This window comes from Cellulomonas wangleii, from assembly GCF_018388445.1.
GTDB classification, from domain to species: Bacteria; Actinomycetota; Actinomycetes; order Actinomycetales; family Cellulomonadaceae; genus Cellulomonas; species Cellulomonas wangleii.
Genome location: NZ_CP074405.1, coordinates 2,292,036 through 2,405,195, shown reverse-complemented (window position 1 = coordinate 2,405,195; position 113,160 = coordinate 2,292,036). Strand labels below are relative to the sequence as shown.

Genomic DNA, 113,160 nt, shown 5'->3' with positions numbered 1-113,160 from the left:
GCGCTGACGCTCACGGCGTGCAGCGGTTCCAGCGACGAGCCTTCGGGCGACGCCACCACCGGCTCGGCCGGTTCGGGTGACGCGCTCGTGGTCTGGGTCGACGAGACCCGGCAGGCTGCGGTCGAGCAGGCCGCCGAGGCGTTCGAGTCCGAGAACGACGTCGACGTCGAGGTGGTGCTCAAGAACTTCGAGGACATCCGCGCCGACTTCCTGGCGCAGGTCCCGACCGGTGAGGGCCCCGACATCACGGTCGGCGCGCACGACTGGCTCGGCGAGTTCACCACCAACGGCGTGGTGGCCCCCATCGAGCTGGGCGACAAGACCGCCGACTTCGAGGAGGTCGCGATCGAGGCCTTCACGCAGGACGGCCAGGTCTACGGCCTGCCGTACGCGATCGAGAACGTCGCGCTGATCCGCAACACCGCGCTGGCCGCCACGGCGCCGGCGACGTGGGACGAGGCGATCGCCGCGGGCCAGGCCGCCGGCACGCTGTACCCGTTCCTCATCCAGACCGGGACCGAGGGCGACCCCTACACGTACTACCCGCTCCAGACGTCCTTCGGAGCCCCCGTCTTCGTGCAGAACGACGACGGCTCCTACTCCACGGAGCTGGGCATGGGCGGCGCGCAGGGCCAGGCGTTCGCGACGTGGCTGCAGACGCAGGGCCAGGCGGGCGTGCTGTCCACCGACATCACGTACGACATCGCCGTCGAGGCGTTCAAGAACGGTGAGTCGCCGTTCATCATCGGCGGTCCGTGGATGATCGAGCAGTTCGGCGACCTCGAGCTGTCGATCGACGCCATCCCGTCCGCGGGTGGTGAGCTCGCCCAGCCGTTCGTGGGCGTGCAGGGCTTCTACGTGTCGGCGCAGAGCGAGAACGCGCTGCTCGCGAACGACTTCCTCGTCAACTCCATGGCGACGGACGAGGCGCAGCTCGCGCTGTACGAGGCCGGCAACCGTCCGCCGGCCCTGAAGTCGGCCGCCGAGCAGGCGTCCGCGGACCCGATCACCGCCGGCTTCGCGGCCGTCGGCGCCGAGGCCGTGCCGATGCCGTCGATCCCCGAGATGGGCTCGGTCTGGGCCTTCTGGGGAGTCACCGAGGCGAACATCATCTCCGGCGCGGCCGAGCCCGTGGCCGCCTGGGACAAGATGATCGCCGACATCCAGGGAGCGATCGGCTCCTGACCCGACACCGGCCGTACCGCGGGAGCCGTCCCGCGGTACGGCCGACCCGGTCCGCGGACCGTCCGCGGGCCACCGTCCCGGCGCACCGACGCGCCGACCGACTGCACGGAAGGCGCGCGATGGCCACGCACCCCACCCTCGCCGGTGACACCACGGACCCCTCCGGGGCCGCGGGCGGACCGACCCCCGGGACCTCCGGTCCCGTGGTGACCGACCACGGGCGTCGCCCGCGGGAACCGTTCCGTGTCGGCGTGCTCGTGAAGATCGCGCTCATGGCGGTCGTCAACGCGCTGGGCGTGTACGGGATCCTGGCCGCCTGGCGCGAGGGTCACATGGGGATCCTCGCGGCCATGGTGGTCCTGGTCCTCGTCGCCGACTGGGTGTACTTCTCGCGGCGCACGCTGCCGCTGAAGTACGTCCTGCCCGGCCTGGCGTTCCTGCTCGTGTTCCAGGTCTACGTGGTCGGGTACACGGGATGGGTCGCCTTCACCAACTACGGCGACGGGCACAACTCGACGAAGGAGCAGGCCGTCGAGGCGCTGCTCATCCAGAACGAGCGCCGCGTCGAGGGCTCGGCGACCTACCCCCTCACCGTCATCGAGCGGGGCGGGCAGCTCGGCTTCGCCATCGTCGAGGACGGCGAGGCGCAGGTCGGCACGGCCGAGGAGCCGCTGCGGGTGGACGACGCCGCGACCGTGGACGACGGCCGCGTGACCGAGGTCCCCGGTGCCACCGTGCTCAGCCGGCAGGAGGTCCTCGCGCGCCAGGGTGACGTCACCAAGCTGCGGGTCCCGCTGTCCGACGACCCGGAGGACGGCTCGATCCGGACGCAGGACGCCCGCACCGGCTTCGTGTCCATCCCGTCCCTCGAGTGGGACCCCGAGGCCGACACGATGACCGACGTCACGACGGGCACGGTGTACCGCGCCACGTCGGACGGCACGTTCCGCTCCGACGACGGCCAGCAGCTCAACGTCGGCTGGCGCGTCATGGTCGGCCTGGACAACTTCAAGACCGCCTTCGCGGACGAGCGCTACGCCGGACCGTTCGTGAAGATCCTGCTGTGGACCTTCGCGTTCGCGATCCTGTCCGTCGTCTCGACGTTCCTGCTCGGGCTCTTCCTCGCCATCACGTTCAACGACACGCGGTTGCGCGGCCGCAAGATCTACCGGACGCTGCTGATCTTCCCGTACGCGATCCCGGCCTTCCTCGCCGCTCTGCTGTGGTCCGGCATGCTGAACCGGTCGTACGGCTTCATCAACCAGGTGCTGCTCGGGGGAGCGGCGATCCCGTGGCTCACGGACCCCTGGCTGGCCAAGCTCTCGGTCCTGGGTGTCAACCTGTGGCTCGGCTTCCCGTACATGTTCCTCATCTGCACGGGGGCGCTGCAGTCGCTGCCGGCCGACGTGCTCGAGGCCGCGAAGGTCGACGGGGCCAGCGCGATGCGCACGTGGCGCTCCGTCACGCTGCCGCTGCTGCTGGTCTCGACGGCACCGCTGCTCATCTCGTCGTTCGCGTTCAACTTCAACAACTTCACCCTGATCTACATGCTGACCAAGGGTGGACCGCGGTTCCCCGACGCGTCGGTGCCGCTCGGCCACACCGACATCCTCATCTCGATGGTGTACTCCGTGTCCGGGCTGGACGGGACGGCGGCGAAGAACTACGGGTTGGCGTCAGCGCTGTCCATCGTGATCTTCGTGATCGTCGCGACCATCTCCGCGATCACGTTCAAGCGGACGAAGCAGTTCGAGGAGATCAACTGACATGGCCACCACCGACGTCACGCTCCCGACCCGCACCCCCTCGAGCGCGGCGCAGCCGCGCATGCGTCCCGCCCGCTGGCTCCGTGAGCTGGGGTGGCGGCACGTCGTCGGCGTGCTCTTCGTCCTCTACGCGATGTTCCCGATCGTCTACGTGATCTCGGCGTCGCTCTCCGAGGGCGGGACGCTGACCGGCTCCAACGAGCTGTTCTCGTCCGTCAGCACCGCGAACTACGAGGCGCTCGGCGGGACGCTGTTCTGGACCTGGCTCGCCAACTCGTTGCAGATCGCGATCGCGACCGGGGTCGGCACGGTGCTCATGGGAGCGGCGGCCGCCTACGCGTTCTCGCGCTTCCGGTTCACCGGGCGGCGTGCCGGCCTGACGGCCCTGCTGATCGTCCAGATGTTCCCGCAGATGCTCGCGTTCGTCGCGATCTTCCTGCTGCTGATCGCGCTGGGCAACGTCGTGCCGGTGCTCGGCCTCAACAGCAAGCTCGCCCTGATCGCGGTGTACCTGGGTGGCGCGCTCGGCGTGAACACCTTCCTCATGTACGGGTTCTTCAACACCGTCCCGCGCGAGCTCGACGAGGCGGCGAAGATCGACGGCGCGACGCACGCCCAGACGTACTGGACGATCATCCTGCGGCTGGTCACGCCGATCCTGGCCGTCGTCGCGCTGCTGTCCTTCATCAGCACCTTCGGCGAGTTCATCATCGCCCGGCTCGTGCTGCAGTCGGAGGCGAACTGGACGGTCGCCGTGGGGCTGTACGGCTGGGTGTCCGCGCTGCTCGAGGCCAACTGGGGTCTGTTCGCCGCCGGTGCCGTCATCTCGGCGCTGCCCGTGCTCGTCCTGTTCCTCTTCCTGCAGAAGTACATCGTGGGCGGGCTGACGGCGGGCGCCGTCAAGGGCTGAGCACGCGGGCCCCGGACATCTACGCTGGGCACGTGACAGCACTCGACCACCTCGCCCCCGACGTCGACGGGTACGCCGACGCCGACCGGGAGCGGTGGGTGCACGAGGGGGTCAAGTCGCGCGAGCGCACGCCGTTCGAGCGCGACCGGGCCCGGCTCGTGCACTCCTCGGCGCTGCGGCGGCTCGGCGCCAAGACCCAGGTGCTGGGCCCGTCCTCGGACGACTTCGTGCGCACGCGCCTGACGCACACGCTCGAGGTGGCGCAGGTCGGGCGCGAGATCGGCAAGGCGCTGGGGTGCGACCCCGACGTCGTCGACAGCGCGTGCCTCGCGCACGACCTGGGTCACCCGCCCTTCGGGCACAACGGCGAGCGGGCGCTGGCCGAGCTGGCGCGCGGCATCGGCGGCTTCGAGGGCAACGCCCAGACGCTGCGGCTGCTCACGCGGCTGGACCCCAAGGTGGTCGCGCCCGACGGCCGGTCCGTCGGGCTGAACCTCACGCGCGCCAGCCTCGACGCGTCGGTCAAGTACCCGTGGCGCTACGGTCAGGGGCCGATCAGCCCCGCCAGCGGTCGCCCGACCCACAAGTTCGGGGTCTACGAGGACGACCTGCCCGCGTTCGAGTGGCTGCGCGCCGACGCGCCCGCGGGCCGCAAGTGCCTCGAGGCCCAGGTCATGGACCTGGCCGACGACATCTCGTACTCCGTGCACGACGTCGAGGACGCGGTCGTCGGCGGCCGGCTCGACCTGGGCGTGCTGACGCGCCCCGACGAGCGGGCGCGCGTCGTGGAGGCCGTGGACACCTGGTACGGGGCGCAGGTCACCGGCGCGGAGCTCGAGGCCGCCATGGACCGCCTCGTCGCCGCGCGGCTGTGGGAGGCGGGGTTCGACGGGTCGCGGCGTGCGCTGGCCGTGCTCAAGGACGCGACGAGCCAGCTCATCGGCCGGTTCGCCAAGGCGGCCCAGCAGGCGACGCGGGCCCGCTACGGCGACGGTCCGCTCACCCGTTACGCCGCCGAGCTCGTCGTGCCGCACGACACGCTCGCGGAGATCCTCGTGCTCAAGGGCCTGGCCGTCGCGTACGTCATGGCGCCCCGGGAGCTCGAGCCGCTGTACCAGCGCCAGCGCGAGATCCTCACCGACCTCGTGCACGTGCTCACCGACCGCGGGCCGGACGCCCTGGAGCCGCCGTTCGCCGCGGACTGGCGCGCGGCCGACGACGACGCCGGTCGCCTGCGCGTCGTCGTCGACCAGGTCGCCTCCCTGACGGACGTGTCGGCGGTCGGGCTGCACGCCCGGCTGGTGCACCCGCCGCGGCACTGAGCCGCCGTCAGTCGCCGGCGTCCAGCGGCCAGACGGGCCGGACCTCGATCCGCCCGGCGCGGGCCATGGGGTGCGCCGCGGCGACCGCCAGGGCCTCGTCCAGGTCCGCGGCCTCGATGACGTCGTACCCCGCGATCTGCTCACGGGTCTCGGCGAACGGTCCGTCGGTCAGGACGACCCGGTCGCCCCGGCGGCGGACCGTCGTGGCCGCCTCGACGGGACGCAGCCGGTCGCCGTGCCGCCAGATGCCGCGGGCGTCCACGTCGGCGCCCCACTGCTCGATCGTCAGGTCGTCGGGTGCGGGCTGCTCACCCTCGGGGTCGGTGCAGATGAAGAGCAGGTACTCCATGTCGGCCTCCTCGTGCCGGGCGCGGATCGCCCGTCACCGCCATGACGCGCGGCGCGCAGGACATTCGACACCATGCGGACGCCCACGGCGAGGGGCGTCCTGGACGCGTCCGGGCAGGTCCCGCGGACGCCTAGACTCACGCACGTGGCCGGACGGATTCTGCGGGAGGACGTGGAGGCCGTCCGTGAGCGTGTGCACATCGAGGAGGTCGTCGGCGCGCACGTGGCGCTGCGGCCCGCGGGTGTCGGCTCCCTGAAGGGCCTGTGCCCCTTCCACGACGAGCGGTCGCCGTCGTTCCACGTGCGCCCCCAGGTGGGCCGGTACCACTGCTTCGGGTGCGGTGAGGGCGGCGACGTCATCGCGTTCGTCCAGAAGGTCGACGGCCTGGGGTTCACGGACGCCGTGGAGTACCTGGCCTCACGGGCGGGCATGCAGCTGCGGTACGAGGAGGGCGGAGGCCCGTCGCGCCCCGGCGAGGAGCCCGGACGGCGTCGGCGTCTGCTCGACGCGCACCGCATCGCCGAGGAGTTCTACCGCGAGCAGCTCGTGCAGCCGCAGGCAGCCGCCGCCCGGGCCTTCCTCGCCGAGCGGGGCTTCGACCGCTCCGCCGCCGACGACTTCGGTGTCGGGTTCGCCCCGCAGGGCTGGGACGCGCTGCTGCGGCACCTGCGCGGGCGGGGGTTCACCGAGGCCGAGCTGACGGCCTCCGGGCTCGTCAGCCAGGGCCAGCGGGGCATCTACGACCGGTTCCGCGGCCGCCTGGTGTGGCCCATCCGCGAGGTCACGGGGGAGACGGTCGGGTTCGGCGCCCGGCGCCTCTTCGACGAGGACAACGGCCCGAAGTACCTCAACACCCCCGAGACGCCGCTGTACCGCAAGTCCCACGTGCTCTACGGCATCGACCTGGCGAAGCGGGAGATCGCCCGCGAGAAGCAGGTGGTCGTGGTCGAGGGCTACACCGACGTGATGGCCATGCACCTGTCCGGGGTGCGCACCGCGGTCGCCACGTGCGGCACGGCGTTCGGGCCGGACCACGCCCGGATCGTGCGGCGCCTCGTCGGTGACTCCGGCGGTGCCGCCGGCGTGCAGCTCGCGGGCGGCTCGTCCGTGGGCGGCGAGATCGTCTTCACGTTCGACGGCGACGCCGCCGGCCAGAAGGCCGCCCTGCGCGCGTTCGGCGAGGACCAGGCGCTCACCGCCCAGACGTTCGTCGCCGTCGAGCCGTCCGGCATGGACCCGTGCGACCTGCGCCAGGCCCGTGGGCCGGACGCCGTGCGTGCGCTCGTGTCCTCCCGGCAGCCGCTGTTCGAGTTCGTCATCCGCTCGACGCTCGCCGCGCACGACCTGCGGACCGCCGAGGGGCGCGTGGCGGCCCTGCGTGCCACGGCTCCGGTCGTGGCGGGGATCCGCGACTCCGCCCTGCGCCCGGAGTACGAGCGCCTGCTGGCGGGCTGGTTGGGCATGGACGACGTCACGGGGGTGCGCCGTGCCGTCGCCGACGCCGCCCGCCGCGGGCCGCGGCCGGGCGCGCGACCGACGGAGCGCGACGCGGGACGCCGGTCCGGGGAGGCGGGACCGACACCCGTGCCCGTGGCGCGCATGGCGGCACCGGACCGGAGGGACCCCGTCGCCCAGGTGGAGCGGACGGCGCTCGAGGTGGTCCTGCAGCACCCGACGCTGGTCCCGCCGGAGTTCGACCAGCTCGCACCGGACGCCTGCACCGCACCGGCCTACCGGGCGGTGCACGAGGCCGTGCGCGCGGCTGGGGGCGTCGCGGCCGCGCAGGGGGTCGTGGCCGCGGGCGGCGGGACGGCGTGGGTCGGGGCCGTGATCGACGAGGCCGCCGAGCCCGTGCACGCGCTGCTGACCGAGCTGTCGGTCGCGCCCCTGCCCGAGGACCGACCCGACGCCCTGCCGGCGTACGTGCGCGGCGTGGTGCTGCGCCTGGTGGACATCGGGATCACGCGCCGCATCGCGGACGTCCGGGGCAGGTTGCAGCGCCTGGGCGCCGACGCCGACCCCGCCGAGCAGCGCGCCCTGCTGGGTGAGCTCATGGAGCTCGAGGCACAGCGCCGGTCGTTGCGCAGCGCCTGACCGCGCGGTCCTGGCGCCCGTGCGGTGGTGCTGCCCGGTGCTCAGCGCAGCGCGACGAGCCCCGTGCCGTCGTCGACGACGCGCGTGTCCGTGACCGCGGTGACCGTCAGGGCGCGCAGGCGCAGGCTGCCGCCGTAGTACGACAGGAACGCCGTGTCGGTGGCGTCGCGGCCGGTCGCGATGCGCAGCAGGGACTCCCGCGGCGCCAGCCCTGTCGCGTCCACGACGTACCACGCGCCGTCGACGTACGCCTCGGCGACCGCGTGGAAGTCCATCGGCTTGAGGCCGGGCGCGTACACCGACGCGAGCCGCGTGGGCACGTCGCACGCGCGCAGCAGCGCGACGACGAGGTGCGCGAAGTCGCGGCAGACGCCGCGGCGCTTGAGGAGGGTGTCCGTCGCGCCGTCGGTCGGCAGGCTGGAGCCCGACAGGTACGTGACGTGCCGGCTCACCCACGTCACGACGGCGTCCAGCAGGTCGGTGCCGGCCAGCCCGCGGAACTGGTCGCGCGCGAACGCCAGCAGCCGGTCGGAGTCGGCGTAGCGGCTGGGCCTGCGGTACTCGACCAGGTCGACGTCCTCGACCGGCGGCGTCGACGCCTGCCCCGTGACGGTGGCCTGGTAGTCCACGACCACGCGGCCGGCGGGCGCCAGGACGCGGTGCACCCGGCCGCCGTGCGCGGTCTTGATCTCCTGCACCTCGAGCGGGTCGTCGTCCGACCGTGCCATCAGCGACTCGGTGCGGTCGTGCGGGCCCTCGGCCACGGCCACGGCCAGGAGCAGCTCGAGCGGCGCGTGGACGTCGAGCGAGAGGTGGGCGGCCACGGAGCGCAGCACGACGACGCATCCTTCCCCGGCCAGACGGGCCGGACGACGGGTGGAGACAGGGGGACGGGAGAGGGGTCGACGGCGTCTCCGGACCCTGCCGGGGGACGGTCGGCGGGCGCCCGGAGGAGGGCACGGCGAAGCGGGGGCGATGCGGGGGTGAGGTCCCGTGACGAGCGGGGCCGAGGCAAGTGTGAGGCCCGCGGGGGCGTTCGTCCAGCCCCGGCGTGCAGCCCTGTGAAACCGCAGGTCAGGACGCTGATCGGGGCGTCGTGGCGACCCGCGTGGACCGGCCGTGCGCCCGGCTGTGCGCCTGGCCCTCAGCGGGGCTCGGCCTCGGTGCCCGCGGGCGTCGTCGCCGACCGCCTGCCGCCGGCGCCGCGACCCCGGGGGAGCACCAGCGGCAGGGCCACCGCCGCCAGGGCGGTGGCGGCCCACACCACCAGCGTCGCGAGAGCCCAGGCCCCTGCCCCGACGATCCGCAGACCGTCCGTGAGGACCGAGGCGAGCACGAGGGCGAGGAACGTCGAGACCAGTCCCGCACCGCCGAGGAACGCGGGGGCGTACCGCGTGCTCAGGCGCGTCACCAGCGGGGTGAGCAGCGACTGCGCGAGCGCGAACACCACCACCGCGACGACGAACCCGGAGGCCCGCAGCGTCATGTCGGGGACCACGGCCGCGGCGACCAGCAGGCCGATCGCGGCCGAGCCGAGGAGGATCAGCGTGCGCAGGGCGAGCCGGGCCATGGGTTCACGCTAGGCCCGCCGCACCCGCGCGGCGCGGCAGGACGTGTGGTGGCGGCACGCGGCCCGTGCGAGGCTGACGGCGCGCCGCGCGAGGCCCCGCGGCGCAGGAGGGACGGGGGATGGTGCGACGACCGACCGGTGCCCAGGTGGCCGCCTCGAGCACGTGGGTCGACCCCGACGGCGTGCGACGCCCCGCCGGGGACGTGCACGCGTGGGTGGGCGGCACCAACCAGACGGTCTGCGGGCTCGCGCTGAGCCGCTCCTCGCTCGGGCGGTTCCCGCACGTCGCCTGGGTGGACGCGCTGCCCGAGGTCGGCCGCCACGCGGACGCGGTGCAGCACGTGTGCGAGCGCTGCCGTGCCGCCCTGCGCCCGCGGCGCGACGCGGTCGACCGCCGCGCGTTCCGACGCCCGTGAGCACCGACGCCGTGCGCGTGTGCGCCGTCGCCGACACGCACGTGCCGGTCCGCGCCCGGGACCTGTCCGTGGAGGTCTGGCAGGCCGTCGCCGCCGCCGACCTGGTGGTCCACGCGGGGGACTGGGTCTCCATCGACCTGCTCGACCGGTTCGAGGACCGCGCGGCCAGGCTGCTGGCCTGCCACGGCAACAACGACCCGCCCGCGCTGGTCGCGCGCGTGCCCGAGGTCGCGCGCGCCGAGGTGGCCGGCGTCCGCCTCGGCGTCGTCCACGAGACCGGCGCCGCGGCCGGGCGCGAGCGCCGCTGCGACGACCGGTTCGACGACCTGGACCTGCTCGTGTTCGGCCACAGCCACGTGCCGTGGGACTCCGTGACGCCGCGGGGTCTGCGCCTGCTGAACCCGGGGTCGCCGACCGACCGGCGACGCATGCCGCGCTGCACCTACCTGACGTTCACGCTGCGCGCGGGCCGGGTGGCGGACGTCGTGCTGCACGAGCTGCCGCTGCGCCTGCCGGCACGTCCGCGCCCCGGCAGCACGAAGGCCTCCGACCCGCGGTGACGCGGGGCGGAGGCCTCGATGATGCTCCCCCGACTGGACTCGAACCAGTAACCCTTCGATTAACAGTCGAATGCTCTGCCAATTGAGCTACGGGGGATCGTGCGGGGAAAACCCTAGCAGGCTCCGGGGGGTGCGGCCGACACGGCGGGCGTGGGCTGTGGTCCCGTCAGGGCGCGAGACCGGCCTCCGCCCGGACCCGGGCCTCGGCGTCGGCCAGCCGGCGCACCATGGCGGGGTCGGCCAGGTCGACCGCGGCGTCACCGATCACCTGCGTGAACAGGTCGCCGTGCTCGTCCCGGCGCAGCGCGACGCGGACCGTGGTGGCGCCCACCGGCACGTGCTCGACGTGCACGACCGACTGCTGGACGCGCTCGCGGAACGTCTGCACGAGGTCCCACGCGTCCACGTCGGACGCGAGCACGAGGTCGGTGCGCGCGCCGTTGACCCAGTGCACCGTCAGCGTGCGGCTCTCGGCGTCGAGGGCACCGCGGTCGACGTCCGCCCAGGGCGTGCGCGCCGCTCCGGACGGGCCCACGACGTGCAGGGCGCGGCGCGTCGCCACGGCCCACCGGCCGTCGTCGAGCGGGGTCGAGGCGAGGATCGCGTCCGACCGGAGGTCGAGAGCGCGTCGCAGGTCGTCGGGCAGCCGGCGTCGCCGGGAGAACAGGGCCACGTGGTCACGGTAGTCGTGCGGGAGCGTGCTCCCGCACCGTTGCCTCGTCCGCGCCCGTCACCGGGGTGCGACGCAGGTAGTTCCACGCGATGACGGCGCAGGTGGCGCCGTTGAGCGCGCCCACCAGGACGTCGCTGAGCGAGTGCATGCCGCGGTAGGCCCGCGCCACCCCGACCGCCACCGGCACGAGCACGCACAGCAGCGTCAGCGCCCAGCGGGCGACGGGGTGGCGCACGCGCTGTGCCTGGAAGGCCAGCGTCAGGTAGAAGGCCGTCGCGGCGCCGGTGTGCCCGCTGGGGAAGCTCGAGGTCGGCGGTGCGTGGTCCAGCTGCTCGACCTCGGGCCGCTCCCGCCCGACGACCAGGGCCGACGTGAGGAAGATCACCGCCTGCACGGCCACGGCCAGGCCGGGCACGACCGCGTACCACCACTGCCGCGTCCGCCACCACGTCAGCGCGATCGCCAGGAGGCACGCGCCGATGAGGAACTCCGTCTGCCCGATCGCCGACAGCACCGTGGTGACCGCGTCCAGCGCGGGGGTGCGCTGCTCCACGAACCACGTGTTGACGCCCGCCTCCGCCGGCAGCCCGCCCAGCGGACCTGTGACGAGCAGACCGAGGCCCACGACGACGCACCACAGCACGGCTGCGGGCACCAGCACGCGCCGGGCGAGGTCGCGCCGCACCTCACGGCCGTCGGGTCGCGTGCTGTCCGTCTCGTAGCGGTGCCAGAAGGCGTTCACAGGTCCTCCGGGGACGGGGCTCACGAGGAGCCGGGAGCGGGGTGCGGGATGTCGCGAGCGGCGTCGTGCGTGGCCTCGTCCTCCGTGCCGGTGCCGGTGCCGTGCGGGGTCGGGCCACGGCGCCACCCCACGTACGACGCGCCCGCCACGGCGAGGCCCAGCAGGACTCCTGCGACCACGTCCGACGGGTGGTGCACGCCGAGGAGCACGCGGTCCGCGGCCGTCAGCACCACGAGCACGCCGCCGGTCAGCGGCACCACGACGCGGCCCCGGCGCCCCAGGACGGGCCACAGCAGCAGGGTCAGCGTGACGGCCACGAGGGTCGTGTTCGCCGCGTGACCCGAGGGGAAGCTGGAGCCGGGGGCGTGGGCGACCGCGTCCTCGATGACGGGCCGCGTGCGCTGCACGATCCCCTTGGCCACGAGCTGCAGGAGCCAGCCCACGGCCACGGTCGCCGCCGCCCACCACACGCGCTCGCGCAGCCCGTGCCGACGCCACGCCCACACGCACACGGCCGGCACGAGCAGCAGGTTCAGCCACCGCGCGGCGAACAGCTCCTGCCAGACGACGAGCACGGTGCGCAGACCGTCCGACGCGCGGGTCAGGTCGGTCGCCGCCCGCACCACGGCGTGGTCGACGCGCACGACCGTGCCCGACTCCCCACGCACGGCGACGGCGAGGGCCACGACGGGCAGCACCACCACCGTGCCGAGCACCGCGGCGCGCACCAGGTCCCGGCGACGGGTCGGGGCGGTCGGCATGGCGAGGACAGTAGGGGTGCGCGGAAGTCCCCGCACGTGGAGGGCGCGACCCGGTCCGACGGTGGGCCAGGTGGGGCTTGAACCCACGACCGACGGATTATGAGTCCGCTGCTCTGACCGACTGAGCTACTGGCCCGCGCCCGCAGCCTACCGACGGCGCGGCGGGCGCCGACGATGTGGGGCGCGACGTGGCCGCCCTCGCCAGCGGATGCCGACGGCGCACGGCACTGCCACCATCGCCCCGGGCGCCGACGCACGTCGGCCGGTGGGGGCCCGCGTCGAGGAGGTGACATGACCACGGTCGCGACAGGATCCCGCCAGGGGGCGTGGGAGCTGGGGGCACGGGCGGGCTACGCGGCCTCCGGCCTGGTGCACGTGCTGATCGGTGTGCTGGCGGTGCAGCTGGCCTTCGGGTCCTCCGCCGGGAGCGCCGACCAGTCCGGGGCCTTCGAGAAGATCGCGTCCTCCCCGTTCGGGGCGGTGGTGCTGTGGTTCACGTGCGTGGCGTTCCTGGCGCTCGGCGCCTGGTACGCGGCCGCGGCCATCAGCGGCGCCGCGGGCGGGACGTCGGAGCGGGCGAAGGCCGGCGGCAAGGCCGCGGTGTACGTCGCTCTCGGCGTCACCGCGTTCGCCTTCGCGCGCGGGTCGGGCTCCGGCAGCGGCAGCCAGACGTCGAGCGTGACGGGCGAGCTCATGCAGGCGCCGGGCGGCCGGCTGCTCGTCGGCGCTGTCGGCGTCGGCATCGTGGCCGTGGGTGCCTACCACGTGCACAAGGGCCTGACGAAGAAGTTCCTCGAGGACCTGCGGCGGCTGCCTGCCGGGACCACGGGACGGGTGGCGCGCCAGGCGGGCGTCGTCGGCTACACCGCGAAGGGCGTCGCGCTGGGCATCGTGGGCGTGCTGTTCGTCGTGGCCGCCGCGGACGCCAACCCGCAGGAGGCGACCGGCCTGGACGGGGCGCTGGTGGCGCTGCGCGACGCGCCGGGTGGTCCGGTGCTGCTCCTGCTGGTCGCCGTGGGCCTGATCGCGTTCGGGGCGTACTGCGGCATCCGGGCACGGTTCGGGCGCCTCTGACTTTTCACCCGCTCCGGACAGATCAGGCACGGCGGCGGTTGTTGCACAGTTGTCCAGATTGGGGCATAGTCGTTCACGTCAGCGACAACGGCAAACCCGCCGCAAGGTGGGGACGCAAAGCCACGGGGCCCACAGGGCCAGCCGAGCTACCGAACGATGAAGGAGAACCAGTCATGGCTGTTCACACGCCTGCCAACGAGGCCCCGCTCACGCAGGGCAGCCTGCTCACCCCGGGCGAGGTCGCGGTGCTGTTCCGGGTCGACCCGAAGACCGTGACCCGCTGGGCCCAGGCCGGCAAGCTCTCCGCGGTCCGCACCCTCGGCGGCCACCGCCGTTTCCACGAGGCGGAGGTCCGGCAGCTCCTGACGGGCGTCCCGCAGCAGCGCGCGGGGGAGTGACCCGAGGGGCCGTCGACGACGACGCACCCACGACACCGACGCCGGTGGCGACCTGATCGCCACCGGCGTCGTGCTGCGTCCGGCCGGTGCAGCACGCACCGCCCCGCGGGCGAAGGGCCGATGCGCCCGCGGGACGTGAAAGGATCAGGACATGGCCCTGCGTGAGATCCGCATCGTCGGCGACCCCGTGCTGCGCACCCCGTGCGACCCGATCACCACGATCGACGACCGGGTCCGCTCGCTCGTCGAGGACCTGCTCGAGACCGTCGACATGGAGGGGCGTGCCGGCCTGGCCGCCAACCAGATCGGCGTCGGCCTGCGGGCGTTCTCGTGGAACATCGACGACGAGATCGGCTACGTGCTGAACCCCGTCATCGTCGAGCTGTCCGAGGACGAGTACCAGGACGGCGACGAGGGCTGCCTGTCGGTGCCGGGGCTGTGGTTCCCGACGCACCGGGCCTGGTACGCCCGCGTGGTGGGCACGGACCTCGACGGCCGGGAGGTCGTGGTCGAGGGCACCGAGCTCATGGCGCGCTGCCTGCAGCACGAGGTCGACCACCTCGACGGCATGCTGTACCTGGACCGGCTCGAGCGCTCCGTGCGCAAGAAGGCGATGCGGGCCATCCGCGAGCAGCTCTGAGACGTCCCGCGCGTCCGCTGGACCTGCGGCGACGCATGGGGCATCCTGTGCCGTGCACGCCGCGTGCGCTGCATCCGTGCTGATGACGTTCCCGACACGGGGCGAGGTCGTTGGGGAAGGCGACCCTCGAGCCCAACCGGGAGGACGACATGGCCGGTGCCATCACCCGCGGTGTACTTTTCGTGCACTCCGCGCCGCGCGCGCTGTGCCCCCACGTCGAGTGGGCGGCAGGCAACGCGCTGGGCGCGCGCGTCAGCCTGGACTGGACGCAGCAGCCCGCCGGGCCGAGCTTCTACCGCGCGGAGCTGTCGTGGCAGGCGGCGCCGGGCACCGGAGCCCGCCTGGCGTCCGCGCTGCGCGGCTGGGCGCACCTGCGCTACGAGGTCACCGAGGAGCCGAGCGCCGGCGTCGACGGGTCGCGCTGGAGCCACACGCCCGAGCTCGGCATCTTCCACGCCGCCACCGACGTGCACGGCAACGTTGTGATCCCCGAGGACCGGATCCGCGCGGCGCTCGAGCACGCCGCCGAACCCGAGCGGCTGCGTGCCGAGCTCGACCTGGCCCTCGGGCAGGCGTGGGACGACGAGCTCGAGCCGTTCCGCTACGCGGGCGCCGGCGCGCCCGTGCGGTGGCTGCACCGCGTCGGCTGACGCACCGACCGGTCGCACGACGGCGCCCGCACCCGGAGAGGGGAGCGGGCGCCGTCGTGCGACCGGGCAGGTGCGCGGTGATGGCCCGCCCGGAGGCCCGCGGACGGCGCCGCAGGCCCGCGTCAGGCGGAGGTGACCACCAGGGCGACGTTGTGACCGCCGAACCCGAACGAGTTGTTGATGGCGGCGACGGGACCGGCGGGCAGTGCGCGCGGGGTGTCGCGCACGAGGTCGAGCACCAGCTCCGGGTCGGGGTTCGCGACGTTGATCGTCGGCGGCGCCTGGCGGTCGTGCACCGCGAGGACGGTGAAGATCGTCTCGAGCGCACCGGCGCCGCCGAGCAGGTGCCCGGTCATCGACTTGGTCGCCGAGAGCGCCACGTGGTCGGCGTCGTCGCCCAGCACACCGCGGATGGAGCGGGCCTCGATGAGGTCGCCCACGACCGTCGACGTCGCGTGCGCGTTGACGTGGGTCACGTCGGCGGCTGCCACGCCGGAGTCGGCCAGGGCGGCGCGCATCGCGCGGACCTGCCCGTCGCCGGACGGCTCGGGCGACGTCAGGTGGTAGCCGTCGGCAGACAGGCCGACGCCGCCGATCCGTGCGTACACGCGGGCACCGCGCGCCGCGGCGTGCGCGGCGGACTCCAGCACCACGATGCCGGCGCCCTCGCCGATGACGAAGCCGTCGCGGTCGACGTCGTACGGGCGCGACGCCCCCGCGGGGTCGTCATTCCGTGTCGACAGGGTGCGTGACGCCGCGAACGCGGCGATGGGCATGGGGTGGATCGTGGCCTCGGTGCCGCCCGCGACCACCACGTCGGCACGTCCGTCGCGGATCATCTGCACGGCGTACCCGATGGCCTCCGCACCGGACGCGCACGCCGAGACGAGCGCGTGCGCGCCGGCACGGGCACCGAGCTCCAGCGAGACGTACGCGACGGGCGAGTTCGGCATGAGCATGGGCACGGTCATGGGCAGGACCCGGCGACCGCCCTTCTCCCGCAGCGTGTCCCACGCGTCCAGGGTCGTCCAGATGCCGCCGATGCCCGAGGACACCACGGCGCCGAGGCGGTCGCCGTCGACCTCGGGGGAGCCCGCGTCCGCCCACGCCTCGCGCGTGGCGATGACCGCGTACTGCGCGGAGGGGTCCATCCGCTTGAGCTCGGGCCGGGGGAGCACCTGGTCCGCGGGGACCTTGACCATCGCCCCGAAGTTCACGGCGATGTCGTAGCGCTCGGCCCAGTCGTTCTCGAACGTGGCCGCGCCGGACTCACCGGCCAGCGCCGCCCGCCACGTGCTGGGGACGTCACCGCCGAGCGGCGTGGTGGCGCCCAGGCCGGTGACGACGACCTCGGGGACGGTGCTCATGGGGTTCTCCTTGGGTCAGGCGGGCGGTGCGCACGGCCGCAGGCCGGCGCACCGCCCGGGTGCCGCGGGTGCGGCGCGCAGGCTCAGGCCTGGGCGCCGGCGATGAAGCTCACGGCGTCGCCCACGGTGGCGAGGTTCTTGACCTCGTCGTCGGGGATCTGGACGTCGAACTTCTCCTCCGCGAGCGTGACGATCGTCATCATCGACAGCGAGTCGATGTCGAGGTCGTCGGTGAAGGACTTCTCGGGCAGGACGGAGTCGGTCGGCAGGCCGGTCTCCTCGCTGACGATCTCGGCCAGTCCGGCCAGGATCTCCTGCTCGCTGTGCGCCATCGTGTCTCCTCGTGTCGGGTGGTGCTGGGACGTGCTGAACGGTACAGGCGCGGTCCGCGCCGACCGGGTCAGGGCAGGACGACGACCTGGGCCGCGTAGACGAGGCCGGCGCCGAAGCCGATCTGCAGCGCGAGCGCGCCGGAGCCGACCTGCCCCTCGCGCAGCAGGCGCTCCGTGGCCAGGGGGATCGACGCGGCGGACGTGTTGCCGGTGTCGGCGATGTCCCGTCCCACGACGACGCTCTCGGGCAGCCGCAGCTGCTTGATGAGCTGGTCGATGATCCGCATGTTGGCCTGGTGCGGGACGAACGCCTCGATGTCCTGCGGGGAGACGCCGGCGGCGTCCATCGCCTTCTGGGCGACGGGGGCCATCTGCCAGACGGCCCACTTGAAGACCGACTGGCCCTCCTGGCGCAGGGTCGGCCACCCGGCGCCCTCGTCGCGGGTCGCGAGCCACGAGTGGGTCTGGCGGATCGCCTGCGCCTGGCTGCCGTCCGAGCCCCACACCGTGGGGCCGATCCCGGGCGTGTCGGACGGGCCGACGACGACGGCGCCCGCACCGTCGCCGAGCAGGAAGGAGATGGACCGGTCCGTCGGGTCGACGAACTCGCTCATCTTCTCCGCGCCGATCACCAGGACGTGGCGGGCCGTCCCGGCACGCACCAGGGCATCGGCCTGACCGATGCCGTAGCAGTACCCCGCGCAGGCCGCCGAGATGTCGTACGCCGCGGCCGGCGTGGCGCCGATGCGGTCGGCCAGGATGGCGGCCCCGGCGGGCGTCTGGTGGAAGTACGTCACCGTGGACAGGATGACGACGTCGATGTCCGCGCCGGTCAGCCCGGCGTGCTCCAGCGCGGCGCGGGCGGCGCCCTCCGCCAGGTCGAGGACGTCGGTGCCTTCACCGGCGCGACGCCGCGTCACGATGCCCGTGCGCTGGCGGATCCACTCGTCGGACGACTCGATGGGGCCGACGAGGTCGTCGTTGGGGACCACGCGCTCGCCGCGCACCGCGCCGAGCCCGAGGATGCGGGTGTGCGCGGGCCCGGTGGCCTGCGTGAGGGTCGGACGGGTCACGGCTGGCTCTCCTGGGGGGTCAGGGCGGTACCGGCGTGCCGACGGACGAGGTCGCGTGCGGCGTCGAGGTCGGCGGGGGACTTCAGGGCGAGGGTCTCGACGCCCGGCAGCGTACGACGCGCCAGGCCGGTCAGGACGCCGCCGGGGGCCACCTCGAGGAGCGCGGTCACACCCAGGTCGACGAGCGTCGCCTGGCACAGGTCCCACCGGACGGGGCGGGCGACCTGGGCCACGAGGCGGGCCACGGCGTCCGCGCCGTCCCGCACGACGGCGCCGTCGCCGTTGCCGAGCAGCGTCACGACCGGGTCGCGGGGGATGACGTGCGCGGCGGCGGCCGCCAGCTCCTCGACCGCGGGCGCCATGGCGTCGGTGTGGAAGGCACCCGCCACCTGCAACGGGACGACGCGGGCACGCGTCGGAGGCGCGTCGCCCAGCGCTGCCAGGGCGTCGAGCGGCCCTGCCGCGACGACCTGCCCGGCCCCGTTGACGTTGGCCGGCACGAGCCCGAGCTCCGCGAGCCGTGCGAGCACCTCCTCCGGGTCGCCGCCCAGGACCGCGCGCATGCCGGTGGGCGACGCGGCGGCGGCGCGGGCCATGGCGGCGCCACGCACGGCGACCAGGCGCAGGGCCTCGTCGTCCGTCATCACGCCGGCGACGGCGGCGGCCGCGAGCTCACCCACGGAGTGCCCGGCGACGACGTCGACGGTGCCGCGGGCGGCCGTGGGCAGCGCGGTTCCCGCGGGGGCACCGAGCACGGCCCGCAGGGTGGCCAGGGCGGTGGCCACCAGCAGCGGCTGGGCGACCGCGGTGTCCCGGATGGTCTCGGCGTCCGACGTCGTGCCGTGCGCGAGCAGGTCGGTCCCGGTGACCTCGCTCGCGCGGTGCAGGGCGTCGACGAAGCCGTCGACCTCCGTCCACGGGGCGAGCATGCCGGGGGACTGGGCACCCTGGCCGGGGCAGGCGACGACGAGCACGTGACCACTGTGCCGTGCCCGCACGACCCCGCCCGGTCGCGCCACGCACCAACCTCGCGACCCAGCGTTGTCGGACCCGTACAAAGGTCCCGTCGCGGTGCGGCGACCTGCCGGTCAGCCCGCCGCGCCGTCGAGCCTGCCGACGGCCAGTGCCGTCTGCAGCACGTACGACTCGCGTGCGTCGAGCGGGTCCCAGCCCGTGACGTCGGCCACACGCCGCAACCGGTACCGGACGGTGTTGGGGTGCACGTACAGCGATCGGGCGGCGGCCTCCAGCGACCGGCCCCCGCCCAGGTAGGCCGACAGCGTCTCGAGCAGGGACCCCTGGCTCGCCGCCAGCGGGGCGTAGGCCCGCTCGACGAGCGCCCGGCGGGCCTCGGTGTCCCCGACGAGGACCCGCTCGGGCAGCAGGTCGTCGGCGTGCACCGGCCGTGGCGCCTGTTCCCAGCCGGCGGCCGCGGCGAGCCCCGCGAGGGCGGCACGCGCCGAGCGCGTGGCCTCGGCCAGCCCGGTGGCCGTGGGACCCACGACGACGGGCCCGGGCCCGAAGCGCGGCAGCAGCGACATCGCGGCGGCACGCAGGTCGCCCTCGCCGCCCAGGAAGACGACCAGGCGGTCCCCGAGGATGCCGACCAGCGCGTCGTCCGCCGCACGCCGGGTCGCCCGGCGCAGGTCCGCGGCCCGGACCTCGTCCATGTGGGCCGTCGTGGTGCCCACGACGACGAGCGTCGCGCCGCGACCGCTCCAGCCCAGGGCGGACACGCGCGAGCGCAGCGCGTCGTCGGCGTCGCCGCGCACCAGTGCGTCCACGACCAGCGCCTCGAGGCGGGCGTCCCAGGCGCCGCGCACCTCGGCGGCGCGCGCGTAGACCTCCGCCGCGGAGAACGCCACCTCCCGCGAGTACCGCAGCACGGCCTCACGCAGCTCGCGCTCCGCGCCCGGGGCGGCCAGCCGGTCGGAGTGCGTCTCGACGACGTCGACGACCACCCGGACCAGCTGGAGGGTGTGCTGGAGCGAGATCGAGCGCGTCAGCTCGGGCGGGGCGGTGGCGAAGATCTCACCGACTCCGTGCGGGGGCTGCGTCGGGTCGGCGTACCAGGTGACGAACGCGGTGATGCCCGCCTGTGCGACCAGGTTGACCCAGGACCGGTCCTCGGCCGGCAGCGCGCGGTACCACGAGAGGTCGGCGTCCAGCCGACGCATGGCCGCGGCCGCGAGCAGACCTGTGCCCTCGCGCACGCGCCGCTGCGTCTCGCTCTGGTCGGTGGGCGTACCGGGGACGGCGGTGCCGCCGTCGGGGACGGGGGGAACGGTGCGACGGGGCGCACGCGCCGCCGGCGTCCGGGGAGACGTCGCCATGGCGCGAGCATAGGGGCGCTGTTGTGGGAAGTCGACAAATGTCCGGCAGCGTCGCACGCACCCGTGAGGGTCCTCGGGAAGGTGCGGCGCGGGCTGACCGGATAGGGTCTCGGCATGGCTCTTCTGCCCCGCCTGCGACAGCTCATGAGGCGACCCTCCTCGGCCTCCACGGTCGGGGCGCGTCGCCCGACGAAGGCCTCGCGACGCGGCGACACGCTCCACGAGGACGCGCTGCGGTCCATGCTGAGCGACGACCCGAACAACGAGCGCGCCTTCCAGGCCCTCGCCGAGATCGTGCGTCGCCGGGCCGCGGAGTCCGTCCCCGAGCAGGACCCGCTGACCGCGCCGAACGTCGAGCACGAGCGGCAGCACGCCGCCGACCTGGCCGTGTGGTCGCTCGGCGAGGAGCTCGCCGGCAACCCGCGCGCCTGGTTCCCGCTGATCGAGGTCGCACGGCTCTCCGTGCGCGATGACCACGAGGGGACGATCCGCCGGCTGACGACCGCCGCGGAGCGCGACCCCTCCGGTCAGGCGCTGACGCAGGCGCTGGCCCTGCTCACGGACGCCGGGCAGCCCGTCGAGGCGCTCAACCTCGGGGTCGGTCACTGGCGGCCGCGCGAGCACGTCCCCGACGTCGCCCGCGAGCTCGTCCGGGCCGCGATCGCCGCCGACCGCCCGCTCGAGGCCAAGCAGCACCTGACGTCGCTGGACCTGTACCCGGACCAGCCGACCGTCTCCGGGCTGAAGGCCGAGCTGGCGCAGGAGATCGCGCGCGCACAGCAGTCCATCCCCGGCACCTGACGCGCCGGGTCGCCCCGGCACGCCGTCCACCGCGCACCACCCACGAACGCACGAACGCCCCCGGCCGCAGGGCCGGGGGCGTTCGTCGTGCGGCGTGGCGTCAGGAGTCGCCACCCGTGTTGCCGGACGTGCCGGCGGTGACGTCGTGCAGGCGGTACCGCTCGATCGCCTGCGCCGGCAGGGACGGGTCGACCTTGCCCTCGAGCACCAGCTGCTGCAGCACCCGCACCACCGTCGACGGACCGTCGATCTTGAAGTGCCGACGCGCCGCCGCGCGGGTGTCGGAGAACCCGAAGCCGTCGGCGCCCAGGGTGGCGTAGCGACCCGGGATCCACGCCCGCACCTGGTCGGGCACGAGGTGGTCGTAGTCCGTCGTGGCGACGAACGGGCCCTCTGCGCCCTGGAGCTTGGCGGTCAGGTACGGGGTACGCACCTCGTCGCCCGGGTTGAGGAAGGCGTGCTGCTCGGCGGCCAGCGCGTCGCGTCGCAGCTCGTTCCAGCTGGTCACCGACCAGACCGCGGCGCGCACGCCCCAGTCCTCGGCCAGCAGGTGCCGGGCCTCGAGCGCCCACGGCACCGCGACCCCGGACGCGAGGATCTGGGCGCGCGGCCCGTCACCCTCGGCCGGTGCGATGAGGTGGATGCCCTTGAGGATGCCCTCGACGTCGACGCCCTCGGGCTCCGCCGGCTGCACCATCGGCTCGTTGTAGACCGTCAGGTAGTAGATGACGTCCTGGTCGCGACCGTCGGGCTCGCCGTACATCCGCTGGATGCCGTCGCGCACGATGTGCCGGATCTCGTACCCGTAGGCCGGGTCGTAGTGCACGACGTGGGACATGGTGCCCGCCAGCAGCGGCGAGTGGCCGTCGGCGTGCTGCAGGCCCTCGCCCGTCAGCGTCGTGCGGCCCGCCGTGGCGCCGATGAGGAAGCCGCGCGCCATCTGGTCGCCGGCCGCCCAGAACTGGTCGCCGGTGCGCTGGAACCCGAACATCGAGTAGTAGAAGTAGAACGGGATCAGCGGCTCGCCGTGCGTCGCGTACGACGTGCCCACCGACTGGAACGCGGCCGCGGAACCGGCCTCGTTGATGCCGGTGTGCATGATCTGCCCGGCCTCGGACTCCTTGTAGCTCAGCATGAGCTCGCGGTCCACGGCCATGTAGTTCTGGCCGTTGGTGTTGAAGATCTTCGCGCTCGGGAAGATCGAGTCCAGGCCGAACGTGCGGGCCTCGTCCGGGATGATCGGCACCAGGCGGTGGCCGAACTCTTTGTCCTTGACGAGGTCCTTGAACAGGCGCACGAGCGCCATCGTCGTGGCGACCTCCTGCGTGCCCGAGCCCTTGGCCAGGCTCTCGTACGTCTTGTCGCCCGGCAGCGTCAGCTTGGTGTGCGCGCTGCGCCGCTCGGGGACGAACCCGCCCAGCTGCCGGCGCCGCTCGAGCATGTACTTGATCGCGTCGTCCTCCGGCCCCGGGTTGTAGTACGGGGGCAGGTAGGGGTTCTCCTCGAGCTGCTCGTCCGTGATCGGGATGTGCAGCGAGTCGCGCAGGGTCTTGAGCTCCTCGACCTTGAGCTTCTTCATCTGGTGCGTCGCGTTGCGCCCTGCGAAGCCCGAGCCCAGCCCGTAGCCCTTGATCGTGTGCGCGAGGATCACCGTCGGCTGACCGGTGTGCTCACGGGCGGCCTTGTACGCCGCGTAGAGCTTGCGGTAGTCGTGCCCACCGCGCTTGAGGGCCCAGATCTCGTCGTCCGTCATCTTCTCGACCAGCGCCTTGGTGCGCGGGTCGCGGCCGAAGAAGTGCTCACGGATGAACGCGCCGCTCTCGGCGCGGTACGTCTGGAAGTCACCGTCGGGCGTGGTGTTCATCAGGTGGACCAGGGCGCGGTCCTTGTCGGCGTTGAGCAGGACGTCCCACTCGCGGCCCCAGATGACCTTGATGACGTTCCAGCCGGCACCGCGGAACTGCGCCTCGAGCTCCTGGATGATCTTGCCGTTGCCGCGCACCGGGCCGTCGAGCCGCTGCAGGTTGCAGTTGACGACGAAGGTGAGGTTGTCCAGGCCCTGCTGGGCGGCGTGCTGGAGCATGCCGCGGGACTCGGGCTCGTCCATCTCGCCGTCGCCGAGGAACGCCCAGACGTCCTGCTGGCTCGTGTCCTTGATCCCGCGGTTGTGCAGGTACTTGTTCGTCCACGCCTGGTAGATCGCGGACGCCGGGCCCAGGCCCATGGAGACCGTGGGGAACTCCCACAGCTCGGGTGCCAGGCGCGGGTGCGGGTAGGACGGCAGGCCGCCGCCGGGGTGCGACAGCTCCTGGCGGAAGCCGTCGAGCTGGTGCTCGGACAGCCGGCCCTCGAGGAAGGCGCGGGCGTACACACCGGGGGAGGCGTGGCCCTGAAAGTAGACCTGGTCGCCGCCGCCGGGGTGGTCCTTGCCGCGGAAGAAGTGGTTGAGGCCCACTTCGGTGAGGGTCGCGACGGACGCGTACGACGAGATGTGCCCGCCGACCGCCACGCCGGGGCGCTGCGCACGCGTCACCATGACGGCCGCGTTCCAGCGGATCCACGAGCGGTAGCGGCGCTCGATGACCTCGTCACCGGGGAAGTACGGCTCGTTGTGCACCGCGATCGTGTTGACGTACGGCGTGTTCAGCGACGCGGGGATCGCCACGTTGCGCTGACGGGCGTGCCGCAGCATGCTCATCAGCACGTAGCGGGCCCGCGGGCCGCCCTTCTCCTCGATCAGTCCGTCGAGGGACTCGACCCACTCACCGGTCTCCTCCGGGTCGATGTCGGGGACCTGGCTGAGCAGGCCGCCGATCAGGGGGCCCGTCTCGTCGATGGAAGCCACCGGTGCTCCTTCGCGTCTCGTGCGCGCCCGGCGCCTGGTGGCGCCCTCGGCACGCTGCGTTGCCCGCATCCGGCGCACCGCGTCGTGCGCGGGGTGCGGTTGCGGGTAGTCGCACCATTCTCGGTCCGACGGGCACAGAAAGTCACACCGTGACCGCTCCGTGGGGGCGTGACGTCCGTGACACGCCCGGGCGGACTGCCACTTGCCAGAGCCGCCGGGCCTGCGGTGGGCTAACGTGTGCCGACATCGACAGGTGGGTCCGCGGACATTGCGGCGCACCGGGGGAGAAGGGAACCGGCCGACGTGTCATCCACCGCGGACGACTCCGCGACGCAGGCTGTCGCCCGGCTCGGCTTCACAGCCGGGCAGGTGATCCAGGAGCTGGGCTACGACGACGACGTCGACAACGACGTCCGCGCGGGGCTCGAGGCCCTGACGGGGACGGAGCTCGTCGACGAGGACTACGACGACGTCACCGACGGTGCGGTCATCTGGTTCCGCCAGGAGGACGGGGACCTGACGGACGCCCTGGTGGACGCGATGACCGTGCTCGACGACAGCGGTCCCATCTGGGTGTTCAGCCCCAAGGCGGGCCGGCGCGGCCACGTGTCGCACTCGGACATCGAGGAGGCCGCGAACACCTCGGGCCTGCACGCGATGACGACCTTCGCGATCGGACCGGACTGGTCCGCCACCCGGCTGGCCACGCGCGGTCGCGGCAAGTGAGCAACGCGAGCGCCCCCGCGGTCGGGGCGCCCGCCCCGGACCTGGCGCTGCCGGACACGCACGGCACGCCGGTCACCCTGGCGCAGCTGCGCGGCACGCCGGCAGCGATCGTGTTCTTCCCGTTCGCGTTCTCGGGCATCTGCACCGGTGAGCTCTGCGAGCTGCGCGACAACATCGCGGCGTTCGACGCCGCCGGCGTGCGGCTGCTCGCCGTGTCCTGCGACCCGATGTTCACCCTGCGGGCGTGGGCGGAGCAGGAGGGGTTCACCTTCGACCTGCTCTCCGACTTCTGGCCGCACGGCGCCGCCGCCCGCGCGTACGGCGTCTTCGACGACGCCACGGGGCACGCGCTGCGCGGCTCGTTCCTCGTCGACGCCGACGGGGTGCTGCGCTGGAGCGTGGTGAATCCGCGCGGGCAGGCGCGGCCGCTGGCGGCGTACCGCGAGGCGCTGGCGGCGCTGGCCAGCTGACGGGCGGAGCCGCCGCGGCGTCCGACGCACCGATCGTCCGACGCACCGGGCCGTCGACGTGGGTGGGCCCGGCCGGTCTCGAACCGGCGACCTCCGCGGTGTAAGCGCGGCGCTCTGACCAACTGAGCTACAGGCCCCTGCGGTCGGCCAGCCTACCGGCGGCCGGGGGTTCTGCTGCACGTCGCGGCGTGGGTGCGTGGGCGCTCGCACGACGGCGCGCCGTAGGCTCGACGTCGTGCGAGCCACCGTCATCCACGGCCCCCGCGACGTGCGCGTCGAGCAGGTGCCGGACCCCGTGATCCACCGTCCCACCGACGCCGTCGTCCGCGTCGTCGCCGCGTGCGTGTGCGGCTCCGACCTGTGGGCGTACCGGGGGGTGCGACCGACCCGCGCCCCCCACCGCACCGGCCACGAGTTCGTCGGCGTGGTCGAGGAGGTGGGCGCCGACGTGCGCCGCGTCCGGGTCGGTGACTTCGTCGTCGCGCCGTTCTCGATCTGCGACAACACCTGCGCGCACTGCCGCAACGGCGTGCACACCTCGTGCGAGCAGGTCGCGTGGTGGGGCTCGCCCGACCACGACGGCCTGCCCACCGACGGCGGGCAGGGTGAGCACGTCCGGGTCCCGCTGGCCGACGGCACGCTCGTCGTCACCCCCGAGCACCCCGACGCCGCCCTGCTGCCCCACGTGCTGACGCTCACGGACGTGCTGGGCACCGGGCACCACGCCGCGCTGGCGGCCGGTGTGCACGCCGGCTCCAGCGTGGCCGTGGTGGGCGACGGGGCCGTCGGCCTCTGCGGGATCATCGCGGCGCGCCGCCTCGGCGCCGAGCGCGTCGTCGCGATGTCGCGCAACCCGGCCCGGCAGGCGCTGGCGCGGCGCTTCGGCGCGACCGACGTCGTCGAGGAGCGCGGCGACGAGGGTGCCGCGGCGGTGCTCGACCTGCTCGGCGGCGTGGGTCCGGACGGCGTGCTGGAGTGCGTCGGCACCAAGGAGTCGATGGCGCAGGCGCTGGCCACCGTGCGACCCGGCGGACGGGTCGGCTTCGTCGGGGTGCCCGCGGGCGGCCCGGAGCTGTCGGTCCAGACGATGTTCGGCGGCAACAAGGGCGTGGTCGGGGGGGTGGCCCCCGTGCGCGGCTACATCGAGGGCCTGCTGCCCGACGTCTGGGCGGGGACGATCGAGCCCGGCCTCGTCTTCGACGCGACGTTCGCGCTCGACCACGTCGCGGACGCCTACCGCGCGATGGACGAGCGCACCTGCACGAAGGCGCTGGTGCTGCCGTGACCGCGACGCTCGCGGACGTCGTCGCCGCGCTGGACCGGCGGTACCCGCCGGGCACCGCCGAGCAGTGGGACCGGGTGGGCCTGGCCGCCGGCGACCCCGACGCGCCCGTGCGTCGCGTGCTCCTCGCGGTCGACCCCGTCGCGGCCGTCGTGGACGAGGCGCTCGCGTGGGAGGCGGACCTGCTGGTCACGCACCACCCGCTGCTGCTGCGCCCGGTGCACTCGGTGGCCGCGACCACCTTCAAGGGCGCGCTCCTGCACCGGCTCGTGCGTGGCGGCTGCGGGCTGTACACGGCGCACACCAACGCCGACGCGGCGCACGGCGGCGTCGCCGAGGCGCTGGCCGACGCGATCGGCCTGGTGGGCACCGAGCCGCTGGTGCCCGCCGACGCCCCGGCGCTCGACAAGCACGTCGTCATGGTCCCGGTCGACGACGCCGATCGGCTCGTGGACGCGCTCGCCGGCGCGGGCGCCGGGCACGTGGGTGCCTACGAGCGCTGCGCGTGGACGACCACCGGCGAGGGCACGTTCACGCCCCTACCGGGTGCCACGCCGGCCCTGGGCACCGTGGGGCGCCGCGAGACGGTCGCCGAGGCGCGCGTCGAGATGGTCGCGCCACGCCACCGGCGGGCCGCGGTCGTCGCCGCGATGCGCGCCGCGCACCCGTACGAGGAGCCCGCGTTCGACGTCCTGGAGCTCGCGACGCTCCCGGGGGCCACGGGCCTCGGACGCGTCGGGACGCTGCCCGCACCGCAGCCGCTGCACGCGTTCGCCGCCGCCGTGGCCCGTGCCGTGCCCGCCACGGCGCAGGGCGTGCGGTACGCGGGGGACCGCGACATGCCGGTGCGCCGGGTGGCGGTGCTCGGGGGCTCCGGCGACTCGCTGTTCGACGCGGTGCGCGCCGCGGACGTCGACGCGTACGTCACCGCCGACCTGCGGCACCACCCCGCCTCGGAGCAGCAGGAGCGGGCGGCCTTCGACGCGCGCGGCGGCGCCCCGCGCCCCGCGCTGGTCGACCTGGCCCACTCCGCGTCCGAGTGGCTGTGGCTGCCCCGCGCGGCGCAGGCGCTGCGCGACGACCTGGCGGCCGCGGGCACTACGGTGGAGACCCGCGTCAGCACGCGGCGCACCGACCCGTGGACGGGTCACGTGCCGCAGACGTCCCCGCCGGAAGGAACCACGTGAGCAGCGCCCCCGCCGCCGACCAGCGCCGACTCCTCGACGTCCAGGAGCTCGACACCCGACTCGCCCAGCTCGCGCACAAGCGGCGCAGCCTGCCTGCGCTCGCCCGCCTCGTCGAGCTCGACTCCCGCCTCGCGGACCTCGAGACCGCGCTGGTGACGTCCCGCACCGCGGCGTCGGACCTGCGCACGGAGGTGGCCAAGGCCGAGGCCGACGTGGACCAGGTGCGCAGCCGGGCGAGGCGCGACCAGCAGCGGCTCGACGGGGGCCAGGTCGGCGCCAAGGACGCGCAGGCGCTCACCAGCGAGCTGGCGAGCCTCGCGGCCCGCCAGTCGCACCTGGAGGACGTGGAGCTCGAGGTGATGGAGCGGCTCGAGGCGCACGAGTCGGTGCTGCGCGACCTGGAGCAGGCGCGAGCGGCGCTGGTCGAGGACCGCGACCGGGTCGTTGCCGAGCGCGACGCGGGCTTCGCCGAGGTCGACGCGGAGGCCGCGCGGGTGCGCGCCGAGCGCGAGCGCACGGCCGACGGGCTCGACGGCGGGCTCGTCGCCCTCTACGAGCGGCTGCGCGGTCAGCTGGGCGGCAGCGGGGCCGCCGCGTTGCGCGGCAACCGGTGCGAGGGGTGCCGGCTCGAGCTCAACCCGCTCGACCTCGAGGCGATCCGTGCCCGGCCCGTCGACGCGGTGGTGCGGTGCGAGGAGTGCGGTCGGATCCTCGTGAGGCTCACGGACTCCTGACGGCGCGCGCGGGCGCGGTGCGCTGGACCGCCGGCCGTCCACGGCGAAGACTGCAGGCGTGACCAGCACACCGCCCCGCGACGACCGGCCCGCCGACGACCGCCACGCGGCGGACGCGCACGCCCCGGACTCCTCGTCGGCCGACCCCTCGCCCGCCGACGCGCTCGCGGCGTCAGCGGCGGACCCGGCGGGCTCGGGCGCGTCGGCGGCCCCCGGCACCCGGCGGCGGGCCGACCGCCCGTCCGGCAGCGTGCCGCGCTTCGACGACGACGAGCCGACGACCGTCGTGCTGGTGCGGCACGGGCAGACCACCATGACGGTCTCGCGCGGCTACTCGGGCTCGTCCGAGCCCGGACCGTCGCTGGACGAGCGCGGCCGGCTGCAGGCGGCCGCGGCGGCCGCACTGGTCCACCGGGTCGGCCGCGACCTGTGGGGCGACATCGACTACCCGTCCGAGATCGTCGCCTCGCCCATGGTCCGCACGCAGGAGACCGCGGCGGTCATGGCGGAGCGCCTCGGCCTGTCGGTCCGCACGGACGCGGCGTTCCGGGAGGCGCACTTCGGGCACTGGCAGGGGCTGACGTCCGAGCAGATCGAGGAGCGCTGGCCCGGCCGGCTCGAGCCGTGGCACACCACGGGGCGGTTGCGGCCCCCGGGCGGCGGTGAGTCCATCGAGGACGTCGGCGTGCGCCTGCGCGCGGGTCTGGACGCGCTGCGCGCGGGCGGCAGCCGGACCGTGGTCGTGGTCTCCCACGCCGTGGCGATCCGCGCGGCGCTCGGCGTGACCCTGGGCGCCGACCCCGGCACCTGGAGCCAGCTGCGCGTGGCGCCCGCCTCGGTGAGCATCATCCGGCTGTTCGGTGACCGCCGCGACGAGATCGCCGTGGCCGGGGCGCCCAGCGAGGGCTGGTGACGGACGTCAGGTGACGGCGGTCAGGTGACGACGAGGGAGAGCGTGCGGGCGCCGCGCCGCGGCAACGGGCCGAGCTCGACGGCGTGCAGCACGTCGCCCACCAGGGCGCTCGCGGCGTGCGCGAGCTCGTCGGCGTCACGCGGATCGCGGCCGCGGCGGGTCACCAGGTGGCGCGTCAGGACCCCGCGCGTGTGCTTGGCGTGGTGGGAGACGACGGAGCGCCGCCCGTCGACCTCGCGCAGCACGCGGACGTCGACCCAGCAGGCGCCGGCCGGCGGCGTCCAGGCGGCGCGGTAGGCGGCCGAGCGGCAGTCGACGACGAGCCCGCCGTCCGCGGCGTCCCCCAGCTCGACGCCCAGGGGACCGCGCCACGCGGCCGCCAGCGGCCCGATGCCGGGCAGGTCGGTGCCCATGGACAGGCGGTAGGCGGGGACGACGTCGTCGACCGTCAGCAGGCCCCACAGGGCCGAGACGACGCGCACGCTCTCGACGGCCCGCGCCCGCGCGGTGGGCGTCAGCGCGTCGAGCCCGGCGGCTCCGTAGAGCACACCGGTGTAGATCCGCGACGCGCGGGCAGCGGGTGCTCGGCGCAGGCCGACGTTGCGGGCGACCTCGTCGGCCAGCCCGGCGGACACGCCGAGGACGTCGCACGCGTCGGGTCGGCCGCTCACCGCCACCAGCGCGTCGAGCACCTTCTCGCGCACCGGCGTCAGGCCGCCGTGGGACAGGGCGTCCAGGTCCAGCGGGGGAGCGGTCGGGGGTGCGGGCGTCTTGCCCTCCGAGGGCGGCAGCAGCACGAGCACCGCACGAGGGTACGGTGGCCGCCTTCCAGTTCCCGCGTCCCGAGGGTGTGAGATGGCACAGGTCACGGTGTACGGGCGGCGCTCGGTGTGGGCCGACCGGCGGCGCGAGGTCTCGGACGCCGTCCACGGCGCGCTCGTGGGCGCGTGGGGGCTGCCCGCGGACAAGCGGTTCCACCGGTTCCTGCTGCTCGACGACGAGGACCTGGTCGCGCCGCGGGCCCCGGAGTACCTCGTCGTCGAGGTCGTCTGCTTCACGGGCCGCAGCCCGGCGGCGGTGCGGGCGCTGATCGCGGCCTTCTTCGACGACGTGGCACCCGCGCTCGGGCTGGCGCCCGACGACCTGGAGGTCGTGATCCTCGAGAGCCCGCCGACGCACTGGGGCATCCGCGGCGTCGCGGGCGACGAGCTGAGCCTGTCGTACCGCGTGGACGTGTGACGCGGGTAGGCTGACCACGCGGATGAGTCAGCCAGGCGGCCGCGTCGGGACCCTCGGGTCCCGCCGAGGAACGTCCGGGCTCCGTAGGGCAGGGTGGTGGGTAACGCCCACCCGGGGTGACCCGCGGGACAGTGCCACAGAGAACAGACCGCCACGACGGACCGGCTCGCCGGGACGACGGGGTAAGGGTGAAACGGTGGTGCAAGAGACCACCAGCGCACCGGGTGACCGGTGCGGCTCGGCAAACCCCACCCGGAGCAAGGCCAGACAGGGAGCGTTCGAGGGTTGCCCGCCCGAGCTCCCGGGTAGGCCGCTGGAGGCGTGCGGCAACGTACGTCGTAGATGGATGGTCGCCACCCGCGCGTGGGAGACCGCGCGCGGGGACAGAACCCGGCGTACCGGCTGACTCATCCGCACCACCACCCGCTCGGCGGTAGCCCGCCGCTGTCCCGTCCGCTTACAACTGGACGGTTGACCAGCGCGGGCTCCCGGCACCGCGCGCGACGTCCAGGGGGTGGCATGCACGAGCTGGCGGTCTGCACGCTGCGGACGAAGTCCGGTGACGTCGACGGGCACGTCGTGAGCTTCGACGCCGGCGTGCTGGTGCTCGAGGTCGACGACCCCGTGGAGGACAGGGAGATCGGTGACGCCGCCTCGGTCACGGTGCTGGACCCCGTGCGAGGGCTGTGCCGGTACGTGGGGCTGCTCGGTGGCACCAGCGGGACGGCGGTGCAGCTGGTCGTGCTGGAGCGCGGGGTGCCCGACCAGCGGCGCTCGGCGGCGCGTGCCCTCTACCGCACCGCGTGCACCGGCAAGGTCGAGAGCCCGTCGGGGGTCGCCGGCGTGAGCGTCACGGTCGTGGACATCAGTGCCTCCGGCGTGCGGTTCGTGACGTCTCGGTCGCTGAGCCGCGGCGACGTCGTGCGGTTCCCCATGCCTGCCGGTGACACGACCGTCGACCTCGCCGCGCGGGTGCTGCGCGTCGAGGAGGGGCAGCACGAGTGGCGCTACGGGTGCGAGCTGGTCGACCTCGACGACCGCACCCGCGAGACGCTCTTCCGCCTGGTGCTGTCGCTGCAGCGGGCGGCGGCCCGGGAGCGCAGCCTCGCCGCCTGGTGAGCCGGCGGACGGGTGGTGCTCATCGACCGACGGGCACCACGCTGCCGCCCCGCACCGCCCCGGCGTCCTGCGGCCCGCCGCCGGCGGCCGGCACGGTCCCGGCGCCGGGGAGCCGCACCGCGAACGTCGCACCCCGCCCGCGGTCGGTGACGGCGCGGATCGTGCCGCCGTGGCTCGTCACCACCTCGCGCAGCAGCGCGAGCCCGAGCCCGAAGCGCCGGTCGTCGGCTCCCGCGCCCCGGTGGAACCGGTCGAAGATGCGCTCGGCCTCCGCGGGGTCGACACCCGGTCCGGTGTCGCTCACCACCACCTCCACGACGCGGCCCTGCTCCACCGCACGCGCACCGACCGTGACGCGACCGCCCGGCGGGGTGTGCGACAACGCGTTGCTCAGGAGCTCGGCGACGACACGGCGCAGGGCGGACGCGACGCCGAGCACGTACGGCACGTCGTCCGTGAGCGCGACGACGCTCACCCCCTGCGCGGCGGCGCGCGCCGTGTCGTTCGCGACCGCCTCCTCGACCAGGGCGGCGAGGTCGACGTGGGTGCTGTCCGGGCGCGTCGTGGCCGTGTCCTGCGCGGCCGTGAGCCTGGCGGACAGGAGCAGCTCGTCGACGATCTCCCCGAGGCGCCGGGTCGTGACGACGAGCCGGTCGAGGTCGCCCGCCTGGGCGTCGTCGTCCGCGGCGCGGGCGCGGCGTTCGAGCAGCTGGGCGCGGGCGTGCACCTGGGCGATCGGCGTGCGCAGCTCGTGGCTGGCGTCGGCGACGAACCGCCGTTGCCGCTGCAGGGCCTCGGCCAGCGGGGCGACGGCGCGCCGTCCGACGACCACGCCGCTGACGACGGCCGCGAGTGCGCCCGCAGCGGCCGCGACGCCGAACGCGATGAGCAGGTGCCGGCGGTCGGCGAGCTGGAACCGGGCGTCGAAGACGGCCTGCACGACGTGGTCGCCCTGCTGCGCGGTGCGCACGAAGTAGACGGTCCCGTCCTGCACGACGCGGGTGTCCTGGGCCACACCGGTCGCGTGCACCTCGCGCAGCGCGTCGGTGAGCGGGAAGCCGTCCGGCGGGGCGGCGACGCCGCTGTCCACGGCGGTGCCGTCGTACGTGATGATCCAGCTGCACGCGGGCGGGCCGGCGATGGTGCCGTGCTCGACGCCCCACGCGAGCTCGCCGTCGATCTGGCGCTCCTGGCTGTGCAGCAGCAACCCGTACGAGATGGCCCCGGCCAGGGCGAGCAGCACCGCGATGACGAGGCCGACCAGGGCGCCGATGCGCAGGCGCGCCCGCCGCAGGACGCGGTCCTCGGTCGTCGGCGGGTTCACAGCGTGCCCAGGCGGTAGCCGGCGCCGCGGACCGTGCGCACCGCGTCGCGTCCGAGCTTGCGGCGCAGGTAGTACACGTAGGTGTCGACGATCGACGCGGCCTCGGTGTCCTGGAACACCACGCGGCGCAGCTCCGCGCGCGTGTGCACGCTGCGTGGACGCTCCGCGAGCGTGCGCAGGAGCGCGTGCTCACGCGTCGAGAGGTCGACGCACCGCCCGCCGGGCAGGACGACCTGCCGGGTCACGAGGTCGAGCGACGCCTCGCCGACCGGCAGGTGGGTGTCGGCCTCGTCGACACGGCGGCACAGCGCGCGGATGCGGGCGCTGAGCTCGTCGAGCTCGAACGGCTTGACGAGGTAGTCGTCGGCGCCGGCGTCGAGGCCGGCGACCCTGTCGGCCACCGTGCCCAGCGCGGTGAGCACCAGCGCCCGGGCGCCGACGGCGTGCGACCGTAGCCGCCGCAGCAGGTCCAGGCCGTCCACGGCGGGCAGCCGGCGGTCGACGACGAGGACGTCGTAGGGGCGGGTCAGGCCGAGGTGCAGCGCCCGGTGGCCGTCGCGCGCCTGGTCGACGAGGTACCCCTCGTCGGTCAGGGTCTCGGCCAGCATGTCGTTGAGCTCGCGGTCGTCCTCGACGACGAGGAGCCGGTGGGGTCGTCCTGACATGTCCTGACAATGGCACATCTGATGTGACTTGAGTAACACTTCCGTGGTCACGATGTCACCCGCTCGGCCTCCGCCGCGGCGGGCGCGGGTTCCACGAGAGGGTGACGGCGCTCGACCCAGGACAGCAGCGGGCTGGTCATGACCGTGGTGACGAGCGCGACCAGCACGAGGACGGTGAACAGGGCAGGACCCACGATGCCCGCCTCCAGGCCGATGTTCAGCGCGATGAGCTGCATCAGCCCGCGGGCGTTCATGAGGGACGCGACGCGCAGCGCGACGCCCTGCGGCTCGCCACGGCGCCGTGCCGCGGCCCAGCAGGCGCCGAACTTCCCCGCGATCGCCAGGACCACGCACGCCACGGCGAACAGGAGCACCGTCGGGTCCGTGAACAGCCCGAACTGCGTGTGCAGGCCGGAGTACGTGAAGAACAGCGGGACGAGCACACCGGTCACCGGCGTGAGGGCGCCCACGACGCGGTCGGCGGCGGGCACCCGCGGGAGGGCGAGGCCGAGCGCGAAGGCGCCGAACACCGCGTACAGCCCGATCTCGTCGGTGAACCACGCCGCGCCGAACAGGACGGCCACGGTGCCGAGCAGGCGCGTGCCGTCGTCCACGCGCGGGCTCCCCATGAGGCGGCGCATGCCGGGACGGGCCACGAACACCACCACGGCCACGAACACGAGCGCACCCCCGACGGTCAGCAGCGCCGGCCCCGGGCTGCCGGTCGCCACGGCCAGCACCACCGCCAGCAGCACCCAGGCGACGACGTCGTCCACCGCACCGCTCGCGAGCGCGATCGTCCCGTGGCGGGTGCCGGCCTGCCCCCGCTCGGTGATGATCCGCGCGAGCATCGGGAACGCCGTGATCGCCAGCGCCACCCCCACGAACGCGGCGACGACACCCACCGGGACGCCGTCCGACTGCAGCGGGACGTGACCCGCGGCCAGCAGCACGAGCGCGACGCCCAGGACCAGCGGCCCGGTGACGCCCGCGAGCGAAACGGCCGCCGCCGTGCGGGCCAGGCCGTCGGAGCGGCTCGTGGTGAACGCGTGCCCGGCGTGGAACATCAGCAGCACGAGGCCCACCTGGCCGACCACGTACAGCACGGGCCGCAGGTCGTCGGGGAACAGCGAGTCCTGCACGCCCGGCAGGAACAGGCCCAGCAGGGACGGGCCGAGGAGCACCCCGGCGACCATCTCGCCGACGACGGGTGGCTGGCCGACGCGGCCCAGCAGCCACGACACGCCGCGGCACACGAGCAGGATGACGACCACCGCGAGGAAGAAGCGGGGCGCGAGCTCGACCGGTGTCATGCGCGGACCTCCCGGAAGTAGGTGGTGCAGGGACGGCGTCGACGGGCGTCGAGGACCATGACGGTGCCGAGCACGAGCTGCTGCACGGACCGTCCGACGTCGGCCCACCGGTCGGCCAGCCGCATCGCGGCCAGCCGCGCCCGGCCCGGTCCGGGTGCGCCGGCCGGGGTGAGGTAGGCGGGGCCGCGGTTCGGCATCGACCGCGTGTGCGCGGCGCTCGACGTCACGTCGTAGCGGCGAAACCCCCGCAGCACGGCGCGCAGCATGACGGGCGCCGACCCGCGCGCGGGGCAGGCCCGGTTGGCGGTGACGCCGAACGGGATGAAGTGCGCGTCGCGCGGGCGCAGGGTCCGCCAGCGCTCGGGGTCGAACGTGTCGTCCGGCGCGGTGCCGGTGCGCTGGTACGCGAGGTAGTTGAACAGCAGCACCGAGCCCGTCGGCAGCGTCGCGTCGCCGACGTCGATCGGCGCGGACGTGATGCGGTGCGCGATGCCGAACAGCGGGTGCACCCGCAGCGTCTCGTCGACGATCCGGTCCAGCGCCTCGTCGTCGTCGACCTGACCACGTGCCGGCCCGTACGCGCCCGCGCAGAGCAGGACGTGCGCGGCGGCCTCCGACATCTGCACGACCGCGGTGTTGAAGAACGCGCCCTGCAGGTACCAGGCGGTCTCCTGCGCGGTGAACGGCGGCGGCAGCACCACCGGGCACGTGCCCGCCTCGACCCGGTCCCGCAGGTACGCGGTGAGCCGGTCGCGTCGGTCCAGGTGGCGCAGCCCGGTGCACTTGAGGGCCGTGACGACGTCGTCGGCGTTGGCGACCACGAGGTCCCGGGCGTCACGCGGGCACGGCTCGGCGAAGACCAGCTCGTGGTAGACCTCGGCCCACACGGGCATCAGCAGGTCGCGCAGCCGCACCCGGGTCGTGCGGTCCGCCGGCAGGGCGTCCAGCGCGCGGCGGACGGCCGCGGTCGCGAGCTCGTCGCTGCGCTCGTGCCGCACCGCCAGGACCTGGCGCGTCGTGCGGGCGACGGTCCGGTAGCGCTCGCCGGGCTCCAGGTGCTCCTGGTGCATGTGCGCCCCGGGTGCCAGCCAGTACCAGAACAGGTCCGACAGGCCGGCGCCGGCGCTGCGCCCGTCCGCGGCGGGGTGGGAGTACACCGCCTCGAAGTGCTCCGCGCCGACCAGCGGGCCCGGCACGGGGATGCCCTCCGCGCCGTTGACCCACGCGAACACGCGCTCGCGCAGGCGCACGACGGCGCGCGGCAGCCACCCCGGCAGCGTCCAGAGCGCCACCGCCGCGGCGAGCACCGCGACCCCGGTCGTCACGGGACCGTCACCAGGTCGGGGGTGAGGTCCCGCGGCCGGTGCGCCCCGACGAGCGCCATGGCGTGGGCGAGCTCGTCGACGAGCTCCGTGAGCACCGACCGGACCCCGTCCGCCCCGCCCTGCGCCAGCCCCCACAGCACGGGGCGGCCGACCATCACGGCGTCCGCACCCGTGGCGAGCGCCACGAGCACGTCGACCCCGCGTCGCACCCCGCCGTCGAGCAGCACCGGCACGCGCCCGTCGACGGCGGCGACCACGCCGGGCAGCGCGTCGAGCGAGCTGACGGCGCCGTCGAGCTGGCGGCCGCCGTGGTTGGAGACCACGACGCCGTCGACGCCGTGCTCGACGGCCAGCCGCGCGTCGGCGGGGTGCAGCACGCCCTTGACCAGCACGGGCAGGGTCGTGGTGGCGCGCAGCCACGCCACGGCGTCCCACCCGAGGTCCGGGTCGACGACCAGGTCGCGCACCCGCCCGTCGGCGTCCCGGAGGTTCTCGCACACCAGACCGGCGGGCAGGTCGGTGAAACCGTGCCGCGCGTCGCGCGCGTGGCGACCGCGCACCGGGGAGTCCACGGTGAGGACCAGGGCGCGGCAACCGGCGGCCTCCGCGCGGGCGACGAGCGCCGCCGTGAACGCCCGGTCCGGCTGCACGTACAGCTGGAACCAGGTGGTCGCGCCGGTCGCGGCGACGTCCTCGACCGCGACGGTCGACATCGTGCTCACGGTGAGCAGCCCGCCGGCCGCGCGCACCCCGCGTGCGGTCGCGGCCTCGCCGTCCGGGTGCGCCAGACGGTGGAACGCCGTCGGCGCGACCACGACCGGTGCGGCGAGCCGCACCCCGCACAGGTCCGTGGTCAGGTCGGTGCCGCCCGGGCCGCGCAGCACGCGCGGCACCACCCGGCGGCGGGCGAACGCCTCCTCGTTGTCCGTCAGGGTGCGCTCCTCGCCGGCGCCGCCGGCGAGGTAGTCGAAGTGCACGGGGTCCAGGACGGCCCGGGCACCGCGCTCGGCCTCCCGCAGCGGTCCGGGCACGTCAGCGTCCCGCCAGCGCACCGGCCACGAAGCCCTCGAGCGGGGCCACGTGGGCGTCGGGCCGGTCCCACCGGTTCTCGAGGTTCTCCGCCAGGTGGTGCGTCGCGACGAGCTGCCCGCGGCGGTGGTGGCGGACCACCGGGTGCAGGTACGCCGCGTCGTGCGCGACGCCGGGCCGGTCCTGCGCGATGCGCTGCACACCGATGTCGAACGGGTCGACCTTGTCGTGGTCCGGCCCGTACTCGAGGGTCACGACGAACGCGTCGTCGTCGTGACCGTCGGGTCCCAGCCCCACGCGCGCGTGGTAGGCGACGGGCACCTCCTCGTGGTACCGGGCGGTGCCGTCCGTGACGGCGACGACGTCCGCCAGGACACCGAACTGCTGCCACAGGGCCGAGGACCTGTTGACCCGCTCGACCACGGCGGCGGCGATCGCCTCGGGCGTCGCGTCGACGGGCAGCGAGGGCCACGGCTCGTCGGCGTACCGCCGCTCGAGGATGCGGTGCAGGGCCCGCGTGGCGTACCGGAACCCGTGGACGAACCCGTTGGTGGAGTGCTTGAAGTCACGCTGCTGGCTGAGGGTCCCGGCGAAGAAGAGGCCCGGCACGTCGACGGACTCCCACTCGTCGGTCTGCGCGGGGAACCGGCCGCCGATCGCGAGCGCGGGCCGGCACGAGTCGTCGAACACGGTGGGGTCGAACGCGAACCCGGTGCACGCGAGCACCCGGTCGTAGTGGAGCACACGGGTCTCGTCGGCCCGGGCGAAGCGGAACGTCACGGCCAGGCCGTCGTCGTCGCGCTCGATGCGCTCGATCGTGCCGTCGAGCACCGCGTTGGCGGACTTGAGCTGGTACGTGTCGAGGAAGTTGTTGTTGACCGCGCGCAGGTTCCCCACGTAGTGGGTGCGCCACGCGAGCCGGACGGAGTCCGGGCCCGCGAGGTGGATGAGCGTGGTCGTCTCCATGAGCGCGTCGGCCGTCTCGAACCCCGAGTTGCCCTTGCCGATGACGAGCACGCGCTGGTCGAGGTAGTCGTCGGGATCCACGGGCATCGTGTCGTACCCCTCGACCAGCTCGAACCCGGGGATCGCGGGGCGGTGCAGCCGGCTGACGCCCGTCGCGACGACGACCGAGCGGGCCGTCAGGACGTCGTCGCCCACCCGCACGTCGAACAGGTCGCCGCGCCGCGACACCCGCCACACGGGTGCGCCGTACCGCACCCGCACCTTGGTGCGCTCGGCGAAGTCCGCGAGGTACTGCACCATCACGTCCGCGTCCGGGAAGTACCGGTCCGTGTAGCGCGTGAAGCGCAGGTCGGGGTCGTCGCTGAGCAGCGAGTTCCAGTCGAACCGCAGGTTCAGCTCCGGGTCGTCGCTGCCGGTGCGCGGCTTGTTGATCGAGATGAGGCGGCGGTGCCGCGGGTACCGCGTGAAGAACGAGCCGGCGGCGTCGGCGCGCTCGACGACGAGGTAGTCGCGGCGGCCGTCGGCCTCCAGCAGCGCGCCGAGCTGCAGGCCGGCAGGCCCGGCTCCGATGACGAGGTGGTCGAGGGTCACGGTCGGGCCTCCGGGTCGGTGGTGAGGACGACGCGCGCGCAGGTGCGCACGTGCGCGAGCGTGTTGTCCGCCTGGTCACGGCCGTCGGTTCTGCCGGCGAACCCGACCAGCGCGCCGAAGCCCGTCGTGCGGCCGTAGACCGTGCGGTCGGCCGCCACGGCGGCGTCGAGGAGGGCCCGTGCCGCGCCGGTGCGCTCGCGTGCCTCGGGCGGGACGACCACGTCGACCGGGCCGGCGGACGCCGCGAGCAGGTCACGGGTCCGCAGAGGGGCGGCGAGATCGACGCGGGTCGTCAGCGCGGCACGGGCTTCCATGCCCCCGACGGTAGGGACGCGATCTCAGAGCGGTGTGAGATGCGTCACCCTACGGTCGGGCCATGACGCCCGACGCGCACGACGTCGACCGGGGTGCCGGCCCTGCGGTGCTGTGGCCGCAGCCGGTGCTCGACCTGCTCGCCCGTGACCCGGGACGTCCGGTCTTCGAGGACGGGGACCGGGTCGTGACGGCGGGGGAGATGGCGCACGCGGTGGCACGCGTGGCCGCGGGCCTGCGCGCCGCCGGAGCGGGACCGGGTGCGGGTGTGGCCCTCGACCTCGGCGTGACGCCCGAGGCGTTCGCCGCCACCGTGGCCGCCTTCGCCGTCGGCGCCCGCGTGTGCGGCGTCCCGCCCGGGCTCGCGCCCGCGCAGCGCGCGGACCTGCTCACGCGCGCCGACGTCACCGTCGTCGTCGACGAGGCCCGCCTGTCCGACCTCCTCACGTCAGCACCGCACGGTCCGGTCGTCGCGGCCGGACGGCCGGGCGACGTCGCGCGGATCACCTGGACCAGCGGGACGAGCGGCCGGCCCAAGGGCTGCGCGCAGACCTACGCCGCGATGAGCGGCGCGTGGGTGCCGTTCCCGGAGCGCTGGCCCGCCGCGGTCGCGGCGCTGGCGCCGCGGCTCGCCCGCTTCCTGGTCCTCGGGACGCTGAGCAGCCACGTGATGCTCGAGTACAGCGTGCTGGCGCTCACCGCCGGTGGCGTCCTCGTCGCGGCGCGACCGCCGGGCTACCCCGACGCGATCGTGCGGCACCGGGCGACCGCCGGCGTCATCACCGTCGGACGGCTCCACCAGCTCGTGCGCGCGCAGCGCGAGGACCCCGCCGACCTGTCGACCCTGCGGGCGCTGCTGGTGTCCGGGTCCCCGCTCGCGCCGTCACGGCTGGCCGAGGCGCTCGACGTCCTGGGGCCCGTCGTCTTCCACGGCTACGGGCAGACCGAGACCGGCATGATCGCGATGGTCGCGCCCGAGGAGATGCGGTCCCCGGCCGTGCTCACCACGGTGGGGCGTCCACCGGCGCAGGTCGACGTGCGGGTGCGCGACGGCGAGGTGTGGGTCCGCACCCCGTGCCAGGCCGCGGGCTACTGGGACGACCCCGTCGAGACCGCGCAGGTGTTCGTCGACGGCTGGGTGCGCACGCGCGACCTCGGCGAGGTCGACACGGACGGGTACCTGCACCTGCGGGGCCGTGCACGGGACGTCGTCATCGTCGACGCGCAGATCGTCCACGCCGGGGCCGTCGAGCGGGTCCTCGAGCAGGACCCGGCGGTCGCGGAGGCGTACGTCGTCGCCCGGCCGGACGACCTCACCGGGGAGGCCGTGCACGCGTGGGTCGTCCCGGCGCACGGGCGTCGCCCCGACGTCGAGGAGCTGCGCCGACGCGTGGCGCACGCGCTCGGCGTGGTCGCCGTCCCGCAGGGGGTGCACGTCGTCGAGCACGTCCCGCTCGCGCCGAGCGGCAAGCCCGACAAGCGCGCGCTGGTCGAGCCGCTCGTCAGGTCGTGACGTCGCCCACCGGGTCGGGCGCCTGCGGCGGGTGCACCCAGGTCACGAGGACGACCGAGATGATCATCAGCAGGAACCACGAGACGAGCTTGCTGCCGCCGACGACGTGCCAGCCGTCGACCTGCGACGGGTACAGCCACGCGCCGGCGAACGTGGCGACGTTCTCCGCCAGCCAGATGAACCCCGCCACCAGGGTGAACGCGAGCAGCACGGGCATCCGTGGTCGGGCGGCGTGCACGCGCAGGTGCATCACGCTGCGGCCGAACACCAGGACGACCGCGGCCACCAGCACCCACCGGGCGTCCGCGACCCAGTGGTGCGTGAAGAAGTTGGCGTAGACCGCCACGGCCAGCACCGCCGTCACCCAGCGGCGGGGGTACCGGTCGAAGCGCAGCTCGAAGATGCGGAACACCCGCACGAGGTACGAGCCGACGGCACCGTACATGAAGCCGGAGAACAGGGGCACCGCCCCGACCCGCAGCACGCCCTCGGCGGCGTAGGACCAGGACCCCGCGTCGGTCTTGAACACCTCCATGGCGGTGCCGACGACGTGGAACAGCAGCACCACCCGCAGCTCCCGGACGGTCTCCAGACGCGTGAGGAGCATCCCCGCCTGCAGGACGAGCGCCGCGACCGTCAGGGCGTCGTTGCGCGCGAGCCAGGCGTCGTCCGGGTACCAGAACCGCGCCGCGAGGAGCAGCGCGAGCAGCAGGGCGCCGAACAGGCACGCCCAGCCCTGCTTGAGGGTGAACACGGTGAGCTCGACCAGGCCGGTGCGGACCCGGCGGCCGCGCAGCCGTGCGAGGCGGGCGCGAGCCCAGGCGTCGACACGTTCCTCGACGACGGTGAGCTCGCGCGCACCGGCGCGCGGCAGGGTGAGGCGCAGGTCTCGCAGCACGACGCCCATCCCACCGCTGCGCTGCGGTGGGACGGGCGTCGGCCGTGGACGGGTTCGCGGGGGGACCTGTGCAGATCCTGTGTGGCACGCACGGTCGGGTGCCGCACAGGTCGGCCGTTCCGCTGGGTCAGCGCGTGGAGCGCGCCCGGTACCGCTGGACCATGGGGCAGTCGAAGGGGTCGCGGGCCGACAGGCCGACGCGGTTGAGGTACTGGACCACCAGCAGGTAGCTGCGGACCAGCGAGGTCTCGGTGTACGGCATGCCGACCTGCGCGCAGTGCTCGCGCACCATGCGACGGGCGCGGGCCAGGTGCGGCCGCGGCATGCTCGGGAACAGGTGGTGCTCGATCTGCGCGTCCAGGCCGCCCATGAGCATCGTGACGGTGGTACCGCCCCCGATGTTGCGCGACGTGAGCACCTGCTTGGACAGGAAGTCCAGACGGCTGTCGGCGGGGATGATCGCCATGCCCTTGTGGTTGGGCGCGAACGACGCACCCATGTACACGCCGAACACGGCGAGCTGGACGGCGAGGAACGCGGCGGCCATGCCGAGCGGCAGTGCCCAGACGACCAGCGCCACGTAGATGCCCAGCCGGGCGGTGAGGATCACGAGCTCGAGCGTGCGTGCACGCGAGCGGGGGGAGGCCAGGAGGCTCTTGAAGGCCAGGATGTGCAGGTTGACACCCTCGAGCGTCAGCAGCGGGAAGAACAGCCAGCCCTGCCGGCGCGTGATCGCCGCCATGAGGCCGCGCTGCTTGGCGGCGTCCTCCTCGAGGAAGGAGACGGTGTCCCACTCGATGTCGGGGTCCTTGCCGACCCGGTTGGGGTTGGCATGGTGCCGCGTGTGCTTGGTCATCCACCACGAGTGGCTGATCCCGACGACGCCGTTGGCGAGGATCCGGCCGAGCCGGTCGTTGGCCGGGCCCGTGAGCAGGACCTGACGGTGCGACGCCTCGTGCGCGACGAACGCGAACTGGGTCAGCACCAGGCCGAGGCCCGCGGCGATGAGGAGCTGGAACCAGGAGTGGCCCAGCAGCACGAAGCCGGCGACGAGACCCGCCAGGGCGGTCGTCAGCGCGGCGAGCAGGGAGAAGTAGAAGCCGGGGGTGCGGTCGAGAAGTCCTGCCTCACGCACCTGTGCGGACAGCTCGTGATAGCTGCCGGTGGCGGCCGCCTGACGGGGACGCGTCGGGGCAGGGGGCGCAGGTACGGATGCAGGAGCCACATGACCTCCAGGGCTCGGATCGACTTCCCAGCCGTGGGGGGAGCGGGTGCTCGTGGTGCGGATGGCCCTACCCTACGGCACCGTAGGTTCGCTGTCTCGCGTGACCGTCGACCAGTCTCCCGCGCACGACCTGGGTGCGTCCGGCCGACGGGCCGTCCGTCTCCCGCCGCCGCTCTCAGCGGCGCTGCGCGGCCGCGAGGCGTGCGGCGCCCACGATGCCGGCGGCGTTGCGCAGACCGGCGGGCACGATCGGGGTGCGCAGGTCCAGCAGCGGCAGGAACTGCTGGTGCTTCTTGCTCACGCCGCCGCCGACGACGATCAGGTCGGGCCAGAACAGGTCCTCGACGACCGAGAAGTACCGCTGCAGACGCTTCGCCCACTGCTCGAACGACAGGCCCTCGCGGTCGCGCGCCGCGTCCGAGGCGCGCGACTCCGCGTCGTAGCCGTCGATCTCGAGGTGGCCGAGCTCCGTGTTGGGCACCAGCACCCCGTCGACGACGAGCGCCGAGCCGATGCCGGTCCCGAGCGTCACGACGAGCACCACGCCGGGCACGTCGCGGGCGGCCCCGTAGACGACCTCCGCGTAGCCGGCCGCGTCGGCGTCGTTGACCGCGACCACCGGGCGCCCGGTGGCCCCGCCGACGGTCGCGGCCACGTCGGTGCCGATCCAGGAGTCGTCGACGTTGGCGGCGGACTGGGCGACGCCGTGCAGGATCACCGCGGGGAAGGTGACACCGATGGGCACGTCGTGGTCCAGGTGGAAGGAGTCGACGACCTCGGCGACGGTCCGCGCGACCGCCTGCGGCGTCGCCGGCTGCGGCGTGGGGATCCGTACGCGATCGGCCGCGAACTCCCCGGTGCGCAGGTCGACCGGCGCCCCCTTGATGCCCGAGCCCCCGATGTCGATGCCGAAGGCCGTCCTGACCGGCGGGTCGTCGTGCTTCGGGTGCCCGTGCTTCGTGTCCTCGTGCTTCGCGTGCCCGTGCTTCGTGTCCTCGTGCTTCGCGTCCTTGCTCATGGCAGCGTCAGCACCTCCGCTCCGGTGTCGGTGACCAGCAGGGTGTGCTCGAACTGTGCCGACCTGCTGCGGTCGGCGGTGACGACCGTCCAGCCGTCGTCCCACATCTCCCAGTCGGGAGTGCCCAGGTCCAGCATCGGCTCGATCGTGAAGACCATGCCGGGCTCGATGAGGGTGGCGTGCTGCGGGGCGGCGTCGTAGTGCGGCACGACGAGCCCGGTGTGGAACGCGGGGCCCACGCCGTGGCCCGTGAAGTCGCGCACCACGCCGTACCCGAAGCGTGCGGCGTACTTCTCGATGACGCGACCGATGACGTTGATCTCGCGCCCCGGTCGCACGGCCTTGATGCCGCGCTCCAGGGCCTCGCGCGTGCGCTCGACGAGCAGCCGGGACTCCTCGTCCACGTCGCCGGCGAGGAAGGTCGCGTTGGTGTCGCCGTGCACGCCGTCGACGTAGGCGGTGACGTCGATGTTCACGATGTCGCCGTCCTCGACGACCGTGGAGTCGGGGATGCCGTGGCAGATGACCTCGTTGACCGACGTGCACAGCGACTTGGGGAACCCGCGGTACCCGAGCGTCGAGGGGTACGCGTCGTGCGCGACGAGGAACTCGTGGCCGATCGCGTCGAGCTCGTCGGTGGTCACGCCGGGCACGACGTGCCGCCCGACCTCCTGCAGCGCCTGCGCGGCGATCCGTGCGGCGTGCCGCACGCGCTCGATCGTGCCCGGGTCCAGCACGTCCGGCCCGCGCCACGGCGTGGGCATCGGCTTGTCGACGTACTCCGGGCGGGCGATGTGCGCGGGGACCGCGCGCCGCGGGCTGACCTGCCCGGGGACGAGCGCGGTGCGCGGCGGGTGGACCGGCGGCATGACTGGCAGTCTACGTAGCGACGGGGTGGGACTGCCCGCCGGGACGAGAGGAGCCGCCGTGGCCGAGTACTTCTACAACACCCGGACGCACCAGGTGGAGGAGGGGCGCCAGAGCGACTGGGCGCAGCTCATGGGCCCGTACGCGACCCGCGAGGAGGCCGAGCACGCGCTGGCGCGGGCGCGGGCGCGCAGCGAGTCCTGGGACGCCGAGGGCCGGGCCTGGGAGGGCGACGACCGCTCGTGACGGCGCGCCGGCGCCGCGTCGCCGCGGCCGGGGGCCGCACGGCGCCGGCGCCGGGGCGTCAGGCGTCGAACGTGTGCGCGGCCGCGGGGAACGTCCCCGAGCGGACCTCGTCCACGTAGCCGCGGGCTGCCGCCCCCAGCGCGCGCCCGACCTCGCCGAACCGCTTGGCGAAGCGCGGTGACCAGTCGCCCATGCCCGCCATGTCCACCCACACCAGCACCTGGCCGTCGCACTCGGGGCCGGCGCCGATCCCGATCGTGGGGACCCGCACCACCTCGGTGACCCGGGCGGCGACCGGTGCGGGGACCATCTCCAGCACGATCGCGACCGCGCCGGCCTCCGTGACGGCCACGGCGTCCTCGCTGACCTGCTCGGCGCCGCCGGTGCCCCGACCCTGCACCCGCGGGCCCCCCAGCGCGTTCTCGGACTGCGGCGTGTACCCCAGGTGCGCCACGACGGGGATGCCCGCCTGTGTCAGGGCACGGATCTGCGGGACGGACCGCAGGCCGCCCTCGAGCTTGACGGCGGAGACACCGGTCTCCTTCATGACGCGCACCGCACTGGCCAGCGCCTGCTCCGGGCCGGCCTCGTAGGTGCCGAAGGGCAGGTCCGCCACGACGAACGCCCGCTCGACGGCGCCGGCAACGGCGCGTGCGGCGACCACGATCTCGTCGAGCGTCACCGGCAGCGTCGTCGTGTGCCCGTGCATGGTGTTCCCGATCGAGTCGCCGACCAGCAGCATGTCCACGCCGGCCTCGTCGAAGATCCGCGCCGTCGGCGCGTCGTAGGCCGTGAGCATCGTCAGGCGCTCACCGCGCTCCTTGGCGGCCTGGAGGTGGTGGACGCGCACGCGGCGCGGTGTCGGGGCGTCACTGGTCGGCATGCCGCGAGCCTAGTCGCGAGGCCGTCGGCGGGGGCGCGCCGGGCCGTCCCGAACGGGTTCCGCGGACCTCTGCCGGCCCCTCGGGGGACCGCCCGGACGACCCGGGGCGTCCACCCGCGTGACGGTCGCACCGGTGCGGCCCGTCATCAGGCAGGATGTACGCCATGGACAGGCAGCAGGAGTTCGTCCTCCGGACCGTCGAGGAGCGGGACATCCGCTTCATCCGTCTGTGGTTCACGGACGTGCTCGGCATGCTCAAGTCGGTGGCGGTCGCGCCGGCGGAGCTCGAGCAGGCGTTCAGCGAGGGCATCGGGTTCGACGGCAGCGCGATCGAGGGCCTCACGCGCGTGTACGAGGCGGACATGATCGCCAAGCCCGATCCGTCGACCTTCCAGATCCTGCCGTGGCGGGGGGAGCGGCACGGCACGGCACGCATGTTCTGCGACCTGCTCACGCCGGACGGCGAGGCGTCGCTGGCCGACTCGCGGTACGTGCTCAAGCGTGCGCTCGACCGTGCGAGCGACCGCGGGTTCACCTTCTACACGCACCCCGAGGTCGAGTTCTACCTGTTCGACGCGCCGGCCGACCCCAGCCGTCCGCTGGTGCCCGTCGACCAGGGCGGGTACTTCGACCACGTGCCGCGCGGCACCGCGCACGACTTCCGCCGTGGCGCGATCACGATGCTCGAGTCCATGGGCATCTCGGTCGAGTTCTCCCACCACGAGGCCGGCCCGGGTCAGAACGAGATCGACCTGCGCTACGCCGACGCGCTGACGACGGCCGACAACATCATGACCTTCCGCACGGTCGTGAAGGAGGTCGCCCTCGAGCAGGGTGTCTTCGCGTCGTTCATGCCCAAGCCGCTGGCGGACCAGCCGGGCTCCGGCATGCACACGCACCTGTCGCTCTTCGAGGGGGACCGCAACGCGTTCCACGAGCCGGGCGCCCCGCTCGAGCTGTCGAAGGTCGCGCGCTCGTTCATCGCCGGCCTGCTCACGCACGCCGCCGAGATCACGGCGGTGACCAACCAGTTCGTGAACTCCTACAAGCGGCTGTGGGGCGGCGCGGAGGCGCCGAGCTTCGTCTGCTGGGGTCACAACAACCGCTCCGCGCTCGTGCGGGTGCCGATGTACAAGCCCGGCAAGGGCAACTCGAGCCGCGTCGAGTACCGCGCCGTGGACTCGGCCACCAACCCGTACCTCTCCTTCGCGGTGCTGCTGGCCGCGGGACTCAAGGGGATCGAGGAGGGGTACGAGCTGCCCGAGGGCGCCGACGACGACGTCTGGGAGCTGACCGACGCCGAGCGCAAGGCGCTCGGCATCGAGCCGCTGCCCACGTCGCTCGAGGCCGCCATCGACGTCATGCAGCGCTCCGAGCTCGTCGCCGAGACGCTGGGGGAGCACGTCTTCGACTACTTCCTGCGCAACAAGCGCCAGGAGTGGGCGGAGTACCGCGCGCAGGTCACCCCGTACGAGCTGCAGCGCTTCCTCCCGCTGATCTGACGCGATGAGCGCGTCCACCGGTCGTGGCACGTCGCTCGCGACACGTCTGACACGCGTGGGCGTGGCGGACGTGCCCCGGGCCGAGCGGCTGCTCACGGACGCGGCGCTGCTGTCGGTCGACCCGGACGTCGTCGAGCACGTCGTCGACGGGCTGCGCGAGGTCGGCGACCCCGACGAGGTGCTGCTCGCCGTCGCCAAGGTCGCCGGGGCCGTCCGGCGGGACCCGGAGCTGTCCGGCCTGCTGCGGGAGGTGCTGGCGGACGACGGCCCGGCGCGGCGTCGGCTGCTCGCGCTCACCGGGGCGTCCCCTGCCATCGGCAACACGCTCGCCGCCCACCCGGCCAACCTGCGGGTGGTCGCGGACCCGACGCCCGGCACGGCCGTGGCCGCCCACGAGGTGCGCGCCGAGCTGCTGCGGGCGGTGGAGGCGAACCCCGATGCCGCCGTGCCGGTCGCCGGGATCGCCGGGACGCCCGGCATCGACGCGATGCGCCGGGCCTACCGGACGCGGCTCCTGCGCATCGCCGCCACGGACCTCACGGCCGACGATCCGCTGAGCCGCCTCCCGGGTGTCGGTGCGGCGCTCGCCGACCTGGCGGCCGCCGCGCTCGAGGCCTCGCTCGCGCTGGCCCGCGCGGACCTCGAGGACGAGGGCCGCGGGGTGCGGCTCGCCGTCATCGGCATGGGCAAGGCCGGTGGTCGGGAGCTCAACTACGTCTCGGACGTCGACGTCGTGTACGTCGCCGAGCCCGTCGACGGCACCCCGGAGGACGAGGCGATGATCACCGGCGCCCGCCTCGCCGCGGGGCTCGCGCGGGCGTGCTGCGCGCCGGCGGGGGAGCCGGCGCTGTGGCCGGTGGACGCCGCGCTGCGACCCGAGGGCAAGGACGGCCCGCTGGTGCGGACGCTCGCCAGCCACCGCGCCTACTACGAGCGCTGGGCCAAGACGTGGGAGTTCCAGGCGCTGCTCAAGGCACGACCGCTGGCCGGGGACGTCGAGCTCGGGCGGGCCTACGTCGACACGGTCGGCCCGTTCGTGTGGTCGGCCGTGCAGCGCGAGAACTTCGTGGAGGACTCCCAGGCCATGCGGCGGCGCGTCGAGGCGCACGTGCCTCGCGCCGAGGCCGACCGCCAGCTCAAGCTCGGCGTCGGCGGTCTACGGGACGTCGAGTTCACGGTGCAGCTGCTGCAGCTGGTGCACGGGCGGGCCGACGAGACGATCCGCAGCCCCAGCACGCTGACCGCGCTGGCCGCGCTGGCGGCCGGCGGCTACGTGGGTCGCGAGCACGCCGCGCAGCTGGCCGTCTGCTACCGGTGGATGCGGACCATGGAGCACCGCATCCAGCTGCACCGGTTGCAGCGCACCCACCTGGTCCCGACGTCGGAGGTCGACCTGCGCCGCCTGGCGCGGACCATGGGGATGCGTGCCGAGGGGCCCGAGGGTCTGCTGGAGCGCTGGCGGGCGACGCGCCGCGAGGTACGACGCCTGCACGAGGAGCTGTTCTACCGCCCGCTGCTGCCCGCGACCGCCCGGTTGTCGACCGCCGAGGCGGCCCTCGCCCCGGAGGCCGCGCGCGCACGGCTCGCGGCGATCGGGTACCGGGACCCCGCCGGCGCGGTCCGGCACATCGCGGCGCTCACCGACGGGGTCTCGCGCCGGGCGTCGATCCAGCGGCAGCTGCTGCCCGTCATGCTCGGCTGGTTCGCTGACGGCGCGGACCCCGACGGCGGGCTGCTGGCCTTCCGGCGGCTGTCGGACCAGCTCGGCACCACGCACTGGTACCTCAAGCTGCTGCGGGACTCCGGGACGGCGGCGCACCGCCTGGCGCAGGTCCTGTCGACGTCCCGGTACGTCGCCGACGCGTTGCGGCGCTCGCCCGAGTCGGTGACCTGGCTGGACGACGACGCGGAGCTGGTGCCGCGGTCGGCCGAGCGGCTCGCGGGCGAGGCGGACGCCGTGCTGCGGCGGGCGTCCGAGCCGGTGCCCGCCGTCACCGCGCTGCGCGCGCTGCGGCGCCGCGAGCTCGCCCGCACCGCGGTGGCCGACGTCCTGGGCGTCACCACGGTAGTGCGCGCCTCGCAGAGCCTGACCGTGGCCGCCGACGCAGTGCTCGCCGGGACGCTGCGCGTGGCGGAGGCCGACGCGCGCGCGGCGGCGGGCCTCGAGGAGAGCCCGACCCGGCTCCTCGTGGTCGCGATGGGTCGCCTCGGCGGCCGGGAGATGGCCTACTCGTCGGACGCCGACGTGCTGTTCGTGCACGACCCGGTACCGGGCGCCGACGGCAAGGTGGCCCAGGACTTCGCGGTGGCCGTGGCGACCCGGGTGCGCCAGCTCCTGGGGGCCGTCGGCCCGGAGCCGTCGCTGAGCGTCGACGCCGACCTGCGGCCGGAGGGTCGCAACGGGCCGCTGGCGCGGTCCTTCGACGCGCACGTCGAGTACTACCAGCGCTGGTCCTCGCCGTGGGAGAGCCAGGCGCTGCTGCGGGCCCGACCGGTCGCGGGGGACCACGCACTGGGGGAGCGGTTCATCGCGCTCATCGACCCGCTGCGGTACCCCGTCGGGGGTCTGGACGCCGCCACGGAGCGCGAGATCCGCCGCATCAAGGCGCGGGTCGAGGCCGAGCGGCTGCCGCGCGGCGTCGAGCCCTCGCGGCACCTCAAGCTGGGCCGCGGCGGCATCAGCGACGTCGAGTGGACCGCCCAGCTGCTCCAGCTGCAGCACGCGCACGCCGTTCCGGGCCTGCGGACCACCTCGACGCTCGACGCGCTCGACGCGGCGCGCGACGCCGGGCTGATCGCGGCGGACGACACGGCCGTCCTGCGCGAGGCGTGGCTGCTCGCGTCCCGCGTGCGCGACGCGAACGTCCTGTGGACGGGGCGCGCCGAGGGGGCCCACGCCGACGTCCTGCCGCACGACCGCACGGCGCTCGCAGGCGTCGCGCGCGTGCTCGGCCACCCCCCGGGGTCGGGCGCGATGCTCGAGGAGACGTACCTGCGGACCGCGCGACGCGCGCGAGCCGTCGTGGAGCGCGTCTTCTACGGCTGAACCGCCCGTGTGGTCGCCTGAACGGGTGGCCTCTACAGTCGATCGGGTGACGGCCACGGCGGACGGGCAGACGCAGGGCACGGCGGCCGGCTGCCCCGTGCGCAAGCTCGCGCAGCCCGACGACGGGCCCGGTCCGGACCTCGAGCACGTGCCGGGGCCACGCGAGCGCTGGCGCGTCCGCTCCCACGCCCTCGCCCGCGCCGTCCTGCGTCAGCCCGAGACCACGCGCCAGGCGGGGTTCGGCGCCGACACGCTCAACCAGGGGCCCGTCCGGATGCGGCCGCCGATCCTGTACCAGGAGGGGGAGCAGCACCACGCCCAGCGCCGCGCGGCGGCGCACCTGCTCGCGCCGCGGGTGGTCGCCGGGTACCGGGACTGGATGGCGGCGACGGCCGAGCGGCTCGTCACGCAGGTGCGCACCGACCGCTGGACGGACCTCACGGCGATCACGATGCAGATGGCGGTCGAGGTCACCTCCCGCGTCATCGGACTCGACCACGGGGCCTCTGCGCGCATGCGGGGCCGGCTCGCGGAGTTCTTCGAGCCCGTGCCGCCGGGCGGCTCGCCGCTCACGCGCGCGCGGGCGGCGCTGCGGAACACGGCGATCCTGCGGTTCTACGTGTTCGACGTGAGGCCCGCGATCCGGGCGCGGCGCCGACGGCGCGGCGACGACCTCATCAGCAGCCTGCTCGACGCCGGCTACACCGACCTGGAGATCCTCACCGAGTGCGTCACGTACGCCGCGGCCGGCATGGCGACGACGCGCGAGCTCATGACGGCGGCCGTGTGGCACCTGCTCGACGACGACGCGCTGCTCGCCCGGTACCGCGCGTCCGACCGCGACGGCCGCGTCGCGATCATCGAGGAGGTGCTGCGCGTCGAGCCCGTCGTGGGGCACCTGCTGCGGCGCACGACGGCTCCGCTCACGCTCGACGGTCCCGACGGGCCGCTCGAGGTGCCGGTCGGCACGTTGATCGAGCTCGACCTGCGGGCCGTGAACGCCGACGAGCGGGTCGTCGGTGGCGACCCGCTCGCGGTGTGCCCGGCACGGCCGATGGCGCGCGCGGTCGGCCCGGTCGTGCTCGCGTTCGGTGACGGGCACCACCGGTGCCCCGGCGCGCCGCTGGCGTCGATGGAGGCGGAGATCTTCGTCTCCGCGCTCCTGCTGCACGACGACGTGGCGACGGCCGGGGCCCCGCGGGTGCGGTGGAACGACGTCAGCCAGGGCTACGACCTGACCGCGTGGCGCGTGCGGCGCGTCGGCGCGGCCGGCTCGCCGGGCTGACGCCGCGGCCGGGTCAGGCCACGGCCACCTCGGCGGCTGCCACGGCGCGTGCGGCCTTCCGCGTGCGACGCGTGCCGATCGCGTGGACCGCGAGCCCGACGACGACCCACGCACCGAGCGTGAGACCGGCGGTGAGGCCGCCCGTGCCACCGAAGTACGCGACCGAGCGGACGAGGGTGCCGGTGGCCCCGGGCGGCAGGATCTGCCCGAACGCCCCGAGCCCGGTCGGCAGCCACGCGGCGGTGGTGGCGATGCCCGCGAACGGGTTGCCGAGGAACATCATCGACATCGCGCCGATCGTGAACCCCTTGCCGCCGAAGGCCTCCTGGAGCCCGGTGAGGGGGAACGCCATGGCGGCGATGCCCAGTGCCATGGCGCCGGCGACCGGCAGGAACGCGGAGTCGATGCTGCCGAAGGGGAACCGCAGCACGGTGGCGACGACGAGGCCACCGACCACGGAGAAGGTGAGCAGGCCCACGAGCTTCCAGGTGTTGCTGCGCGCGAAGGCGGTCCGGAACGCGACGACGGGCACGATGCCGCCGAACACGAGCGGGAACGCCAGGCCGCCGATGCCGATGCCCGACGGGTCGGTGGTCGGCAGTGCGACGACGTCATCGGTCGTGACGGGGACGCCCATCGCGGTGCCGATGGCCTGCGCGGTGGCGGAGACGGACTGCGCGATGGCGCCGCCACCGGCGGACGCGACGACGCTGTGGACACCGTTGGGCCCGACGACGAAGCCGCCGACGACCTCGCGCCCGCGCACCGCCTCGACCAGCGTCGCCTGGTCGGTGAACTCCTGGACGTGGTAGGCGCCGGGCGCGGAGGCCGTCAGGGCCTCTTCGAAGCGGTCGGCCTCCTGCGACGACCCGACGAGCCCGACCGGCAGGTCGGTCGGCCCGCTCTTGAGCGACGGGAGGATGAAGATGGCCAGCAGGATGGCCAGGACCGCGCCGAGGGCGACGGTCATGCCGACCAGCTTGGTCAGCTGCTTGCGCTTGCGCGGGGGAGCGACCTCGCCCTCAGGGTCGCGCGGGGCGGGGGCGAGCTCGGTCGTCGCAGTCATGAGTTCCTTCATCCGGGACAAGCGGAGGATCGCCGTCCGCTTATGTGGATGATAGACCTCCGGTTAGGCTGATGGGTGTCGAGAGGCCCGGACGTGGGCACCGTCACACCGAGGAGGGGCCATGCGCGCGGACGCAGCGCGTCGTCGCGCCGCGCTCATCCGCGCGGCCCGGCACCTGTTCGCGCTGCACGGCAGCGACATCGCCCTCGACGCCGTCGCCGAGGCGGCCGACGTGGGCATCGCGACGCTGTACCGCAACTTCTCCTCGCGGGCCGCTCTCGCCGAGGAGGTGGCCCTCGCCATCCTGGACGACGTGCACACGGCGGCCGACGAGGCGCTGGATCGGATGTCCGACGACCCAGGAGCCGCGTGGCACGCGTACGTCCGCCGGCTCGTCCAGCTCGACCTGGGCGCGCTGTCCGCCGCGCTGACCGAGCACCTCACGGACGACATGTCCGCGCGTGTGCGCGCCGCGCAGACCGCGACGCTCGCCGGTGTGGGTGCCGTGCTGGGTGCCGCGGGGGCGGCCGGTCTGGTCCGTGGCGACCTGGCACCGCTCGACCTCGTGCTCGGGATCGGGCTGATCACCCGTCCGCTGCCCGAGCCGGTCGCGCGCGACGTGCCCGACCTCGTGCCGCGGATGGTCGACATCGTGCTCGCCGGGATGCGGCCCGGCGACGAGGTGGCACCGGACGCTGCGGATCGACCGGAGGGCCGGCGCCGTGGTGCCGGCACGGGGCTCGCCGAGCAACCCTGCGTGTGGCTGACGACGCTGCGGCGGGACGGCTCGCCCCACGTCACGCCCGTGTGGTTCCTCCTCGACGACGACACGTTCTGGATCGCGAGCTCGACCGTGAACGTCAAGGTCGCCAACTTGCAGCGCGACCCGCGCGTGGCGATCGCCGTCGACGGCCCGGGGGCGCGTCCGGCCGTCGCGCAGGGCCGTGCGCACGTGCACCACGACATCCACGCGCACGCCTCGCTCCTGGCCCGCTTCGCCGCCAAGTACGACGGCTGGGACGCCGCCGACGAGCGTCAGGACGGGCCGCGCGTCATGATCGAGGTCCCGGTGGACCGCTGGCTCCTGAGGCCCGACAGTCCGGTCTGAGCCGCTGCGACGGCGACGGTGCCAACCCGAGCGGTCGGCCTCTGCGTGGCGTCGATCTACGGCCGTGCCGCCGCACGCACGGGGCACGTTCGGATGGCGTCAGCAGGCAAGTCGGCCACCGACGACGGCCCCGCACCCGCCGGCCGGGCACGCCACGAGGGGCGCCCCTGACGGGACGCCCCTCGGTGCCGTACTGATCGGGAGCAGCCGATCAGCAGTCGTAGTAGAGCTCGAACTCGTGCGGGTGCGGACGCAGCCGGATCGGGTCGACCTCTGCCGAGCGCTTGTAGTCGATCCACGTCTGGATGAGGTCCGGCGTGAAGACGTTGCCGGCGGTCAGCCAGTCGTGGTCGGCCTCGAGGTTGTCGAGCACCTCGGACAGCGAGCCCGGGACCTGCTGGATGAGGGCGTGCTCCTCGGGGGGCAGCTCGTACAGGTCCTTGTCGACCGGCTCGGGCGGCTCGATGCGGTTCTGGATGCCGTCGAGGCCGGCCATGAGCATGGCCGCGAACGCCAGGTACGGGTTCGACGACGGGTCCGGCACGCGGAACTCGATGCGCTTGGCCTTGGGGTTCGAGCCCGTCACGGGGATGCGGATGCACGCGGAGCGGTTGCGGGCCGAGTAGACCAGGTTGACCGGTGCCTCGAAGCCGGGCACCAGGCGGTGGTAGGAGTTCACCGTCGGGTTGGTGAACGCCAGCAGGGCCGGGGCGTGCTTCAGCAGGCCGCCGATGTACCAGCGCGCCATGTCGGACAGGCCGCCGTAGCCCTTCTCGTCGAAGAACAGCGGCTCGCCGTCCTTCCACAGCGACTGGTGCACGTGCATGCCCGAGCCGTTGTCACCGAACAGCGGCTTCGGCATGAAGGTCGCCGTGCGGCCGTTCTCGTGCGCGACGTTCTTCACGACGTACTTGAACAGCTGCACCTTGTCGGCCGACTTGCCGAGCGTGTCGAAGCGGTAGTTGATCTCCGCCTGGCCGGCGGTGCCGACCTCGTGGTGGGCGCGCTCGACCTGGAAGCCCAGCTCGTCGAGCTGCAGCGAGATCTGGTCGCGCAGGTCGGCGAAGTGGTCGACCGGCGGCACGGGGAAGTAGCCACCCTTGTAGGGCGTCTTGTGCCCGAGGTTGCCACCCTCCTCCTTGCGGCCCGTGTTCCAGGCGCCCTCGATGGAGTCGATGTAGTAGAACGACGCGTCCTGGCGGGTCTGGAACCGGATGTCGTCGAAGATGTAGAACTCGGCCTCGGGCGCGAAGAACGCGGTGTCCGCGATGCCGGTCGACTTCAGGTACGCCTCGGCCTTCGCGGCGACCTGGCGGGGGTCGCGGCTGTACGGCTCGTCCGTGTACGGGTCGACGATGTGGAAGTTGATGTTGAGCGTCTTCTCCGTGCGGAACGGGTCGACGTACGCCGTCGTCAGGTCCGGGATCAGCTTCATGTCCGACTCGTGGATCGCCTGGAAGCCGCGGATCGAGGACCCGTCGAACATCTGGCCGTCGGTGAAGAAGTCCGCGTCGAGCGAGGCGGCGGGCACGTTGAAGTGCTGCATCACGCCCGGCAGGTCGCAGAACCGCACGTCGACGAACTTGACGTCCTCGCTCCTGATGAACGCCAGGACTTCCTCCGGCTTGGTGAACATCCGCTGCTCCTCGGTCGATGGTGCCCGGTCGTCCCGGGCACGAGCGAGGCTAGGAGCGGGGAGTTTCCCTGCCGTGGCCCCGTGGTTTCCGGGAGGTTACGGGGGTCTGTGCCAGGTAACGATCGCACGACACGACGGGTGCGCGGGACGTCCTGGCCGCGCACGTACGCTGGACGCATGGTGACGCGTGACTCGGTCGGCTCCTGGCTCGAGGGCGGCCCCCGCGGCGACGACGACGGCCGTGCGGCAGGCGCCGCGCTCGGTCTGCCGGCGTCCGGCCCGGGGTCGATGGCGCGGCTCGGGCGGCGGCTGGTGGCCCTCGCGATCGACTGGGTCGCGTGCCTGGCCGTGTCCGCCGTGCTGCTGCCCGCGCGCTCCGACGGTGCGTTCCTGCTGCGGGGCGACTCGTTGGGCACCCTGGCCGTCTTCGCGGTCGAGAACCTCGTGCTCGTCGCGACGCTCGGGCACACGCTCGGTCACCGCGTGGCCGGTCTCCAGGTCCGGCGTCTGCTCCGACCGGCCGTCGGGCGCCCGCCCGTGCCGGCGCCCGGGGCGCCCGGACCCGTCGCCGCGCTCCTGCGCACGTTCCTGCTGTGCCTGGTGCTGCCCGCCGTCGTCTGGGACGCCGACGGCCGTGGCCTGCACGACCGCGCCGCAGGCACGGTGCTCGTCCGACGCTGAGCCGACCTCGGCCGGTCCGCCGCGCGTCAGCGCCCGCGCATGCCCTTGCGGTCGGGACGTGCGCGCATCGGGTCGATGCCCTTCGGGACGGGCAGCCGCGCGCCGCCCAGCGAGGTCACGCGGCGCAGCACGACGGCCACCTCGTCCTTGGTGAGCTGGCCCTTCAGCTTGGTCACGGTGCGCGGCAGCTTGCGCAGCGGGACCTGACCGTCGCCGTCGCCCACCTGGATGAGGTGGATGGGGGCACCCGACACGACGCGCGCCGTGCGCTTGCGCTCCGCCTCGAGCAGCTTGCCGATGCGGTGCGGGGGACCCTCGCCGACGAGCACCACGCCCGGCTTGCCGACGCCGCGGAACACGAGGTCCTGCGTGCGGGGGTCGGCCGCCACGGGCTCCTGCGTGAAGGTCCAGCCGCGCCGCAGCGTGCCCAGCGCGGCGAGCGACGCCCCCGGCTGGCCCTCGATGCGGCTGTAGGCGGCGGTCTCGGCGCGCCGCGCGAGGACGAACATGGCGCCCAGGACGGCGAACGGGATGCTGAGGACCAGCACGTACACCGGCTGGCCGATGAGCTGGCCGACCAGGACGCCGACGGCGATGATCCCGACGAGGACGCCGAGCATGATCCACGTCACGGCAGGGTCCGTCTGGCGCGTGATCTGGTACGCCTGCCAGAGCTGGTGGTACCAGCGGGTCTTCTTGACCTTCCCGCTGCCCTTCGCCGTGCTCTCGGGGGGGCTCTGCGGGGACCTGGAGCGCTCGCGTGCCATGACCCGGGAGTCTACCGGCGCGCCGGGGCGCGCACGTCCGGTCCGCCGGTCGGCCCGGCCGCGCTGATCAGGGATCCGGCGGGCTGCTCAGACGAGCGGTGTGCGTGCCAGCAGGGCGGACGCCTCCTGGCGGGCGGTCGTGGCCTCACCGAGGTGCGCGAGCGCTGCCGGGATCTCGCGGCCGCGGCGGCGCATCGCCTGCCCCCACAGCCGGCCCGCGCGGTACGACGAGCGCACCAGCGGCCCGGACATCACCCCGAGGAACCCGATGCGCTCCGCCTGCTGCGAGAGCTCGACGAACTCCTCGGGCCGCACCCACCGGGCCACAGGGTGGTGGCGCACCGAGGGTCGCAGGTACTGGGTGATGGTGATGAGGTCGCAGCCCGCGTCGTGCAGGTCCTGCAGGGCGTCGACGACCTCCTCGGTCGTCTCGCCCATGCCGAGGATGAGGTTGGACTTGGTGACCAGGCCGGCCTCCCGCGCGCGGGTCAGCACGGACAGCGACCGCTCGTAGCGGAACCCGGGGCGGATCTGCTTGAAGATCCGCGGCACGGTCTCGAGGTTGTGCGCCAGCACCTCGGGGCGCGACTCGTTGACGACGTCGAGGAGCTCGGGGGTGGCGTTGAAGTCGGGGATCAGCAGCTCGACGCCCGTGCCGGGGTTGAGCGCGTGGATCTGGCGCACGGTCTCGGCGTACAGCCACGCGCCGCCGTCGGCCAGGTCGTCGCGCGCGACGCCCGTGACCGTCGAGTACTTCAGCCCCATGGCCTGCACGGACTCGGCGACGCGGCGCGGCTCGTCGGTGTCGAGGTCGGGGGGCTTGCCCGTGTCGATCTGGCAGAAGTCGCACCGCCGGGTGCACTGGTCGCCGCCGATGAGGAACGTCGCCTCGCGGTCCTCCCAGCACTCGAAGATGTTGGGGCAGCCCGCCTCCTCGCAGACGGTGTGCAGCCCCTCGCGTCGGACGAGGCCCTTGAGCTCGCTGTACTCCGGGCCCGTCGTCGCGCGGGTGCGGATCCACTCCGGCTTCTTCTCGATCGGGGTGGCGGCGTTGCGTGCCTCCACCCGGAGCATCCGGCGTCCCTCGGGTGCGATCGTCACCCCGCCACACTAGCCCGGTGGGCGTGCGACGGTGCTGACCCGGGGTGTGACGGGGACCTCTGTCCCGCGCGGTCCCGGCCAGTCCGGTCCACGCTGGGAGGAGCCACCCGCACCCGCGGGGGGCAGGCGGCCGCGGCGGACCGGCCGAGGGCTGGAGGAGGTGGCGCGATGCGCGTCCTGGTGACGGTGGCGTCGAGGCACGGCGCGACGCGCGAGATGGGCGCGGAGGTCGCGGAGCAGCTGCGCGCCGCGGGGCACGAGGTCGACGAGGTCGAGCCCGACGACGTCGAGCACGTCGACCCCTACGACGCGGTCGTGCTGGGCTCGGCGGTGTACGTGGGTCGCCTGGCGCTCGGGCTGCGGGACCTGGTGGACCGGCAGGCGGGCCAGCTGCGCGAGCGCCCGGTGTGGCTGTTCTGGTCCGGACCGGTCGGGGACCCACCGGTGCCCGAGACCGTGCCGGACGACGTCACCGAGATCGCACGGACGGTCGGTGCGCGCGGCGTCGCGGTGTTCACCGGGCGGCTGGACCGCGCGGGGCTCAACATCTCCGAGCGGGCGCTCGTCGCGCTGACCCGCGCCGACGCGGGCGACTTCCGTGACCTGGACGCGGTGCGCGCGTGGGCGCAGGACGTCGCGCGCGAGCTGCGGCAGATCGCCCGCAGCGCCTGACCCTCAGCCGACCGGGGTGGCCCGGTCGGCCGTCGCTGCCAGCAGGGGGCCGATGGACTCCTGCAGGTGGGTGACGACCAGGGGCGCAACCTCGGCGATCGTCACGTCGCGCCCGGCCTCGGCGGTCAGGGTGGTGACGTCCGCGTCGTCGATGCCGCACGGGACGATCCGCGCGTACCAGTCGAGGGACGCGGTGCAGTTGAGGGCGAACCCGTGCATGGTCGTGCCGCGGGCCACGCGGACACCGATCGCCGCGACCTTGCGGGCCCGCCGCGGCGCCGGTGAGGTGCCGGGCTCGTCGGCCGGCAGCCACACGCCGCTGCGGCCCTCGACGCGGCCCGCGCTGACACCGACGTCCGCGCAGGTGCGGATCAGCGCCTCCTCGAGGGCGCGGACGTACAGGACGACGTCGACCGGCTCCGCGAGCCGGACGACGGGGTAGCCGACGAGCTGACCGGGCCCGTGCCAGGTGATGCGTCCGCCCCGGTCGACGTCGACCACGGGCGTGCCGTCGACCGGTCGGTCGGAGCGGGCCGTGCGCCTGCCGGCGGTGTAGACCGGCTCGTGCTCGACGAGCAGCAGGGTGTCCTCGTGCTCACCGGCGGCGACCGCCGCGTGCCGCTCGCGCTGGAGGTCCCAGGTCGGGACGTAGGGCTGCAGCCGGGTGCCGAGCTCGAGCGGTTCGACGCGCATGGGCGTCAGGCTATGCCCTCGCAGCGGGCGGCACCCCGGCGGGGGTGCCGTCGGCGGGCCGGTTGCCGGGGCGCGGGTCGGGCAGCACGTCCCACGGGGCGACGACCTCACGCAGCAGGTCGTCCAGGAGCGCCCGGCGCTCGGGCGGCAGGTGTCCCAGGACCGACTCCTGCGCCGGTCCCGGGTCGGCGCACGCCCGCAGCGCGGCCGCGCCGGCGGGGGTGATCGCCACGACGTGGCGGCGCCGGTCCTCCGCGTGCGGACCGCGGGTCACGTACCCGGTGCGGACGAGGCGCGCGACCACGCGGCTCATGGTCTGCTCGGTGACGCCGCAGGCGTCCGCCAGCTCGCGCTGCGACATCGGGGACGCGGTCACGTGGACGAGCACGGGCAGGCTCGCGTGGTTGAGGTCCCACGACGCGAGGTGCGCGTCCCAGGCTCGCTCGATGCGGCGAGCGGTGGCCGACAGCATCCGGCCCACGGGCCAGTGGTCCGCGGGAGGCGGACCCTGCTGCACACTCACGCGTCCTCCGGTTTGCCGAGTCGTTCCTGCGGGCCCATGATACTCAGCATGCTGAGGAATCCAGTGGCCCGGGCAGTGGCCGTCGCCGTCGTCCTCGTCGTCTGGCTGGGGCTGGGCGGCGTCGGTGGCGCCGCCCAGGGACGTCTGTCCCAGGTGCAGACGAACGACACCGCGGCGTTCCTGCCGTCGTCGGCGCAGTCCACGCTGGCCGCCGAGGCGTCCCGCGAGTTCGTCGACACGCAGACCCTACCCGGGCTGGTCGTCCTCACCCCGGCCGAGGGGGGTGACGTCACCCCCGAGCAGCTCGCCGCCGCCGCGACCTTCGCCGAGGAGTTCCCCGACGAGCCCGTCGACGGCGGGACATGGGGGGACCACCTCACCGGCCCGGTCGTGCCGGTGCCGTCCGAGGACGGTGAGGCGATCCTCCTCGCGGTCCCGCTGGACGCGGACGACGCCGAGATCCTCGTGGGGGAGGAGTCCCTCAACAACCTGCTGGTCGAGGACCTGCGCGCCGGTCTGGCCGACCGGCTGGGCGCCACGGCGTCGAGCGCCGGCGACCTCGGGCTGGAGGCGTGGGTGACCGGGCCCGCGGGGTTCGTCACCGACCTCGGCACCGCCTTCGCCGGCATCGACGGCCTGCTGCTGCTCGTCGCCCTGGGCGCGGTGCTGCTGATCCTCGTCGTGGTGTACCGCTCGCCGTTCCTGCCGTTCGTCGTCATCTTCACGGCCGTGTTCGCCCTCGCGCTGGCCGGGCTCGTGGTCTACGAGCTCGCCGACGCCGGCGTCCTGGTCCTCAACGGCCAGGCCCAGGGCATCCTGTCGATCCTCGTCGTCGGCGCCGCCGTCGACTACTCGCTGCTGCTGGTCGCCCGGTACCGCGAGGAGCTGCGCCACCAGGAGCACCCGGCCGACGCCATGCGCATCGCGTGGCGCCAGTCGCTCGAGCCGATCGCCGCGAGCGCCGGCACCGTGGTCGCCGGACTGCTCTGCCTGCTGCTGTCCGACCTCGGGTCCAACCGCAGCCTCGGGCCGGTCGCCGCCATCGGCATCGCCGCAGCCCTGCTGGCGGCGCTCACGCTGCTGCCCGCGATCCTGCTCGTGGCCGGTCGCCGGTCCCGTGTGCTCTTCTGGCCCCGCGTGCCGCGGTACGTCGCGGCGGGCAGCGCCGGCCCGGCGACGCACGGCGAGCACGCCACCGACGTGCCTCCAGCGGCCGTCGACGCCGCCGAGGGCGACGGCCTGTGGGCCCGCTGGGCGCGGTTCGTGGCACGCCGGGCGCGTCCCGTCTGGATCATCAGCGCCGCCGTGCTGCTGCTGGCCGCCGCGTTCGTGCCGACGTTCCGCGCGGGCGGCACGAGCCAGACCGACGTGTTCCTCACGCCTGTCGACTCGGTCGCGGGGGAGGAGGTGCTCGCCGAGCACTTCCCCGCCGGAGCGGTGCAGCCGGCCCTGGTCGTGGTGGACGAGAGCGAGCTGGACGCGGTGCTCGAGGCCGCGCAGGGTGTCGAGGGCGTCGAGTCCGCGGCCGCCTACACCGGCGCTCCCGGGGGAGCGCCGGGTGCTGCCGACGCCCCGCCGGTCGTCGTCGACGGCCGGGTGCGGGTCGACGTCGTCACGCAGGCGCCGTCGGACAGCCAGGAGGCCGTCGACACCGTCGCCGACCTGCGCGACGCCGTCGTCGAGGTGGCGCCCGACGCACTCGTGGGCGGACCCGCCGCCGAGACGCTCGACACCCAGGTGTCGAGCGAGCGGGACCTGCGGGTCATCGTCCCGGTCGTCCTGGTGGTGATCCTGCTCATCCTCATGCTGCTGCTGCGCTCGATCGTGGCCGGGCTGGTCCTCATGGCGGCCAACGTCCTGTCCTTCGCGGCGACGATCGGCATCGCGGCGCTCGTGTTCGACCACGTGCTCGACTGGCCCGACGCGGACCCGGTGGTCCCGCTCTACGGCTTCGTCTTCCTCGTCGCGCTGGGCGTCGACTACTCGATCTTCCTCATGACGCGGGTGCGCGAGGAGTCGCTGCACGTCGGCACGCGCGAGGGCGTCACGCGCGGCCTGGCCGTCACCGGTGGGGTCATCACCTCCGCCGGCCTGGTCCTCGCGACGACGTTCGCGGCGCTGGCGGTCATCCCCCTGCTGTTCCTCGCGCAGCTCGCGTTCATCGTGTCGCTCGGCGTGCTCATCGACACGTTCGTCGTGCGCAGCCTGCTGGTGCCCGGCCTCGTGCACGACCTGGGCCCGCGCACGTGGTGGCCGAGCCGGCTGTCGCGGCGCCCGGAGCACGGCACGCACGCCTCGCTGCGCAGCACGGAGCGGACGAGCGTGTCCTGAACCCCTCCTAGAGTGGCGGCATGGAGCCGCTGCGCATCGGGCTGATCGGGTACGGCGCGGCCGGGCGTGGGATCCACGCCCGGCTCGCGCGCGAGACGGGGCAGCAGGTCGTGGCGGTCGTGACCCGGCACCGGGCCGAGCAGGTCGCGGCCGACTGGCCCGGCGCGCGCGTCGTCCCCGACGTCGCGGCGCTGCTGGCCGACGCCGACGACCTCGACCTCGTCGTGGTCGCCAGCCCCACCGGCGACCACGCGGACCACGCGCGCGCCGCGCTCGAGGCGGACGTCGCCGTGCTGGTCGACAAGCCGCTGGCCACGACCCGCGTGCAGGCCAGGTCCCTGGTGCGGCTCGCCGAGCAGCGTGGCGGGCGGCTCACCGTGTTCCAGAACCGGCGCTGGGACCCCGAGCAGCTCACGCTGCGCGCCCTGCTGGCCGACGGGACGCTCGGCCGCGTGCACCGGTTCGAGCGGCGGTGGGAGAGGTACCGCCCCGAGCCGCAGCACCGGTGGAAGGAGGAGGACACCGTGGGCGGCGGGCTCCTGCTCGACCTCGGTGCGCACCTGGTGGACTCGGCCGTGCAGCTCTTCGGCCCCGTGCGCCGCGTGCACGCCGAGCTGCGCGCGCTGACGACCCCGGCGGTCGACGACGTCTTCCTCGCGCTCGAGCACGCGCCCGACGCGACCGGGCACCACGTGGTCTCCCACCTGGCGGCCGGCGGCCTGGTGGGCGCACCCGGTCCGCGCACGCGCGTGCTGGGCGAGCGCGGCGCGTACCTGGTGACGAGCTACGAGGGTGAGCCCACGCCGTTCGCCGTGCTCGACGCGGTCCAGGAGGACGGGCGGCGCCCCGGGGAGCCGGTGCACGAGGGCTGGCTCGTCCGCGGCGCCGAGCGGACACCCGTGCCGCGTGCCCCCGGAGGTCACGCGGACCTCTACCGGGCGGTGCAGGCGTGGGTGCTCGCCGGCGGTCCGGTCCCGGTGGACCCGGCCGACGCGGTCGCCACCGCGCGGGTCCTCGACGCGGCTCGCGTCGCCGCCTCGACCGGGGTCGCGCAGCTGCTCGACTGAGCCTGTGGACGACGCCTGCGGGTGGCGGGACCGGCGGTGTTCGATGGCGCCGTGGACACCGCCGCACCCCCGCCGGACGACGTCGCCCGCCTGCTGCAGGCGCACGGGACCCGTGCGGCCGGCGCGGTGGGCACGGACGGGGCCTGGTGGGTGGCGCGCCCGGTGGCCGACGACGGGGCCTGGCTCGCGGTGCAGGTGGCCGACGTGCCCGTCGACGCCTCGCTCGCCGCGCGGGCGCGCGTGCTCACGGGCCTGCACCATCCCCACCTCGCCCGGGTCGTGGCGGTGGAGCCGCTCGGGCCGGGGCGGGTGGCACTGGTCTGCGCCCACGTGCCCGGGCCGACGCTCACCGCCGTCCGCGCCGCGCGGCACCCCCTGACCGACGGTGAGGTCGTGACCGTCGCCGTGCCCGTGGCCCAGGCGCTCGCCCACCTGCACGGAGCCGGGATCGCGCACGGTGCCGTGGGCGCCGACCGCATCGTGCTCGGCCCGGGCGGGATGCCCGTGCTCGTCGACCTGCGTGCCGCGCTGCGCGGCGACGGTACGGCTACGGGCGACGTGCACCGCCTCCTCGCGACGCTGCTGGGGGTCATGCCGCCGATCGACGCGCACCTGGCGGCGGGGCTGCCCGAGGAGGTACGGCTGCGCGACGCGCTCGAGGCGCTGCTGCGCACGGGCGCCGGACCGGACGAGGTCGTCGACACCGTCTTCGCCCTGGCGGCGCCCGAACCGGTGCACCTGCCGGACGAGCCGCTGCGCGACGGCCCGGGCGCCGGGGACGACGGCTCCCGCCGACCGCCGGACGAGGAACCGGTGCGCCGTCTGCGGCAGGGCCGTCGCCCGCGACGCCGCCGGCCCGTCGCAGCGGTCGCGACCGCGGCGGGCCTCCTGGTCCTGGGGGCGGCGGTCGTCCTCGGGCGGGGCGTCCTGTCGGGGGTGGCCGCGCCGGCGGTGGAGTCACCGGGTCAGGTGGTGCGTGCGACGGCGGCGTCACGGGACGCCGCCACCGACCGCGAGGACCCCGCGGGGGCCGCGGCCGCGCTCACCCGGTGGCGCGGGGCCGCGCTCGCGGCCGCCGACCCGGCGGCGCTCGCGACGGTCGCGGCGGACGGCTCACCGGCCCTGGCCGCCGACCGGGAGCTGGTCGACCGGCTCGCCGGCGCCCGCAGCGACGGCCTGGTGGTGGACGTGGTCGCGACCGCGGTCACGGGGACGACGCCGGACGGTGACGCGACCGTCGTGGTCACGTCGGCCGTGGGCGCCCACACGCGGGTGACCCCGGACGGGCAGCGTGCCGAGGTCGCGGCGACCGCGCCGCGCACCGTCGAGCTGGTGCTGCGGTGGACCGCGCAGGGGTGGCGCGTGTGGGACGTCAGGGAGCCGGCCGCCGCGACGCCCTGAGCCACCGCGCCACGTCGACCGGCGTGGCGTGGCGCGGGACGAAGCCCGTCGACGCCAGCACGGTCGGCTCCGCGCGGATGGAACCGAGCACCTCGGAGGAGAAGTCACCCAGCGCGACGCGCAGGACCGGGGCGGGCACCGGCAGGGTCACCGGCGCGCCCCACGCGCGCCGCAGGGCCCCGACCAGGGCGACGTGCCGGTCGGCGGACGCGACCAGGTTGGCCGGACCCTGCACGTCGGTCGTGAGCAGGTGAGCGATGGCGCGCACCTCGTCGAGGAGGCTGATCCAGCTCCAGAACTGCTGCCCGGACCCGAGCCGGGTGGCCACACCGGCACGCAGGGGGAGGAGCAGCGGCGTGGCCGCGCCGCCGTGCGCGGCCAGGACGATGCCCGTCCGCAGGTGCACCACCCGGATCCCGGCGGCCTGCGCGGGCACGGTCGCCGCCTCCCAGCGGCGGACCACCCCGGCGAAGAACGTGTCGCCCAGCGGCTCGTCCTCGGACAGCGGCGTGTCGCCGCGGTCGCCGTAGGCCCCGATGCCCGAGGCCTGCAGCAGCACCCGGGGCGCACGCCCGTCGTCGGCGTCCGCGAGGTCCGCGAGCGTGCGCGCGAGCAGGCCTGCGGTCTGCACCCGGGAGGAGAGCACGGCCTGCTTGCGTGCGGGCGTCAGCGGGCGCGAGGCGACGGGCACGCCGGCGAGGTCGACCACCGCGTCGCTCGCCGCCACGGCCGCGGTGTCGACGGCACCGGCCGCCGGGTCCCAGGACGCCTCGTCCGGACCGCGGGACGCGCGCCGCACCAGCCGGACGACGTCGTGGCCGGACTCGCGCAGGTGCTGCACGAGGGCGGTTCCGACCAGGCCGGACGAGCCGGCGACGAGGACGCGCATGCGGCTCACCCTAGTCAGGGGCCACCGTCACGCCACCGCCACGCGCGCCGCAGCCGTGGCGTCCCCCGCACGCGCCGCGGGGCCGCCCACCGGCTGGTGGACGGCCCCGCGAGGGAGTGCGTGTGCGTCAGAGACCGAGCTCGGACTCGAACGCGCCCTCCTCGAGACGGTTCTTCACCGCGGTGAGGTAGCGCGACGCGTCGGCGCCGTCCACCAGGCGGTGGTCGTACGACAGGCACAGGTAGCACATCGAGCGGATCGCGATGACCTCCTCGCCGTCCGGGCCCTTGACGACGACCGGGCGCTTGACGATCGCGCCGGTGCCGAGGATGGCCGACGTGCCGCCGGGAACGATCGGCGTGTCGATGATCGCCCCGCCCGAGCCGGTGTTCGTCACCGTGAAGGTGGCGCCCGACAGCTCGTCCGGCGTGACCTTGTTGGACCGGGTGCGGCCCGCGAGGTCGTTGATCTTGCGGGCGATGCCGGCGAGGTTGAGGTCGCCCGCGTCGCGGATGACCGGCACGAGCAGCCCGCGCTCCGTGTCGACCGCGATGCCGACGTTCTCCTGGCCGTGGTACGTGATGGTCTTGTCCTCGAGGATGCCGTTGACCTTGGGGTAGGTCTTCAGCGCCTCGACCGCGGCCTGCACGAAGAACGGCAGGAACGTGAGGTTGACACCCTCGCGCGCCTTGAAGTCCTCCTTGGCCCGTGCCCGGAGCTTGGCGATCCGGGTGACGTCGACCTCCACGACGGTGGTGAGCTGCGCCTGCGTGTGCAGGGCCTCGACCATGCGCTCGGCGATGATCTGCCGCAGCCGGCTCGCCTTCTCGGTCGTGCCGCGCAGCGGCGAGACCTGGGCGGGCGCGGCCGCCTTGGCGGGAGCGGGTGCTGCGGCGGCCGGTGCCGGCGCCGCCTTCGCGGCCTCGGCGGCCTTGCGGGCCTCCTCGGCCTTGGCGGCCGCCTCGAGGACGTCCTCCTTGCGGATGCGCCCGCCGACGCCCGTGCCCGTGAGGGTCGCGACGTCGACGCCCTTCTCGCCCGCGAGCTTGCGGACGAGCGGGGTCAGGTACGAGCCGCCCGCGGTGGGCTGCGGCGCGGACTGCTGCGCGGACTGCGCGGTCGGCTGCGCGGCGGCGGCCTCCTGCGCGGCCGGCGCAGGCTGCTGCGCGGCCGGTGCCTGCTCGGCCTCCGGCGCAGGGGCCTCGTGCCCGGCCGGCTGCGCGGCGGGCGTCTGCTCCTGCGCGGGCTGCTCCGGTGCCGACGGCTGCTCGGGTGCGGCGGCGGGCGCGGCGTCGCCGGATCCGACGACCGCCAGGACGGCGCCGACCTCGACCGTCTCGTCCTCCTGCACGCGGATCTCCTGCAGCGTGCCGGCGACCGGCGAGGGGATCTCGGTGTCGACCTTGTCGGTCGAGATCTCGAGCAGCGGCTCGTCGACCTCGACGCTGTCGCCGACGTTCTTCAGCCAGCGGGTGACGGTGCCCTCGGTGACGGACTCACCCAGCGGCGGGAGGGTGACCTCCTGGCCACCACCGCCACCGTTGCCACCGGCCGAGGGCGCCGGGGCGTCCTCGTGCTCCTCGACGGGCTGCTGCGCAGGCTGCTGCTCGGCGGCCGGCTCCTCGGCGGGAGCCTGCTGCTCGGCGGCCGGCTCCGCCGGCTGCTCCTGGGCGGGGGCGTCCTGCTCGGCGGAGCCGGAGTCGCCGCCCTGGCCGGAGCCGATGACGGCGAGCGACGCGCCGACCTCGACGGTCTCGTCCTCCTGGACGAGGATCTGCTCGAGCACGCCGGCGAACGGCGAGGGGATCTCGGTGTCGACCTTGTCGGTCGAGATCTCGAGCAGGGGCTCGTCGACCTCGACGGTGTCGCCGACGTTCTTCAGCCAGCGGGTGACGGTGCCCTCGGTGACGGACTCACCGAGCGCGGGAAGCTGCACGTTGTCGGACATGACCGCTCGTGTCTCCTTGGGTCCTGGGGTCAGTTGTGGGCGTGCAGCGGCTTGCCGGCGAGCGCGAGGAACGCCTCACCGAGAGCCTCGTTCTGCGTGGGGTGCGCGTGGACCAGCTGGGCGACGTCCTCCGGGTAGGCCTCCCAGTTGACGATCAGCTGACCCTCGCCGATGAGCTCGCCGACGCGCGCACCGATCATGTGCACACCGACGACCGGCCCGTCCTTCTTGCGGACGAGCTTGATGAAGCCCTGGGTGGCGAGGATCTGGCTCTTGCCGTTGCCGCCCAGGTTGTACTCGAGGACGTCGACGCCGTCGTCGCCGTAGAGCTCCTTGGCACGCTTCTCCGTGACGCCGACCGAGCCGACCTCCGGGTCGGAGTACGTCACGCGCGGGATGCCGGACTCGTCGATGAGCGGCGGGTTGAGGCCCGCGATCTGCTCGGCGACGAAGATGCCCTGCTGGAAGCCGCGGTGCGCGAGCTGCAGGCCGGGGACGATGTCGCCGACCGCGTAGATGTTCGCGACGCCGGTGTGCAGGCGCTCGTCGGTGATGACGAAGCCGCGGTCGAGCGTGATGCCCTGCTCCTCGTAGCCCAGGCCGCCGGTGTTCGGGCCGCGGCCCACCGCGACGAGCAGCACGTCGGCGTCGAAGGTCTTGCCGTCCTCCAGCGAGACGTGCACGCCGTTGTCGTCCTGCGTGACGCCCGAGAACCGGACGCCGAGGTTGAACTTGATGCCGCGCTTGCGGAACGCGCGCTCGAACGCCTTGGAGATCGCCTCGTCCTCGTTCGGGACCAGGTGGGGGAGCGCCTCGATGATCGTGACGTCGGCACCGAACGACTTCCAGACGCTCGCGAACTCGGAGCCGATGACGCCGCCGCCGAGGATGATCGCGGAGCGCGGCACCCAGTCGAGCGTCAGCGCCTGGTCGGAGGTGATGACCCGGCCGCCGATCTCCAGACCGGGCAGCGAGCGCGCGTACGAGCCGGTGCCGAGCACGATGTGCTCACCGGTCAGCGTGCGGTCGCCCACCTGGACGGTGTTCGGGCCGGTGAGCTTGCCGTAGCCCTCGACGACCTCGATCTTGCGGGACTTGATGAGACCCTGCAGGCCCTTGTAGAGCCGGCCGATCACGTTGTCCTTGTAGGTGTTCACGCCAGCCATGTCGATGCGCTCGAGCGTGCTGTGCACCCCGAACTGCGCGCCCTCGCGGGCGTTGTCGGCGAGCTCGGCCGCGTGCAGGAGCGCCTTGGTCGGGATGCACCCGCGGTGCAGGCAGGTGCCACCCACCTTGTCGGCCTCGACCAGGGCCACGGTCTTGCCGAGCTCGGCGGCGCGCAGCGCGGCTGCGTAGCCGCCACTGCCTCCGCCCAGGACGACGATGTCGAAAGCGGTGCCGTTGTCGGCCACGTGCGCACTCCTCGGAGGGTCTGGGATCTGCTGCGGCCCCATCTTGTCATCCCGTCCACTCCGCGACGAACCGTCTACCACAAGTGCGGGTGTGAGCCCCACGACAGACGTCCCATGACCTGCGGCGTCGTGGCGGACGAGGACGCACGATCCGGCGCCGCGCCACCCAGGCCGTGTGCAGGCTGCATCGGTAGGGTGCGCGCATGGGTCTCTTCTCCCGACGACGGTCGGCACGCGCGGAGTCGTCGACGGACGTGCCGGCCGGCCGCAGCGCACGCGCCGAGACCCTCGCGTACCTGCGCGAGTTCGTCGCGACGCGCGTCGGGGTCGAGGCGTACGTCGAGCCGCGGACCAACGTCACGCCCACGACGCTCATGCTCGTGGCGACCGACGGGGAGTGGACGCGCCGCAAGGTGCCCGACGAGCGGACGGCCGCCGCGCTCGCACGTGACCTGCAGATCCCGGTCTACGACGTCCAGCGGACCGGGTACCCGCAGCGGGTCCGGGACTGGAACTCCCGGCAGCGCATCGAGCGCCGACGCCGCGCCACCGAGCTCGGCTGACGCAGCCGCCCGCCGGGGGTCGAGGGCTGCGGCCCGCCGTGCGGGTCGGACCGCAGCGCCCCGGCCGTCGGTCAGGAGGCGCGCTGCTCCAGCAGCCGCAGCAGCGTGCGGACACCCACGCCGGTCCCGCCGACGGGGGTGTAGCCGAACGGGGTGCGCTCGTTGAACGCCGGGCCGGCCACGTCGAGGTGCGCCCACGGGGTCGTCCCGACGAACTCCTGCAGGAAGATCCCGGCCGTCAGCATGCCGCCGAACCGGTCCCCGATGTTCGCCAGGTCCGCGACCTTCGACTTCAGGCCCGCGCGCAGGTCGGCCGGCAGCGGCATCGGCCAGAACTGCTCGCCCGCGCCGTGCGCGGCGTCGACCAGCTCGGCGCGCGCCTCGTCCGTGCCCATCACCGCGGACACGCGGTGGCCGAGGGCGACCATCTGCGCACCGGTGAGCGTGGCGATGTCGACGACGAGGTCGGGCTTCTCCTCGACCGCCGCCACCAGGCCGTCGGCCATCACGAGCCGGCCCTCGGCATCGGTGTTGAGGACCTCGACGGTCTTGCCGCCACGGATCGTCACGACGTCCGAGGGACGCTGGGCCGTGCCCGACGGCATGTTCTCGGCCAGGCAGAGCCAGCCGGTGACCGCCACCGGCAGGCCCAGGCGCGCGGCCGCGACGACCGTGTGCAGCACGGCGGCCGCACCGGCCATGTCGGACTTCATCGCCTCCATGCCGGCCGCGGGCTTGATCGAGATGCCGCCGGAGTCGAACGTGATGCCCTTGCCGACCAGGGCGACGTGACCCGACGCCTTGGACGGGGAGTACGCGACCTTGACGAGCCGCGGCGGACGCGCCGAGCCCTGCCCGACGCCGACCAGGCCGCCGTAGCCGCCGGCGGCGAGCGCCTTCTCGTCGAGGACCGTGATCTTGAGCGACCGGGTGCCGGCCGCCTTGACCGCCGCCTTGGCGAGGTCCGCGAACGCGGCGGGGTACAGGTCGTTGGGAGCCGTGTTGACCAGGTCGCGCGTGCCGTGGACGGCCTCCGCGAGCACCTCGGCCCGCGCCAGCGCGGCCTTGGCCGCCTTGTCCTTCACCACGGGCGTGACGAGCTCGATGCGCCCGACCGGGGCGTCCTGCGCGTGGTAGCGGGCGAACCCGTAGGCGCCGAGCAGGGCGCCCTCGGCCACGGCGGCCACCGCGTCGGCATCCTGCGCGGGCAGCGCGAGCGCCACCGAGTCCAGGCCGGTGAGCTCGCGGGTCGCGGCACCGGCCGCGCGGCGCAGCAGCTCCGCACCCGCCGGCGTGCCGGCGTCGGTCGGGCCGTCGCCCAGGCCGGTCACGACCAGCATGGCCGCGCGCAGCCCGGTGCCGGGGAGCCGGCGCACCTCGTCGACCGCTCCGGTGATGCCGAGGCGTGCACCGTCCTGCGTGATCTGGCGCGTCAGCTCGGCGGGGAGCCAGTCGGCGGCGACGGGGACGACGGACGTGCCCTGGGCCTGGACACCCACGACGACGGCGTCGACGTCGAGCTCGGCGGGGGAGGAGGAGGTCAGCGAGATCACGTACCCGATGGTAGCCGCGCCCGGACCGGGTCCCGGCGGACGTGCGGCCCGGTCGGCGGTGCGCGGTAGGTTGTGGCACCGTGTTCCTCCCTCTCGCGCTGCTCGTCGCCGCCCTCTGCCTCGCACTGGCCGGATGGGCCGGGTGGTTCGTCGTGGCCGACCGTCCGGTCGTCCTGCGGCAGCTCTGGGGCGGCGCCGTCGTCGAGGGTGTGCTGGTGCTGCAGGGCGTCGTCCTCGCGGTCGTGCAGGCGACGGGTGACCAGGACGTCGACGGCGTGCTGCTGTGGGGCTACGTCGTGACGCAGCTGGTCGTGGTTCCCGTGGCCGCCGCCTGGGCGTTCGCCGAGCGCACCCGGTGGAGCTCGGTCGTCCTGCTCGTCGCCGTGCTGACGGTCGCGTTCCTCGAGCTGCGTCTGCTGCAGATCTGGGCGGCCTGACGTGACCGGGTCGGGCCGCACCGCACCGGGTGCCACGCCGTCGCACCGCGCGACCGGGACCGGCGGCGGGCGACTGCTCGTCGCGGTCTACGGCGTGCTCGCGATCGCGGCGACGGCGCGCGGCCTCTACCAGGTCGGCACCAAGCTCGACGAGGCGCCCGTCGCGTACGTGCTGTCGCTGGCCGCCGGCATCGTCTACGTCGTGGCGACCGTCGCGCTGGCGCGCGACCGGCGGGCCACCGCCTGGGTCGCGGTCGTGTTCGAGCTGGTCGGCGTGCTCACCGTGGGGACGCTGTCCGTGGTCGACGTCGGCGACTTCCCGGACGAGACGGTCTGGTCGCGGTTCGGCGCGGGGTACGGCTACGTCCCGCTGGTGCTGCCGTTCGTCGGGCTGTGGTGGCTGCGGCGCACCGGGGACCGCGGCGCCGCCGTGGACGGCCGGACCCCGAGCGACCCGCCGGCCGTAGGGTGATCGGCGTGTACCGGCTCCTGTTCGACCTGGTCTTCCGTCGCATGGACCCCGAGCGGGCGCACGAGCTGGCGTTCGCGCTGATCGGCGCCGTGGGGCGGGTGCCGGGGCTGCGGTCCCTCGTGTCGCGGGCACTGCGGGTGCCCCGCGGCGGCGCGGGCGCCGTGCGCGTCTGGGGACGCACCCTGCCCGGCCGGTTCGGCCTGGCGGCGGGCTTCGACAAGAACGCCCGCGCGGTCGAGGGCCTGGCGATGCTCGGCTACTCCTTCGTGGAGATCGGCACCGTCACCGCGGAGCCGCAGCCCGGCAACGAGAAGCCGCGACTGTGGCGGGTCCTCGACCAGCGAGCGCTGCGCAACCGCATGGGCTTCAACAACGAGGGGTCGGCAGCGGTCGCCGCACGGCTGCGCCGGCTGCGGGCCACACCGCACGGCCGCTCGCTCGTCGTCGGGGTCAACATCGGCAAGACGAAGGTGACCCCGGCGGCCGAGGCGCCCGCCGACTACGCGACCAGCGCCGGACGCCTGGCCCCGTACGCCGACTACCTCGTGGTCAACGTGTCGTCGCCCAACACCCCGGGCCTGCGCGACCTGCAGGCCGTCGAGTCGCTACGGCCCGTGCTCACCGCGACGCGCGTCGCCGCCGACGAGGCGACCGCGCGGGCCGGGCGCCCCGTCGTCCCCGTGCTGGTGAAGATCGCGCCGGACCTGTCCGACGCCGACGTCGACGCGGTCGCCGAGCTGGTGGCCGAGCTCGGCCTGGACGGTGTCGTCGCGGTCAACACCACCGTCGGGCACACCCTCGGCCCGGGCGGGCTCTCCGGTCCGCCGCTGCTCGCCCGTGGGCTCGACGTCGTCGCACGGCTGCGCACGCGGCTGGGCGAGGAGGCCGTCATCATCGGCGTCGGGGGCATCGCCTCGCCCGCCGACGCGCGCGAGTACCTGGCGGTGGGGGCCACGCTCGTGCAGGCCTACACGGCGTTCGTCTACGAGGGACCGGCCTTCCCCGCGCGCGTCTCGCGCGCGCTCGCGGACGACGCCCGCCGCGGAGGTGCGCGGTGAGCCTGGTACGCGCCCGCTGGCAGTGGCGGCTCGAGGACGCGGGTGGCCTGGCCGTCGACCGGCCCGGCAGCCCGGTGTTCCTCGCGCGGTTCGAGGCGGAGCAGTGGCTGGGCGAGCACTGGCGCGCCCTGGCCGGTCAGGGTGTCCGTCGCGTCGTGCTGCAGCTCGGTGAGGACGACGTGCCGCCGGTCATCGAGCTGCCCGCCGGCTGACGGTCACACCAGCGTCGGCTGACCCCCCGCCACGCGCGCCGACGTCCGGGTGCCCAGGGCCGCCCAGGCCGCGGCCAGGCCGTCGACCGCCCGGCGCAGGGTGGCGGCGTCCTGCGAGAACGGCACGCGCAGGCGGTCCTCGAAGGTGCCGTCCACGCCGAACGCCGGACCGGGCGCGACGCGCACGCCGTGGCCGTGGGCCAGTGCGGCGAGCGTCGTCGACACCGGGGCCCCCAGGTCGACCCACGTGGACAGCCCGCCGTGCGGGACCGCCACCTGCCAGTCGGGCAGGTCACGCGCGAGCATGCCCAGCAGGGCGTCGCGCTGGGCGCGGACCGTCGCGCGCCGCTCGGCGAGGATCTCGTCGGCCCGGTCCAGCAGTCGCAGGGTCACCAGCTGGTCGAGCACCGACGTGCAGAGGTCCACGTGCGCACGGCGCTGTCCCAGTGCGGCGACCACGTCCGGGTGCGCCCTGACCCACCCGACCCGCAGACCACCCCAGAACGACTTCGACGCGGATCCCACGCACACGACGTACCGGTCGGCACCCCCGCCGCCCGCGAACGGGGCGGGGTCCGCGCCGTCGAGCGTGAGGTCCGTGAGCGTCTCGTCGCCGACCACCACCGTCCGGGTACGGCGGGCCAGGTCGCGCACGTGCTCACGGTCCTGGTCCGGCAGCGACGTGCCCGTCGGGTTGTGGTGGTCGGGGACCAGGTAGACGAGGCGTGGCGAGGCCTGGCGCAGGGTGGAGGCGAGCAGGTCCAGGTCGGTGCCCTGCGTCGTCACGGGCACGGGGACGGGACGTGCGCCGACGGCCCGGACCGCGTCGACCGCGTGCGGGTAGGTGGGGTGCTCGACCACGACCCGGTCGCCGGTGCCCGCGAACGTGCCGGCGAGCAGGTGGATCGCCTGCTGACCGCCCGTGGTGACCAGGACCTGGTCCGGGGTGGTGCGCACGCCGCGGCGCGTGTACCGCTCCGCGATCGCGGCCCGCAGGTCGGGCAGGCCGAGCGGCAGGTACCCGGCCCGGGCGGTGTACCGGGGCAGGGCGTCGAGTGCGGCCGCGCACGCGGCCGCGAGCTGCGGGGGCGCGGGCGGGGCCGCGGCGGACAGGTCGACGAGCTCGTCGTCCACGGTGCCCAGACGGGCCGGAGCCCGGTCGCCCGCGTGGTCCGGCAGCGTCGTGACCGTGCCGGACCCGCGCCGGCTGACGAGGAAGCCCTCGTCGCGCAGCAGGTCGTAGGCCGCCGTGACGGTGGTCCGCGACACCCCGAGCGCCTCGGCCACCTCCCGCTCGCCGGGCAGCCGTGTGGCCAGCGGCAGCGTCCCGGAGCGGGTCAGGCCGCGCAGCGCGTCGGCGAGCGCCTGGTAGGCCGGGCCGTGGTGGTGCCACGAGCCGAGGAGGGTGCGCAGGCGGGCGCCGTTCACGCGGCGGTCGGCCGTCGGGGGCATGTGGCCACTCTTGCCGAAGTGGCACTGGAGGACAAGGCCACCGGCACGCCACGGTAGGGGCCATGTCGCTCCCGGTCGTGCTCCTGGCGTCGCTCGCCGCCGTCGCGCTCGGCGCCCTCCTCGTGCGCACCGTGCGCCGCGACGGCCTGGGGCACCGACCGCCGCCGCCGTCGCGGCACGACGACACCGCGGCACCTGGGCGGACGCTGCCCTGAGCGGTCCGCCGGACGGTAGCCTGCGGCCAGGTCGACGAGGGTGCCGGAGGAGGACGATGTACGCGGTCGGTGCGGTGGTGGACGGCTTCGAGCTGACCGGCTCGGGGGAGTGGGTGCGGCTCTCGCCGACGGCCGGCTCGCCCTACCGCCTCGGTGACGTCGTGGACGGGCACATGCTCGACGCGGACCTCACGTGGGTGGCGCTGCGGCGCGATCCCTCACCGCCGTACGCCGCGGGCGACGTGGTCGACGAGCACGTCCTCACGCCGGACGGCGAGTGGGTGCCGCTCGCGGAGCGGGTGCGCGCCCGTGCCGCCTCCGCGTCGGCACGGCGGGGTGCCGGACGCCCGGCGACCGGCGCCGGTGCCGGACCGTCCACCGCGGAGCGGACCACGTCGGAGCGCCCCACCCCGGAGCGGTCGGCGGCCGAGCGGTCCGCGCAGCGGGCGACCGAGCGCCGGCTCGCCACGGAGCGCGCCGCCGCGGAGCGCCGCGCGGTCGCCCACGAGGCGTCCGCGGACCGGCGGGCGGTCGAGCACCGGGCGGCCGACGCCCGGGACGCGGCGAGCCGTGCCGCCGAGCGCACGGCGGCGCAGGCCGCGGCGTCCGCGCCGGCGCAGCGCACCTACCGGGTCGGCGACGTGGTCAACGGGCACGTGCTGCTGCCGGACCACCGCTGGGTGCCGGTGCCCACCGGCTCGGGCCTGCCCTCGTCGGTGCAGCGCCACGGCGGGCAGCCGACCGAGCGGCAGCCCTCGGCTCGCCCCTCGTCCGCCACGGCGGGCGACCCGGCGGCGCCCCGCCGCAGCGGGGTGCCGCCCGTGGTGCCGCTGGCCGTCCTCGGCTTCGTCGTGCTCCAGGTGGTCCGGGCCTGCGGCTGACGGCCCGGCCCGGCCCGTCAGGCCGGGCGCTGCCCGTGCTTGACGAGCGGCTTCGGCAGCCGCGACGGACGCACCTGGAACGCACGGAGGACCGCGTACATGGTCAGACCGCGCGGGAGCTTGTCCTCGCCGAACTTCGCGACGAGGCGCTTCTTCAGCCCGCGCCACATCAGCCAGGCGTCGACCATCGACGCGATGATGTAGACGTACAGCAGCAGCAGCGTCGCGAAGGCGACCACGGGCGCGTTGCGCGCGGTGACGAACTGCAGGACCAGGAACACCGCCGCGAGCGGCAGGAAGAACTCGCCGAGGTTCCAGCGCGAGTCCACGCTGTCGCGCACGTAGCGGCGCACCGGTCCGCGGTCTCGCAGGGGCATGTGCCGCTCGTCGCCCGTGCGCATGGCCTGGTACTCCAGGTCGCGCAGCGCCCGGTTCCGGGCACGCGCCTCGCGTGCGGCGGCCCGGCGGTCCGTCGGGACGAGGGGTCGCTTGTTGCGCGCCTCCGCCTCCTTGCGCTTGGGCGTGGGGCGGCCCTTGCCCGTGGGCTCCGGCTGCGGCGGCTCGTCGACGAGGGGCGCGTCGACCGTCGGCGGGGGGTCCTGCTTGCGTCCGAACACCCTCCCAGGGTAGTCGAGTAGCGTCGGACGACGTGACCACCATCGACCCCGTCCCCACCCCGACCGACGACCGCGTCGCCGTGCTCCGGGCGCGCGTCGCCGAGCAGTTCGCCGGCGTCCGCGCGGACCTCGAGGCCCTCGTGCGCATCCCGAGCGTCTCGAACACCGAGTTCGACCGGGCGCACGTCGAGGCCTCCGCCGCCGCTGTCGCCCAGCTGCTCTCCGACGCGGGCATGCCCGAGGTCCAGGTGCTGCGCGTCACGGGCGCCGACGGCACGCCGGGGGCCCCCGCGGTGGTGGCGCGCCGACCGGCCCCGGACGGCGCCCCGACCGTGCTGCTCTACGCCCATCACGACGTGCAGCCGCCCGGTGACGACCGCCACTGGTCGTCCGCGCCCTTCGAGCCCACCCAGCGCGGCGAGCGCCTGTACGGCCGCGGCGCGGCGGACGACAAGGCGGGCGTCGTGGCCCACGTCGGTGCGCTGCGCGCACTCGGTGACGAGCTCGGCGTCGGCGTGACGGTCTTCGTCGAGGGCGAGGAGGAGATCGGCTCCCCGACGTTCGTCGACTTCCTGCACACCTACCGTGACCTGCTCGCCGCGGACGTCATGGTCGTGGCGGACTCCTCCAACTGGAAGGTGGGCGTGCCCGGCCTGACCACGTCCCTGCGGGGTCTGGTCGACCTGGTCGTCGACGTCGAGGTGCTGTCCCACGCGGTCCACTCCGGCATGTTCGGCGGCCCGGTGCTCGACGCCCCGACGCTGCTGGCCCGCCTGATCGCGACCCTGCACGACGAGCACGGGGACGTCGCGGTCGCGGGACTGGTCCACGCCGACGACCCGACGGTCGACTACGACGAGGCCGAGCTGCGCGCCGACGCGGGCGTGCTGCCCGGCGTCCGGCTGGCCGGCACCGGCCCGCTGACCGCGCGGCTGTGGACGCGGCCGGCCATCGGCGTCATCGGACTGGACGCCCCGCGCGTCGCGTCCGCCTCGAACACCATCACGCCGCGCGCGTCCGCGATGATCTCGGTCCGGCTCGCACCGGGGCAGGACCCCGCCGCGGCCATGGCGGCCATGCGCGAGCACCTCCTGGCGCACGCGCCGTTCGGTGCGCGGGTCACCGTGCACGAGGGGGAGCAGGGGAGGCCGTTCCGGTCCCCGGCCGACTCCGCGGGCATGCAGGCCGCCCGGTGGGCGATGCGCACCGCGTGGGGCACGGCGCCGGTCGACATCGGCGTCGGCGGGTCCATCCCGTTCATCAGCGACCTGCTCGACGTCTACCCCGACGCGACCATCCTCGTGACGGGCGTCGAGGACCCCGACTCGCGTGCGCACGGTGCCGACGAGTCGGTGCACCTGGGCGAGCTCGAGCGGGTCGTCCTCGCCGAGGCGCTCCTGCTGGAGGTGCTCGCACCGACGGCATGACCTCCGCACGCCGGCCCGCCCGCCGCGGCGGCGGGCCGGCGGCTCAGCGGTGGGCGACGTCGACGGCGCGCGCCCAGGCGGCGACGTCCTCGGGCAGTGCAGGGCTCTCGCGCAGCCCGGCGTCGATGGCGGCGATCACGTCGGCCGGCGCGATGCGGTCACCCGCGCGTGACAGGAAGCGCCCGGCGACCCAGCCGCGGGCCACGAGAAGCCCGTCGCGCTCGACCACCTGCTCCAGGTAGACCACGCGGCCGTCCCACCCGAGAAGGCGCGTCGTCACCGTGAAGCGCTGCCCGAGGGTCAGCGAGCGGCGGTACTTCACGGTCGACGCGGCGACGACCGGGTACCACCCGCGGGCCGACAGCCGGCCGAAGGCGCCGAGGTCGGCCAGGTAGTTCGACCGGCCCAGGTCCATGTACTGCAGGTACACCCCGTTGTTCACGTGGCGGTACAGGTCCAGGTCGCCCGGGCGCACGCGCAGGCGCGTGACGGACGGGGCGAGCGGGTCGAAGCCGGGCAGGGCGCGCCGGGGGCGCAGGGTGGCGAGCGTCAGCTGCAGCATCCGGGACACGGCGCCGAGGCTACCGGCGGGTACGCGTGCTGTGTCTCAGGGCGCCACGGCGGGGTGGCCGCGACGACCGGGAAGCCGGCCGACCGGCCGGCGTCAGTGGCCGGGCAGCGCCAGCATCTGGTCGAGGGCCGCACGCGCCCACCGCGCGTCCTGCTCGCCGACGACGATGCGGTGCGGGACGCGTCCGGCGACCAGCTCCTCGAGCGTCCACACCAGGTGCGGCAGGTCGATCCGGTTCATGGTGGAGCAGAAGCAGACCGTCGAGTCGAGGTAGTGCACCGAGAGCTCGGGGTGCTGCCGCGCCAGCCGACGCACCAGGTTGAGCTCGGTGCCGATCGCCCACGACGAGCCGGGCTCGGCGGCGTCGAGGGTCTTGATGATGTACTCGGTCGAGCCGACCATGTCGGCCGCCGTGACGACCTCGTGCGTGCACTCGGGGTGGACGAGCACGGTGACGCCGGGGACGGCGGCACGCACGTCCGCGACGTTGCGCGCCGAGAAGCGGCCGTGCACCGAGCAGTGGCCGCGCCACAGGATCATCCGGGCGTCGCGCAGCTGCTCGGCCGTCAGGCCTCCGCCCGGCCGCCGCGGGTCGTAGACCACGCAGTCGTCGAGCGACAGGCCGAGCTGCGTGACGGCCGTGTTGCGCCCCAGGTGCTGGTCGGGCATGAAGAGGACCTTGCCGCGCCCCGCCAGGCCACCCACCCGGTCGAACGCCCAGCGCAGCGCCACGTGCGCGTTGGAGGACGTGCACACCGTCCCGCCGTGGCGGCCGGTGAACGCCTTGATGGCCGCGGTCGAGTTCATGTACGTCACGGGCACCGTGTCCTGCGCGACCCCCGCGTCGACGAGCACGTCCCACGCGTCCTCGACCTGGTCGACGGCCGCCATGTCCGCCATCGAGCAGCCCGCCGCCAGGTCCGGCAGCACGACCTGCTGGGTGTCGGACGTCAGGATGTCCGCGGACTCCGCCATGAAGTGCACGCCGCAGAAGACGACGAACTCGGCGTCGGGGCGCGCGGCCGCCTCGCGTGCGAGCTTGAAGGAGTCACCGGTGACGTCCGCGAACGCGATGACCTCGTCGCGCTGGTAGTGGTGCCCGAGCACGAAGGCGCGGTCGCCGAGTGCTGCCCGGGCGACGCGCGCCCGTTCGACCAGTCCGGGGTCACCGGGCTCGGGCAGCGCGCCGACGCACTCCACACCGCGCTCGGAGGACAGGTCGACGCCGCGCCCCAGCAGCAGCAGGGCGGACGCCGCGGGCTCGGTGAACGTGCCGGTGGGGGTGCTCACGGCGGCATGATCGCACAGGGGTCCCCGCCACCCGCGGACGCGCCCGGCCCGTGGCACGGTCCGGGGCAGGGGCCGGCACGTGCCACCATCGGGGCGTGCGCGTCCTCATGGCCCCCGACGGGTTCGGCACCCACCTCACGCCCGCCGAGGCGGCCGCCGCGCTGCGCGCCGGCTGGTCCGACGGCGCACCGCACGACGCGGTCGACGTCTGTCCCCTGGCGGACGGCGGGCCGGGGTTCGTCGCCACGCTGCACGCCACGCTCGGTGGCGACCTCGTGCCGGTGACGGTGGGCTCGCCGGTGGGCGAGCCCGCGCCCGCGGCGATGCTGCGCGTCGGCACGACGGTCCACCTGGAGTCGGCGCACGCGGTGGGCCTGGGGCTGGTGCCGGTCGGGCGGCGCGACCCCACACGGACCACGAGCCGGGGGGCCGGGGAGCTGGTCGCGGCCGCACTGCCCGGGGCACGTCGGGTCGTGATCGGCCTGGGCGGGTCCGCCACCAACGACGCGGGCGCCGGCCTGCTGCTCGCCCTGGCGCAGGCCCTGCTGCCGCCCGGCACCGTCGACGAGGACGTCGCCGCCCGGTTGGGCGGCGGGGGTGGCGCCCTCGGTGGGCTGCACGCCGACGACCTGCGGTGGCTGCCCGCCCTGCGGACCGCGCTCGCGGGCGTCGACCTGCTCGCCGCCGTCGACGTGGACGTGCCGCTGCTCGGCCTGACCGGCGCCTCGGCGGGCTTCTCGGAGCAGAAGGGCGCCACCGCCGAGCAGGCCCAGGACCTGGAGCGTGCTCTCGGCTCGTTCGCGCACGCCGCCACGACGGCCCTGGGAGCCGTTCGCACCGGCCCGGGCGCCGACCTGCTCGGCGCGTCAGACGTCCGTCCCGCCCGCCCGGCCGCGCTGCCCGGGGCCGGTGCCGCCGGTGGGCTCGGCTTCGCCCTGGCGCTGCTGGGCGCGCGCCTGCTGCCCGGGGCGCGCCTCGTCGCGGACGCCGTGGACCTGCCTGCGCGCATCGCCGCGCACGACCTGGTGGTCACCGGCGAGGGGCGCACCGACTGGCAGTCGCTGCACGGCAAGGTCGTGGCCGAGGTCGCCGCGCGGGCGCTCCCGCTCGCGGTACCCACCGTGGTGGTGTCCGGGGAGGTGCTCGTCGGTCGACGCGAGCTCTCGGCCGCGGGCGTGACTGCCGCGTACCCGGTGGCCGAGGGCCCGGACGCAGTCCGCGTCGCGCTCGCGGACCCTGCGGGCACGCTGCGTGCACGGACGGCCCGCGTCGCGCGCACGTGGTCGCCGGCGCGTGGCGCGTAGGCTGGTCGGGAACAACGGACCGGCCGACGGTGTTGGCGTCGTCGAGGAACGTTCTGGCGAACCCGGGAGTGACATGAGCGAGACCACCGAGACCACGACGCACGGCGTCCAGCTCACCGACGTGGCGGCCGACAAGGTGCGCAGCCTGCTCGAGCAGGAGGGTCGCGACGACCTGCGGCTGCGTGTCGCCGTGCAGCCCGGGGGCTGCTCCGGCCTGATCTACCAGCTCTACTTCGACGAGCGCCTGCTCGACGGCGACGCGACCCGCGACTACGACGGCGTCGAGGTCGTCGTGGACCGCATGAGCGTGCCGTACCTCGAGGGCGCGACGATCGACTTCGCCGACACGATCGAGAAGCAGGGCTTCACGATCGACAACCCGAACGCGGGCAGCGCCTGCGCGTGCGGCGGCTCCTTCAGCTGACACCGGGACCCCGTCGCACCGGGCCCGCACCCGTCAGGGGTGCGGGCCCGGTGCGCGTCCGGGGTCCCGTGCGGGACGGGTCCCCGCGCCGGTGCCGTGCGGGTCGGGCCGTCCTGCCGGGCGGGCCTGCCGTCAGGCGCCGAGTGACGCGCGCACGGCGGCGACCGCACCGGGCAGCACGTCGCAGAACCGCCGCACCGCGTCCGTGGTGACGTCCGCCGGCAGCGACAGCCGCACGTTGCCCTGCGTGAGCGCCCCCATCGCCGCCAGCACGTGGCTGGGCTCCAGCGAGCTCGACGTGCACGCCGAGCCCGAGCCCACGCCGAGGCCCGCGCGGTCGAGGGCGTCGACGATCGCCTCGCCCTCGACGTAGAGGCAGGAGAACGTGACGACGTGGGGGAGACGGTCCACGGGGTCACCGACCACCTGGACGTCCGGCACCGTCGCCGCGACGCGACGGCGGACCTCGTCCACGAGGGCGCGTCGGTGCGCGTCGGCGCGGTCGCGGTCCGCCGCCGCCTCCTGCAGCGCGACGGCGGCCGCCAGCGCCAGGGGCACCGGGACCCCGCCGGGCGACCACCGGTCGTCGTCCTCGGGCCAGTCCGGGCTGCGGCGCACGCCGGTGCGCGTGACCGTGACCCCCAGGGGCGGACCGCCCCAGTCGCCGGCGTCGGCGACGAGGACGTCCCCGCCGGCGGGCGGCGCCAGGTGCCCCGTGCTCGCTCCGACGTCGACGACGAGGGGCACGCCGGTGCCGCGCAGCGCGGCGTGCACCGCCTCGACGGGCTGGCACGTCCCGACCTCTCCGTTGGCGTGCTGCAGGACGGTCAGCGCCGTGCCCGCCGTGCGGGCCAGGGTGACGAGCTCGTCGGCGTCCACCCGTCCCAGCCGGTCGACGCCCACGGGCTGCACGCGCCCGCCACCGCGTGCCGCGGCGAGCTCGGCGGCGTGCTGGATCGCGGCGCGCTCGACGGTCGGCACCACCACGTCCGCGCCGACCCGCCGCCGTCCCCGAGCGACCCCGAGCACGGCGTTGTGCAGGGCGAGCGTGTGGCTGGGCAGCAGGTCGACCTCGTCGGGGCGGGCGCCGAGCTCCGCGGCGAGCGCCTCGCGCGCCCCGTCGAGCAGGAGGCGGGCGCGCCGCCCCTCGGCGTACAGCCGTCGCGGGTCCGCCCAGCCCTGGTCGAACGCCTCCAGCAGCGCGGTGCGCGCGCCCGGCCGCAGCGGGGCGTGGCCCGCGACGTCCAGCACGGCCCGCGCGGGGGCTGCGGCAGGCCGGGCGACGTCCGGGACCGTGCTCGCGGACGCCGGGCCGGTCGCTGCGGTGCGCGTCGCCGCAGGGGGCAGGGGATCGGTCACCCCGGCACGCTAACGCGCGGAGCCCTTGCCCCTGCCCTCACCGCTGTCGCCGCTGTCGCCGCCGAGCGCGCGAGCGCTCGTGACGGGCACGCACGTGCGGCCGGGCCGGGGTGTGACGGTGCTGACACCATGTCGTCAACCGTGCGCCGCGGCACGTGAGCGCCGCCACGGCGCGCTACGCTGACCCGGTCGAGGACGAAGGTCCCACACGGCTGCCTGCACATGGCGGGATGCCGTCCGGTGGGACGCGAGTGGAAGGTTCCCCGTGCACCCGGTTCCCCCCCGCCGTACCCGGCGCGTGTCCGTCGCCGTGCTGGCCACGGCGCTCGTGCTCGCGCTCAGCGGCTGCTCCGAGACGGTCCAGCGTGGCTGGCTCCCCGGCTTCTCCGACCAGGAGGTCACCGACCAGACCGGTCGCGTGGTCTCGCTGTGGGTCGGGTCGTGGATCGCCGCCCTGGCCGTCGGCGCCATCACCTGGGGCCTGATCCTGTGGTGCGTCGCGGTCTACCGGAAGCGCAAGGACGACGACACGCTGCCGGTCCAGCTCCGGTACCACGTGCCGCTCGAGATCATGTACATCCTGCTGCCGGTGGTCATGGTGGGCGTGCTCTTCTACCACACCAACGAGGACACGCTGGCGATGCAGGACACCTCGGCGGAGCCCGACGTGCGCATCCAGGCGATCGGCAAGCAGTGGAGCTGGGACTTCAACTACCTCGACGACGAGGTGTACGAGACCGGGCAGCAGGCGATCGACATCGGCACCGAGCCGGCCGCGCTGGACGAGCAGGTGACGCTCTACCTCCCGGTCGACCAGCGGGTCGAGTTCACGCTGGACTCGCGGGACGTCATCCACTCCTTCTGGATCCCCGACTTCCTCTACAAGCTCGACATGATCCCGGGGCACACCAACACGTTCCAGGTGACCCCGACACGTGAGGGCGTCTACCGCGGCAAGTGCGCGGAGCTGTGCGGCGAGGAGCACTCCTCGATGCTGTTCAACGTGGCCGTGGTCTCGCAGGACGAGTACGACGCCCACATGGAGGAGCTGCGCGAGCGCGGCCAGACCGGAGCCCTCGGCCTGGAGTACAGCCGGCTGCAGGACCTGAACGACGTGGCAAAGGACGAGCACTGATGGCGGCGAGCACCGAGGTCATCCCTGGCCTGTCCCCCCGGCGGCAGTCGCTCGGGCGGACCGTGGTCAAGTGGATCACCTCCACGGACCACAAGACGATCGGGTACCTGTACCTGATCACCTCGTTCATCTGGTTCGCGGTCGGCGGCATCCTCGCGCTGCTCATCCGCGCCGAGCTGTTCCAGCCGGGCATGGACCTGTTCCAGTCCAAGGAGCAGTACAACCAGGCGTTCACGATGCACGGCACGATCATGCTGCTGCTGTTCGCGACCCCGCTGTTCGCGGGCTTCGCCAACATCATCATGCCGCTGCAGATCGGTGCGCCGGACGTCGCGTTCCCGCGGCTCAACATGTTCGCGTACTGGCTCTACCTGTTCGGTGGGCTCATCGCCGCCGCCGGCTTCCTCACCCCGCAGGGTGCGGCGTCGTTCGGGTGGTTCGCGTACGCACCGCTGTCGAACCAGATGTACTCACCGGGTGTCGGGGGAGACCTCTGGGTCTTCGGCCTGGCGCTGACCGGCTTCGGCACCATCCTCGGTGCCGTCAACTTCATCACGACGGTCGTCACGATGCGCGCGCCGGGCATGACCATGTTCCGGATGCCGATCTTCACCTGGAACATCCTGGTGACGTCGCTGCTCGTCCTCATGGCGTTCCCGCCGCTCGCAGCCGCGCTGTTCGCGCTGGGCGCCGACCGGCGCCTGGGCGCCCAGGTCTTCAACCCGGACAACGGCGGTGCGCTGCTCTGGCAGCACCTGTTCTGGTTCTTCGGCCACCCCGAGGTCTACATCATCGCCCTGCCGTTCTTCGGCATCGTGTCCGAGATCCTGCCGGTGTTCAGCCGCAAGCCGATCTTCGGCTACAAGGGCCTGATCTACGCCACGATCGCGATCGCGGCGCTGTCCGTGACGGTGTGGGCGCACCACATGTACGTCACCGGGGCCGTCCTGCTGCCGTTCTTCGCGTTCATGACGATGCTGATCGCGGTGCCGACCGGTGTGAAGTTCTTCAACTGGATCGGCACGATGTGGCGGGGCAAGCTCACCTTCGAGACACCCATGCTGTGGTCCATCGGCTTCCTGGTGACCTTCCTCTTCGGTGGGCTGACCGGCGTCATCCTGTCCAGCCCGGCGCTCGACTTCCACCTGTCCGACACGTACTTCGTGGTCGCGCACTTCCACTACGTCGTCTTCGGCACCGTCGTGTTCGCGATGTTCGCCGGCTTCTACTTCTGGTGGCCGAAGTTCACCGGCCGCATGCTCGACGAGCGGCTGGGCAAGATCCACTTCTGGGTGCTGTTCGTCGGGTTCCACATGACGTTCCTCGTCCAGCACTGGCTCGGCGTGATCGGGATGCCGCGGCGGTACGCGGACTACTCCCCGGCGGACGGGTTCACCTGGATGAACCAGCTCTCCACCGTGGGGTCGGCGATCCTCGCGGCGTCGACGCTGCCCTTCCTCTGGAACGTCTACGTGACGTGGCGCAACGCGCCCAAGGTGACGGTCGACGACCCGTGGGGCTACGGCGGCTCGCTCGAGTGGGCGACCAGCTGCCCGCCGCCGCGGCACAACTTCACCTCGCTGCCGCGCATCCGCTCGGAGCGCCCGGCGTTCGACCTGCACCACCCCGAGGTCGCCGCGATGGACCACGTCGAGCCGGAGGACCCGGGCCCCCTCGACTGGGCGCCGCAGCGCACCGGCGAGCGGGAGCTGGCCGAGGAGCGCATGACCCGGGACACCGGTGAGCAGCGCCAGTCGACGGCGACGGTCGTCGAGGACGACATCGAGGACGTGCGTGCGCGTCGCGAGGAGGACGAGCGGTGAAGATCGAGGCGAAGCTCTTCCTCTACGGGATCCTCTTCTTCATCCCCGTCGGCCTGATCTACGGGTTCTGGAGCGGCGGCGAGGCGGTCGGCACGGTCGGCATCCCGCTCGTGGGTGGCCTGGTCGGCATGATCGGCGGCTACTTCGCGCTGCTGGCCCGTCGGATCGACCCCCGCCCGGAGGACGACGAGCTCGGCGAGATCGAGCAGGGCGCCGGCAACCAGGGCACGTTCAGCCCGTGGAGCTGGTGGCCGCTCGTCGTCGCGCTGGGTGGCTCGGTCGCGTTCCTGGCCATGGCCATCGGCTGGTGGCTCATGGTCCCCGCAGCCGTCCTGGGCGTCATCGGGCTCGTGGGGTGGATGTTCGAGTACTCCCGCGGTCAGCACGCGCACTGACGCACAGCACTCCACGACGGCCCGTCACCCTCGAGGTGGCGGGCCGTCGTCGTCCACCTGGGCCCACACGGGGACGGAGATCGAGCAGTACGTCGACACCGACGATCCCCGCTCCAGGCTGTGGCGGGCATCGGGGGAGACGAGCTCGCTCCTCCTCAGTCCGCTGCGGAGTGGCGGGACGACGAGCTCGTCATCCTCTGAGCCGGCGAGCTCTGAGATCGTCGGCCGGCGCTCCCGACCGTCGGGGACACACAGCGGCCGCCCACCCCGAGGGGTGAGCGGCCGCTGTGGTGCGTCAGGGCGTCAGGCGGGGACGATCAGCCCGGCCGTCTGGGTGCGCGCGCGCGTGAAGCGCTCTGCGGCGTCCGCCCAGTTGACGATGTTCCACCAGGCCTTGATGTAGTCCGCCTTGACGTTGACGTAGTCGAGGTAGAAGGCGTGCTCCCACATGTCGAGCACGACGATCGGCACGAGGCCGAGCGGGTAGTTGCTCTGCTGGTCGTACAGCTGGAAGATCGCGAGCTTCTGGCCCACCGAGTCCCAGCCGAGGATCGACCAGCCGGATCCCTGGATGCCCGCGGCGTTCGCGGCGAAGTGCTTCTGGAACGCCTCGAACGACCCGAAGAACTCGTCGATCGCGGCGGCCAGCTCGCCGACGGGCTTGTCGCCGCCGTCGGGGGAGAGGTTCTCCCAGAAGACCGAGTGGTTGACGTGCCCACCGAGGTTGAACGCGAGGTTCTTCTCGTGCAGGTTCACCGCGGCGAAGTCGCCCGCCTCGCGCGCGGCAGCGAGCTTCTCGAGCGCCGTGTTGGCGCCCGTGACGTACGCGGCGTGGTGCTTGTCGTGGTGCAGCTCCATGATCCTGCCGGAGATGTGCGGCTCGAGCGCCGCGTAGTCGTACGGCAGATCCGGGAGCGTGTAGTCAGCCATCTCGTACCTCTCCTGCGTCGGGTGGCGGTGTTCAGCATCCGCCCGGAAACGCCGTCGCGGTGCCCGGCACGTCCGGCCGGACACCGCGAACGGTCGTCTGTGGGGTCAACTCTGGACCAGGATCACCTGTTCCGCGTGCCGGGCCCCGTCTCGTCCTCCGGGCGGAGGCGCGTGCCGCCGCCCGTCGGTGCGCTCTCGCCCAGCAGCTGGGCGGGGGCCTTCTCCTGGTCGGACCCGAGCGCGTCGTGCTCACCGTGCGAGTGCGACGCCTCCAGCTCGGCCGGCGTGACCGGCTCGACCCTGTCCTCGTAGAACACCTGCGACAGGCGCTGGCGCACGCGGTCCATCCGGTAGCCCTTGCGACGCACGCCGCGGGAGTCCTCCGCCGGCTCGATCTCGATCGGTCGCGTCGGGTCGTGCTGGACGCGCAGCCAGCGCTCGTGGGCGTCGAGGGGCTTGTGCACCTCGATGTACTCGCCGGACGCGAACCGCACGATCTGCCCGGTCTCGTGCCCGTGGAGGACCAGCTCGCGGTCCTTGCGCTGCAGCGCGAGGCAGATGCGCTTCGTGATGACGAACGCCGCCCACGGGCCCAGGAAGAACAGGACCCGGAACACCCACGTGATGTCGTTGATCGACAGGTGGAAGTGCGTCGCGATGATGTCGTTCGAGCCCGCGAGCACCAGGATGAAGAACGCGGTCAGCAGCGAGACGCCGAACGCGGTGCGGAACGGCCGGTTGCGCGGACGGTCCAGCACGTGGTGCTCCCGCTTGTCGCCGGTCGCGAACGACTCGACGAACGGGTACAGCGCCAGCAGCGTGAAGAGCACGCCGGGCACGACCACCGCGGGGATGAGGACGTTGAGCGACAGGGTGTACCCGTCGGGTCCGAACAGCACGTACTCCGTCTGGCCGGGCATGAGCCGCAGCGAGCCCTCGAGGAACAGCATGTACCAGTCGGGCTGGGCACCTGCGGACACGGGCGACGGGTCGTACGGGCCGTAGTTCCACACGGGGTTGATCGACAGCGTCGCGCCCATGAGCGCGATCACGCCGAAGACGACGAAGAAGTAGCCGCCCGCCTTCGCGACGTAGATCGGGAACAGCGGGTACCCGACGACGTTCGCGTTGGTGCGTCCGGAACCCGGGTACTGCGTGTGCTTGTGCAGCACCACGAAGAACAGGTGCAGCGCGATCAGCGCGAGGATCAGGCCCGGCACCAGCAGGATGTGGACCGTGAAGAGCCGCGGGATGATGTCGTGCCCCGGGAACTCGCCGCCGAACACGAAGTAGGACAGGTAGCTGCCCACGATCGGGATCGCCTTGATGACGCCGTCGGTGATGCGCAGGCCGTTGCCCGACAGGACGTCGTCGGGGAGCGAGTAGCCCGAGAAGCCGGCCGCGAGGCCGAGGATCAGCAGCACGAAGCCGACGACCCAGTTGAGCTCACGCGGCTTGCGGAACGCGCCGGTGAAGAAGACGCGCATCATGTGCGTGACGATCGCGGCCATGAAGATCAGGGCCGCCCAGTGGTGGATCTGCCGCATGAGCAGACCACCGCGGACCTCGAACGACAGGCGCAGCGTGGAGGCGAACGCCTCGGACATCTCGACGCCGTGCATCGTCGGCCAGGGGCCGTCGTAGTGCACCTCGGCCATGCTCGGCACGAAGAACATCGTGAGGAACACGCCCGAGATCAGCAGCGTGATGAAGCTGTAGAGCGCGATCTCGCCGAGCAGGAACGACCAGTGGTCGGGGAAGATCTTGCGCGCGAACTCCTTGACCGCTGTCCCGATGCCGGTGCGCTGGTCGAGGTAGTCGGCCGTCCTGGCGGCCTTGCCGCTCGGCGGTGCCGTGGTGGTGGCGCTCATCGCAGCCGCTCCCAGAAGCTCGGACCGATGGGCTCGTGGAAGTCGCTCTGCGCGACCAGGTAGCCCTCGTCGTCGACGGTGATCGGCAGCTGGGGAAGCGGCCGCTTGGCGGGACCGAACACGACCTTCGCGCCGTCGGCGACGTCGAACGTGCTCTGGTGGCACGGGCACAGCAGGTGGTGCGTCTGCTGCTCGTACAGGGCCACCGGGCATCCCACGTGGGTGCAGATCTTGGAGAAGGCCACGATGCCGTCGTACGACCAGCCCTCGCCCTGCTCCGACTTGATGTCCCGGGGGTCGAGCCGGACCAGCAGGACGACGGCCTTGGCCTTCTCGTCGAGCGGCGCGCCGGTCTCGTCCAGGCCCTCGGGGATCACGTGCACGACCGAGCCGACGGTCACGTCGGCCGCCTTGATGGGGCGACCGGTGGGGTCGATCGTGAGCTTCTTGTTCTTCGCCCACATCGTGTGCTTGAGCTTGCGGACGTTCCAGTCCTCGCCCACCTCACCGATCAGCGGCAGCGCGATGGTCAGGGGGAACAGCGCGAGCGACGAGACGAGGGCGCCCTTGAGCACGCCCCGCCGGCCGATCGCCGAGTCCTCGACGCCGTCCTTGAGGACCTGCACGGCCTCGGCGCGGGTCTGGTCCGAGCTGCGCTGGGCGTGCCGGTCCTCGGCCTTCTCGTGGTCGTTCATCAGCGACTTGGCCCAGTGCACGGCGGCGAGACCGATGCCCAGCAGGGCGAAGGCGAGCCCGAGCCCGAGCGTGAGGTTCGACCGGTGCAGCGTCTGGGGGGAGTCGCCCAGCGGGAAGGCGAAGTACGCGATGATGAACCCGATCGTGCCCAGGATCGAGATCGCGAACAGGGCGACGACCTGCCGCTCGGCACGCTTGTTCGCGGCCGGGTCGACGTCGGAGCGTCGCGGTCGGTGAGGGCCGAAGCCCGGGTTCGGGAAGCGCTCGGGCGAGTCCTCGCCCTCGCGCAGGACGACGTCCGAGCCCGCCGTGTCGGCGTGCGGCCGCTCGTCGTGGCCGTCGTGGCCGTGCTGGGTGATGCTCACGAGGACCTCGCTCCGATCCAGACCGCTGCTCCGATGAGCAGTCCCATGCCGATGACCCACGCCCACAGGCCCTCGCTGACGGGGCCGAGGCTGCCGAGGTCGAGACCGCCGGGCGGGCTCTCACGCTGCAGGTCGACGTAGGCGATGATGTCGCGCTTCTCGTCCGGCGTGAGGGTGGCGTCGTTGAAGACGGGCATCGACTGCGGGCCGGTCGCCATCGCCTCGTACAGGTGGGTGGGCGTGGTCTCCCACAGGTTCGGGGCCCACTTGCCCTGCGACAGCGCGCCACCGGCGCCGACGGCGTTGTGGCACATCGAGCAGTTGGTGCGGAACAGCGCCATGCCGTTGGCCGGGTCACCCAGCGCGGGGTCGACCTGCTCGGCGGTCGGCACGGCCGGTCCGGGGCCGAGCGCCGCGACGTACGCGGCCAGGGCAGCGATCTGCTCCTCGTCGAACTGCGCCGGCTTGGCGGGGGCCTGCGGACCGTTCGCCTGCATGGGCATGCGCCCGGTGCCGACCTGGAAGTCGACCGCCGCGGCGCCGACGCCGACGAGCGACGGGACCACGTCGGTCCCGGTGGCGTCCGGCCCGTGGCAGGTCGCGCAGTTGGCCTGGAACAGCTTCTCACCGGTCTCGACCTGGTCAGCCGATGCCGCCGCGGGGGCGGCGTCGGCGGACGTGGGGGACAGCACGGCGTACAGCGCGCCGGTGAGGAGCAGCGCCAGCAGGAGCAGCACGACCGGCGCACGCCGGTCGTGCCTGCGGGCTGCGAGTGCCTTCACGGATCGGTCCTCGTCTCGCGTGTCAGGGGATGTGCGGGTGGGTGGCGCCGGCCCGCGCGGGGCCGGCCGGCGTCATCGGACGAGGTAGATGACCGCGAACAGCGCGATCCACACCACGTCGACGAAGTGCCAGTAGTACGAGGTGACGATCGCCGTCGTCTCCTCGTGGTGGGTGAAGCGCTTGGCGGCGAAGGAGCGTCCCAGCAGGAAGAGGAACGCGATGAGGCCGCCGACGACGTGCAGGCCGTGGAAGCCGGTCGTCAGGTAGAAGACGGAGCCGTAGGGCGACGACGAGATCGTCAGCCCGTGCTCCACGAGCTCGGCGTACTCGAAGATCTGGCCGCCGATGAAGACCGCGCCCATCACGTAGGTGAGCGTCATCCACTCGTTCATGCCCCACCGCCGGAACTGCAGCAGCGACCCGGTGCGTACGGGCTGGAGCCGCTCGGCGGCCCACACGCCCATCTGGCAGGTCACGGAGGACAGCACCAGGACGGCGGTGTTCGCGAACGCGAACTGGAGATTGAGCTTGGCGGACTCGACAGCCCACTCCTCCGGGACGGCCGCCCGCACCGTGAAGTACATGGCGAACAACCCCGCGAAGAACATGAGCTCGCTGGCGAGCCACACGATCGTCCCGACCGACACGGGGTTCGGTCGGTTCACGGTCAGGTGGGGGGCGGGGCGCGAGGCAGCCGTTGCGGTCGACACGTCCGCCATTATGGCTGACGGGAGCGTTGCTTGGGTCGTTGGACCCATGCGCGTCCCCGGGGATATGTCACATCGTCACCTTCGGTGCGACCCGGCGTGCCGCGATCCGCGCCGCGGACCGGTCGTGGCACCCGCGTCGCAGGTCGGACGTGCCAAGATGCAGTCTGCACGTCGACGACGAGTGAGGGGCACCATGAGCACCGCGAACCCGGCGGCCCGCGCGCCGCGCATCCTGCTGTACAGCGACGACGTGGACGCGCGTGAGCAGGTGCGTCTCGCGGTCGGTCGCCGCCTCGGGCGGGGCGAGCCAGACATCGCCTGGGTCGAGGTCGCCACCGCGGACGCCGCGATCGCCGCCACGGACGCCGGCGGCCTGGACCTGCTGGTGCTCGACGGCGAGGCCGACAAGGTCGGCGGGCTCGGCCTGTGCCGCCAGCTCAAGGACGAGGTGTACGACTGCCCGCCCGTGCTCGTGCTGACCGGGCGGCCGCAGGACGCCTGGCTGGCGTCGTGGTCCAACGCAGACGCCGTCGTGAGCCGGCCGCTGGACCCGGTCGTGCTGCACGCGGCGGTCGCCGACCTCGTGCACGCGGGCGTGCCGCGCGGATGACGGTGACGACGACCTGGCCCGACCTGCTGACGACGCTCGTCCGGGGCCAGGACCTCGACAGCGGGCACGCCGCCTGGGCGATGGACCGGATCATGAGCGGTGACGCCTCGCCCTCGCAGGTGGCCGGCTTCCTCGTGGCGCTGCGCGCCAAGGGCGAGACCGTCGACGAGCTCGCCGGCCTGGCGGACACGATGCTGGCCCACGCGCACCGGTTCGAGGTGCCCGGGCGCACCGTGGACGTCGTCGGGACCGGGGGCGACCGCCTGCACACGGTCAACGTGTCCACGATGGCGGCCCTGGTGGTCGCGGGCGCCGGCCTGACCGTCGTCAAGCACGGCAACCGTGCCGCGTCGTCGTCGACCGGTTCCGCCGACGTGCTCGAGGCCCTGGGTATCCGGCTCGACCTGCCGCTGGCACGCGTGGGCGCCCTGGCGTCCGAGGTGGGGATCACCTTCTGCTTCGCCGGCGCGTTCCACCCGGCCATGCGGCACGCGGGCGTCACGCGACGCGACCTCGGGATCGCGACCGCCTTCAACTTCCTGGGCCCGCTGACCAACCCCGCGCAGCCCCGGTCCAACGCCATCGGGGTCGCCGACGCGCGCATGGCGGGCCTCATCGCCGGCGTCCTCGCCGCCCGTGGCAGGTCCGCGCTGGTGTTCCGGGGGGAGTCGGACGGCCTCGACGAGGTCGCCGCGACCGGTCCCACCCGGTTCTGGGAGGTCCGGGACGGGGTGGTCCGCGAGGAGCTCGTCGACTGGGCCGCCGTCGGGGTACCCCCGGTGACGGTCGAGCAGCTGCGCGGCGGTGCCGCCGACCGCAACGCCGAGGTCGTGCGCGCCCTCCTCGGCGGGGAGCACGGTCCGGTGCGGGACACCGTGGTGCTCAACGCCGCTGCCGCGCTCGTCGCCGACGCGACGCTGCCCGGCACCTCCGCGGGCACGCTCGTGGAGCGGCTGGTCGCCGGGGCCGGGCACGCGGAGCGCGCGCTCGACGACGGCGCGGCCGCCGCGGTCCTCGAGCGCTGGCGGGCTGCCGCCGCGGCCTGACGCACGTCCCCGCGGCGGCTGCCGCCCTGGGTCAGTCCTCGAGGCCGAGTGCGAACGCCTCGTCGAGGTCGTGCCGCGAGTACGCACGGAACGCGATGTACGTCTGCGTCCGCAGGACGCCGTCGAGCTTGCTGACCTTGTCGGCGATGACGTCGGCCAGCCGCTCGTGCTCCCGCACACGGACCATGGCGATGAGGTCGACCTCGCCGGTCACCGAGTACACCTCGCTGACGCCCTCGATCTCCGCGGCCGCGGCCGCGACCTCCGGGATGCGGGCGGCGTCGCAGTCGATCAGCACGATGGCAGTGAGCATGCCGCCATCATGCCGTGCGCTGCGGCACCCCGGCAGGGGAGCCGGGCGTATCGTCGACCAGCGGCGCGCGCGGCGCGACGAGGTCGAGGGCTACCGCCGCAGCCACGTCGCGCACCGCCTGCGCCGCGCGGACCGGCGAGGACCACTCGCCGTCCACCTCCACGAGGCGCACGCCCGGCTGCTCCAGCCAGGTCAGCAGCAGGTCCGTCTCCTCCGGGTGCGCGGCGGTCGCAGGCGCCACGGGCGGCGCCACGTGCTCCCCGCCGGCATGCAGGCTCGCGACGACGGGGCGCGGGTCGGTGCGCCGGTCGACGACCGCGGTGCCGGCCAGCCGGCCGTGCCGGACCAGCACGAGCTCCCACCCGCCGTCCTGCGTGCGGCACGCGGCGACGAGCTCGCGGACCGTGGCCAGGCGGCCGTGCCGTTGCGCGCGCGCCGCGCCGCGCAGGAACGCCGTGAGGCGGTCGCGCACCGCCGCGGCCTCCTCGAAGCGCTCCTGCGTGGCCAGCGTGCGGATGCGCGCCGCGTGGGCCTCCGCCACGGCCGCGGGGTCGCCGGTCATCGAGCGGCGCACCGCGTCCGCCACGTCGGCGTACGTCGTGACGTCCTGGCCGCCGGTGCACGGCGCACCGCACCGCCCGACCTCGGCGAGCACGCAGGCGTGGGCTCCGGGCGCCGGCGTCGCCGGCAGCCGGCCGGTGCACTGGCGCAGCGCGAACGCCGCGTGCAGGGCGTCCACCGCCTGCTGCGCGAGCGCCCGGGACGCGAACGGCCCGATGTGGGTCGGCCCCGGCCGCACGTCCCGCACGACGGACAGCCGCGGGAAGGGCTCGTCCGTCAGGCGCACCCAGGGCATGCGCTCGGGGGACCGGGAGCGGCGGTTGTAGCGCGGGGAGTGCTCGGCGATGAGGCGCAGCTCGCGGACCCGCGCCTCCAGCGGCGACACGCACACCACGGGGTCCACGCGCTCGGCCAGCCGCACCATCTCGGTCATGCGGCCGCGCTTCTCGGCCGAGGTGAAGTAGCTGCGCACGCGGCGGCGCAGCGAGGTCGTCGACACCCCGACGTACAGCACCTCCTCGCGCGGGCCACGGAAGAGGTAGACGCCGGGGGAGTCGGGCAGGCCGTCGGCCAGCGTGCTGCGGCGGCGCACGTCCGCCGGGACGGGGTCGGTGGCCGTCGCGAGGTCCTCGAGGTGCGTGACGCCCAGCGGCGCGAGCCGACCGAGCAGCGCGTGGAGCACGTCGACGGTCGCCCGCGCGTCGGACAGCGCGCGGTGGTTCGGGGTGACCTGCGCGCCGAACAGGGCGGCCAGGGTCGAGAGCTTGTGGTTGGGCGCCTCGTCGCGCAGCACGACGCGGCGCGCGAGCCGCACCGTGTCCACCACCGGGAAGCCGGGCCACGGACGGTCGAGCCGCGCCGCGGCGGCCCGCAGGAACCCGACGTCGAAGGGTGCGTTGTGCGCAACGAGCACCGACCCGCGGGCGAACTCCAGGAAGCTCGGCAGGACCTGGGCGATCGTCGGCGCGCCGACGAGCATCGACGTGGTGATCCCCGTGAGCACCTGGATGAACGGCGGGACGGGCCCCCCGGGGTCGACGAGCGTCTGGAACTCGCCGAGGACCTCGCCGCCACGGACCTTGACCGCCCCGATCTCGGTGATCGCGTCCTCCGTGGCGCGGCCACCGGTCGTCTCGAGGTCCACCACCACGAACGTCACGTCCCGCAACGGCGTGCCGAGCTCGTCCAGCCCGAGCTGCACGGGCGCGGCGCCCGGTCCGGGTGCCGTGTGCTCGAGCGGACGCAGACGACGAGCGGTGGGCATGTGGCGGACGGTACCCGGCCGCACCGACACCCCCGCCGTCGCCGGCGCCCCGACCTAGGGTGGGGCGCATGGCGGAGCCGCAGGACGGGGCGCAGGACGAGGTGCAGGACGCCGCCGAGGTGCCCGCGGACCTGCGGGCGGCGCTGGTGCGCCTGGCCGCCGACGTGCTCGGGGAGACCGACCCCGCGCAGACGCCCGCGGCGCTGCGTGCGGTGCGACGCTTCGCACCCCGGCGGCGCGCGACGGCCGGTGCGCTGCCCCTGTGGACGGCGCTGCAGGAGGACGAGGGCTTCCGGGCGCGCGTCACCCGGGTGTGGCTGCTCGCGCAGGACGGTGCGCCCGCAGCGGCGGAGCCCGACGCGGCCGGACCGCCGCCCGGGGCGTCCCCCGACGCTCCGGCGCTCGACAGGGCGGTCGGCGCCTGGTTGCAGGGGCACCCGTGGCAGGACCTGCTGCGCCCGGAGGCCCCCGCGCCCCGTCAGGACGCCGACGCGCGCCGCGACGAGGCGGCCGCGCGCGAGGCCGCCCGGCTGCGGGTCGCCCTGGGCGTGGCCCGCGAGGGCGAGCGTGCGGCCCGCGAGGAGCTCGCGGCGCTGCAGCGCGAGCTGCGCCGGCTCCGCTCGGACGCCGACCGCGCGCGCGGCGACGCGCGGGCACTGGCCGCGGCGGCCGCCGAGGACGCCCGGCGGGCGGCCGCGGACCACGCCGCCGCCACCGCCGAGCGGGCGGCCGCGGCCGCGGACCTGCGGGCGGCGACGGCCGAGCGCGCCGTGGCCCGGGACACCGCACGCACCGGCCGGCGCCTCGCGGAGACGCGCGCCCGCCTGCTGCTCGACACGCTGATCGACGCCGCCGGCGGGCTGCGTGCCGAGCTGGCGCTGCCGCCGGTCGTCGACCTCCCGGCCGACCTCGCGGCGCCCGCGGACGCGGCGCCGGCCGACCGGCCCACGTCGCGGGGTCGCTCGGTCGACGACCCGGCGCTGCTCGACGACCTGCTGCGGCTGCCGCGGGCGCACCTGCTCGTCGACGGCTACAACGTGTCGAAGACCGGCTGGCCCGGCACGACGCTGGCCGACCAGCGACGGCTCGTGGTGGACGGCATGGCGGCGCTGGCCGCGCAGACCGGCGCGGAGATCACCTGCTGCTTCGACGGGCAGCCCGGCCACCGGGCCGTCGCGGCCGTGCGGGGCGTGCGGGTGCTGTTCACGTCGGGGGAGACGGCGGACGACCTGCTGCGCCGCCTGGTGGCGGCCGAGCCGCCGGGCCGCGTCCTCGTGGTGGCGACGTCGGACCGCGAGATCGTCCGCGACGTCGAGGCGCACGGCGCCTGGGCGGTGCCGGCGGTGACGGTCGTGGAGCGGCTGCGGCGCCGCTGACGCCGGTGCCTCCAGGAACGACGGGGGACGCACCACGCCCCCGGCACGGGGTGCCGGGGGCGTGGTGACGGTGCGGTCGACGGGCTGCGGGTCAGCGCTCCCCGGAGGTGTACAGGGCCTCGACCTCGGCGGCGAAGTCCTTGAGCACCTCGGCCCGGCGGACGCTGAGCTTCGGCGTGAGGTACCCGTCGGCGATCGTCAGGTCGCGGTCGAGGATCCGGTACCGGCGGATGGACTCGGCGCGCGAGACGGCCTTGTTGGTGCGCTCGACGGCCCGGTCCAGGGACGCCAGGACGTCGGGGTCCTTCGCCGCCTCCTCGACCGACATCGCGGGCTTGCCGTGCGCGCTGAGCCAGCCGGGCACGCCCTCGGGGTCCAGCGTGATGAGCGCACCGATGAACGGCCGCTGGTCACCGACCACGACGACCTGGCTCACCAGGGGGTGGCCCCGCAGCCGGTCCTCGAGCACGCTCGGGGCGACGTTCTTGCCGCCCGCCGTCACGATGATCTCCTTCTTGCGGCCGGTGATCCGCAGGAAGCCGTCCTCGTCGATCGAGCCGAGGTCGCCCGTGCGGAACCAGCCGTCCTGCATGGAATCGGCGGTCGCCTGCGGGTTGTTGTGGTACCCGCGGAAGACCTGGATGCCCTTGATCTCGATCTCGCCGTCGGCGGCCAGCCGCAGCGCGGTGCCCGGCAGCGCGGGGCCGACGGTACCGATCTTGGTGCGCTCCGGCAGGTTGACCGTGGCGGGTGCCGTGGTCTCCGTCAGGCCGTAGCCCTCGAGGACCTTCAGGCCGACCCCGCGGTAGAAGTGCCCGAGCCGCTCGCCGAGGGGCGCACCGCCGGAGATGGCCCACTCGACCTGCCCCCCGAGCACCTTGCGCAGCTTCGAGAGCACCAGCACGTCGGCGACCTTGTGCTGCAGCCGCAGCCAGGGGCTCGGCCCGCGCGGGGTGTCCAGTGCACGGGAGTAGACGATCGCGGTCTTGGCGGCCCGCTGGAAGATCGCGCCCTTGCCCCCGGCGGCGGCCTTCTGCTCGGCCGAGTTGTAGACCTTCTCGAACACGCGCGGCACGGAGAGGATGAACGTGGGGCGGAAGGTCCCGATGCCCTCGATGAGGGTCTTGGTGTCGGGCCAGTGGCCCAGGGTCGCGCCCGCCGGGACCGTCAGCACGTGCACGAACCGCGCGAACACGTGCGCGAGGGGCATGAAGAGCATGGTCCGCGCGCCGGGGTCGGACACGACGGCGCTGAGCTTCTCGACCGCGTTCGTCGTCAGGACCGAGAAGTTGCCGTGCGTGAGCTCGACACCCTTCGGACGGCCCGTGGTGCCGGACGTGTAGATGACGGTGGCGAGGTCGTCGCGCGCCGCGAGACCACGACGGCGCGCCACCTCGGACTCCTCGACGCCGGCACCGGCCGCCACCAGCGTGTCGAGCGCGCCGTCGTCGATGACGAGCACCTCGCGCAGGGTGGGCGCCTGGCCGCGCACCTCGGCCACGACGTCGGCGTGCGCCTGCGTCTCGACCACCAGGAGGCTGACGTCGGCGTCCGTGAGGATCCAGGCGACCTGCTCGGCCGACGACGTCTCGTACAGCGGCACGGGGACCGCGCCGACCGCCCACGTCGCCCAGTCGAGCAGGGACCACTCGTACCGCGTCCGCGACATGATGCCCACGCGGTCGCCGGGCTGCACGCCCTTGGCGACGAGCCCACGCGCGGCCGCCACGATCGCGGCGTCGTACTCGCGCGCCGTCATGGGCAGCCAGGCGCCGTCCACGTAGCGCTCGACGAGCACCCGGTCCGGCGTGCTGCGCACGCGGGACGCGAGCAGGTCGTTGAGGTTGTCCGACGGATCGACCTCGACGAGGAGAGGGCTGTGGGACTCGTCCATGCTGACTCCAGTGGCAGGGGGGCGAAGGGTGCCATGAGGATACGGGACGTCCGTCCCTGGTCACGGGCGTCCGGACGGGTGGAGTCGCAGGCCAGGGGCACAGGGCTGTGCCGGGCGACCGGGTCACGGCCCGGCGTGCGGCGTGGTCGCGCTCCCGCACCGGTCGACACGGGCGCTAGCGTGGGTGGCGCGTGCGCGAGGGACGCGCCGCGGCGAGGGCAGGAGCGGACCGGGACATGCACGCCATCGGGGTCGACATCGGCGGGACGAAGATCGCGGCAGGCGTGGTCGACGACGACGGCAGGATCCTCGCGCAGACGCGGAGGGACACCGACCCCGACGACGTCGCGAGCATCGACGCCGCCATCGCGGACGTCTACCGCGAGCTGACCGCGTCGTACGAGGTGCAGCAGGTCGGTCTGGCCGCGGCGGGCTTCGTGGCCTCGGACCGCGCCCGCGTGCTGTTCGCCCCGAACATCGCGTGGCGCGAGTACCCCCTGCGGGACAACGTCGCCGCCCTCATCGGCGACCCCGACGTGCGGGTCGTCGTCGAGAACGACGCCAACGCGGCGGGGTGGGCCGAGTTCCGGTTCGGCGTCGGGCGGGACGTCGAGGACATGGTGATGCTCACGCTCGGCACCGGGCTGGGCGGTGCGATCGTCTCCGGCGGGCGGCTGGCCCGGGGTGCCTGGGGTGCCGCTGCCGAGATCGGCCACATGCGGGTGGTGCCCGGCGGGCACTACTGCGGCTGCGGGCACGAGGGCTGCTGGGAGCAGTACGTCTCGGGCTCGGCGCTCGTGCGCGACGCGCAGGCCGCCGCGATCACGCACCCGGAGCTCGCGGCAGGACTGCTCGAGCTCGCCGGCGGCGGTCCCGACGCGATCACGGGCCCGCTCGTCACGCGGGCGGCCCAGGACGGCGACCCGCTCGCCCTGGAGCTCCTCGGGGAGGTCGGTCGCTGGGTCGGGGAGGGTGCGGCCAGCGTCGCGGCTCTGCTCGACCCCGAGCTGTTCGTCATCGGCGGCGGCGTGAGCGCCGCGGGCGATCTGCTCCTGGTGCCCGCGCGCAAGGCGTTCGGCGAGCAGCTCTCGGGCCGAGGGCACCGGCCGGAGGCGGCGATCGTCGTCGCGGCCATGGGCAACGACGCCGGCATGGTCGGCGCCGCAGACCTCGCGCGGATCTGACGTCCACCCGCGCCGACGGCGGCGAGGCCGGCGGCCGCGCGGTCCGGACGGGTCAGACGACCGCGCCGTCGCCGTCCGTCGGCTCGCGGCGCTGTGGCATGCGCCACACCAGGATGGCCACGGCGAGGACGAACAGTGCGGCCGCCGCGCGCACGAGCAGGGCGGGCGCGTCCTGCCACGCGACGACCACCACGAGCAGGAACAGGGGCGACCCGATCGCGGCGCCCCAGGCCAGCGTGAGCAGCGGGTTCCCGCCCAGCACCGGGCCGGGGTCCTGCGGGACGAAGTGCTCGATGTCGTCCACGGCGTCCTCGGCCGCGTCGTACTGCGTGGTGCCGTCCCAGTCGCGGGCACCCAGGGGAGCGGGGCCGGGAGCGGTGGCGGCAGGGCCGGGCGCCTCCGGCGGGCCGACCGCGGAGGGCTCCTCGGGTGCCGCGCGCAGCACACGGCCGCGGGTCGGCGGCTCGGGCGCTGCGTCCACGTCGGACAGCCGCGCGACCAGCGAGGCCCACACCTCGTCGTCGGTCGCGACCCCGTCGGCCGGGTCGTCCGCCCGCGGCCGGTCGTCGTGCGGCGGCCCCGCGGGGACGTCGCGGGGGTGCTCCGCGCCGGCGGAGTCGTCGGCGCCGGGGTCGTCCTCGGGACGTGCGTCCATGGGAGCACTCTAGAGTCGGACCCGACGAACCGGCCCGTCGCGGTCGGTGGCGGGTCCGCGGGCCGGCCGGCGGCCCGCGGGACGGGTCGGCGCGACGGACGTCGAGCGAGGAGACACGTTGTTCTACTGGTTGATGAAGCGGGTGTTCGTCGGGCCCCTGCTGCGCCTGGTCTACCGGCCGTGGGTGCGTGGTGCGCAGAACGTCCCCGCCGAGGGCGGTGCGATCCTCGCGAGCAACCACCTGGCCGTCATCGACTCCTTCTTCCTGCCGCTCGTGCTCGACCGCGCGATCGTGTTCATCGGCAAGCAGGAGTACTTCACCGGTGTCGGCCTCAAAGGGCGTGTGACCGCCGGCTTCATGCGCGGCGTGGGCACCATCCCCGTCGACCGCGGTGGCGGCAAGGCCGGTGAGGCGGCGCTGCGGACCGGCCTGCGGCGGTTGTCCGAGGGCGGCCTGTTCGGCATCTACCCGGAGGGCACCCGCAGCCCCGACGGGCGTCTCTACCGTGGCAAGACCGGCGTCGCCCGGCTGGCGCTGGAGTCGGGCGCTCCCGTGATCCCCGTGGCCATGGTCGGCACCGACGTCGCGCAGCCGCTGGGCCGGCGCATCCCGAAGATCATGCGGATCGGGATCGTCATCGGCGAGCCGCTGGACTTCTCCCGGTACCGGGGCATGGAGAACGACCGGTTCATCCTGCGGTCCGTGACGGACGAGATCATGTACGCGATCATGAGCCTGTCGGGCCAGGAGTACGTCGACGTGTACGCCGCGACGCAGAAGGCCCGGATCGCCACGGGTCACCCCGAGGCGGGCGACGGTGCGGGCCGGATGCCCGCCGCGCCCGGCGGTCGGCCGGTGCCCGATGTCCAGGTTCCGGTCCCGCCGCAGGACGAGGCCCCGCCGTCAGTAGGATGAGATGGACCCGGCCGTGCGTCGGGCCCGTGCGCGTGCCCTGCGGCGCGCGCCCGCCGTCCTCTGCATGACGCCCGGCCCCGGACCTCGGTCCCGGTGGCGGGGTGCACGCAGGCCCCACGCTGGGCGCCGGCCGGGTGCGTCGTCGCAGCCCACGCCGTCATTGCTTGCCAACGAGAGGTGTGTCCCATGTCGGTCCGTCGCGTCGCCCTTCTGACCGCCGGCGGTTTCGCTCCCTGCCTGTCGTCCGCCGTCGGCGGGCTCATCGAGCGCTACACGGAGATCGCTCCCGAGGTCGAGATCATCGCGTACCAGCACGGCTACCACGGCCTGCTGCTCGGTGAGAGCGTCACCGTCACCCCCGAGGTGCGGGCGAAGGCCGGCATCCTCCACCGCTTCGGCGGGTCGCCGATCGGCAACTCGCGCGTCAAGCTCACCAACGCCAAGGACTGCGTCAAGCGCGGTCTGGTGAAGGAGGGCGAGGACCCGCTGCAGGTCGCTGCCGAGCAGCTCAAGGCCGACGGCGTGGACGTGCTCCACACCATCGGCGGTGACGACACGAACACCACAGCGGCCGACCTCGCCGCGTACCTGCACGAGAACGGGTACGAGCTGACCGTCGTGGGCCTGCCCAAGACGATCGACAACGACGTCGTGCCGATCCGGCAGTCGCTCGGGGCGTGGACCGCGGCCGAGGAGGCCGCCGGGTTCGCGCGCAACATCATCGGCGAGCACCGCTCGGGGCCGCGCATGCTCATCGTGCACGAGGTCATGGGCCGGCACTGCGGCTGGCTGACCGCCGCCGCCGCCGCGGAGTACCGCAAGTGGCTCGACACGCAGGAGTGGGTCCCGGAGATCGGCCTGTCGCGCGAGCGGTGGGACATCCACGCCGTCTTCCTGCCGGAGCTGGCCCTCGACATCGACGCCGAGGCCGAGCGCCTCAAGGGCGTCATGGACGAGCTGGGCAACGTCAACATCTTCCTGTCCGAGGGTGCGGGCATGCACGAGATCGTCGAGCAGCTCGAGGCCGCCGGTCAGCCCGTCGAGCGCGACCCGTTCGGTCACGTGAAGCTGGACACCATCAACCCCGGCCAGTGGTTCGCCAAGCAGTTCGCGGAGAAGCTGGGCGCCGAGAAGGTCATGGTCCAGAAGTCCGGCTACTACTCGCGCGCCGCGGCGGCGAACGCCGAGGACCTGCGTCTCATCAAGTCCATGACCGACCTGGCCGTCGAGTGCGCGCTGCGCGGCGAGTCGGGCGTCATCGGCCACGACGAGGAGGACGGCGACCGCCTGCGCGCGATCGAGTTCCCCCGCATCGCCGGCGGCAAGGCGTTCGACGTGTCCCAGGCCTGGTTCGGGGCGCTGCTGTCCGACATCGGTCAGCGGCTCGTTCCCGCGAGCCACTCGTGAGCGTCGAGCCGGACGCGGGCGTCGTCGCCGGGCTCGACGCCTGGGAGACGCTGCCGGTCGGTCAGCAGCCCCAGTGGCCGGACGCGTCGCAGGTGCGGCGCGTCCGCGACCGGCTCGCGAGCCTGCCCCCGCTCGTGTTCGCGGGCGAGGCCGACGCGCTGCGGGCGCAGCTCGCCGCCGCGTCGCGCGGCGAGGCGTTCGTCCTGCAGGGCGGGGACTGCGCCGAGACGTTCGCGGAGGCCACGGCCGACAACATCCGCAACAAGATCAAGACGATCCTGCAGATGGCGGTCGTGCTCACGTACGGCGCCAGCATGCCCGTCGTGAAGATGGGGCGGATGGCGGGGCAGTACGCCAAGCCGCGCTCGTCGGACGTCGAGACGCGCGACGGTGTCACGCTCCCCGCGTTCCGCGGCGACGTGATCAACGGCTTCGAGTTCACCGCGGAGGCGCGCACCCCGGACCCGGAGCGGCTGCTCGAGGCGTACCACACGTCCGCCTCGACGCTGAACCTCATCCGGGCGTTCACGACGGGCGGGTTCGCGTCGCTGCTGCGGGTGCACGAGTGGAACCGCGGGTTCACGTCGAACCCGGCGTACTCGCGCTACGAGGAGATCGCCGCGGAGATCGACCGGGCGATCCGCTTCATGGCGGCGTGCGGTGCGGACTTCGACGCGCTGCGCACGGTCGACTTCTACTCGGCGCACGAGGGGCTGCTGCTCGACTACGAGCGGCCGCTGACGCGCATCGACTCGCGCACGGGCCTGCCCTACGACTGCTCGGCGCACTTCCTGTGGATCGGGGAGCGCACCCGCCAGCTCGACGCGGCGCACGTGGACTTCTTCTCCCGCGTGCAGAACCCGCTCGGCGTGAAGCTCGGCCCCACCACGACGGGTGACGACGCCATCGCGCTGATCGACCGGCTCAACCCCACGGGGGAGCCCGGCCGCCTGACGTTCGTCACGCGGATGGGCGCCGGGAAGGTGCGCGACCTGCTGCCCGCGCTGGTCGAGAAGGTCACCGCCGACGGCCGGCCCGTCACCTGGGTGTGCGACCCGATGCACGGCAACGGCATCACGTCGGCCAACGGGTACAAGACGCGGCGGTTCAGCGACGTCATGGACGAGGTGGCCGGGTTCTTCGAGGTGCACCGCGCGCTCGGCACCGTCCCGGGTGGCCTGCACGTCGAGCTCACCGGTGACGACGTCACCGAGGTCCTGGGCGGCACCGAGGAGATCGACGACGAGGGGCTCGCCCTGCGGTACGAGACGCTCGTGGACCCGCGGCTGAACCACCAGCAGTCGCTGGAGATGGCGTTCCAGGTCGTGGAGCTGCTGCGCCGCGCCTGAGGGTGCGTGCCGAGAGCCCCGGAGCGGCGACGCTCCGGGGCTCTCGTGCGTCCGGGATGTCGCGGCGGCTCGTGCGGCGCCGGGTGGCCGGCCGCGTGCGGCACGGGCCCGGCGGTCACACGACCTGCAGCACGACCTCCGTGCCCCTCGGCACCGCCTCCCCGGCGCGGACGCTCTGGGAGCGCACGGTGCCGAAGATCCCGCCGAGCACGTTGTCCCGCCGGGCCGTGAGGCCGAGTGCCTCGAGCTCCGCCTTGGCCCGGTCGAACTGCTTGCCGGTGAGATCCGGCATCGGCACCGTCTCCGGGCCCTTGGAGACGGTCACGGTGACCACGTCGCCGCGGTGGGCCGTCTCGCGCGCCGCCGGGCTCTGGTCGATGATCCGGCCGGCCGGGACGGTGTCGTGGAACGCCTCGGTGGCCTCCACGGTGAGGGCGTCGGCGGCGAGCTGCTCCTGCGCGTCCTCGACGGTGATGCCGACCACGGAGGTGACCGTCACCGGTGCGGGTCCGTCCGACAGCACCAGCGTGACGGTGCTCCCGCGCTTGATCTGGTCACCTGCCGCAGCCTCGGCGCCGTCCGGCAGCGTCGCCGTGAGGACCTGGCCCACGGGGGCCTCGTCGTCGTGGGCGGGGGAGCCGTACCCGACCGTGAGGCCGGCGTCGGTCAGGGACTTCTCGGCATCCGCCTGCATCGCGCCGACGACGCCCTCGGGGACCGTCACGAGGTCCGGACCCTTCGAGACCGTGTAGGTCACCGTCCCGTCCTTGCGGACCGGCTCACCGACGGGCGGGTCCGTCGAGACGACCAGGCCGGGCGGCACGTCGTCGTCGAACGCCTCGGCCCGGTCGTGCGTGAGGCCTGCCGCCTCCAGGGCGGCGACGGCGTCGGCCTCGGTCTCCGCCACGACGGCTGGCACCGAGGTGTACGCGCCGGGTCCGACCTGGAGGTACCACCACGTGCCGAGCCCGAGCAGCGCGGCGAGGCCGAGGACGGTGGCCACGAGGGGCCACCGGCGTCGGGTCGGGGGCGGCGGGGGAGCCGCGTCGACGACCCCCAGGCCGATGGGCAGCGCGACGGTGCCGCCGTGCGCGTGGGCCCCCACGGGTACCCGGGCGGTCAGCGCGTCGTCGTCGGGGTCGCCGGCGTCGGTGTCCTGCGAGAGGTCGGACTCCTCCGGGTCGGTCTCTGCCGGCAGCACGACCGTGGGCGGGACGTCGGCCCGCCGGTCGAGCGTGACGCCGTCGAGCACGGAACGCGTGCGTCGCACGAGCTGCAGCGCTGCGCCGGCGTCGACCGGGCGGTCGTCCGGCGTGTGGGCCGCGAGGGCGCCGACGAGCTCGTCGATCTCCGAGGGGAGCCAGTCGACGAGGGTCGACGGCGCGGGGAGCTCCGAGCTGACGTGCTGGAACGCGACCTGGATCGGTGTCTCGCCGGTGAAGGGCTGGCGGCCCGTGAGCATCTCGAAGAGCATGACGCCGACCGCGTAGACGTCGGTGCGTGCGTCGCTGGTGCCCTGGCGGACGAGCTCGGGCGCGAGGTAGGCGACCGTGCCGAGCACCGTGCCGGTCGTCGTGGCGGTCACCTCGGTGACCGCACGCGCGAGACCGAAGTCGGCGACGCGCACGCGGTCGTCGGACGCGATCAGCACGTTCTCGGGCTTGACGTCGCGGTGCACCAGACCTGTGCGGTGCGCCGCCGAGAGGGCGTCGAGCACGGCCTCGGTGATGCGCAGCGCCTCACCGACCCGCAGCGCGCCCTGCTCGGCGAGGCGGCGACGCACGTTCGAGCCGTCGACGTACTCCATGGTCAGGTAGCTGGTCTCGCCGTCGAGCCCCTGGTCGAGCACCCCGACGATGCCGGGGTGCGTCAGGCGGGCTGCGCTGCGCGCCTCACGCCGGAAGCGCGCGATGAACGCGCCGCCCTGCGACCCCTCGGCGAGGTGCGGGTGCATGACCTTGAGGGCGACCTCGCGGTCGAGGCGCCGGTCGACCGCGAGGTACACCGTCGCCATCCCGCCGCGCGCGATGCGCGAGACGACCTCGTACCGCCCGTCGACCAGGCGGCCCACGAGCGGATCGGTGACAGTGGTTCCCACGCGCGGCAGTCTACGGGCGGGCTCAGGCAGATCGCGGGAGCCGCGCTCGTCAGCCGAAGCGCGTCATGAGCGTCTGCACGTTCGCCACGTAGCGGCGTGTGTCGGCGTACATGCCGTTGCGCTTCACGGAGCCGGCGCCCTGGTAGTAGGACGCGATCGCGCTCGGCAGGTCGTCGGACGTGCGGACCAGGGACCGCAGGATCGCGACCCCCGCCACGACGTTGTCGTCCGGGTCGAGGAGGTTCAGCTGACGGCCCACGAGCTGGGAGGCCCACTCGCCGGACGACGGGATCACCTGCATCGTCCCGATCGCGTTGGCGGGGGACACGGCCGTGTGGTCGAACCCGGACTCCTGGTGGGCCACGGCCTGGGCGAGCGCGGGGTCGACCCCCATCGCGCGGGCCGTGGCCGCGACCTTGGCCTGCATGTCGGCCCGTGACGGCGCACCCGACGCCAGCAGCGTCCGCTTGTTCTGGTTGGCGGCGTCGACGACACCGGACGAGTACGTGCGCCCGGCGAACGTGTTGCCGACCAGCTGCGTGGCGGGTGCGGCCTGCGGCGCTGCCCCGGCGCCCGGCACGGTCAGCTGCTGCCCGGCGCGGATCGTGGCGCGTGCGTCGAGGCCGTTGGCCGCGACGACCGCCTGGACCGTGGTGCCGTGCCGCGCCGCGATGGCGGACACCGTGTCACCGCTGCGCACCGTGTACGCCGCGCCGGCCGCCGCGGGCTGCGCGGTGGCCGCCTGCGGTGCGGCGGGGCGGGGTGCGTCGGCGCCGGGGATCGTGAGGGTCTGCCCGGCGCGGACGAAGGCGCGCGCGTCGAGGCCGTTGGCCGCGACGACGGCGGCGACGGTGGTGCCGTGGCGTGCCGCGACGGCGGACACGGTGTCCCCGCGCTGCACGGTGTAGGTGCCACCGCTCGCCGGTGCGGCTGCGGGTGCGGGTGCGGCGGCGGTGCCCCCTGCCGGTCCGGGGATCGTGAGGGTCTGCCCGGCGCGGACGAAGGCGCGCGCGTCCAGCCCGTTGGCGGCGACGACGGCGGCGACGGTCGTGCCGTGGCGTGCGGCGATGCCCGAGACCGTGTCGCCCGACCGCACGGTGTACGACGTGCCGGCGGCGGCGGGTGCGGCCGCGGCCGGCGCCGCGTCGGGGACGCGCAGGACCTGCCCGGAGCGGACCCGTGACGGGTCGGCCAGGGCGTTGTCGGTGGCGATCCGGGCGACGGTCGTGCCGGTGCGCTTGGCGATGGACGTCAGCGTGTCGCCGTCGCGGACGGTGTAGTCGGCGGCGTGGCCGGCGGTCCCGGTCGCGGCGAGCGCGACGGTCGCGAGCGCGAGCGTGGCACCCGTCCCGGTCGCGGCGCGCGCCACGGTGCGCGGGCGCGGAGAGAGTGCGGACATGGCCCCCCCAGGCGGTGGTCAGTGGTGGTGCGTCGGTGATCGGCGTCCCCCGTCAGCACGGGCACCGAGTGACTCGTGGTGCTGGTGTGACAGGTGTGACGTCGTTCGACGCTAGACGAGAATGTCCAGGACGGGAAGCCCAGAGAGCCGATGACGGCCCTCCGACGTCGGAGCCGTAGGCTGACAGGGTGACTTCGCCCTCGGATCTGGACCAGCTGGTCGGCACGTGGCTGACCGTCCCCGACGTCGCGCAGATGCTCGGGGTCGACCCCGGCAAGGTGCGTCGCCTCCTGCAGGAGCGCAAGCTCGTCGGGGTGCGGCGCGGCACCCCGCCGGTGCTGAGCGTGCCGGCGGACTTCCTCGTCCCCGGTCACCTCGCCAACCCGGCCGCGCCCGACGTGCCGTCGGAGGACCGCCCGTGGACCGTGCTGGCGGCCCTGCAGGGGACGCTGACCGTGCTCGGGGACGACGGGTTCTCGGACGAGGAGACGCTCGCGTGGCTCTTCGGCGTCGAGGAGTCGCTGGGTGTCCCCCCGATCGAGGCCCTGCGGGCCGGTCGCAAGACCGAGGTGCGGCGGGTCGCCCAGGCGATGCTCTGACGGACGCCCCTGCCGGGTGAGCGCCCGGGAGACGTTCCGCTCAGGCCGTGCGGTCGACCGCCGCCCGCGCGAGCGCGACGAGCGCGCTGCGTGCCGGCTCGGGCCAGCCCTGCGCCTCGATCTGGGCGAACGCCTGCTCGCGCAGCTCCTCGATGAGCTCCTCGACCTCGGCGACCGCACCGGTGCGCACCAGCAGAGCCGTGAGCTCGGCGACGCCGTCCGCGTCGAGGTCCGCGTCGCCGACGCGACCGGTGAGGGTGGCGACGGCGTCGGTGTCGCCCGTCTCCGTGGCCCGTGCCAGCGCACGTGCCACGAGCACGGTGCGCTTGCCCTCGCGCAGGTCGTCGCCCGTGGGCTTGCCCGTCGTGGAGGGGTCGCCCAGCACGCCCAGCAGGTCGTCCCGCAGCTGGAACGCCTCGCCGAGGGGCAGTCCCACCGCGCGGCAGCCTGCCAGGGCGTCCTCGTCGGCCCCGGCGAGCGCCGCCCCGAGGACGATCGGGTGCTCCACGCTGTACCGCGCCGCCTTGGTCCGCACCACCTCGCGCGCCCGGCGCTCGTCCTCCGCCGGGTCGTCCCAGGGCATGGTCTGCGCGACCAGGTCGAGGTACTGGCCGATCGTCACCTCGGTCCGCATGAGCTCGTACACCGATCGTGCGCCCCGCGCGACGGGCTCCGGCAGGCCGGCCAGTGCGCGCGACATCTCCTCGTCGCTGGCGATGAGGGCGAGGTCGCCCAGCAGGATCGCCACGCCGTCCCCGAAGCGCCGGGACCCACCGCGCCGACCCGCGGCGACGTGCTCGTCCGCGAACACGCGGTGCGCGGTGGGCAGGCCGCGGCGGGTGGAGGAGTCGTCCATCACGTCGTCGTGGAACAGGGCGGCCGCCTGGAAGAGCTCGAGCGCGGCGCCGGCCCGCAGGACCGCCACCTCGCGGTCGTCCCCGGGCACGCCGCCGTGGGCGCGCCAGGACCAGTAGCAGAACGCCGCGCGCAGCCGCTTGCCGCCGGCGAGCATCCGCTCCACCGCGTCCGCCAGCGGGGAGGCGTCCGGGCTGATCGCCAGGGCCGTGCCACGCAGCGCCGCCACGTGCCGCGCGAGGGCCGCGTCGATGCCGGCACGGAGGTTCTCGCGGTCGACCAGAGCAGCGTTCGCGGTGGGCACGGACCCACCCTAGGGGGCGGGTGCGCCGACCGTCCCCCCCAGCGTCATCGTGCGGAGCCCGTCACGGTCGAGGATGCCCACGACGACCAGCTCCGCGCCGTCCGAGCGGGCGAACGTCGTCTGGGCGGCCAGGCCCGGTTCGGGCACGGCCGGTGGGGCCTCGGCGAACCCGGCCCCCACCAGGGGCGCGCGCACGGCGTCGAGCAGGGCGGCGGTGTCCTGCCCCGTCCGCACGTTGAGGCTGATGCGCAGCACCCCGTCGGTGACGGGCTCGGCCGACGAGACGAGGATCTCCGCGTCAGGGGGCACCGGGACCAGGTCCGTGGGGAACCCCGGAGCGAGCGTGCCGACCGCCGAGTCCTCCGTGATGTCGTCCGTGAGCAGCGGCTCGCCGGGCGTGGGGGTGGCGCTCGCGGCACTCGGTGACGACGTGGGGGTCGGCCCCGGTGTCGTCGTGCAGCCGGCGCTCAGCACCGTGCCGAGCGCGAGGGCTGCGACCAGGGCGGGTGTCGTCGGGCGGGGCACGGCGCCAGGGTAGTCGCGCGGACCGGGAGCGTGAGCCGGGCACGGGGGAGCGCAGGTCGGCTCGCAGCGAGCCCGAGCCGACCACAGGAAGCCGCCGACGCGCCGTGCCCACAGATCCGCCGTCCCGGGCGCCTGTCGTCGGCCCCGCCCGCTTCGGTGAACCCATGGAACCCCTCGTCCTCCGGATCCACGAACCCCGCGAGCTGCTCGCCCTCGTCCCGCATCTCCTCGGCTTCCAGCCCCGGGACAGCGCCGTCGCCGTCAGCCTGCGTGGAGCACGCGGCCGCGTCGGGCTGGTGGCGCGTGTCGACCTGCCCGACCTCGCGGACGTGCTCCACGGTCCGCAGGTCGCACGGGCGCTGGCGACCCATCTCGACCGGGACGGTGCGCGTCGGGCCGTGCTCGTCCTCTACACCGCGGGCGGTGCCGGCGGTGCCGGCGGTGCCGGCGGTGCGGGCGACGGGGTCGACGCGGCGGTGGCGCACGTGGCCGAGGCGTTCGACGTGCCGTTCGGGGGCGTCGAGGTCGTCGTGGTGGACCGGACGACCTACCGCTGCCTGTCGTGCGACGACGGGTGCTGCCCACCGGGTGGGCGCCCGCTCAGCGACCTGGAGTCCACCCGCGCCGGTGCGGAGATGGTGCTCGCCGGGTCCGTCGTGGCGCACGACCGGCAGGCGCTGGGCCACGTCGCGACGGCGCCGGGCGACGTCCGGCGCGCCGTCGGCCGGGTGCGCCGCCGACGCACCGAGGCCCGGACGCGCGCGACGGCGGACGGGCCCGGTGCTCTGGCCCGGTGGCGGCTCGAGACGCTGGCGGCCTGGCGTGCGCTCGTCACGGACGACGCGCCCCAGCCGCGTCGGGCCTCCCGCGCGGCCCTGCTCGGGCGTGTGGAGGCGGGACTGCACGACCGCCGGGTGCGCGATGCCGTGCTCGTCGCGGCGCTGCCCGGCTCCGGCAGCCTGCCCGAGCGTGTCCTCGCGCGCGGCGGCGCGGACGAGGACGCCGAGCTGCGGACCGCCGTGGGGCGGCTCGTGGACCCGGCGGAGGGTCTGCCACCCGGCGACGAGGTGGCCGCGGTGCGCCGGGCTCTGCAGGACGTCGTGGCGCACGGTCGGCGTGGCGCGCAGGCGCCCGCGACCACGCTGCTGGCCACGCTCGCGTGGTGGGAGGGCGACGGCGCGCGGGCCGCGGTGCTGCTCGGCCGGGCGCTGCAGGACGATCCCGCGTACCGCCTCGCGCACCTCCTGCGCACCGCGCTCGACGCCGGGCTCGCACCCGGGTGGGCGCGTGCCGGCGCATGAGTCGAGGCCGGGGGCACACCGTGCGCGCGCCGAGGTCGTCGGTGGTCCTGCGCTCGGGTAGCGTCGCGCCCGAGGCCGGACCGGCCAGGAGGAGGAGCGACGATGGGGATCGTGGTCGGCTACCTGGCGACCCCGGAGGGTCACGCGGCGCTGGACGCCGCCGTCACGGAGGCGCAGCGGCGCTCGTTGCCGGTGGTGGTCGTCCTCAGCGCGCGCCCCGACGAGACCCCGGAGCGTCGTGCCGAGACCGAGCAGGCCCTCGCGCAGGTGCGCGAGGAGCTCGACGCGATCGGGGTCGCGCACGACGTCCGCCTGCTGGACGGTGGGGACGTGGCGGACGACCTCATCAGCACGGCGGAGGAGGTCGGTGCGGAGCTCGTCGTCCTGGGCCTGCGCCGCCGCAGCCCCGTCGGCAAGCTGATCCTGGGGTCCAACGCGCAGCGCGTCCTGTTCGACGCGCCCTGCCCGGTGCTCACGGTCAAGCCCACCGCCTGAGGCTGCCGGCCGGTGCTCCCGGCCCGGTGCTCCCACGTCATGTTCCCGGCGCCACGGGATGCGGTGCCGTGCGGTCGAACGACGCGCCCGGCACGCCGGCGGGAATGCCTGGTGCGCGTCGGACGTTGCAGCAGGTCGACCCCGGAGTTCACCTCGGCCGCCGTCGGCGCGCGCTCGACAGCACGCGCGGCGTGCCCCCGTGGGTCGGTACAATATCCGTCTGTCTCCCGGTCCTTCGGACTCCCCTCGGTTCCGGTTGCCGCGCTGACGAAAGGTCGTTCGTGACGTCCCAGACCCCCCACCCCGCACTTCCGCGCGAGTTCCAGCACCCTGCGCTGCAGGAGCTGGTCCTGCGTGGGCGGACCCACGGCAGCGTCGACAGTGCGGCTGTGCGCGCCGCCTGCGAGGCGGCCGGCGTCGAGGGACCCAAGCGGCTGCGCGCCGTGGTGCGCGGACTCGGCACGGCCGGTATCGACGTCAGCGACCTCGGCACCGCCGGGCGCGCGGTCGCCGCGACGAGCGCCAAGTCCCGCCCCGCCGCCAAGGCGTCCGTCGGTGACGCCGTGAAGCCGGCGCGCGCCAAGGCGGCTGCCAAGCCCGCCGCGAAGGCGACCGCCGCGAAGGCGTCGCCCGCCAAGGCGTCGAAGGTCGGCGACGACGTGGACGTCGACGTCGAGGACGTGGAGGACGTCGAGCTCGAGGACGTCGAGGTCGTCGACACGGTCGACGTCGACACCGAGGTCGAGGAGGTCGTCGCGGACGACGCCGAGGAGACCGAGGCGACCCCGGCTGTCGCGAAGAAGGCCGACGAGCCCGAGGACACGGGCTTCGTCTACTCCGACGCCGACGACGACGACGCCCCTGCCCAGCAGGTCGTGACCGCCGGTGCCACCGCCGACCCGGTCAAGGACTACCTCAAGCAGATCGGCAAGGTCGCGCTGCTGAACGCCGAGCAGGAGGTCGAGCTCGCCAAGCGCATCGAGGCCGGCCTGTTCGCCGAGGAGAAGCTCGCCGAGACGCGTGACTCGCTGGAGCCGAAGCTGCGCCGCGAGCTCGAGTGGATCGCGCAGGACGGCCGCCGCGCCAAGAACCACCTGCTCGAGGCCAACCTGCGCCTCGTGGTCTCCCTGGCCAAGCGGTACACCGGCCGCGGGATGCTCTTCCTGGACCTGATCCAGGAGGGCAACCTCGGGCTCATCCGCGCCGTCGAGAAGTTCGACTACACCAAGGGCTACAAGTTCTCGACGTACGCCACGTGGTGGATCCGCCAGGCGATCACGCGCGCCATGGCCGACCAGGCCCGCACCATCCGCATCCCGGTGCACATGGTCGAGGTCATCAACAAGCTCGCGCGTGTGCAGCGCCAGATGCTCCAGGACCTGGGCCGCGAGCCCACGCCGGAGGAGCTGGCCAAGGAGCTCGACATGACGCCCGAGAAGGTCGTCGAGGTCCAGAAGTACGGCCGCGAGCCCATCTCGCTGCACACGCCCCTCGGTGAGGACGGCGACAGCGAGTTCGGTGACCTCATCGAGGACTCCGAGGCCGTCGTCCCCGCGGACGCCGTGAGCTTCACGCTCCTGCAGGAGCAGCTGCACCAGGTCCTCGACACGCTCTCGGAGCGCGAGGCCGGCG

At 74.3% G+C, this 113,160-nt stretch carries 108 protein-coding genes, 3 tRNA genes, 1 other RNA gene and 1 riboswitch (2 of these 113 running past the window's edge); of the genes, 56 read left to right on the top strand and 56 right to left on the bottom strand.

Features of this window, described 5'->3' with window-relative positions; genetic code table 11:
• From KG103_RS11110 to KG103_RS11095, 4 genes are all read left to right on the top strand, one after another.
• Positions 1-1,185, top strand: partial view of a sugar ABC transporter substrate-binding protein gene (locus KG103_RS11110; protein WP_207341076.1) — the 3' portion only. It extends 42 nt beyond the left edge of the window; the window shows 1,185 of its 1,227 coding nt (coding positions 43-1,227); its start codon lies beyond the left edge, outside the window; its stop codon occupies positions 1,183-1,185.
• Positions 1,186-1,304: 119 nt separating this feature from the next.
• Entirely contained in the window at positions 1,305-2,951 is a 1,647-nt protein-coding gene (locus tag KG103_RS11105; RefSeq protein WP_207341077.1) for an ABC transporter permease subunit, read from the top strand.
• 1 nt (position 2,952) lies between these two features.
• Positions 2,953-3,861: a sugar ABC transporter permease gene (locus tag KG103_RS11100; protein WP_207341078.1), complete on the top strand. Its 909-nt coding sequence runs from the start codon at positions 2,953-2,955 to the stop codon at positions 3,859-3,861.
• Between the two features lie 32 nt (positions 3,862-3,893).
• On the top strand, positions 3,894-5,183 hold the full coding sequence (locus tag KG103_RS11095; RefSeq protein ID WP_207341079.1) for a deoxyguanosinetriphosphate triphosphohydrolase: 1,290 nt from the start codon (positions 3,894-3,896) through the stop codon (positions 5,181-5,183).
• Between the two features lie 7 nt (positions 5,184-5,190).
• Here the strand turns inward: KG103_RS11095 and KG103_RS11090 are convergent, their stop codons facing one another.
• Complete coding sequence (locus tag KG103_RS11090) at positions 5,191-5,532, bottom strand: YciI family protein (RefSeq protein ID WP_207341080.1); 342 nt, start codon at positions 5,530-5,532, stop codon at positions 5,191-5,193.
• A gap of 144 nt (positions 5,533-5,676) precedes the next feature.
• On the opposite strand from KG103_RS11090, the gene dnaG reads away from it, so the two are divergent.
• Entirely contained in the window at positions 5,677-7,626 is a 1,950-nt protein-coding gene (gene dnaG, locus KG103_RS11085; protein ID WP_207341081.1) for a DNA primase, read from the top strand.
• 41 nt (positions 7,627-7,667) lie between these two features.
• Here dnaG and KG103_RS11080 read toward each other — a convergent pair whose 3' ends face one another.
• Both KG103_RS11080 and KG103_RS11075 read right to left on the bottom strand, forming a co-directional pair.
• A complete protein-coding gene (locus tag KG103_RS11080; protein WP_207341082.1) occupies positions 7,668-8,462 on the bottom strand; it encodes a transglutaminase-like domain-containing protein in 795 nt (264 codons plus the stop codon).
• A gap of 308 nt (positions 8,463-8,770) precedes the next feature.
• Positions 8,771-9,196, bottom strand: a complete 426-nt coding sequence (locus KG103_RS11075) for a phage holin family protein (protein ID WP_207341083.1) — start codon at positions 9,194-9,196, stop codon at positions 8,771-8,773.
• A gap of 119 nt (positions 9,197-9,315) precedes the next feature.
• Between KG103_RS11075 and KG103_RS11070 the strand changes: the two genes are divergently transcribed.
• Both KG103_RS11070 and KG103_RS11065 read left to right on the top strand, forming a co-directional pair.
• Positions 9,316-9,612 carry a hypothetical protein gene (locus KG103_RS11070; RefSeq protein WP_207341084.1) on the top strand — a complete coding sequence of 99 codons (297 nt, stop codon included), beginning with the start codon at positions 9,316-9,318 and terminating at the stop codon, positions 9,610-9,612.
• The gene (locus KG103_RS11065) at positions 9,609-10,172 is read left to right on the top strand and encodes a metallophosphoesterase family protein (protein WP_249670552.1); all 564 of its coding nucleotides are present in this window, start codon (positions 9,609-9,611) and stop codon (positions 10,170-10,172) included. The genes KG103_RS11070 and KG103_RS11065 overlap by 4 nt, the downstream gene beginning before the upstream one ends.
• A gap of 24 nt (positions 10,173-10,196) precedes the next feature.
• Here the strand turns inward: KG103_RS11065 and KG103_RS11060 are convergent.
• The 5 genes from KG103_RS11060 to KG103_RS11040 form a co-directional block, all read right to left on the bottom strand.
• Positions 10,197-10,269, bottom strand: a tRNA-Asn gene (locus KG103_RS11060).
• 69 nt (positions 10,270-10,338) lie between these two features.
• A complete protein-coding gene (locus tag KG103_RS11055) occupies positions 10,339-10,845 on the bottom strand; it encodes a hypothetical protein (protein ID WP_207341085.1) in 507 nt (168 codons plus the stop codon).
• 4 nt (positions 10,846-10,849) lie between these two features.
• Positions 10,850-11,587 (bottom strand): phosphatase PAP2 family protein, encoded by a 738-nt coding sequence (locus KG103_RS11050; RefSeq protein WP_207341086.1) that lies wholly within the window; start codon positions 11,585-11,587, stop codon positions 10,850-10,852.
• A 20-nt stretch (positions 11,588-11,607) separates the two neighbouring features.
• The gene (locus tag KG103_RS11045) at positions 11,608-12,348 is read right to left on the bottom strand and encodes a phosphatase PAP2 family protein (protein ID WP_207341087.1); all 741 of its coding nucleotides are present in this window, start codon (positions 12,346-12,348) and stop codon (positions 11,608-11,610) included.
• Positions 12,349-12,410: 62 nt separating this feature from the next.
• A tRNA-Ile gene (locus KG103_RS11040) sits at positions 12,411-12,484 on the bottom strand.
• A 155-nt stretch (positions 12,485-12,639) separates the two neighbouring features.
• On the opposite strand from KG103_RS11040, the gene KG103_RS11035 reads away from it, so the two are divergent.
• The 4 genes from KG103_RS11035 (at position 12,640) to KG103_RS11020 (ending at position 15,110) form a co-directional block, all read left to right on the top strand.
• Positions 12,640-13,422, top strand: coding sequence for a DUF1206 domain-containing protein (locus KG103_RS11035; protein ID WP_207341088.1), 783 nt, complete (start codon positions 12,640-12,642; stop codon positions 13,420-13,422).
• Positions 13,423-13,501: 79 nt separating this feature from the next.
• Positions 13,502-13,576, top strand: a riboswitch (cyclic di-GMP riboswitch).
• A gap of 19 nt (positions 13,577-13,595) precedes the next feature.
• The gene (locus KG103_RS11030; protein ID WP_089799585.1) at positions 13,596-13,820 is read left to right on the top strand and encodes a BldC family transcriptional regulator; all 225 of its coding nucleotides are present in this window, start codon (positions 13,596-13,598) and stop codon (positions 13,818-13,820) included.
• Positions 13,821-13,971: 151 nt separating this feature from the next.
• Entirely contained in the window at positions 13,972-14,460 is a 489-nt protein-coding gene (gene def / locus KG103_RS11025; protein WP_207341089.1) for a peptide deformylase, read from the top strand.
• A 149-nt stretch (positions 14,461-14,609) separates the two neighbouring features.
• Positions 14,610-15,110, top strand: a complete 501-nt coding sequence (locus KG103_RS11020) for a DUF3145 domain-containing protein (protein WP_207341090.1) — start codon at positions 14,610-14,612, stop codon at positions 15,108-15,110.
• Between the two features lie 122 nt (positions 15,111-15,232).
• Here the strand turns inward: KG103_RS11020 and KG103_RS11015 are convergent, their stop codons facing one another.
• The 5 genes from KG103_RS11015 to KG103_RS10995 form a co-directional block, all read right to left on the bottom strand.
• Positions 15,233-16,477 carry a beta-ketoacyl-[acyl-carrier-protein] synthase family protein gene (locus tag KG103_RS11015; protein WP_207341091.1) on the bottom strand — a complete coding sequence of 415 codons (1,245 nt, stop codon included), beginning with the start codon at positions 16,475-16,477 and terminating at the stop codon, positions 15,233-15,235.
• Between the two features lie 83 nt (positions 16,478-16,560).
• Entirely contained in the window at positions 16,561-16,809 is a 249-nt protein-coding gene (locus KG103_RS11010) for an acyl carrier protein (protein ID WP_089799580.1), read from the bottom strand.
• Between the two features lie 68 nt (positions 16,810-16,877).
• The gene (locus tag KG103_RS11005) at positions 16,878-17,882 is read right to left on the bottom strand and encodes a beta-ketoacyl-ACP synthase III (protein WP_207341092.1); all 1,005 of its coding nucleotides are present in this window, start codon (positions 17,880-17,882) and stop codon (positions 16,878-16,880) included.
• Positions 17,879-18,856, bottom strand: coding sequence for an ACP S-malonyltransferase (locus tag KG103_RS11000; RefSeq protein WP_207341093.1), 978 nt, complete (start codon positions 18,854-18,856; stop codon positions 17,879-17,881). Before KG103_RS11000 ends, KG103_RS11005 begins: the two co-directional genes overlap by 4 nt.
• A gap of 114 nt (positions 18,857-18,970) precedes the next feature.
• Entirely contained in the window at positions 18,971-20,215 is a 1,245-nt protein-coding gene (locus tag KG103_RS10995) for a PucR family transcriptional regulator (RefSeq protein ID WP_207341094.1), read from the bottom strand.
• Positions 20,216-20,329: 114 nt separating this feature from the next.
• Here KG103_RS10995 and KG103_RS10990 point away from each other — a divergent pair, with 114 nt between their 5' ends.
• The gene (locus tag KG103_RS10990; RefSeq protein WP_207341095.1) at positions 20,330-21,016 is read left to right on the top strand and encodes a hypothetical protein; all 687 of its coding nucleotides are present in this window, start codon (positions 20,330-20,332) and stop codon (positions 21,014-21,016) included.
• Positions 21,017-21,116: 100 nt separating this feature from the next.
• Here KG103_RS10990 and aceE read toward each other — a convergent pair whose 3' ends face one another.
• Complete coding sequence (gene aceE, locus KG103_RS10985; protein WP_207341096.1) at positions 21,117-23,861, bottom strand: pyruvate dehydrogenase (acetyl-transferring), homodimeric type; 2,745 nt, start codon at positions 23,859-23,861, stop codon at positions 21,117-21,119.
• Between the two features lie 303 nt (positions 23,862-24,164).
• Here aceE and KG103_RS10980 point away from each other — a divergent pair, with 303 nt between their 5' ends.
• Both KG103_RS10980 and KG103_RS10975 read left to right on the top strand, forming a co-directional pair.
• Positions 24,165-24,587, top strand: coding sequence for a DUF3052 domain-containing protein (locus tag KG103_RS10980; RefSeq protein ID WP_207341097.1), 423 nt, complete (start codon positions 24,165-24,167; stop codon positions 24,585-24,587).
• Positions 24,584-25,057: a peroxiredoxin gene (locus KG103_RS10975; RefSeq protein WP_207341098.1), complete on the top strand. Its 474-nt coding sequence runs from the start codon at positions 24,584-24,586 to the stop codon at positions 25,055-25,057. The genes KG103_RS10980 and KG103_RS10975 overlap by 4 nt, the downstream gene beginning before the upstream one ends.
• Positions 25,058-25,120: 63 nt before the next feature.
• Here KG103_RS10975 and KG103_RS10970 read toward each other — a convergent pair.
• Positions 25,121-25,194, bottom strand: a tRNA-Val gene (locus KG103_RS10970).
• A 98-nt stretch (positions 25,195-25,292) separates the two neighbouring features.
• On the opposite strand from KG103_RS10970, the gene KG103_RS10965 reads away from it, so the two are divergent.
• Genes KG103_RS10965 through KG103_RS10950 form a run of 4 tightly spaced genes read left to right on the top strand, consistent with a single transcriptional unit; the run spans position 25,293 to position 29,173 of the window.
• On the top strand, positions 25,293-26,342 hold the full coding sequence (locus tag KG103_RS10965) for a zinc-dependent alcohol dehydrogenase family protein (protein ID WP_207341099.1): 1,050 nt from the start codon (positions 25,293-25,295) through the stop codon (positions 26,340-26,342).
• Complete coding sequence (locus KG103_RS10960; protein ID WP_207341100.1) at positions 26,339-27,526, top strand: Nif3-like dinuclear metal center hexameric protein; 1,188 nt, start codon at positions 26,339-26,341, stop codon at positions 27,524-27,526. The genes KG103_RS10965 and KG103_RS10960 overlap by 4 nt, the downstream gene beginning before the upstream one ends.
• Positions 27,523-28,260 (top strand): zinc ribbon domain-containing protein, encoded by a 738-nt coding sequence (locus KG103_RS10955; RefSeq protein ID WP_207341101.1) that lies wholly within the window; start codon positions 27,523-27,525, stop codon positions 28,258-28,260. The genes KG103_RS10960 and KG103_RS10955 overlap by 4 nt, the downstream gene beginning before the upstream one ends.
• 58 nt (positions 28,261-28,318) lie before the next feature.
• Entirely contained in the window at positions 28,319-29,173 is an 855-nt protein-coding gene (locus tag KG103_RS10950; protein WP_249670551.1) for a histidine phosphatase family protein, read from the top strand.
• A 20-nt stretch (positions 29,174-29,193) separates the two neighbouring features.
• On the opposite strand, the gene KG103_RS10945 is transcribed toward KG103_RS10950, so the two are convergent.
• A complete protein-coding gene (locus tag KG103_RS10945; protein WP_207341102.1) occupies positions 29,194-29,976 on the bottom strand; it encodes a YaaA family protein in 783 nt (260 codons plus the stop codon).
• A gap of 52 nt (positions 29,977-30,028) precedes the next feature.
• Here KG103_RS10945 and KG103_RS10940 point away from each other — a divergent pair, with 52 nt between their 5' ends.
• The 3 genes from KG103_RS10940 (at position 30,029) to KG103_RS10930 (ending at position 31,531) form a co-directional block, all read left to right on the top strand.
• Positions 30,029-30,412, top strand: coding sequence for a tautomerase family protein (locus KG103_RS10940; protein WP_207341103.1), 384 nt, complete (start codon positions 30,029-30,031; stop codon positions 30,410-30,412).
• Positions 30,413-30,435: 23 nt separating this feature from the next.
• Positions 30,436-30,826, top strand: an RNA gene (rnpB, locus tag KG103_RS10935) — RNase P RNA component class A.
• Between the two features lie 105 nt (positions 30,827-30,931).
• Positions 30,932-31,531, top strand: a complete 600-nt coding sequence (locus KG103_RS10930; protein WP_207341104.1) for a PilZ domain-containing protein — start codon at positions 30,932-30,934, stop codon at positions 31,529-31,531.
• A 19-nt stretch (positions 31,532-31,550) separates the two neighbouring features.
• Here KG103_RS10930 and KG103_RS10925 read toward each other — a convergent pair whose 3' ends face one another.
• From KG103_RS10925 to KG103_RS10895, 7 genes are read right to left on the bottom strand one after another with little or no spacing between them, the layout of a single operon-like run.
• The gene (locus KG103_RS10925) at positions 31,551-32,855 is read right to left on the bottom strand and encodes a sensor histidine kinase (RefSeq protein WP_207341105.1); all 1,305 of its coding nucleotides are present in this window, start codon (positions 32,853-32,855) and stop codon (positions 31,551-31,553) included.
• Positions 32,852-33,520, bottom strand: coding sequence for a response regulator transcription factor (locus KG103_RS10920; protein ID WP_207341106.1), 669 nt, complete (start codon positions 33,518-33,520; stop codon positions 32,852-32,854). The genes KG103_RS10925 and KG103_RS10920 overlap by 4 nt, the downstream gene beginning before the upstream one ends.
• Positions 33,521-33,567: 47 nt before the next feature.
• On the bottom strand, positions 33,568-34,833 hold the full coding sequence (locus KG103_RS10915; protein WP_207341107.1) for a cation:proton antiporter: 1,266 nt from the start codon (positions 34,831-34,833) through the stop codon (positions 33,568-33,570).
• The gene (locus KG103_RS10910; RefSeq protein WP_207341108.1) at positions 34,830-36,158 is read right to left on the bottom strand and encodes a cytochrome P450; all 1,329 of its coding nucleotides are present in this window, start codon (positions 36,156-36,158) and stop codon (positions 34,830-34,832) included. Before KG103_RS10910 ends, KG103_RS10915 begins: the two co-directional genes overlap by 4 nt.
• Positions 36,155-37,189: an alpha-hydroxy acid oxidase gene (locus KG103_RS10905; RefSeq protein ID WP_249670550.1), complete on the bottom strand. Its 1,035-nt coding sequence runs from the start codon at positions 37,187-37,189 to the stop codon at positions 36,155-36,157. Before KG103_RS10905 ends, KG103_RS10910 begins: the two co-directional genes overlap by 4 nt.
• Position 37,190: 1 nt before the next feature.
• Positions 37,191-38,744: an NAD(P)-binding domain-containing protein gene (locus tag KG103_RS10900; RefSeq protein ID WP_207341109.1), complete on the bottom strand. Its 1,554-nt coding sequence runs from the start codon at positions 38,742-38,744 to the stop codon at positions 37,191-37,193.
• Positions 38,741-39,058: an aromatic amino acid lyase gene (locus KG103_RS10895; protein WP_207341110.1), complete on the bottom strand. Its 318-nt coding sequence runs from the start codon at positions 39,056-39,058 to the stop codon at positions 38,741-38,743. The genes KG103_RS10900 and KG103_RS10895 overlap by 4 nt, the downstream gene beginning before the upstream one ends.
• Before the next feature lie 62 nt (positions 39,059-39,120).
• On the opposite strand from KG103_RS10895, the gene KG103_RS10890 reads away from it, so the two are divergent.
• On the top strand, positions 39,121-40,569 hold the full coding sequence (locus KG103_RS10890) for a class I adenylate-forming enzyme family protein (protein WP_207341111.1): 1,449 nt from the start codon (positions 39,121-39,123) through the stop codon (positions 40,567-40,569).
• Here the strand turns inward: KG103_RS10890 and KG103_RS10885 are convergent.
• The 4 genes from KG103_RS10885 to map form a co-directional block, all read right to left on the bottom strand.
• Positions 40,559-41,467, bottom strand: coding sequence for a DUF817 domain-containing protein (locus tag KG103_RS10885; protein ID WP_249670549.1), 909 nt, complete (start codon positions 41,465-41,467; stop codon positions 40,559-40,561). The two genes, KG103_RS10890 and KG103_RS10885, sit on opposite strands and share 11 nt — an antisense overlap.
• A 127-nt stretch (positions 41,468-41,594) precedes the next feature.
• Positions 41,595-42,692, bottom strand: a complete 1,098-nt coding sequence (locus KG103_RS10880) for a fatty acid desaturase family protein (RefSeq protein ID WP_207341113.1) — start codon at positions 42,690-42,692, stop codon at positions 41,595-41,597.
• 175 nt (positions 42,693-42,867) lie between these two features.
• Positions 42,868-43,710, bottom strand: a complete 843-nt coding sequence (gene ppgK, locus KG103_RS10875) for a polyphosphate--glucose phosphotransferase (protein ID WP_207341114.1) — start codon at positions 43,708-43,710, stop codon at positions 42,868-42,870.
• On the bottom strand, positions 43,707-44,579 hold the full coding sequence (gene map / locus KG103_RS10870; protein ID WP_207341115.1) for a type I methionyl aminopeptidase: 873 nt from the start codon (positions 44,577-44,579) through the stop codon (positions 43,707-43,709). The genes ppgK and map overlap by 4 nt, the downstream gene beginning before the upstream one ends.
• Before the next feature lie 58 nt (positions 44,580-44,637).
• On the opposite strand from map, the gene KG103_RS10865 reads away from it, so the two are divergent.
• Entirely contained in the window at positions 44,638-44,823 is a 186-nt protein-coding gene (locus KG103_RS10865) for an SPOR domain-containing protein (RefSeq protein WP_207341116.1), read from the top strand.
• Between the two features lie 58 nt (positions 44,824-44,881).
• Here the strand turns inward: KG103_RS10865 and panB are convergent, their stop codons facing one another.
• Positions 44,882-45,706: a 3-methyl-2-oxobutanoate hydroxymethyltransferase gene (panB, locus tag KG103_RS10860; RefSeq protein ID WP_207341117.1), complete on the bottom strand. Its 825-nt coding sequence runs from the start codon at positions 45,704-45,706 to the stop codon at positions 44,882-44,884.
• A 164-nt stretch (positions 45,707-45,870) separates the two neighbouring features.
• On the opposite strand from panB, the gene KG103_RS10855 reads away from it, so the two are divergent.
• Genes KG103_RS10855 through KG103_RS10845 form a run of 3 tightly spaced genes read left to right on the top strand, consistent with a single transcriptional unit; the run spans position 45,871 to position 51,539 of the window.
• Entirely contained in the window at positions 45,871-47,208 is a 1,338-nt protein-coding gene (locus KG103_RS10855) for a glutamine synthetase family protein (protein WP_207341118.1), read from the top strand.
• 4 nt (positions 47,209-47,212) lie between these two features.
• The gene (locus KG103_RS10850) at positions 47,213-50,254 is read left to right on the top strand and encodes a bifunctional [glutamine synthetase] adenylyltransferase/[glutamine synthetase]-adenylyl-L-tyrosine phosphorylase (protein ID WP_207341119.1); all 3,042 of its coding nucleotides are present in this window, start codon (positions 47,213-47,215) and stop codon (positions 50,252-50,254) included.
• 46 nt (positions 50,255-50,300) lie between these two features.
• Positions 50,301-51,539 carry a cytochrome P450 gene (locus KG103_RS10845; RefSeq protein ID WP_207341120.1) on the top strand — a complete coding sequence of 413 codons (1,239 nt, stop codon included), beginning with the start codon at positions 50,301-50,303 and terminating at the stop codon, positions 51,537-51,539.
• A 13-nt stretch (positions 51,540-51,552) separates the two neighbouring features.
• Here the strand turns inward: KG103_RS10845 and KG103_RS10840 are convergent, their stop codons facing one another.
• Positions 51,553-52,605, bottom strand: a complete 1,053-nt coding sequence (locus KG103_RS10840) for a hypothetical protein (protein WP_207341121.1) — start codon at positions 52,603-52,605, stop codon at positions 51,553-51,555.
• Positions 52,606-52,726: 121 nt separating this feature from the next.
• On the opposite strand from KG103_RS10840, the gene KG103_RS10835 reads away from it, so the two are divergent.
• A complete protein-coding gene (locus KG103_RS10835; RefSeq protein WP_207341122.1) occupies positions 52,727-53,713 on the top strand; it encodes a TIGR03618 family F420-dependent PPOX class oxidoreductase in 987 nt (328 codons plus the stop codon).
• Between the two features lie 211 nt (positions 53,714-53,924).
• Here the strand turns inward: KG103_RS10835 and glnA are convergent, their stop codons facing one another.
• The gene (gene glnA / locus KG103_RS10830; protein ID WP_089799516.1) at positions 53,925-55,349 is read right to left on the bottom strand and encodes a type I glutamate--ammonia ligase; all 1,425 of its coding nucleotides are present in this window, start codon (positions 55,347-55,349) and stop codon (positions 53,925-53,927) included.
• Between the two features lie 177 nt (positions 55,350-55,526).
• Between glnA and KG103_RS10825 the strand changes: the two genes are divergently transcribed.
• Entirely contained in the window at positions 55,527-56,030 is a 504-nt protein-coding gene (locus KG103_RS10825; RefSeq protein ID WP_207341123.1) for an RDD family protein, read from the top strand.
• A gap of 26 nt (positions 56,031-56,056) precedes the next feature.
• On the opposite strand, the gene KG103_RS10820 is transcribed toward KG103_RS10825, so the two are convergent.
• Entirely contained in the window at positions 56,057-56,797 is a 741-nt protein-coding gene (locus KG103_RS10820) for a DUF4191 domain-containing protein (RefSeq protein ID WP_207341124.1), read from the bottom strand.
• Between the two features lie 87 nt (positions 56,798-56,884).
• Positions 56,885-57,898 carry a lipoyl synthase gene (gene lipA, locus KG103_RS10815; protein ID WP_207341125.1) on the bottom strand — a complete coding sequence of 338 codons (1,014 nt, stop codon included), beginning with the start codon at positions 57,896-57,898 and terminating at the stop codon, positions 56,885-56,887.
• Positions 57,899-58,066: 168 nt separating this feature from the next.
• On the opposite strand from lipA, the gene KG103_RS10810 reads away from it, so the two are divergent.
• Positions 58,067-58,570 (top strand): flavodoxin domain-containing protein, encoded by a 504-nt coding sequence (locus tag KG103_RS10810; protein WP_207341126.1) that lies wholly within the window; start codon positions 58,067-58,069, stop codon positions 58,568-58,570.
• Between the two features lie 3 nt (positions 58,571-58,573).
• Here KG103_RS10810 and lipB read toward each other — a convergent pair whose 3' ends face one another.
• Positions 58,574-59,263 carry a lipoyl(octanoyl) transferase LipB gene (lipB, locus tag KG103_RS10805; protein WP_207341127.1) on the bottom strand — a complete coding sequence of 230 codons (690 nt, stop codon included), beginning with the start codon at positions 59,261-59,263 and terminating at the stop codon, positions 58,574-58,576.
• 10 nt (positions 59,264-59,273) lie between these two features.
• On the bottom strand, positions 59,274-59,786 hold the full coding sequence (locus tag KG103_RS10800; RefSeq protein WP_249670548.1) for a MarR family winged helix-turn-helix transcriptional regulator: 513 nt from the start codon (positions 59,784-59,786) through the stop codon (positions 59,274-59,276).
• Between the two features lie 48 nt (positions 59,787-59,834).
• On the opposite strand from KG103_RS10800, the gene KG103_RS10795 reads away from it, so the two are divergent.
• The 3 genes from KG103_RS10795 to KG103_RS10785 are packed head-to-tail and all read left to right on the top strand — an operon-like array spanning position 59,835 to position 64,585.
• Positions 59,835-62,117 (top strand): MMPL family transporter, encoded by a 2,283-nt coding sequence (locus KG103_RS10795; protein WP_243656430.1) that lies wholly within the window; start codon positions 59,835-59,837, stop codon positions 62,115-62,117.
• A 20-nt stretch (positions 62,118-62,137) separates the two neighbouring features.
• A complete protein-coding gene (locus KG103_RS10790) occupies positions 62,138-63,184 on the top strand; it encodes a Gfo/Idh/MocA family oxidoreductase (RefSeq protein ID WP_207341129.1) in 1,047 nt (348 codons plus the stop codon).
• A gap of 51 nt (positions 63,185-63,235) precedes the next feature.
• On the top strand, positions 63,236-64,585 hold the full coding sequence (locus tag KG103_RS10785) for a serine/threonine-protein kinase (RefSeq protein ID WP_207341130.1): 1,350 nt from the start codon (positions 63,236-63,238) through the stop codon (positions 64,583-64,585).
• Here the strand turns inward: KG103_RS10785 and KG103_RS10780 are convergent.
• The 3 genes from KG103_RS10780 to lpdA form a co-directional block, all read right to left on the bottom strand.
• Entirely contained in the window at positions 64,557-65,474 is a 918-nt protein-coding gene (locus KG103_RS10780) for a TIGR01777 family oxidoreductase (protein WP_207341131.1), read from the bottom strand. The two genes, KG103_RS10785 and KG103_RS10780, sit on opposite strands and share 29 nt — an antisense overlap.
• A gap of 127 nt (positions 65,475-65,601) precedes the next feature.
• Entirely contained in the window at positions 65,602-67,422 is a 1,821-nt protein-coding gene (gene sucB / locus KG103_RS10775; protein WP_207341132.1) for a 2-oxoglutarate dehydrogenase, E2 component, dihydrolipoamide succinyltransferase, read from the bottom strand.
• Between the two features lie 29 nt (positions 67,423-67,451).
• Complete coding sequence (lpdA, locus tag KG103_RS10770) at positions 67,452-68,834, bottom strand: dihydrolipoyl dehydrogenase (protein ID WP_207341133.1); 1,383 nt, start codon at positions 68,832-68,834, stop codon at positions 67,452-67,454.
• A gap of 203 nt (positions 68,835-69,037) precedes the next feature.
• On the opposite strand from lpdA, the gene KG103_RS10765 reads away from it, so the two are divergent.
• The gene (locus KG103_RS10765) at positions 69,038-69,397 is read left to right on the top strand and encodes an oxidoreductase (RefSeq protein ID WP_207341134.1); all 360 of its coding nucleotides are present in this window, start codon (positions 69,038-69,040) and stop codon (positions 69,395-69,397) included.
• 71 nt (positions 69,398-69,468) lie between these two features.
• On the opposite strand, the gene KG103_RS10760 is transcribed toward KG103_RS10765, so the two are convergent.
• The gene (locus KG103_RS10760; protein WP_207341135.1) at positions 69,469-70,950 is read right to left on the bottom strand and encodes a leucyl aminopeptidase; all 1,482 of its coding nucleotides are present in this window, start codon (positions 70,948-70,950) and stop codon (positions 69,469-69,471) included.
• An 80-nt stretch (positions 70,951-71,030) separates the two neighbouring features.
• Between KG103_RS10760 and KG103_RS10755 the strand changes: the two genes are divergently transcribed.
• From KG103_RS10755 to KG103_RS10740, 4 genes are read left to right on the top strand one after another with little or no spacing between them, the layout of a single operon-like run.
• Positions 71,031-71,387: a hypothetical protein gene (locus KG103_RS10755; protein WP_207341136.1), complete on the top strand. Its 357-nt coding sequence runs from the start codon at positions 71,031-71,033 to the stop codon at positions 71,385-71,387.
• Between the two features lies 1 nt (position 71,388).
• On the top strand, positions 71,389-71,859 hold the full coding sequence (locus tag KG103_RS10750; protein WP_207341137.1) for a hypothetical protein: 471 nt from the start codon (positions 71,389-71,391) through the stop codon (positions 71,857-71,859).
• A 5-nt stretch (positions 71,860-71,864) separates the two neighbouring features.
• Positions 71,865-72,917, top strand: a complete 1,053-nt coding sequence (locus KG103_RS10745) for a quinone-dependent dihydroorotate dehydrogenase (protein ID WP_207341138.1) — start codon at positions 71,865-71,867, stop codon at positions 72,915-72,917.
• The gene (locus KG103_RS10740; RefSeq protein ID WP_249670547.1) at positions 72,914-73,129 is read left to right on the top strand and encodes a hypothetical protein; all 216 of its coding nucleotides are present in this window, start codon (positions 72,914-72,916) and stop codon (positions 73,127-73,129) included. Before KG103_RS10745 ends, KG103_RS10740 begins: the two co-directional genes overlap by 4 nt.
• Positions 73,130-73,132: 3 nt before the next feature.
• Here KG103_RS10740 and yczR read toward each other — a convergent pair whose 3' ends face one another.
• Positions 73,133-74,581, bottom strand: coding sequence for a MocR-like transcription factor YczR (gene yczR, locus KG103_RS10735; protein ID WP_207341139.1), 1,449 nt, complete (start codon positions 74,579-74,581; stop codon positions 73,133-73,135).
• Positions 74,582-74,643: 62 nt separating this feature from the next.
• On the opposite strand from yczR, the gene KG103_RS10730 reads away from it, so the two are divergent.
• Together KG103_RS10730 and KG103_RS10725 are read left to right on the top strand one after the other, a co-directional pair.
• Positions 74,644-74,796, top strand: a complete 153-nt coding sequence (locus KG103_RS10730; RefSeq protein WP_207341140.1) for a hypothetical protein — start codon at positions 74,644-74,646, stop codon at positions 74,794-74,796.
• A 56-nt stretch (positions 74,797-74,852) separates the two neighbouring features.
• Complete coding sequence (locus tag KG103_RS10725; protein WP_207341141.1) at positions 74,853-75,677, top strand: hypothetical protein; 825 nt, start codon at positions 74,853-74,855, stop codon at positions 75,675-75,677.
• Positions 75,678-75,694: 17 nt separating this feature from the next.
• On the opposite strand, the gene KG103_RS10720 is transcribed toward KG103_RS10725, so the two are convergent.
• Positions 75,695-76,294, bottom strand: coding sequence for a DUF3043 domain-containing protein (locus KG103_RS10720; RefSeq protein ID WP_207341142.1), 600 nt, complete (start codon positions 76,292-76,294; stop codon positions 75,695-75,697).
• 32 nt (positions 76,295-76,326) lie between these two features.
• Here KG103_RS10720 and KG103_RS10715 point away from each other — a divergent pair, with 32 nt between their 5' ends.
• Positions 76,327-77,721: a dipeptidase gene (locus KG103_RS10715; RefSeq protein ID WP_207341143.1), complete on the top strand. Its 1,395-nt coding sequence runs from the start codon at positions 76,327-76,329 to the stop codon at positions 77,719-77,721.
• A 43-nt stretch (positions 77,722-77,764) separates the two neighbouring features.
• Here the strand turns inward: KG103_RS10715 and KG103_RS10710 are convergent, their stop codons facing one another.
• Positions 77,765-78,283 (bottom strand): acyl-CoA thioesterase, encoded by a 519-nt coding sequence (locus KG103_RS10710; protein ID WP_207341272.1) that lies wholly within the window; start codon positions 78,281-78,283, stop codon positions 77,765-77,767.
• Between the two features lie 102 nt (positions 78,284-78,385).
• On the bottom strand, positions 78,386-79,582 hold the full coding sequence (gene nadA, locus KG103_RS10705; RefSeq protein WP_207341144.1) for a quinolinate synthase NadA: 1,197 nt from the start codon (positions 79,580-79,582) through the stop codon (positions 78,386-78,388).
• Between the two features lie 95 nt (positions 79,583-79,677).
• On the opposite strand from nadA, the gene KG103_RS10700 reads away from it, so the two are divergent.
• Positions 79,678-80,886: a glycerate kinase family protein gene (locus tag KG103_RS10700; RefSeq protein WP_307860941.1), complete on the top strand. Its 1,209-nt coding sequence runs from the start codon at positions 79,678-79,680 to the stop codon at positions 80,884-80,886.
• Positions 80,887-80,959: 73 nt separating this feature from the next.
• Positions 80,960-81,310 carry an iron-sulfur cluster insertion protein ErpA gene (erpA, locus tag KG103_RS10695; protein WP_089799476.1) on the top strand — a complete coding sequence of 117 codons (351 nt, stop codon included), beginning with the start codon at positions 80,960-80,962 and terminating at the stop codon, positions 81,308-81,310.
• Between the two features lie 132 nt (positions 81,311-81,442).
• On the opposite strand, the gene KG103_RS10690 is transcribed toward erpA, so the two are convergent.
• Complete coding sequence (locus KG103_RS10690; RefSeq protein WP_207341274.1) at positions 81,443-82,561, bottom strand: cysteine desulfurase family protein; 1,119 nt, start codon at positions 82,559-82,561, stop codon at positions 81,443-81,445.
• Between the two features lie 373 nt (positions 82,562-82,934).
• Here KG103_RS10690 and ctaC point away from each other — a divergent pair, with 373 nt between their 5' ends.
• Genes ctaC through KG103_RS10675 form a run of 3 tightly spaced genes read left to right on the top strand, consistent with a single transcriptional unit; the run spans position 82,935 to position 86,022 of the window.
• A complete protein-coding gene (gene ctaC, locus KG103_RS10685; RefSeq protein ID WP_207341145.1) occupies positions 82,935-83,804 on the top strand; it encodes an aa3-type cytochrome oxidase subunit II in 870 nt (289 codons plus the stop codon).
• Positions 83,804-85,627, top strand: coding sequence for an aa3-type cytochrome oxidase subunit I (gene ctaD / locus KG103_RS10680; RefSeq protein ID WP_207341146.1), 1,824 nt, complete (start codon positions 83,804-83,806; stop codon positions 85,625-85,627). Before ctaC ends, ctaD begins: the two co-directional genes overlap by 1 nt.
• Positions 85,624-86,022, top strand: a complete 399-nt coding sequence (locus tag KG103_RS10675; RefSeq protein WP_207341147.1) for a cytochrome c oxidase subunit 4 — start codon at positions 85,624-85,626, stop codon at positions 86,020-86,022. The genes ctaD and KG103_RS10675 overlap by 4 nt, the downstream gene beginning before the upstream one ends.
• Positions 86,023-86,325: 303 nt before the next feature.
• Here KG103_RS10675 and KG103_RS10670 read toward each other — a convergent pair whose 3' ends face one another.
• The 5 genes from KG103_RS10670 to ctaE all read right to left on the bottom strand — a co-directional run bounded on the left by KG103_RS10670 (position 86,326) and on the right by ctaE (position 91,386).
• Positions 86,326-86,952, bottom strand: a complete 627-nt coding sequence (locus tag KG103_RS10670; protein ID WP_207341148.1) for a superoxide dismutase — start codon at positions 86,950-86,952, stop codon at positions 86,326-86,328.
• 122 nt (positions 86,953-87,074) lie between these two features.
• Positions 87,075-88,823 (bottom strand): cytochrome bc1 complex cytochrome b subunit, encoded by a 1,749-nt coding sequence (gene qcrB, locus KG103_RS10665; protein ID WP_207341149.1) that lies wholly within the window; start codon positions 88,821-88,823, stop codon positions 87,075-87,077.
• Positions 88,820-89,884: a cytochrome bc1 complex Rieske iron-sulfur subunit gene (gene qcrA / locus KG103_RS10660; protein ID WP_207341150.1), complete on the bottom strand. Its 1,065-nt coding sequence runs from the start codon at positions 89,882-89,884 to the stop codon at positions 88,820-88,822. The genes qcrB and qcrA overlap by 4 nt, the downstream gene beginning before the upstream one ends.
• Positions 89,881-90,666 carry a cytochrome bc1 complex diheme cytochrome c subunit gene (gene qcrC / locus KG103_RS10655; RefSeq protein WP_089799463.1) on the bottom strand — a complete coding sequence of 262 codons (786 nt, stop codon included), beginning with the start codon at positions 90,664-90,666 and terminating at the stop codon, positions 89,881-89,883. Before qcrC ends, qcrA begins: the two co-directional genes overlap by 4 nt.
• A 72-nt stretch (positions 90,667-90,738) precedes the next feature.
• Positions 90,739-91,386, bottom strand: coding sequence for an aa3-type cytochrome oxidase subunit III (ctaE, locus tag KG103_RS10650; RefSeq protein ID WP_207341151.1), 648 nt, complete (start codon positions 91,384-91,386; stop codon positions 90,739-90,741).
• A 184-nt stretch (positions 91,387-91,570) separates the two neighbouring features.
• On the opposite strand from ctaE, the gene KG103_RS10645 reads away from it, so the two are divergent.
• Together KG103_RS10645 and trpD are read left to right on the top strand one after the other, a co-directional pair.
• A complete protein-coding gene (locus KG103_RS10645) occupies positions 91,571-91,987 on the top strand; it encodes a response regulator transcription factor (protein WP_207341152.1) in 417 nt (138 codons plus the stop codon).
• Complete coding sequence (trpD, locus tag KG103_RS10640; protein ID WP_207341153.1) at positions 91,984-93,033, top strand: anthranilate phosphoribosyltransferase; 1,050 nt, start codon at positions 91,984-91,986, stop codon at positions 93,031-93,033. Before KG103_RS10645 ends, trpD begins: the two co-directional genes overlap by 4 nt.
• Before the next feature lie 31 nt (positions 93,034-93,064).
• On the opposite strand, the gene KG103_RS10635 is transcribed toward trpD, so the two are convergent.
• Entirely contained in the window at positions 93,065-93,346 is a 282-nt protein-coding gene (locus KG103_RS10635) for an Lrp/AsnC family transcriptional regulator (protein WP_207341154.1), read from the bottom strand.
• A gap of 7 nt (positions 93,347-93,353) precedes the next feature.
• Positions 93,354-95,171, bottom strand: a complete 1,818-nt coding sequence (locus KG103_RS10630; RefSeq protein ID WP_207341155.1) for a DEDD exonuclease domain-containing protein — start codon at positions 95,169-95,171, stop codon at positions 93,354-93,356.
• A 68-nt stretch (positions 95,172-95,239) separates the two neighbouring features.
• On the opposite strand from KG103_RS10630, the gene KG103_RS10625 reads away from it, so the two are divergent.
• The gene (locus tag KG103_RS10625; RefSeq protein WP_207341156.1) at positions 95,240-96,547 is read left to right on the top strand and encodes an NYN domain-containing protein; all 1,308 of its coding nucleotides are present in this window, start codon (positions 95,240-95,242) and stop codon (positions 96,545-96,547) included.
• Positions 96,548-96,638: 91 nt separating this feature from the next.
• Here KG103_RS10625 and KG103_RS10620 read toward each other — a convergent pair whose 3' ends face one another.
• A complete protein-coding gene (locus tag KG103_RS10620) occupies positions 96,639-98,441 on the bottom strand; it encodes an AMP-dependent synthetase/ligase (RefSeq protein ID WP_207341157.1) in 1,803 nt (600 codons plus the stop codon).
• A 236-nt stretch (positions 98,442-98,677) separates the two neighbouring features.
• Here KG103_RS10620 and KG103_RS10615 point away from each other — a divergent pair, with 236 nt between their 5' ends.
• A complete protein-coding gene (locus tag KG103_RS10615) occupies positions 98,678-99,625 on the top strand; it encodes an ROK family glucokinase (protein ID WP_207341158.1) in 948 nt (315 codons plus the stop codon).
• 52 nt (positions 99,626-99,677) lie between these two features.
• Here the strand turns inward: KG103_RS10615 and KG103_RS10610 are convergent, their stop codons facing one another.
• On the bottom strand, positions 99,678-100,280 hold the full coding sequence (locus tag KG103_RS10610; RefSeq protein ID WP_207341159.1) for a hypothetical protein: 603 nt from the start codon (positions 100,278-100,280) through the stop codon (positions 99,678-99,680).
• 118 nt (positions 100,281-100,398) lie between these two features.
• Between KG103_RS10610 and KG103_RS10605 the strand changes: the two genes are divergently transcribed.
• From KG103_RS10605 to KG103_RS10595, 3 genes are all read left to right on the top strand, one after another.
• Positions 100,399-101,196 (top strand): lysophospholipid acyltransferase family protein, encoded by a 798-nt coding sequence (locus KG103_RS10605; RefSeq protein WP_243656431.1) that lies wholly within the window; start codon positions 100,399-100,401, stop codon positions 101,194-101,196.
• Between the two features lie 186 nt (positions 101,197-101,382).
• On the top strand, positions 101,383-102,603 hold the full coding sequence (locus KG103_RS10600; protein WP_207341160.1) for a pyrophosphate--fructose-6-phosphate 1-phosphotransferase: 1,221 nt from the start codon (positions 101,383-101,385) through the stop codon (positions 102,601-102,603).
• Positions 102,600-103,952 carry a class II 3-deoxy-7-phosphoheptulonate synthase gene (locus KG103_RS10595; protein WP_207341161.1) on the top strand — a complete coding sequence of 451 codons (1,353 nt, stop codon included), beginning with the start codon at positions 102,600-102,602 and terminating at the stop codon, positions 103,950-103,952. Before KG103_RS10600 ends, KG103_RS10595 begins: the two co-directional genes overlap by 4 nt.
• 115 nt (positions 103,953-104,067) lie before the next feature.
• Here the strand turns inward: KG103_RS10595 and pknB are convergent, their stop codons facing one another.
• Positions 104,068-106,050, bottom strand: coding sequence for a Stk1 family PASTA domain-containing Ser/Thr kinase (gene pknB / locus KG103_RS10590; protein ID WP_207341162.1), 1,983 nt, complete (start codon positions 106,048-106,050; stop codon positions 104,068-104,070).
• A gap of 49 nt (positions 106,051-106,099) precedes the next feature.
• Complete coding sequence (locus tag KG103_RS10585) at positions 106,100-107,449, bottom strand: lytic transglycosylase domain-containing protein (RefSeq protein ID WP_207341163.1); 1,350 nt, start codon at positions 107,447-107,449, stop codon at positions 106,100-106,102.
• A 188-nt stretch (positions 107,450-107,637) separates the two neighbouring features.
• Between KG103_RS10585 and KG103_RS10580 the strand changes: the two genes are divergently transcribed.
• Positions 107,638-108,048 carry an Rv2175c family DNA-binding protein gene (locus KG103_RS10580; protein WP_207341164.1) on the top strand — a complete coding sequence of 137 codons (411 nt, stop codon included), beginning with the start codon at positions 107,638-107,640 and terminating at the stop codon, positions 108,046-108,048.
• Positions 108,049-108,088: 40 nt separating this feature from the next.
• Here the strand turns inward: KG103_RS10580 and KG103_RS10575 are convergent, their stop codons facing one another.
• Together KG103_RS10575 and KG103_RS10570 are read right to left on the bottom strand one after the other, a co-directional pair.
• Positions 108,089-109,207: a polyprenyl synthetase family protein gene (locus tag KG103_RS10575; RefSeq protein ID WP_207341165.1), complete on the bottom strand. Its 1,119-nt coding sequence runs from the start codon at positions 109,205-109,207 to the stop codon at positions 108,089-108,091.
• Positions 109,208-109,216: 9 nt separating this feature from the next.
• On the bottom strand, positions 109,217-109,732 hold the full coding sequence (locus tag KG103_RS10570) for a hypothetical protein (protein WP_207341166.1): 516 nt from the start codon (positions 109,730-109,732) through the stop codon (positions 109,217-109,219).
• A 164-nt stretch (positions 109,733-109,896) separates the two neighbouring features.
• Here KG103_RS10570 and KG103_RS10565 point away from each other — a divergent pair, with 164 nt between their 5' ends.
• From KG103_RS10565 to KG103_RS10555, 3 genes are all read left to right on the top strand, one after another.
• Positions 109,897-111,033, top strand: coding sequence for a DUF4192 domain-containing protein (locus KG103_RS10565; protein WP_207341167.1), 1,137 nt, complete (start codon positions 109,897-109,899; stop codon positions 111,031-111,033).
• Between the two features lie 102 nt (positions 111,034-111,135).
• A complete protein-coding gene (locus KG103_RS10560; protein WP_207341168.1) occupies positions 111,136-111,528 on the top strand; it encodes a universal stress protein in 393 nt (130 codons plus the stop codon).
• Positions 111,529-111,809: 281 nt separating this feature from the next.
• Positions 111,810-113,160, top strand: partial view of an RNA polymerase sigma factor gene (locus KG103_RS10555; protein ID WP_207341169.1) — the 5' portion only. The gene runs 167 nt beyond the window's last position; only the first 1,351 of its 1,518 coding nucleotides appear in the window; its start codon is at positions 111,810-111,812; its stop codon lies off the right edge, out of view.

Bases quoted from the DNA above. Each gene is read 5' to 3' on its own strand.
- KG103_RS10855 (WP_207341118.1), top strand. From the start codon at position 45,871: ATGGACAGGCAGCAGGAGTTCGTCCTCCGGACCGTCGAGGAGCGGGAC.
- panB (WP_207341117.1), bottom strand. From the start codon at position 45,706: ATGCCGACCAGTGACGCCCCGACACCGCGCCGCGTGCGCGTCCACCAC.
- KG103_RS10625 (WP_207341156.1), top strand. From the start codon at position 95,240: ATGGCGGAGCCGCAGGACGGGGCGCAGGACGAGGTGCAGGACGCCGCC.
- KG103_RS10635 (WP_207341154.1), bottom strand. From the start codon at position 93,346: ATGCTCACTGCCATCGTGCTGATCGACTGCGACGCCGCCCGCATCCCG.
- KG103_RS10895 (WP_207341110.1), bottom strand. From the start codon at position 39,058: ATGGAAGCCCGTGCCGCGCTGACGACCCGCGTCGATCTCGCCGCCCCT.
- KG103_RS10835 (WP_207341122.1), top strand. From the start codon at position 52,727: ATGCGCGCGGACGCAGCGCGTCGTCGCGCCGCGCTCATCCGCGCGGCC.
- KG103_RS10565 (WP_207341167.1), top strand. From the start codon at position 109,897: ATGGAACCCCTCGTCCTCCGGATCCACGAACCCCGCGAGCTGCTCGCC.
- KG103_RS10850 (WP_207341119.1), top strand. From the start codon at position 47,213: ATGAGCGCGTCCACCGGTCGTGGCACGTCGCTCGCGACACGTCTGACA.
- KG103_RS10670 (WP_207341148.1), bottom strand. From the start codon at position 86,952: ATGGCTGACTACACGCTCCCGGATCTGCCGTACGACTACGCGGCGCTC.
- KG103_RS10940 (WP_207341103.1), top strand. From the start codon at position 30,029: ATGGCACAGGTCACGGTGTACGGGCGGCGCTCGGTGTGGGCCGACCGG.
- KG103_RS10840 (WP_207341121.1), bottom strand. From the start codon at position 52,605: ATGACTGCGACGACCGAGCTCGCCCCCGCCCCGCGCGACCCTGAGGGC.
- glnA (WP_089799516.1), bottom strand. From the start codon at position 55,349: ATGTTCACCAAGCCGGAGGAAGTCCTGGCGTTCATCAGGAGCGAGGAC.
- map (WP_207341115.1), bottom strand. From the start codon at position 44,579: ATGCCGCCGGTCCACCCGCCGCGCACCGCGCTCGTCCCCGGGCAGGTC.
- KG103_RS10920 (WP_207341106.1), bottom strand. From the start codon at position 33,520: ATGTCAGGACGACCCCACCGGCTCCTCGTCGTCGAGGACGACCGCGAG.
- KG103_RS10915 (WP_207341107.1), bottom strand. From the start codon at position 34,833: ATGACACCGGTCGAGCTCGCGCCCCGCTTCTTCCTCGCGGTGGTCGTC.
- yczR (WP_207341139.1), bottom strand. From the start codon at position 74,581: ATGCCCCCGACGGCCGACCGCCGCGTGAACGGCGCCCGCCTGCGCACC.
- KG103_RS10790 (WP_207341129.1), top strand. From the start codon at position 62,138: ATGGAGCCGCTGCGCATCGGGCTGATCGGGTACGGCGCGGCCGGGCGT.
- KG103_RS10820 (WP_207341124.1), bottom strand. From the start codon at position 56,797: ATGGCACGCGAGCGCTCCAGGTCCCCGCAGAGCCCCCCCGAGAGCACG.
- KG103_RS10930 (WP_207341104.1), top strand. From the start codon at position 30,932: ATGCACGAGCTGGCGGTCTGCACGCTGCGGACGAAGTCCGGTGACGTC.
- KG103_RS10990 (WP_207341095.1), top strand. From the start codon at position 20,330: ATGGCTCTTCTGCCCCGCCTGCGACAGCTCATGAGGCGACCCTCCTCG.
- KG103_RS11075 (WP_207341083.1), bottom strand. From the start codon at position 9,196: ATGGCCCGGCTCGCCCTGCGCACGCTGATCCTCCTCGGCTCGGCCGCG.
- KG103_RS10810 (WP_207341126.1), top strand. From the start codon at position 58,067: ATGCGCGTCCTGGTGACGGTGGCGTCGAGGCACGGCGCGACGCGCGAG.
- lipB (WP_207341127.1), bottom strand. From the start codon at position 59,263: ATGCGCGTCGAACCGCTCGAGCTCGGCACCCGGCTGCAGCCCTACGTC.
- ctaE (WP_207341151.1), bottom strand. From the start codon at position 91,386: ATGGCGGACGTGTCGACCGCAACGGCTGCCTCGCGCCCCGCCCCCCAC.
- KG103_RS11035 (WP_207341088.1), top strand. From the start codon at position 12,640: ATGACCACGGTCGCGACAGGATCCCGCCAGGGGGCGTGGGAGCTGGGG.
- ppgK (WP_207341114.1), bottom strand. From the start codon at position 43,710: ATGAGCAAGGACGCGAAGCACGAGGACACGAAGCACGGGCACGCGAAG.
- KG103_RS10825 (WP_207341123.1), top strand. From the start codon at position 55,527: ATGGTGACGCGTGACTCGGTCGGCTCCTGGCTCGAGGGCGGCCCCCGC.
- qcrB (WP_207341149.1), bottom strand. From the start codon at position 88,823: ATGAGCGCCACCACCACGGCACCGCCGAGCGGCAAGGCCGCCAGGACG.
- KG103_RS10780 (WP_207341131.1), bottom strand. From the start codon at position 65,474: ATGCGCGTCCTCGTCGCCGGCTCGTCCGGCCTGGTCGGAACCGCCCTC.
- KG103_RS11020 (WP_207341090.1), top strand. From the start codon at position 14,610: ATGGCCGGTGCCATCACCCGCGGTGTACTTTTCGTGCACTCCGCGCCG.
- KG103_RS11030 (WP_089799585.1), top strand. From the start codon at position 13,596: ATGGCTGTTCACACGCCTGCCAACGAGGCCCCGCTCACGCAGGGCAGC.
- KG103_RS10630 (WP_207341155.1), bottom strand. From the start codon at position 95,171: ATGCCCACCGCTCGTCGTCTGCGTCCGCTCGAGCACACGGCACCCGGA.
- sucB (WP_207341132.1), bottom strand. From the start codon at position 67,422: ATGTCCGACAACGTGCAGCTTCCCGCGCTCGGTGAGTCCGTCACCGAG.
- KG103_RS10615 (WP_207341158.1), top strand. From the start codon at position 98,678: ATGCACGCCATCGGGGTCGACATCGGCGGGACGAAGATCGCGGCAGGC.
- KG103_RS10610 (WP_207341159.1), bottom strand. From the start codon at position 100,280: ATGGACGCACGTCCCGAGGACGACCCCGGCGCCGACGACTCCGCCGGC.
- KG103_RS11090 (WP_207341080.1), bottom strand. From the start codon at position 5,532: ATGGAGTACCTGCTCTTCATCTGCACCGACCCCGAGGGTGAGCAGCCC.
- def (WP_207341089.1), top strand. From the start codon at position 13,972: ATGGCCCTGCGTGAGATCCGCATCGTCGGCGACCCCGTGCTGCGCACC.
- KG103_RS10765 (WP_207341134.1), top strand. From the start codon at position 69,038: ATGGGTCTCTTCTCCCGACGACGGTCGGCACGCGCGGAGTCGTCGACG.
- KG103_RS10560 (WP_207341168.1), top strand. From the start codon at position 111,136: ATGGGGATCGTGGTCGGCTACCTGGCGACCCCGGAGGGTCACGCGGCG.
- KG103_RS10600 (WP_207341160.1), top strand. From the start codon at position 101,383: ATGTCGGTCCGTCGCGTCGCCCTTCTGACCGCCGGCGGTTTCGCTCCC.
- KG103_RS10890 (WP_207341111.1), top strand. From the start codon at position 39,121: ATGACGCCCGACGCGCACGACGTCGACCGGGGTGCCGGCCCTGCGGTG.
- KG103_RS10730 (WP_207341140.1), top strand. From the start codon at position 74,644: ATGTCGCTCCCGGTCGTGCTCCTGGCGTCGCTCGCCGCCGTCGCGCTC.
- KG103_RS10620 (WP_207341157.1), bottom strand. From the start codon at position 98,441: ATGGACGAGTCCCACAGCCCTCTCCTCGTCGAGGTCGATCCGTCGGAC.
- KG103_RS10995 (WP_207341094.1), bottom strand. From the start codon at position 20,215: ATGGCGACGTCTCCCCGGACGCCGGCGGCGCGTGCGCCCCGTCGCACC.
- KG103_RS10725 (WP_207341141.1), top strand. From the start codon at position 74,853: ATGTACGCGGTCGGTGCGGTGGTGGACGGCTTCGAGCTGACCGGCTCG.
- ctaD (WP_207341146.1), top strand. From the start codon at position 83,804: ATGGCGGCGAGCACCGAGGTCATCCCTGGCCTGTCCCCCCGGCGGCAG.
- KG103_RS11015 (WP_207341091.1), bottom strand. From the start codon at position 16,477: ATGAGCACCGTCCCCGAGGTCGTCGTCACCGGCCTGGGCGCCACCACG.
- KG103_RS11100 (WP_207341078.1), top strand. From the start codon at position 2,953: ATGGCCACCACCGACGTCACGCTCCCGACCCGCACCCCCTCGAGCGCG.
- KG103_RS11105 (WP_207341077.1), top strand. From the start codon at position 1,305: ATGGCCACGCACCCCACCCTCGCCGGTGACACCACGGACCCCTCCGGG.
- KG103_RS11070 (WP_207341084.1), top strand. From the start codon at position 9,316: ATGGTGCGACGACCGACCGGTGCCCAGGTGGCCGCCTCGAGCACGTGG.
- KG103_RS11045 (WP_207341087.1), bottom strand. From the start codon at position 12,348: ATGCCGACCGCCCCGACCCGTCGCCGGGACCTGGTGCGCGCCGCGGTG.
- KG103_RS11010 (WP_089799580.1), bottom strand. From the start codon at position 16,809: ATGGCGCACAGCGAGCAGGAGATCCTGGCCGGACTGGCCGAGATCGTC.
- KG103_RS10645 (WP_207341152.1), top strand. From the start codon at position 91,571: ATGAGCACCGCGAACCCGGCGGCCCGCGCGCCGCGCATCCTGCTGTAC.
- trpD (WP_207341153.1), top strand. From the start codon at position 91,984: ATGACGGTGACGACGACCTGGCCCGACCTGCTGACGACGCTCGTCCGG.
- KG103_RS10795 (WP_243656430.1), top strand. From the start codon at position 59,835: ATGCTGAGGAATCCAGTGGCCCGGGCAGTGGCCGTCGCCGTCGTCCTC.
- KG103_RS10710 (WP_207341272.1), bottom strand. From the start codon at position 78,283: ATGCTGCAGCTGACGCTCGCCACCCTGCGCCCCCGGCGCGCCCTGCCC.
- erpA (WP_089799476.1), top strand. From the start codon at position 80,960: ATGAGCGAGACCACCGAGACCACGACGCACGGCGTCCAGCTCACCGAC.
- KG103_RS10585 (WP_207341163.1), bottom strand. From the start codon at position 107,449: ATGTCCGCACTCTCTCCGCGCCCGCGCACCGTGGCGCGCGCCGCGACC.